Genomic DNA, 115,343 nt, shown 5'->3' on the forward strand with positions numbered 1-115,343 from the left:
ACACTATAGATCGACGCCATAAAAGTCTGCCCTAGCATCCGCACCAACAGACTAAACGACGTCGCAATCGGCACATCGCGGTGTGCCGCCTGTTGTTGCACGCTCACTTGCAAAACTGTAAAACAAATCCCAATTCCGGCCCCTTGAAAGGCACCGGCTAGCAACAACCACCCATAACTCGTGTGCGCACTTGCTACCACCAACAGCCCACATGAGATTAGCAAACTGGTAAAGCCAATCATGACAATCCGCCGTGTCGACCAGTTACGATCTAAGTTGGAACTCCATTGTGCACCCATAAAGTTCGTAATTGATCCCGGAATCTGGGTCACACCACCGATCACTGCAGTGGTACCTAATAACCCTTGCGCCCACATTGGCACGTAAACGTTGAAGCCCACAAAGAAACCATAAATTAAAAAGAACATCCCAAAAGCTGCCACTAAATACCGGTTTTTAAATAAACGACTCGGAATAATCGGATCACTGGCCCGCCGTTCAACCACCAATAAGGCCCCTAATAGGCCAACCGCCAGGACTAGAATCAAGCCCACCCCCAAAGGGGCAATTTTACCGATCATTTCAATACCAACCAGTAGACTCACTAACCCACTCGTTAAACACATGGCACCTAAATAATCGACTTTCAAATGTGTTGCCGTGAGCTTAGGCGCTTGGTACAACCAATGAATGATTGCAATCGAAGCGAGACCAATTGGCACATTAATATAGAAGACCCAGTGCCAACCAAAGTTATCCACAATAAAGCCACCCACTAAGGGTCCAATAATTGCAGCGGTACTAAAACTGGCAGTAACATACCCAAATACCTTACCGCGTTTGACCGGATCTTGATAAATTTCCGCATAAATAATATACGGAATCGCAGTCATCCCCCCACTGCCGACCCCCATTACGGTCCGGGCAATAATCAGAAAGATAATATTAGGCGCTAAGCCTTCCAGCAAAGCCCCCAAAACAAAAATCAATGTTGAAATCTGATACGCCCGTTTATTACCTACCCGCTCGCCAAACTTACTCCAAAGTGGCGTGGTTACGGCACCCCCTAATAAAAACACCGCAACAATCCACCCCATGAGCTGAATCCCATGTAAATCACTAATAATTGCCGGTAACGCTGTACTAATAATGGTACTGTCCAAGCCATTCATCGCATTGGACAGCAGTAATGCAATCGTCACAATCATAACTACCCTTTTTGACACCGAACTGCCTCCCAAAATAAATTAAAAATAATTCTAAAATAACCCATTGCTTTTAGGTTACACTATTTTAGCGTCAGGAGCCATCACGTTTTCTGAAAACTAAGCGTAAAAAAAGTCACCATCCCGGCTGAAGGGACAGTGACTTAAACGACTAAGCGTGTTTAACTCTGAACAAGACTTACTATAACGCATGGAACGCGTTTCAGGTCAAGCCAAATTAACGGTTCAAACCCCTAAAGTTAAGCGCGCGACTCTAGACATCCGGGCAATCGACCAAGCAGGTTCCCAAACAAGGTCAATCGTCACGGTCGTTACGCCAGCGATTGTAATCATCGCCGCAGTAATCCGCTCCGATAAAACGGCCGTTAATGGACAGCCCATCATCGTTAACGTCATGGTCACCACACAATGGCCTTGCGTATCTGTGGTCACCCCATAAATCAATCCGAGGCTCACCAAATCAACCCCTAATTCAGGATCAATAACGGTCGCTAACTTGGCTAATCCGATCGTTTCAAAGCTTTCTGCTAACATCTATCCAATCGACCCTTCCATTTCAAAACTAATCAACCGATTCAATTCAACCGCATATTCCATCGGTAACTGTTTGGTAAACGGCTCAACAAAGCCCATAATAATCATTTCTGTGGCTTTGGCTTCTGAGATACCCCGACTCATTAAATAATAAAGTTGGGCTTCGGAAACCTTGGACACCTTGGCCTCATGTTCCATCGAAACGTTGCCATTGAGAATTTCATTATATGGAATCGTATCACTCGACGACTGGTCATCCATAATAATCGTATCGCATTCAACATGCGCAAAGGACCCATCCGAGTCACGTCCAAAGCGAACGGTCCCCCGATAATCGACCGCCCCACCATCTTTCGCAATCGACTTGGAAACAATCGAAGAAGTGGTCTCTGGCGCATTATGTAGCATCCGGGCCCCCGTATCTTGATCCACCTGATGCCCTGCGACCGCAATCGAAAGCATCGTGCCATGCGCACCGCGACCATTCAAATAAACAGCGGGATATTTCATGGTGAGTTTCGACCCTAGATTACCATCGACCCATTCCATCGTTGCTTGTTCTAAAGCTTGCGCACGCTTGGTTTCAAGACTATACACATTGTTAGACCAATTTTGAATCGTCGTATAACGACAAGTGGCCCGCGCCAAGACATTAACTTCCACCACTGCGGCATGGAGGCTATTGGCATCATAGTTCGGTGCGGTGCAGCCTTCCACATAATTCAAACTTGCGCCTTCGTCGACAATAATGAGGGTGCGTTCAAATTGACCAGTATTGGCCGCATTGAGCCGAAAATAAGCCTGAATGGGCGTCGTTACTTTGACCCCTTTGGGCACATAAATAAAAGCCCCCCCTGACCAGACGGCCGCATTGAGCGCCGCATATTTATTAGCCGTTGGTTTAACTAATTTGCCAAACCATTGCTTAAATAACGCGGGATATTGCTGTAAGGCCGTATCAGTATCCGTAAAAATAATGCCCGCTTTTTCAAACTCAGCTTGCATCCGGTGATAGACAACTTCCGACTCATACTGCGCACTAGAACCGGCCAAATAAGCGCGTTCAGCAGCCGGCACACCTAAGCGATCAAAGGTGGCTTTAATCTTAGGTGGGACATCCGCCCAATCCCGGTATGACTGATCTGTGGCTTTTTGAAAGTAATGTAAGTGGGCCATATCTAGCCCAGACAAATCTGGGCCAAATGCGGGTTGTGGCATTTTTAGATAAATTTCATACGCCGCTAACCGTTCCGCCAGCATCCAGGCCGGTTCATGCTTCTCGGCTGAAAGCTGCCGAATAACCGTCGGATTTAAGCCCACGCCCGTTGAAAAGACCGGGGTCACGTCATCATGGAAGCCATAGTCATAATGGTCCGCCGTTAACTTATCAGTCATGAGTTGCACCCACTAACTGCGTCAATAATTGGTCCGCGGCGTGCCAAGCTAAAGTGGCACACCGAATCCGAGTTGGAAAGGCGGCGACGGTGCCCAGAATTGCGGCATCACCCAGGGCCTGTCGCATGGTTGCGGTGATTGGCGTCCCCGTAATCACTTGTGAAAAGGCGGCGAGCCTTGCTTGCGCTTGGGCCACCGACTGTTGATCCAAACACACCGTTAACATACTGGCGGAGGCTTGTGAGATGGTACAGCCACTGCCAGTAAAGCTAATAGCCTGAATCTGATCCGCTTTAACGACTAACTGGACCGTCAATACGTCGCCACAAGTCATGTTGCGTAACGTTACGGCTGGCGCTGCCGGTAAGATTGCTCGGTGGCGGGGAGACTGAGCATGCGCTAAGACCACCGTTTGATATAAATCTGCTAATTTTAAAACCGTCATTTTTCGAAAAACTCCTTCACCGTGACTAAGGTTGCTAATAAACGGTCAACTTCAGCTAATGTATTGTAAAACATCATGCTAGCTCGCACGGTTGCAGTGGTATGCAACGCTTGCATCAACGGCTGCGCACAGTGTTGACCAGCTCGGACTTCAATGCCAGCCAAATCCAAGCCAGTCGCCACATCGTGTGGATGGACCCCCGGCAGATTAAAAGCCACGACCGGGCCATGCTTAGCCACCGTCGTTGGACCATAGACTGTCGCAGGCAGGGCCGCTAAGCCCGCCAGTAAGTGGGCCGTCAATTGCCGTTCTTGCGCTTGAATTGCCGTAAAGCCAACCTGCTGTAAATAGGTCACCGCTGCACCTAATCCAATCACCCCACTAATATTCGGGGTCCCCGCTTCAAAACGCTGCGGTATTTCAGCCCACGTGGTTTGCGCCCAAGTCACTTGGTCAATCATTTCACCACCAAATTGAACCGGCGTTAATTGAGTGAGTAAGGCGAGCTTGCCGTATAACACGCCTACCCCGGTTGGACCCAATACTTTATGACCCGAAAACGCATAGAAGTCCACATCTAGTGCTTGAACATTCACCGGTTGATGGGCGACGGCTTGCGCCCCATCAACCACAATGATAGCCCCATTTTGATGTGCTAAAGTTGCTAATTGTTGAATCGGATTAGTGACCCCGAGGACATTTGAGACATGCGCGACAGCCACAATTTTCGTCCGTGTTGTGATTTTTTTAACGGCATCATTCCAATCCAGTTCGCCCGTCGTCGTCAAACCGATCACTTTAAGACAGGCACCATGCCGCTGGGCCAATTGCTGCCAAGGCACCAAATTACTGTGATGTTCCATCATGGTCACGACGATTTCATCCCCCGCTTTGATGACTTGCTCGCCGTAGGTTTGGGCCACCCAATTTAGACTTTCCGTGGTTGACCGGGTAAAAAAGACCGTTTCACGTTGTGGGGCGCCAATCAACGCTGCCACTTGGTCACGCACAGCTTCATATTGGGCGGTCGCCGTCGCCGCTAACGTGTAATTTCCCCGATGAACATTAGCATTACTTGTTGTATAGTAAGCCGTTATTGCCTGAATAACCGCTTGGGGCTTTTGCGACGTGGCCGCATTATCAAGATACGTTAAGGGAGCACCGTTGAGTTGGGTCGCCAAAATAGGAAAATCAGCACGATAATTAAGTTTCATCAGTTAGCCGCCTTTCAATTAACGCCATGAGCGCCGTTTGTAACTGTGACGACTGCAACCCTGTAATGACCCCGGCTAAAAAGCCGCGTATCACCAATCGTTCGGCGACGGCGCGTGGTAGGCCACGACTCATTAAGTAATACAACTGTTGTTCATCGACCCGACCGACACTGGCCGCATGCCCCGCTTCGACATCATTTTCATCAATTAATAAAATTGGATTGGCATCACCACGCGCAGTTGAGGTCAACATCAAGAGTCGATTTTCTTGATTCGCTTGGGCACCATGCGCCCCCTTAACAATATGACCAATCCCATTAAAGATTAACGTGGCTTGCGCTAAAATAACCCCGCGCTGCACAATTTGGGCGACAGTTTGTGGGCCAACATTAGTGACCCGCGTATTTAAGCCTTGGGTTTGCTGACCATTGGCAACAGCAATCGTTTTGACCGTCGCCTGTGCACCTTGGCCGTTCAAAGTTGTCTTAAAATCACCAATGATGCGACCGGCATTCATTTCGGCCAGCTCCCAATCTAATTGCGCATCTGGCGCCACGACACCGCGCCGACTGATATACGCTGTCGCAGCCGTATTCAACTCATCCAAACCGGCAAATTCCACCTGGCTATTGGCAGCCGCTACAACCTCCACTAAATGGTGAACCGTCGTGGGCTGGGTTCCAAGCGACTGCAAACGCTGCACAACTTTAACGTGAGCACCCGAACTAGTAATCAGTAAGCTCCGTTGCACCACGTGAGCTGGCTGCCGCTGATCAACGAGTTGCAGAATTTCAATCGGTTCCTCAAGTTGAACGTTGGCAGGAATGTAAAGAAAAAAGCCGTTGGTCATGAGTGCCGTATTCCAAGCGCCAAACTTATCCTCATCAACCGCCATCGTCCGTGCTAAATACGGCTTGACTAAATCACCATGGGTTCGAATGGCCGACCTTAAATCTGACAGAATCACCCCTTGGCGCAGGGCTGCGATTGGCAAGGTGAGCTGGATTGTGGTTGCCCCAACAGCATAAAATTGTTGCGTCCGCCCTAAAGTTGCCAAGGGCCCCATGGGAGCGGCAACCTCGGTCTGGCTCGGAGCCGCCGACTCAAATAATGACCAGTCGGCATATGCGATTTTTTCAAAACGCGGCGCTGGTAATTTTAGCGCGGCGGTAACGGCCTGAGTTCTTAGGGCCAATAACCAAGCTGGTTCTAGTTGTGCACGTGAATATTGTTGGACACGGCTAAGTAAATTAGATTTTGCCATTAGTTTTCATCATCCGTTAGCGTCACCGTTAAGCCTAAGTCATCACGCAAACCGGCATAGCCCTCAGCCTCTAAAGTTTTGGCTAACGTGGCATCACCGGTTTTAACGATTTTGCCGCCCATCATCACATGAACAAAATCTGGAACGATATAATCCAACAACCGCTGATAATGGGTAATCATTAACGTCCCAAAATCTGGACTTCGCATGGAATTAACCCCTTTTGCAACTACTTGCAATGCATCAATATCCAAGCCGGAATCAATCTCATCTAAAATAGCAAATTTAGGTTGAATCATTAATAACTGTAAAATTTCATTGCGCTTCTTCTCACCGCCCGAAAAACCGGCGTTCAAGTAGCGTTCGGCCATTGCTGACGGCATATTAAGCAAAGCTAAGTTCGACTCTAATTGCGCCAAAAAGGCCGTTACCGCCAATGGCTGATTTTTGGGTCGCCGCGCATTGATGGCCGCCTGTAAAAAGGCCATATTTGTGATTCCTTTAATTGCCGCAGGATATTGCATCGCTAAAAAAAGGCCTGCCCGCGCCCGTTGATCCACCGTTTGCGTTAATAAGTCTTGACCATCTAATTGCACTTGTCCGCTCACCACGTGATAAGCCGGATCCCCCATAATCGTCGCTGCCAAAGTTGATTTACCAGTCCCATTAGGGCCCATAATTGCATGCGTTTCACCAGTAGTCATCGTTAGATTAACGCCGGTCAAAATCAAGCGTTCCTGATCATTTTCTGTCACAGTTACCTTTAAATCCTTAATCACTAAAGTGGACATTCAGTTTCCCCATTTCTAACTGGTTACCCGTCGATAACTACTCTATCTAGTTAGTCTTTAACAACTGACCACCAGTCCTTGTGTCAAAATCCAATAGTCATAGTATACGTGATTTGCAAAGGTTTAGGGACTTCGGTTGTGAACAAGTCAATTGCCACAACTCACCATTACCCGCATTAAACAGTCACAATTTGTACGCCGAATTAAGCTGAGCACCACTTTGCGACAATCCAACACCATCTAAGCCCTTAATGCTGATAACTAACCCAATTTTTTTTACGGCCAACAAAAAAGACTTAAGCCAATTAGCCCAAGTCTCTCATTACCGGTTCTCACCGACCCAATTCATGTCGTACCCCTATGTGCCCCGTTATGACCCTGCCATTCCGAGCGATGTTTTAAGCTGCATTCAAAACTGTTATTGCGAACAGTTTTGAAAATAATATGTAAAGCCGTACTGTTGCGTAATCCTAGTATACCGAGAATGCGTTGCGAATTGGTAACACTAAGATTACAAAAACATTACAGCCAGTCAAAATAACCCTAAAAATTTTTAATTAGGCCTTTAAATGCAAGCGATTATCGACTTGTGATTGCATTAAACGGCGGCGTGAGCCGGTTAGTAAATAACCGGTCACTAGCCCAAACACTAGCACCAAAAACGCTAAAGTTTCCCATTCGAACAGGTCTGGCTTAGTCATCGTTTGTGAGCCCGAAGCCATCATACTTAAAATATCGGTCAGCGCATGAATCACGATGGGTACCAGTAAGCTACCCGAATATAAATAACTAACTGCTAAAAAGCAGCCTAATGCCGCCGCAAAAATCATTTGTTCCAGCGTTGCTGAAAGGGCCTGACCACTTAATATATTCGTCAAATGCCAGGCGCCAAACAAACCACTGCTCAAAAAGATGGCCCATTCTAGCTGATGTTTTCGCGCTTTAAATGCCCGTAATAATAAAGCTAACACGGCAAAACGGTAAAGCCATTCTTCAGCAATGCCAGGTTCCAAACCACCTAAAAACAACTGCCATGAAACTGACTTCATGTGAAAATCAAAAGTGGTAAACGCGGTTGCCCACGAACTACCCACCCCATAGGCATTCCAGATAACAAAAAAGCCAGCCAAAATGCCAATGAAAGCTAACTGCCCCCAGTTCACCCGGGGTTGTAACCGCCACGTTGGCCAGTTAAATTGCCACGACCGCATTAAAACCCCAACGGTCACCACAAACCCTAAAGCCCCTAAGATGCCACTATTCCCCACTAGCTTAAACACTGCGGGCGCAGTTAATCCCGGTAATTCTAGCATCGTCATCTGCGCACTCAAAACACCAGAAAAAATAACCGAAATCAACATTAAAATCCGCCCTAACACGGATTCAATCGGCCGAGTGACCACGTACGCGACCGGCACAAACAACACCATCAGCAACGCGAACCCCACCGCTACTAATCCTTGTTGATCTAAAAACGATACTTTGCTTAACATCAGTATTAAATTCGCCACTAACAGCGGTAAGCTCAAAAATTGCACAATCGTTTGAAAATAGTGATTGAAGCGGCGAAAACGACGCCAATGCGTTGCTAACGGCTGGGTCTCAAAAGTTGGCAAAACGGCGCCCAATACTAACATGATAAGTAACATCCCACCCACATCAAAAGAATTCCCACCGACCATAAATAAATTCACAAATACTGCCCCAACTAATCCAATCAATTGCCACAGATACCAGCGGCGTAATGACCGTTCCACATATGGTGTCATAAAAAAAGAATCCCCCAATCTCGTAATGAATTAATCATACCAGACTGAGCGATTCGAAAGTTCATATTTTGTTTATTATTCGGTTAGGCCAACCTAATCTTAGTACAGATCACTCACTTGACCTTGGATAGCTTCATGATTAAGGTATTCATCATACGTGGTATCACCGCGGTCAACTACCCCTTTAGCACTCACTTCCACAATATGGTCCGCAATCGTTTGAATAAATTCGTGGTCATGCGAGGTAAAAATCAACGCGCCAGTAAACTCAATCAAACTGTCATTTAATGCCGTGATTGATTCCAAGTCCAAATGGTTTGTAGGATCGTCTAACAATAAGACATTCGCGCGGCTAAGCATCATCTTAGATAACATTCCCCGGACTTTTTCGCCCCCAGATAACACATTCACTTTACGTTGCACGTCTTCACCAGAGAAGAGCATCTTCCCTAAGAATCCCCGCAAGAATGTGTCATCACTCTCTTCTTTAGGCGCATATTGTCGTAACCAATCAATAATCATCAAATCTGAATTGGTAAATTCATCATTGATATCACGAGGTAAATACGTCCGTGAAGTCGTTTGCCCCCAAGTTACAGTCCCAGCATCGGGGGTCATGGCGCCGCCGATAATTTGCATTAACGTCGTCGTTGCCACATCACTGCGGCTAATTAAAGCCGTCTTTTCATTGGGCCGCAACGTGAAACTGATATTATCAAGAATCTTAACGCCGTCGATTGTTTTCGAGACATTTTCAACTTTCAACAAATCATTCCCAATCTCACGTTCTGGGGTAAATTTGATGAAGGGGTATTTACGTGATGATGGCTTAATATCATCTAACGTAATCTTTTCCAATTGCTTCTTCCGTGAAGTTGCTTGCTTAGATTTCGAGGCATTCGCACTAAACCGCGCCACGAATTCTTGTAATTCTTTAATCTGGTCCGCCTTTTTGGCATTAGCATTCGCTTGTAACTTGGAAGCCAATTGACTAGATTCCATCCAAAAGTCATAGTTTCCCATGAATAACGTAATTTTACCAAAATCAACGTCACACATATGGGTACAAACTTGATTCAAGAAATGGCGGTCATGAGAAACGACAATGACGGTCTTGTTATAATCGGCTAAAAAGTTTTCTAACCAACTGATTGACTGCACATCTAACCCATTGGTCGGTTCATCCAATAACAGAACATCCGGATTGCCGAATAAGGCTTGGCCTAAGAGGACTTTCACCTTTTGTGGTTCCGTTAATTCACTCATCTTCAAGTGTTGCATTGCTTCATCAATGCCTAAGTCTTGTAGCATCTGGTCAGCTTCGGATTCAGCATTCCAGCCGTCCATTTCAGCAAATTCACCTTCAAGTTCAGCAGCTCGTAAGCCATCCGCATCCGTAAAATCAGCTTTGGCATAGAGTGCATCTTTTTCAACCATGATTTGATATAACTTTTCGTGCCCGCGAATCACCGTTGCCAAGACTTCTTCATCATCAAAAGCAAAGTGATTTTGGTTTAAGCTCGACATCCGTTCGTTAGGTCCCATCGAAACGGTCCCACTACTTGGTTGTAACTTACCTTCCAAAATCTTTAAGAATGTTGATTTACCAGCACCATTAGCGCCAATAACCCCATAACAGTTCCCAGGGGTGAATTTTAGATTAACATCATCATAAAGTTTACGCGTTGAAAATTGCATGCTCACATTGTTTACGGTTAACATTAAAATACCTCTCTTTTTTGACTGTTGGCAGTCCTACCAACGAATTGATGCCCAGCGCCAAGGGCTACCTTGGCCGCCATTGACCTATTTTAACGAACTAATTTCAAACATCCAGTACAACAATATAAAAGAGGTCAGGACTTAAATCCCAGCCTCCAGTCGTTGCCATCTAGTTGAAGTGTAGCATGTTAACCGCCCTTTTGGCAATCAAAAGGCGAGTACTTTTCTGAAAATTAGTCATCATTTTCGTAAAATCTCATTTTCAATATAAGTTAAAACGCCATCTTCGGTATTACCGGTCGTAATTGCATCCCCTTTAAGTTGCAGTTCGACCGGGGCATTGCCCATCACGACACCGGTATGCACATATTGCAACATCTCTAAATCATTCGTACCATCACCAAACGCCACCATCTCAGCCGGCGCAATACCTAACTGTTCACCTAATAACCGTAAGGCCCATCCTTTATGTAATCCGGGCTGAATTAAATCCAAACTCCCTTGCCCACCGGAAGCGGGGACTGCCAGACCGGACAATTTTGGCGTCAACTCATACACTAACTGGTCGGTTCGCTGTGGGGGACAAATTATATCGAACTTAACGACCGGATCAGTGACCGTCCGCAAATCAGCTACCCGCTCTAAGTCAACATAATATGCGGCCATTGCCGCCACAAAATCAACATCAGCATTTTTTAGCACGTGGACGGTGCGAGTCCCACATAACGCCAGCTGGACTTCCGGATAAGCCGCCAACACTTGTAGAATTTGCTGCGTGACAGCTGGACTAAAAGTCGCCGCAGTTAACCCCGCTTGCGATTGCATGAGTTCGGCGCCATTACCACCAATCAGCCAAAGGGCCGGATAGTCTTCAAAAAAAGTCGCCAGTTCGACTGCTTGGTGACCACTCGCAATCACGAACTGAATACCTTGCTGTTGTAAGGCGGCATAGTCACGCGCAAAGCGTGGCCGATTATAATCACCCTGATTATTCAGAAACGTCCCATCCATATCCGTTGCAATTAATTTTACTGTCATCTCGTCGCATCCATTCGTTACGATTTATCGCCTCAGTTACCCTCACAGCGTACAGTTATTCCGGATACAGTGCAACCCTTTTCAGCCATGATGTTGTATTCGCTTCCATTAGCGGCCCAAAAAGCTTGGGTTTTCGCCCAAGCTCAAGATCAACTTCCTTGACTGTCGTCGCTAAAAAGCGCCACCGCCAGAACCGCCACCGAAACCACCGGAGCTACCGCCGGAGAAGCCGCCAGAGCCACCACTAGGGGAGCTTGCGTTGCTCGACGCATCTAAAGCACTTGAGAAGCTAGCGCCTAAAGTTCCAGATAAATCAAAATCGAAACCGTCCCCAACAAAGAAGAGTGGGTAATAGCCCCCTAATCCAGTTGCCAATGCTGGTGTGCCAAAGTCTAATTCCAACTTAGCAGCGACTTGCTTTGCCAAGCCAAAGGCCGCAGCATACGGCAAAATCTGTTCCCATAAGATGAGATCACCAATATCGGCCGTGTTAAAATGACCGATATCTTTTAACATTTGTCGAAAACCAGTGATTTGATTGACTAATTCTAAGCCAGTATCCGTATTAATAATAATTTTTCGGTAATTAACAATCGCCACAAGCCAACTGCCTAACGTCACTACTGCGGTCACAAGGCCAGTTAATCCCATCACTTGTGGGCTAATCAACCAGCCAGCTCCGGTAGTCACGACGCTTAAAATCGTGACTACCGTGGCAAAGCCTAACCAACGATGCCGTAATGCATAATTAGGCGCATCTTGGTACACCGCAACTTGCGTATCAATTGTCTGTTGCCATTGACTGAACCATCGGCTAAGACGTCCTTTTTTATCCCGTTTACCAAAAGCTTTCAGTTGCGCCAAATCAAACGTTTCGGCCGGCGCCAATTGATCAAAACAGTGGGCTAAAAACGAATTAGTTATCGGTCGTAAACGCGTCAGCTGCACTTGCGGTTGGCGTTTACCGGGTAACGTTGTGAGCTTGATTTCTTTAGCTGCAGCCGCTTGTAAAATTTCGGCTGACAACGCATCCGTATTCGGTGATGCCGTTCGCCATAATGACTGCGCCACAGCTGGTGGAACGGCCGGTACATCGAAAGCATGTGGGATTGGCACTGGCCGGACATGTGGTGTCGCCCGATGACGCCAGAACCACCAACTATAACCACCAATCGTGACTACTAAGACCCCGATGGCTAGCCCGTATAGCCCCCAGTAAAGTCGCTGTTGGCGTTGTCGCTTGGCATTGGCTGCCTGTGCCAACTGTGCTTCTTGTTTTTGGACCGCTGCTAACCGTTTTTTCGTACTTGTCCGCTGATTAGTTGGCGTCACACTAGTTGGAAAGACCAGATGAGTCTCCACAAACGTGTTCGCCGGATTATACGCTAAGGTGATCAAGACTCGCCCATCAGCCTGATTAACAACCGTCTTACCGCTGAGCGGTCCATGCGTCCACCCTTGCAACGCAGTGACTGACTTGGCTGGTAACTGAATGGTTAGCCGGACTTGCCGCAACGGTTCATCCCAACCAGTACCGATAATCTTCCAGTTTAGTTCGGCGGTATCTTGATAGTTCGTCACAACACCTAATAAACGGTACCGATAAACCACTCGCAACTGATCATCGGCTTTAACGGTTCGATACAATTTCACCCGCAATTGTTGGTTAGTTTGGGTTAATTGATACGTATTATCCGCGCCAGTCTGCGCGGCTTGTACCGTTTGCGTCATCCTACCATTAAGTTGCGTCGTCACTCCTTGAAACTGGGCACCTTGAATCCCACGTAAATCCTGCACATTAAAGACCCCATGATAATCATCGTCGAAATCATAAGTCATCGCTTGTGTCACTTCCGCGCTACCATCTTTTTGAATGTCCACCTGCGTGTCATAATGACTGATCCGATAGTCGGCCAGTGCATGGATGGGTTGCCAATTCAACGTCATGATGCCGACCATTAACCCAGCTAAAAGCCCCCACCAAAGCATTGTCTGTCGTCGCATAAGCTGCCCCTCGTTTCCCAAATTTAGCTCAATTTTACCACATTGCCTTGGACTGCCCTAACCTTATGATAAGTGTTGCTCACGGTCGGTTAAAAATTGCGTTAAGGCCTGATCAATATCAATCCCAGAACGGTCAGCTAGCACCACTAGCCACCAAATACTTTCGGCCAATTTACTGGCTAAATCAGCGCTAGCCGGTGTTTCTGGCCAGCTGTTCGTCTGATTCATCACTTGCCGGCCAACTAAGCCCGCATCCGTCAAAAAGGCCAACGCATCTTGTTCTAAGGTCCACGGGTGACCGTCCTGCTGCTGTTCTAATTGATGATAGGCGGCGCGAATTCGGTGACTCCGTTGTGCTAAAGCTTCAATATCCATTAGTTAATCCCAACTTTCTGATTTTCATCCCTCAAGCATACCATATTACGTGGTTCGATTAGGCTAAGCCTTACCATAGGCAAGCAACTGTCAAATGTTGTAGCATAGAGAAGTGTGACCGATTACGTCGCCGAAAGGAAGTTCCGACTACATGTCAAAAACAACTATTCCAACTCATATTAAAGTTCGGGGCGCCCATGTTAATAACCTAAAAAATTTGGACGTCGATATCCCCTTAAATGCCTTCGTTGCCATCACCGGCCGCAGTGGTTCCGGTAAATCTTCATTAGCCATGGGTGTTTTGTATGCCGAAGGCGCCCGGCGCTACCTAAATGCCCTCTCAACCTTTACTCGGCGCCGCATTAATCAAGTCGGCAAAGCTGCCGTAGATTCAGTACAATACTTGCCTTCAGCCCTAGCACTCCGTCAACGGCCCCAAGTCCCCGGCGTCCGTTCGACAGTCGGGACGATGTCTGAAAGCCTAAATATTTTACGGTTAGTCTTTTCTCGCTTGGGGTCGCCGGTCTGTCCGAATGGTCACCGCTTAAAACCAACCTTACAAATTGCTGAAAATATGGGCCATCTCGTCTGTCCCGTCTGCCAAGCTCACTTTACGGCTTGGGGTGCAGAGGACTTTGCTTTCAATTCTAATGGGGCTTGTCCTACTTGTGGCGGCTTAGGTGAAGTCCGCCAGATCGATGCTGACTTATTGATTGCCGATCCAACTCAAACAATTCGTGACGGCGCCGTGGCAGCTTGGCATTTACCAGGCCGTAACTTCATGCCGATTGTAGCCAATGCGCTTGGTATCCCCATCGATGTTCCTTATCAAGACCTCAGCCCAGCTGACCAAGATAAAGTTTTACACGGACCAAAACAAACTGTCGCCATCAATATTCCCAGTGCCAAAGGTAAAATTTTTCATATGGATAATGCCGTTTACGAAAATGCTTTTGCCGCCGTGGAAGACAGCTTAGCAACCAGTAAAAACGAGCGCACGATTACGCGCTTAAATCGTTTCTACACTTTTGCGACCTGTCCAGCCTGTCACGGGACTCGCTTTGATCCTAAATTAATGACACAACACCTAAACGGCCAGACCATTGCGTCGGTTAGTGCCATGACCATCGCTGACTTAAATCACTTTGCGACTACCATTGTCGCTTGGTTGCCGGCCAACATGCATCAACTGGGCCAGTCCTTAATTGATGAACTCTTACTGAGTTTACAACCGATGACTGACTTAGGCTTAGACTATCTCACTTTAGACCGCCCAGGCGCCACCCTGTCCACTGGAGAACTCCAGCGAATTCAATTAGGTCGTACCTTGCGTAGCGCAACGACCGGTGTGCTTTATGTGTTAGATGAACCCTCAGTCGGTCTACATCCAGCCAACGTCCACGGGCTAATCAAAGCCTTTCGAACTTTGGTCCAACAAGGCAATTCCGTCGTTGTCGTGGATCACGATACTAGTATTATCGCAGCTGCCGACGATGTGATTGAAATTGGTCCAGGTGCCGGTAAACATGGTGGCACCGTCATTGATCACGGCTCGGTTGATGAGATTAAGCGTCAACCGACTTCGATGATTGCGCCCTTCTTAACCGGGCGGGCAACGCTAAGAACTCGCCCAGTCTTAACCGACCAAGAACTCTGGCATCAAGGACAATTATCGATTGAGGTGACGCACCGTTTCAACATCCAAGATGTGACTGCTCAACTACCTAAGAATCGCCTTACCACTATTACGGGCATGAGTGGTGCTGGCAAGACGACGCTAATTTTAGATAGTCTGATTCCGGCCATTCAGGCAACCGCCCACCACCAGCCCTTACCAAAACATGTCACCCAATTTGAAAGTGGTCAGCTACATCATGTGGTCACAGTAGATTCCGTCCCCGTTGGTAAAAATGTCCGCTCAACAGTCGCCACTTATACCACGATTTTAGATCAGCTTCGGCGCTTGTTTGCAGCTACTCCCGCCGCGAAAGCCCAAGGTTGGACTGCTAGCCGCTTCTCTTACAATGTGGCAGCAGGCGCTTGCCCCACTTGTGGCGGTACCGGTCAAATTTCGTTAGATGTTCAATACCTCCCAGATATTACGGAAGTCTGCCCACAATGCCATGGTCGCCGCTATAATCAAGCGACCTTAACGGTTGACTGGCACGGTAAAAATATTGCGGCAATCCTCGCTTTATCCGTTGATGAGGCGCTCCCTTTCTTTAAAGGTGAAACGAGTATTGAAAATACCTTGCAAATTTTACATGCCATGGGTTTGGGCTACTTACAATTAGGCGAAAGTACGCCAGCACTATCTGGTGGTGAGGCCCAACGTTTAAAGTTGACTGCTAAGATTGGTAAACGCCAAAACGGCACTCTATTTGTCTTCGATGAACCGTCAGTCGGCCTGCATCCGTTAGATATTCAGCAACTTGTGCAAGTTTTTGACCAGCTCATTCACCAAGGTGCCACTGTCATTGCAATTGAACATGATCTAGACGTCATCGCTAACGCAGATTATGTCATTGATATGGGCCCAGCTGGCGGGATTAATGGCGGTCAGATTGTCGCAACGGGGACCCCGCAAGCAATTAGTGAAAATCCGCATAGTATCACTGGTACCTATTTGAAAGAACATTTAGCTCGTTTTCAAGCTTAAAAGCGTGTATCAAAAAATGGCGACAAGAATTCGCAAAATTCTTGTCGCCATTTTTTTATTGGCATTCTTTTCTAACTAAACTAACAGGTAACTTAGTTTGGTACTTTAGTTAACTAGACATATTCTTTTACCTTTTTCGTAGCTGAGATTAATATTTAATTTGAATTAGATTAAAATATGATGTATTTTTAAATCTAATAAACAATTTGACACGGAGGCTGCGGAGATGAAAAATGTAACTCGAATTTTAACATTAAAAAATGGCTATCACCTTTGGTCACATACAACTAACCTAGGTGGCAAAACTAAACTGCTGTGTCTCCATGGTGGTCCTGGTGATACTCACGAAGTTTTTGAACGTTTCGGTCCAGAACTAGCTGCCCTAGATATTGAAGTGACCATGTATGACCAGCTAGGTTCTTGGTATTCGGACACTCCTGACTGGGACGACCCTACGATTCGCGCAACCTATCTCACCGAGACCTATTACTTAAAAGAAGTCGAGGAAGTCCGCCAACTATTAGGCTACAACCGCTTTTTCCTAGCTGGACACTCTTGGGGAGGCATGCTGGCGATGACTTATGCCGCCCAACATCAGGCACAGCTACAAGGCCTCATCATCATTAGCATGATTGATAATATTCCAGATTATTTGACCCACATTCAAGCCATTCGTGCGGCCGAATTCTCACCAGCAGAGAATGCTTTCATGCTTGATATTGAGCACCGCGGACAATGGCAGAATCCACATTACCGCCACTTGATTGCCCAACTCTACCACGGTTATGTGAACCGCCGCACACCAGCGCAACTCTCACACCAGCTCGATATTCAGGCTAAGCCCGTCTATCACCATTTTCAGGGAGACAATGAATTCGTCGTAGTGGGAGATTTGGGCACTTGGGATTTTTCGGCGCAACTAAAGACCATCAAATTACCGACACTCCTATCATTTGCTGATCATGAAACCATGCCCTTAAGCACGGCTAAACGCATGCAGCAAGCGATGCCCAATGCCCGCCTGGTTGTCACGCCAGCTAGTGGTCATAATCATATGGTTGATAATCCAACCGTCTTTTTTACAAATCTAAAAAATTATTTTCTAGATTTACGTCAAGGTCAGTTTCACCCAAATAAGGAGGTCTAGTCGATGGCTGTTAATCACGTTCCTAGTAATCACGCCGCTAATTTAAGCGACTTTGGCTATCAGCAAGAGCTCGACCGCACTTTATCCGTCAAAGATTTGGTCATTTATGGCTTAATCTTCATGGTCCCCATTGCACCCATGGGGATTTACGGTTCGGTCATCGCGGCTTCGCGGGGCATGATTGCCCTAACCTATGCCATCGGGATGGTTGCGATGTTTTTCACCGCATTAAGTTATGGGCAATTATCGCAAGCCTTCCCAGTTGCCGGTTCCGTCTACACCTATGCAAAATTAGGGCTCAACCAACTCGTGGGATTTCTCTCCGGGTGGATGATTATTTTAGACTATATTTTTGTGCCAGCATTACTTTACATTATCGCAGCCAATTCACTAAAATCACTGTTACCCGCAGTGCCAACTTGGATTTGGCTACTCGTCTTTATTGCGATCAATACCCTGATTAATGTCCGTGGGATTGAATTTACAGCCATCGCCAATCGCATCTTTTTGGTGGGTGAGTTAATCGTCCTAGCCTTTTTTGTTGGCTTAGGCATTTACGGCCTATTGCATGGGGTGGGTAACGGCTTCACCCTCAAGCCGTTCTATGATGCCCGTCAATTCAACTTGAACTTTGTCATGACCGCAACTTCAGTGGCTGTTCTTAGTTTTTTAGGCTTTGATGGCATTAGCACCTTAGCTGAAGAAACGACCGGTGGTAATCGGGCCGTGGGGCGTGGCATCATGTGGTCACTCATGTTAGTCGGCGTCTTATTCATCGGCCAAACCTATCTAGCGGCATTAATCGTGCCAAACTGGCACACTTTCAGCAACCTCAATACCGCTTTTTACGTGGTTGCGGGGAAAGTGGGCGGTCCCTTTCTCACCAACCTCACAACAATTGCGACGATTCTATCGTGGGGCTTTGCGAACGCCTTAGCAGCTCAAGCAGCCATTTCACGAATTTTATTCGGGATGTCACGGGATCATAATCTCCCCGCCGTCTTAGCCAAAATCCATCCCAAATATAAGACGCCCTATGTCAGTACCTTACTTGTAGCCGGTATTTCCTTGATTGTCGGACTTAGCTTCATGAATAATAGTTCGGTATTGTCAGAAATCGTTAATTGTGGCGCTTTGACCGCCTTTTTGGTGATTCACGTGGCCGTCATTAACCACTTTCTGATTAAAGGACACTCCCATGATTACTGGCACCATCTGCTCGTGCCGGTCATCGGGTTTACGATTATTTTATTCGTCATGCTCAATCTTAATCTGCTCGCTAAAATCATCGGTGCTATTTGGCTCGTGATCGGATTAAGTTATTATGGTGGCTTACGGCTCACCCAGCATCATACTGAAATGAAACTATAACGTTGCGATAAAACAACCACTTGGACGAAAAAAACACCGCAAGAATTTTGTGAATTCCTGCGATGTTTTTTTTCGTCATTTAATTATGACAGTGAACTAACTTTTTGGCGTTGGTTGTTGACTTAGATACGGTAAAGCCATGAAAATGACTAACCCAATTAAGAATAAAATGCTTAATGAGGCCGCACCAATCGTTGATTTTCCAGTCATCTGGGTCACGATTCCTACCAAGACCGGGCCCATGACTGCGGAGAATTTCCCTAGGATATTATAAAAGCCAAAGAATTCACTCCCCGACTGTTTCGGAATTAAGCGTCCAAAGTACGACCGACTCAAGGCCTGAATACCGCCTTGGCTAGTGCCCACTAAGACAGCCAAAATCCAGAAATCAGTCGCAGTTGAAAGCCGTAACGCATAAAGACAAATCCCAAAATAAATGATAATTCCAATAAGAATTCCGGTCCGCGTCGACGTTTTACGGGCTAACCACCCATACAAAATCGAAAATGGAAACGCAACTAATTGAACAACTAGTAAAACCAGCATTAAAGTAGTCGTGGTAATCCCCATATCCATCCCAATGGACGTCGCCATCGTAAAGATCGTATCTACCCCATCAATATAGAAGAAATACGCCACTAAAAACCAGGCGGCTGCCCGATATTTTTTAATGTGTTTCAAAGTTGACCAGACGCGCTTAAAGCTGGCTGCCACTGGATGCGCATTCGCTTTTAAGGCATAGACTTGATGGACATTTTTTAATAATGGGATATAGAAGATAATCCACCAAGCGGCCGCTAACGCAAAACTCCAACGAGCCACGCCATAACTTGATAGCTGTCCAAACCCATTGGTCAATTGTAAGACCAAGAATAGGATAAAGGCCAAGACGCCGCCCAGATAGCCAAACCCATAGCCATAAGCGGATAACCGATCCATCTGATTATCCGGTGCCACATCGGTTAGGAAACTATCGTAGAATAAATTACCCCCAGAATACCCAATAATCGACAGGATATAAATCCCCAATAACCATTGCCAAGCTCCGGTCGGCATCACACTCAACCCTAAGGTCATGAGCATTCCCACCATTGAAAAAATATTAAGTAACCGTTTTTTAGCTTTCGGATAGTCTGCCAAGGCGCCGAGCACGGGCGCTAGAATAGAGACTAACAACGTCCCCAGACTATTCGCATAACCCCAATAGGCAGTTGCATTAGCTGGGGTGACGCCACTACTTTGCGCGACCGCTTTAAAATAAACCGGCAACACCGCCGTCGTCACAATAATCCCATAGCCAGAGTTGGCCCAATCATAAAAGATCCAACTCCACTGCTGCTTATTAAACTTCATCCAAGCCCTCCTTAAAAATGCCATCTAAACATTTACCAGGGAGCGACTCGTTAAAATGTAACCCTAATAATCGGGCAAACGTCGGCGCCTCATCAACTAAGTTCGCTTGTTCAATCGTCACCCCAGCCTTGACTGCCGGACCGTTCAACACCAAGGTTGTCTGATAATCAGGCTTCGTTGGGTCATACCCATGAACACCATGATAACGATCTGGTTGACCTAACGTCGCTGGATGGACCGGTTCAACTACTGCTGGTCGCCGGCTCTCATCCGTAAAGTAATACCCGGCTTCAGCTTCTACCATGAAGGTACACGTAGGGTCAGCCCCTCTTTGTGCAGCCTGTTTGCCATCAATAATCGTTTCCACGCCAGTAACTTGACTAATCAGGGCTTTTAACCGCGCTAAATCATCAAAATCGCGCGTATAAATATAAGTCGCCCCATCAGCGGTCTTCGCCATGACGGACCAATCATCTTCAAAGGTCTGGTCAGGCCGCGGGGTTAACCACCCCTGTTGTGCAAATAACGTATTCAGATGAATCATCTGATCAACATTAATCTGATAATGATCTCCTAAAATCGCAAAGTTCGTATCCGCAAACGTGCCCGCAGCTTTAGTGGCTTGAATTAATTGACCAACATGGGCGTCTAACCGCCGTAAGGCCGCCATGGCTTCCTTAGAACGGACCCCATAGCGATGCCGCATACTGTCCATATCGACTAAATGAATTAACGTCAGCTTGGGCTGCTTATGTGTGATCGTATCCACTGCACATGCCGTAATAAACTCATCTAGTTGGGGCTGTTTAATGCCATGCCGCAAATGACCATAACGATGGTTCATTTGTAATAAAAATAATGGTGAACTCGCCTTTAAGGAGACTAAAACTTGGTTAGTCCAGATGCGATTTGGAAAAATTTCCGCTAAATTGTATGTAATTTTACTACCAGCCGTCACTGGCCATAAAAAAGCGGCCGTGGTCATTTTCTTTTGTCGCGCTAAATCATACAAAGTCGGGACTTTTACATCTTTTTGATACCAATACCAGTCTGGTGACCGCCGTTGTGGTTGTAACTTGGTATTGTTCACAATCCCATGTGTGCTTGGATATTGACCCGTAATGATTGTTGTATGTGATGGATAGGTCAACGTTGGATAAATCCCCGTCACAGCTTTAACCCAAGCGCCACCCGTCATTAATTGATTTAGAACTGGTAATTCTGCTTGATGCTCGCGGAGGTCGCGAAAGCCCAACGCATCTAACGAGATTACCACTAAATGCTGATTTGTTGCCATGTTTACCGCCCCTTTGTAACGTTTTAATACTTGAAATTATACCGCAGAATAGCCACCGGTGTCAGCCAATTCTAAGTCAAACTGGGTTTAACTAAGCAAAAGGTGGCGCGTTAGTCACCGCCAATCGCCCCCCCTTTTTGCCGCAAAAAAGCGTTTGGAGACAGCCCAAACGCCAGTTGCTTCATTTAAATTTCGTCTGCCAAAAACCCTTGTCGCTGTAGCCATCGTACTGCCAATGGTACCCAATGGGCCGCTTGGTCGTCTAAATATTTCGCTTTGTGCGGTTTTTTCGTCACGTGGTTCGCTAAAGCCAGACCATGAATACCACTGCCAAAAAGATGGTATTCAGTTGCAACGCCCGCTTGTAACAACGCTTGAACATACTGAATTGAATTTAGTGCTGGGACTAACGCATCCGTGGCCGTTTGCCAAACAAAGGCCGGCTTCGTGGCGGCCGTAACTAACTTTTGTGCGGCCCATAAGGTTTGATCTGGCGTTATTTTTTGGCGCTCCGCCGCCGTGGCTGGAAAACCAGCCGTCAAATCAATTACCGGATACCCTAGAATAACCGCCGCATGGTGCCCCGTATATTGATCTAACTGATAGCGCGCTCGTAAGGTTGGCGTTGTTGCCACCCCATTGAATGCCGCTACTACCTGACCGCCCGCTGAAAATCCCGTTAAAATAATTCGCTCAGGATCAACGTGGTGTGCTTGGGCCTGACTAGTGACCCAGGCAATCGTCTGGGCGACTTGCTGTAGGGCTCGCGGATAAACGGCCGTCGTCGCCGTGGCTAATTGATACTCTAAAACCACCGTATGCATGCCTTCTGCCATAAACCGGGTGGCAATTGGTGCCTCCTCACGTCCCGAATGAAACGTAAAACCACCACCGGGACAAATAATCATCACCGGATAAGCTACCGGTGTGTCAAAATCAGTAATTTGGTCTAACCAAGTTGCCGTCACTTGAAATGGCTGACCATCACTCATTAAAGTATGTTGTTCGACTTGCATCCTTTTCCCTCCTAGTCTTGATTACGCTTACATTATAATGACAATTCTAACTGGCTGTCAATTTTTGTTCGAATAAATATTTAAATTTGTTCGGATATTTATTTAAAAAAGCTTATTTTTTGTTATAATGAAACTAATAATTAACTTCATGAAGGTGACATCTTGACTAAAAATACTTTTGAAACAATCTATCAAACATTGAAAGACCGCATTTTACAAGGAACCTATAGCATTAAAATGCGACTCCCCATCGAAGACGACTTAATCACTGAATTCGATAGTAGTCGCTACGCCGTCCGCAAAGCCATCAAAAAACTTGCTGATGAAGGCTTGGTTTATAGCGTCAAAGGACGCGGCGTCGTCTTATTAGAACATACCTCACAAACACAACAGTTCAATCTTAGTTTGGGAAAATTAACCGGCATTCAGGCCATCAACGCTGACCGTCACTTAGACTACCAAACCAAATTAGTGAGCTTCAAACAAATCATCGTTGATCAAACTTTAAGCCGGCAGACCGCTTTTGAAGTTGGCATTCCCGTCTATGCCATTCAACGGGTTCGCCAATTCAACGGGACCGCTGCCGTCATTGACTTGAACTATTTCAATGCGCAATTAACCCCCGGGATTACCGCTGAGATTGCGCAAGCTTCCATCTATGACTACTTACAAAATGAGCTAAAAATCAAAATTGCTGTCGTTAAACGCATGTTGCGCGTCGATACGGCCCTGGCTATTGATTTTGACCAACTTGCTTTAGGAACCAATAATTGTGTCGGCAATATGATTAGCATTGGTTTTAATGATGCTGGCCGTCAATTTGAATATACAGAATCTCACTTCATTCCAAACGAATTTGTGTTCACACAACTCATTCGTAATTAAACTTTACCAACGGTTTCAAGCTAAGTTGCCATTTGAGCAACTTAGCTTTTTTTGCGTCAAACCGGGCTATTTCACACCTGATTGAAGTGCCACAACAAATCATTCTGATTAATTCATATTATTTTGGCTTATATGTTCGAATAAATATTGACTATTTAGTTTAACCGGCTATAATTATTATTATAAAAGCTAATGGGGGTTAGCTTTTGTACCACACAATCAACCTGATTGTGGGTATGATCGGGGACCAAAGAATTAGGGCTGGTCAAGGGAGTTTAACAACAATAAAAATGGTCGCTAGATAGCGCGTATCTAGTGACTATTTTTATGCCATCGGCGTATTTAGTGACGCCGACGACGCTTAACAATCCCGAAACGTCCTAGGAATCCAGTTAACGCTAGCAAACTCAACCCCAACCACTGCAACGCCGGTTGATGGGCATCACTCGTTTGCGGTAATTTGGACTTTGCGGTCACCACTGGCGTTAATTTCACCAGTGGTGCCGCCGTTGCAATCGCCACTTTAGGTTCAACCGTTGCAGTTGGCGTTCCCGTTGCCGCTACCTTAACGGGAACATAACTGAAGACCCGTTGTTGCGGTTGGCTCGTATACTGACCGGTTATGATTGGCGCCATGCCAGCAACCAACTGATACCCTTTAAATTTAGGTGCTGCAGCCTGATACATCGTAGTCGTCGGTCCGGTCAACGTTTGACTTGGCCGTAATGTTTGGGTCGTCCCCGCTACTTGATAGCCAACCGTCACTTGACCAGTAGTGGTTGGTACCGGTTGAGTAGCTGGTTGATAAGTGACCGTCAATGCAACATTTGGACTAGTGCTATCAATTGGAACGGCAGCAACTTGTGGTAATTCAGCTTGATAATGACTGACTGCCGGTGACACTTGCGCTGAAAATACAACTGGCGCCATTTGAGCTACCCAATCGCTATATGTCACGGCGCCGGTAACTTGATCAACTTGCGCCTGCCGTGTAAATGTCACTACTTGCGTAACAGTTGGTGCTGCTAACCGGCCATCGGGATACTGGTATTTAACGGTTTCAGTGATTGAACGCTGCAACGTCAGATTAGCCGGTAATTGATCGCCCGCTTGGAATGTTTTCACCTGATGCGCTAAAGCAATTAAGTAATTCCCCGTCGCCGTTGGTTGCGCATAAATATCACCATTCGTCGGATAATCACTAGCCACTAACCGATAACCAGCTGCCGTATAAGCCTGAATGCTTGTCGTTGGTCGGTAACTTGCTTGACTTTGGTAAGGCCCGGTCAACGTGGTTGTCTTTAAGACTTGACCAGTGGTCGTGTCAACATATTGAACCGTACGTTGCACGGGGATTCCTTGATATTGATAGGTGATCGTCCCTGCTGGCAATGCTAACGTCCCACTAGCTGGTGCACTATTAGCCGCTAACGTTGCAGCCGTATAATTCGTAAGCTTTAGTGGCGCACTGGTATACGCATCGCCAACATTGCCATGAATCGTCGTCGCTGGCGCAATGGGTAACCCTGCCGCATTCACATAGCTAACCGTTAAGCCCCCGGCAACCACCGGTGTTAACCGATAACTAAACGTTAACAGCTGAGGATTCTGGGTATAACTTCCGGTTGGCGAACTGGTGTCATCCGGCACCAATGTATAATGTGGCACCACCGTATTCGCAGTAAAATTATAAGCTTCACCAATTGTTTTGCCAGGAATCACGGTGGTTGGTTGAATCAGCTTATCCGTATCAACGTCGACATATTGAATCGCAACTTGGGGCGCCTTTTGCCAGTATGCCGCTTGATAAATCATACTATCGTAGCGGAACGTAATATTATTTGGATAGTTAATGTTAATATAATCGGCACGATTTCCGAGTGTGTTGGCAATCCCACGAAACCCATATGCAAACCAATTAGCATTAGGAACGGCGGGATAAGCCGTTGGAATCTCGAAAAGACCATTTCCTAAATTAGTTAATGGTGTTTCAGTCACTGGGGTTGCGCCATTATTCCAAGTATTTTCATATCGATCAGCTAATGCTTCACCTTGAAAACCAGTGATTGGTGTTGCCTGGAAACGTCCCGGTTGCCCAATCACAAAGTTAACCTGAATGGGCACATTCAACCGTTGCCCAATCGCAACGACATAGGCCATCTTAGTGAATTTGCCTAGTGATGAAAAATCTGATAATGAATTATCATTAAGATTGAATGATTTATAAGTTGAATTTTCATCAATTTTAGTTAACCACGGTGCGATCTGGGCCAATTGGGCATTCGTCATCCCATCTGGATTATTCTGATAATCATGAGTGGCCGCTACAGTCGATCCAATTAATTGCACCTCATTAATAGCACTAGGATCAATTTGTTCTAGCGGTGCTAAGTTAACAGCTGCCATATCATGCACCATGATTGTTACTTCGCTAAAATGATCATCAATTAGCGGTGTTAAATCAATATTAGGTGTATTATATTGCGTCACGAGTCTAATCAGTGCCGTACTTGGCAAATAGCGTAGATACTGCATGCCAGCTAATGAGCCAGTCACTATTAACGTATCATTATCGGTCCCGATTGCTAATGTCGTCCCTTTAAAATTACGGATATCGCCTACCGTAATTGGTCCGGTAACTCCTAATCCAGTCTGAACAGCTTGTTCAATTCCAGGATCGTTGAACGTGACTACGGTCGCATCAGGCACCGCAGTCGTCGCACTACTGGTAGCTGTCGCATCAGCGCTAGTGGCATTGCTGGTTGCGGCGGTACTATTAGTCATCGTGGTTGTGGCACTAGTCGTTAAACTACTGGTCGCCGTGGACGTCGGTGCACTAACTGGTGCCATAGTTGCAGTCGTCGTCAAGCTACTCGTTGCGGCGGTACTGCTAGCCAAAGTAGCCGTCGCATGGGTCGTCAGACTACTCGTTGTCGCTGAAGTGGTCGGACTGGCTGCTGAAGTGGCACTCGTGGTCAGACTGGTTGCACTTGTCGCACTAGTTGTTGTGGTAGCTGTCGTCTTAGCGGCTGAACCAGCACTCGTTGTGGCACCGCTAGTACTCGTTGACGAACTAGTGGCATCACTGGCGACAGTCGATGTCGCTGTTGACGCTGGTTGACTAGCGGCACTCGTTGTTGGCGCCTGCACCTCAACCTTGGCACTGGTTGTCAAACTAGTTGGCGCAACGGTAGCCGTCGTTGTGGTCGCCGCCTTAGCACTGACAGGTTGCATTAAACTAGTCGTACTTAAAAAAGCCCCGCCAGCTAAAACAATGATGACTGTGCACCACTGCTTTCCAGTTTTATACATTCGATAATGAGTTTGCACTTTTTGAAAGCGTTCTAATTGTTTGATTCGCATTCGCAAACTCGCCCCTTTCTCAAAACCTAATTCATCGTCTGTTGCCCTACTTTAATCTAAAACTCAATCCCCTAATCACTTACTTTCACCCCTTAGGTTTACCATGGTCTTGTGGTAGATACAACGCCGCGACGACAACTTTCACCACCAATCTGATTTAATCAGGGCCGATGTTGTTAGGAAAACTTCTTAAGCAACTAAGTTAGTTTATAATTAATTTCATACTGAAAATATGATTAGTTTAGCAATGCCGTAACCGATACCATTCGTGTCATAATTCATTTAATATCGCTTTAAATCAACTGTCACAAGCCCCATAGCAACTAGCAAAAAACATGCTGGTTAGTTGTTCAGCTTCAAAAGTCGATCTAACTAACACCTTATTAAACTTATTAAATAAGTCTAATAATCAAACTAAATCATTTATTTTATGCTTAGCTGGTGAATTCATCCCATAATAATTGCTGATTAGCCAGGTTTTCCCTATACTATTACTCATAAGCCAGCCATTTTATAATCAATATTTGTTAAGAATGGCTTTCGCTTAGCCGACATGAAGGTCAAGGAGTTAACTTTGGGGATAACTAAAACAAGCTCGGGCCAATTGGCTCAAGCTTGTTTTAGTTCTAAGATTTATTTAATTACGATGATGCCATAGTGCGACACTACTTAATAGTATTGCACCAATCATGCCAAGGATGGTGACCCATTGTGATTGGTTTTCGTTAGTTTGCGGTAACTGCGGTCCATTCACCGCTTGCATCGCGGTCACAACCCGGGCTCGTAAAGCAACCAGTCGTTTTAACATCGCTACTCGCGTTGCCGACTGCGATTGCGTTTGGGCTTGCTTAATTAATTGATCAATCTTCGCTAACAATACGGTCTCATCAGTCAGTTGATCTGCTTGGGGTTCAACTAAAATATTTTCAAACTCAGTTGCTAATTCGGCCTCAACTGTTGGGGTCAAAATCGTGACATCTTCTAATTCGGCAGCTTCCTCATCCACCGCTGCTGCAGCATTCTCTTCCGTCGTGGTTTCAGATGTTGGCCCTTCATCAACATCATCTGGTTCAGAATCAGTTGCCGGTAATTCCACGTCAATCATTGGTGGCACGGCTGTTTCATAGTCTGGTTCCTCTGGTTCAACCGGTGGTAATTCCACGTCAATCATTGGTGGCACAGCTGTTTCATAGTCTGGTTCCTCTGGTTCAACCGGTGGTAACTCGGTATCGATAATTGGCGGCACTGGTTTCTCGTAATCCGGGGTTTCTGGTTCAACCGTCGGCAGGTCAACATCAATCGTTGGTGGCACCGGTTTCTCGTAATCCGGAGTTTCTGGTTCAACCGTTGGCAGGTCAACATCAATTGTTGGTGGCACTGGTTTCTCGTAATCTGGATGATCAGGGTCATTTTCATTATCGGTATTATCTTGTAAATCCCACCGATGAGTTTCAGCGTTTACGACGACCTGATTGGCAATTATGTTCCCATCTAGATTTTGATTAGCGACAATTTCGGCCATCGGTGCTAACACGCTGCCTTGGAATGGACGATCAATTGAAATCATCTCCGTAACTAAGTGGTCACTAGCCGTGTCATCGTGAAAGTTCCACAACAAGTGATTATCCCCAAAGTCTTCAGTTTCCTGATTATTGCGATCAGTGCCATCATCATAAATCACTTTAATCTGTGAATTAACATGATATTCAGCAGTCCCACCGGTCGCCACATTAATGAGCACCGTCTGCCCATCTTTATCCGCTGACAATCCCGTAATCGTTAGCGGTGTACTCGTTGTCAATACTTCTGCCGCTAGATTAATGACAATCTTGCCATCAGCATCTGGTGCAATGTCACTGACATCAATCACCCGCTGATTATGATCTGAAAAATCAGCATTCGTATAAGTCGCTACCGGTGATTGTTCACCAAGCTGAACATTCAACGCTGCTAGCTTGGCAAATTCTTCGTCAAAATCAATATAAACATTTCCCGTCTTGTCTTGATAAACTTCTTTAGCGAGCAAATGATCAATATCGACCCCATTCACCTTAGGCCGATTGGGATTGCTTACATCAACGTCAACATTTTCACCAAAAATCACTTTATTCTCCCGCGTGTCACCGGCCGAGACGAAGGAGCTATTCGCAATCGTTGTGATATTTTGAATATATGAAATATCTTTATCTAATAATTCTTCAATGATACTCGTCCCAAAATTAACGTTCCCCGATAGATTGGCGACGGCAATATTCCCATTAGTATGCGCATTTAATTCAGCTTCACGCGCAAAGACATGAAACTGCGAAGCAACACCCAATAAATTATGTAAATCTGGATAGTCATCGGTCACCGTCCCCCCGGACTGAACAGCATCATTGGCTACCGGTGTGACTGTCGTTTTAGTCGCTGGTAACGCTGACGCAGTAGTCACGGACTGATGACTCGCCGCTACAACTGCACTAGCGCTACTAACTGACATACTGCTAGCACTGGTCGCAACACTACTGGTGGCTTGGCTAGCTACTGGACTAGTGGCCGACGACGAAACTGAAGTAGTTATTGCACGACTACTAGTGGCTGAACTTGCGCTCGTTGTTGTTGGTTGGCTGGCACTGGTCAGACTTGTCTGACTGGTTGCACTCGTTGCGCTTACTGAACTCGCACTTGAACTGGCAACGCTACTGGTGCTCACACTGGCCTTGGTACTCGAATCACTAGCAACGGCAGTTGGCGCCGCCACGGCCGTCTTAGTCGTCGCAGTTATCGTACTAGTTGCAGTCGCCTGACTAGTCATTGTGTCAGCATTAGCAGTAACCGCCATTCCACTTAATCCAGCAATCACAGCACATGTAAAAACCCAGCGACGACCAATTTTATACATCTTAAAATGCGTTTGTTTACTTTCCATCCTTTTTCACCCAAAATTCTACTTTTATTGTGTAAATATCTTTCAACCTAACATCATTTTCACGCTTTTCTCAAAAACAATCAAGCCGCTCAGATAACTTCATTCAGATAAAACGATTATTTTTTATTAACCGTAAAGGCAACAGTCCCAACGATTTAGGCTGTTCATTACTAGTCGTAATTAATCATCATAACACTATAGTTATCGACGACTGATAATTCAGCAACAGGGTGTTTTCAAAATAGTTTTCAACAAAAAAAGCCGATGGTCGCGTCCATCGACTTTCAAACTATTCTAGGTGGTAACGTCAAGTTCACCTGACTCTTAAGCGTTAGTACTCTGACTAACTTACCCGAAACAAGTGCCTGTTACCCTGATGCAAATTCAGTGTAACAGCTGAAACGCTTTTCTAGTCAAGCAAAAATTTAACTTTGTTTACTTATTCTTTTTAAACTGGCGCACCATTTGTTTCATTTCACGCTTACTCCCAAACATCCGCTTAATTTTCTGGGCTTCCATTTGGCGAGAATTAAGTCCTTCATAGGCCATTTCACGTTGTAACTTTTGATAACTGTTGAATCTGGCCGACGTTATATCGCCCGCTGTTATCGCCGCCTGAACTGCACAGCCCGGTTCGTTAGTATGGGTACAATTGCGGAATTTGCATTGCGCCGCCAACGTCGTAATGTCTTCAAAAGTCTTCGCTAAGTCACCGGTGTACAATTGCAATTCCCGCATGCCCGGTGTATCAATCACCATTCCACCAGTCGGTAATAATAATAATTGTCGGGCAGTCGTCGCATGCCGCCCCTTATCATCATCTGCTCGAATCGTCTTAGTTGCCAAGCGGTCCTGACCTAATAGCCGATTAATCAGCGTTGATTTTCCCACTCCCGATGACCCGACTAACGCTACCGTTTGACCGGCGCCCAGATAGGCTCGAATCTCAGTTTCCCCAACCTCAGTTGTCGCTGAATAAGGAATAACGTCAACGCCCATGCTAACTTCAGCCAACTCAGCTAATTTTGCTGCTAGATCCGTGCATAAATCAGCTTTGGTTAGGACAATCACCGGAGTTGCCCCACTATCCCACGCCATTGTTAAGTAGCGCTCAACGCGCCGAACATTAAAATCAGCGTTCAATGACATACAAATAAAAATCGTGTCGAGATTCGCCGCAATTAACTGGCCCTGTGACGTATTGCCAACCGCCATCCGCGCTAAGACACTTTTTCGTGGTAAAACTTGATTAATCATGGCAACATCTGGCGCAACGGTGCCCGCATCAATCAGCACCCAATCGCCAACGGCTGGAAGCTCGGTAACATCCGCCGTCTGATAAGTGAAACGGCCGGTCACTTTAGCATACAATTCACCGGTTGCACTCATCAGTTGATACAACTCACGATGTTGCGCTGTCACCCGAGCGATTACTTGCTGAGGTGCTTGCTCAGCAGTGGCTTTCAAACGTGACGTTAACCCATATTGGCTTAAATTAATTTTCAATTTTCTAAAATCCTTTCGTAAGTCCGGCACCCTTTTGCTTACGATAAAAAAGCACAGTTACCCACTGTACTTCAAAATGAACCGATTAAAAGCGGCTGCCATTCATCAGTCATTTATCTGGCCTTAGGGTACACTAAACAAAGCAGGCATTATCCTACTTTTTTCGTATAAACTAATTACCTGATTAAACGGCCGACATAATGACACCCCTTATGATTTAGTTCTTAAAAATTAACATGAATTTTAAAGCTTGTCAATTGTCGTTTTAGCCAACTAACACGGACTAATTACTAATTACTGATTTTTAAATATCATCAGGATTCACAAGATCCATAGTATATTGCAACTTACTTATAGAATGATCTGTTAAATTTTCAATCACTAAATAATAAACTGAATTACGATTATAAACCTGATCAATTAACGTACTGCGAACAGTTTGAATTCGTTCACCAATTGCCTTTTTTTCGCTGTTAGCGTTAACCACTAATTGACCTGAAATTTGGTGATCCTGATCATCCACAAAATATAACTTATAACTAGTTGGAACGACAGTGGCGCTAATTGGTTCAGGCTGCATAATACTTAAGGGTACTTCTAATGACGTTATACGCCGTTTAGTATTCACTAACTGTAACTCCGCCATTTGTGCATTAGATTTGTCACTACTTGTTCGAATTTCCAACAATGGTACCAGCATTTCTTGTAATGAAGACCCTCCATGGACATAATTATCTCCACCGTTGGCCCGAAATACATTCGCCGTTGTTGGATAATAAACATAACGTTCATCTTCATTATTTAGCACTGTAGCTAGTGATTGCCGATTAATACCAGGTTCTTTAACCTCACGCTTTGTAATTAAATAGCGTGGCGCTTTCCAATCGGCATCATCAGTAGGTAATTCGATCTTATCTACTGCCTTTAACTTCTCATCCCGATATAAATAGCCATGATCAGCTGTGATGTAAAGATGGGCAATACTAGCACTCCGCAAACGATTTACAAACCCACGCAATTCATTAATAGCTTCATTAGCGGCAGCAAAGGTTTCGTCTTCAGTTCCCTGATTCTCTGCAGTTGTATCAATTTGATTATGATAAATATAAATAACATCCTGACCAGCAAATGCCGTTCGTAATTCATCTCTAGTCTTACTCTTCAACTCTTTGAATCGGTAAGCTACACTACGTGGATTAGCTTGCTGTAAAATCAACTGTCGTTTTTTTACATTATCAGCTTCCATACCGTCAACAGCAACACGCCGTGTATTAGTCTGCAATGCCAACTGCCTATGTGGTAATAGTGCTGACATCCCCATATAAGTTACTGATGGTAAACCCGTCACCAAATAATGCATGTTTAACTCATTGATTTGATCATCTAACGAAAATTGATTTTGTAACTCTTTAGCAACTTCAAATCTTAAAGAATCCGAAATGATAACCACAATACGATTATTTTCCATCCCAACATATTGTTTATAAAAATTACGTTGCAAGACTTTGGGTGCAAGTTCTTGATAGTTAAAGTTTCGATTCCACGTGACCGCGTATGTTGACAGATAATCCACATACCAGGCCTCCACTAAATTCTTTACAGGCTGAAAGTCCTCCGGAAAACCAGCCTGTTGGTATTCATAAACAAAATGGCGGTAATCCGTATCTACCAAATAACCTGCTTCTAAGTAATCATTAATTAAACTACTCATATTGTCAGCTGGAGAAGTCCCTACCATTTTTTTTAGCCACCACGCATTACACATCATTTGGTATAAATGATTAAAGTAAGGCGTTTGTCCATAATGTGTCGTTTCTCGCTGCTTAGTTAACTGATCAATTTCAACGCCATTAACAGTCACATCACTAATATCTAATTTCAGTTGCGTCTGAATCCACAGCAGTATTCGTTTATCAAATTGCTTAAAAACATCTGCTCTTGCAATATCATCAATTTCTAACTGCCTAAATAGCTGTTTTTGATCAATAACTTGCCAGACAGCCGCTGCCACTTGTGCAAAGCTATCTTGATTATCTACTTTTTCACTAGCACTAAATTGTTGCATAAAGGTTTGTACATTAGCAATTTTTCGATCCAGATTCCATTGTTGAACTTTAGCTGGGACTTTTAAGTCCATCTGTCTGAAAGCCATCGTGACGTACAATGCCGTACTCAAATCCAACACTTGAGTTTCGTTGGGATCACTTTCAAAATTAAATTGTTGATGCACCTTGTCCCAAAATTCAGATAAAACGCCATATTTTTTAAATTCATTTAGGTATTTATTATTTACTAAATCGGCTTTTAAAATTGCCTTTAATACACCAAAAAAATCCACTAACGGTTGGTCTAATCGTGTAATCGTCGCCATAATGGCTACAGCAGGTTGACTATGGTAACTATCAATATCAAATTTAGCAAATCGTGCTCGTCGAACTTTATTAGCAAAGAAGGTCTTATGATCTTTTAAAAATCGATGTAAATTAGTCGGTAAGCCTAATTCTTGACGCAAAATTTCTTGAGCATCTGCTTTGAACGTTACCGAATACAACACCATATCACGTAAATGATTTTCTTCTATCGGTGGCTGCGGCTGTGGAGAATAAACTAAGAACTTCTCACTTTGATCTGCATTTAAAAGTCGTAGTTTAGTCTCTAATTGGTGCCCTGACATTAATTCAATAACGATTGCAACATCTGCCAGTGCTGTCGTTAATTCTGAAATACTATCTTTAAATCCGCCGTCATCATCATACCAAAAAACAATTTGATGCCCGTCAGAAAAATCGTTTTTTAATGTTGTAACTACTTGTTTAATGTCCATATCAGCCATTAAAAATACCTCTTTTCCCATGAATCCTTACGTATATCATACCCTATCAACCTTAAAATCTCACATTATAAAAAAATTATTATTGTTCACTCCAAACTATCATGATGGCGTTATTCAGCAATTAATCACGACTATTCCAGTAGCTGATTTTGATGTTGCGCAAGGCGGGCAAGTTGAAATTATTGGTTGGTTGTATCAGTACTATAATACGGAACCTAAGGATTTAGCTTTCAAAAAGAAAAAATACGCTAAAACTGATATTCCAGCTGTAACACAGTTATTTACCCCAGATTGGATTGTAAAATATATGGTTCAAAATTCACTGGGCAGATATTGGATAGATGTCTTAAAATCTAAAGGCGATACTCGAAATGAACATGCGATTGCAAACGCCTATGGTTGGCAATACTATATGCCAGCCGCGGATCAGTCTGCGGCGAGCACAATCAAAATCAATTCTGAACAAAATGACCTGAGCAACGTAGAAATAGAAGACATAACCTTGATTGATGCTGCAACTGGATCAGGTCATATTCTGGTGTATGCATTTGATGTGTTTATGCAGTTTTATGAAAATGAGGGGTTTTCGAAACGAGAAGCAGCTCAATTAATTATTAAAAAAAATATTTTTGGCTTTGATATTGACACACGTGCGTTTCAGCTAACTTATTTTTCACTAGTCATGAAGGCCCGGGAGTTTGATCGTCGTTTCTTAAATAGTGATGTTCAACCTAAGGTCTTCGATATTCCAGAAACAGCAGATCTTTCAAGTGCTGATTTTCATGAACTGATTAAAAATTCCATTGAAAAAAAGGAACTTGATGAATTATTAGCACCATTTCAATATGGTAATAATTACGGTTCATTAATCCATTTTAAGTCTCAACCAAATTGGAAAATTTTGGATAGGATTGCAACTGAGCAAGTTGGTGATACTCAACTATCGTTTGATAGCATTAACTTAGAATATAACCAAGCAAAATTATCAAGGGTTATCAAAATTGCTAAATTACTCAATCAGGAATTCACAGTTGGTGTAATGAATCCCCCCTATATGGGGTCTAGCAAAATGAACTTGATTTTAAAAAAATACGTTGAATCTAACTTTCCCGATAGCAAATCCGATTTATTCGCAGCTTTTATGGAACGACTGAGAATGTTTGTCTCTCCTCAAGGATATTATTCAATGATTACACAACACGCTTGGATGTTTTTATCCAGCTATGAAAAATTAAGAAAATCGCTACGTCATGATACGTTCATTAATATGGCTCATTTAGGAACACGTGCTTTTGAAGAGATTGGTGGTGAAGTTGTTCAATCCACTACTTTTGTTCTTAAAAAACAAGAAAACATCAATTATGTTGGTACTTACGAACGCTTAGTTGATTTTGATTCTCAATCAAAAAAGGAAACTGCCTATTTAGAAGCAGTTAAAGATAATGGCGTAAATTATCTTTATCGAACTAATCAAGCGAACTTTAGTAAGATTCCTGGGAATCCGATTGCTTACTGGGCAAGTGACAATTTAATTCATGATTTTGAAATAGGTACGCCAATGGATGATCTGGTAGATGCGCGACAGGGATTAGCAACAGCGGATAATAAACGTTTTTTACGTATGTGGTATGAAGTTGCTAATCAGCGTATCAGTTTCCACTCTAAATCCATCGATGAATCGATTCAGTCAAACAAAAAATGGTTTCCATGCAATAAAGGAGGCGCCTATCGAAAATGGTATGGTAATTATGACTATGTGGTGAATTGGGAAAACGATGGTTATGAAATTAGAAATTTCAACTGGCCTAATGGCAAACAGAGATCAGTAATACGCAATCCAAGTTATTACTTCCGTGAAGCGATAACTTGGTCAGATATTACTAGTGGTACTTTAGTATGAGATATAGAGAATTAGGAAGTATTTCGGACCATAAGGGAATGTCGGCATTTACGGTAGATCACAAGATGTTAATTTATATTTTATCATTAATCAACACACTATTGGAAATTATATTTTAATTGCTAAATCCTACAATTTCACTAGAGTTGGCGATTTAATAGCATTTCCGGTTATCATAAATAATGATGTCGAAATTCGTAGTCAAACATTATCTAGATTGTCGATTACCACATCAAAAATGGATTGGGATTCATTTGAAACATCTTGGGATTTCACTCGTCATCCACTCTCAGCGCACATCGCTGATGATAACCTATCAATATGGTATTATTTATTGGTATTGACCAATTCACGTGCCAAAAATGTGCCAATATTTCAATCTAGGGGGCTCAAATAATGGTTAGTTATCAAAAACGAGGCAATGTTTGGCAATATGAAATTTCATATAAAGACAACGATGGCAAGTACAAAAAGCTTAGGAAGTCCGGTTTCACGCTAAAATCAGACGCAATTCTAGCTGCTAGCCAGATTCAATCTGAACACCCAAATCTCAAAACTGCCAAATCTGGTAGTGAAACTCTAGTTAATTACTATGAAAGGTGGATTAAGACGTATAAGTTTAATGCCGTATCACCCATCACTTACAATAAATATCAGAACACTGCTAAACATGCACATCATCTTTTCGGTAATTTGAAACTAAAAGATCTAACTAAACTTATTTATCAAGAAAGTTTAAATACATTCGCTGAAACTCATGCTCGCAGAACAGTGTCTTGCTTGCACAAACAGTTACGTGCTTGTATTCTTGAAGCCTTAGACGAACGAATCATAACAGTTGACCCTACTAGAAAAGCAGTGGTTACTGGTCACACGCTTCCTAAAACTGCCAGAACACTGAATTACAATGATTGGTCCACTTTGCTTAGCCATCTTAATACCGATAATATTGCAGAATTAACAATCTATCTCGCCGCCGTAACTGGCATGCGCTACGCAGAAATCGTTGGGTTAACACCAGCTGATATCAATCTAATAATGGGTACCATTAATATTGACAAAACATGGGATTATAAATATAAAACTGGTTTTATGAAAACAAAAACTAGTGCGTCTATTCGAAAAATAGCTATTGATCAAAATACAATTGTAAAGCTACATCATTTCATGTTAGTACATGATTTATCACCAGAACGACCTTTATTCATGAATAGTAAAGGTCATATTCTAGTAAGTGCTGAAATTAACACCATCTTAACTAATAAATTAGCGCTTCTTAACATACCTAGAATTACGTTCCACGGTCTACGACACACTCACGCATCAATTCTGCTCTATAAGGGTGTAAGTGTTCTTTCAGTTTCTAGAAGACTTGGACACAGTAACATCACAACTACTCAATCAACCTATTTGCATATCATTAAAGAATTGGAATCTCAAGATAACAATAAGATTATATCCATTTTAAGTGACGCATTTAAATAATTGGCACTTCTTTGGCACAAAAAGGGATCCTCTCACTTGAGAAGATCCCTTTTAAGCTAAATCTTAGATAATACTTTTTCACCGTCCTGAAGCTTGCTGTAGTTGACTGACACTCCGTCATCTAAATCAAGGCTAATTTGTTCATTAGCAAGATGCTGAATGATTGGATCATAGCTTTTCAATTCATTAATTTGTTGATTGACATGCTTAATGTCACGTTCTAATTGTTTTTTACGTTTAGCCATTGATTCATCGGCACTTAATTGTTGTAATTGAGACAATCTGGTTTCATATTTACCTTGCAATGGATGTAAATAGTCCGTTCTAATCATCGCCAGCTCAGTATTGTCATACCGATGTAAATACATCAGTGCTTTGAAGCCATTTTGACGACCACTAGAAAATTCCCAATAAATTGGCTTTTTTTGATAAACTTTTTTATGATCTTTGAAGAAATCTTCGACAAAATAACGTCTAATAGCTGCTTCAGAATTTTCAGCCTTTTTACCAACAATTCTGGCAATATAGTCCAAATTAGCTTGTAAAGTATCCATGCCAAACACAACTTCTAAGAATTGTTCTAGCCGATTAATAATGTCTCGATCATCATTGAAATAACGTTCATCATTCAACATCACTAAATTATCTTGATTTGGCACAAATTTTTGATAATTATCACTATTCCACTTACCACCAGCAAGGACTAACCCTTCAACATCTAACGAATAACGTCCAAACACGACACCTACAAAATATGACAGAAACGACTTAATATCCCGTACCTCATCTGCTAGTCGAACTGATACATCTTTATCCGCTACATCAGGTGTTAACTCGTCATTAAGTCCATATAAATCAATGAAAATTCGGTTTAGTTCTTCCTCATTAGCTTTAAGTTGATCAAATCGCTGTTGCGCCTCAACTTTCCATAACCCAAATGCATTTTCTAACTTTCCGCCAATTTCTTTTTGCTTATCATCAGCGATGTGTGCTGAGAGTGGATGACGAGTAAAATCCCAAGATGTTTCAAACGAATCCCAATCCATTTTTGATGTGGAAATCGACAACCTAGATAATATTTGACTACGAATTTCGACATCATTATTTATGATAACTGGAATATTATTAAAATCGCCGACCTGAGAATTAATGGTTGGATTTAGAGTTAGTATTATTTGGTTAGCAACTTTTGTATTTAAAGCTCCTAAAATATAAATTAGCATATTATGATTTGTCGCAAATGCTTCATTACCAGCCGTTTCATGAATTGATCCTATCTCTCTATATCGAACATTGAATTTTCCAGAGGTGATTTTAGGCCAAGTTATCGCTTCACGGAAGTAATAATTTGTGTTCTGTGGTCGTGATTTTAATTGTCCGCGATAATTTTTGAAATTTCTAATTTCATAACCATCGTTTTCCCAATTCACCACATAATCATAATTACCATACCATTTTCGATAGGCGCCTCCTTTATTGCATGGAAACCATTTTTTGTTTGACTGAATCGATTCATCGATGGATTTAGAGTGGAAACTGATACGCTGATTATCAACTTCATACCACATACGTAAAAAACGTTTATTATCACCAGTTTGCAAGCCAACCTTGGGATTCACTAGATTATCCATTGGCGTACCTATTTCAAAATCATGAATTAAATTATCACTTGCCCAGTAAGCAATCGGGCTCCCGGGAATCTTACTAAAGTTCGCTTGATTAGTTCGATAAAGATAGCTGCTGTCAGGATTTTGAATTGCTTCTAAAACCTTATCCCGCTGGACATCCATTCCGCCTTTAAAGCTAGAAAGTTTAATATAAGTACCTTCCTCATTATTCGGCACATTTTTTAGAATAAAGGTGTTAATTGGAACAGTCGCTTCTTCAAAAGCGGAATACTCCATCTGAATCAAACTCGAAATTTCCTTTTGTTCAACAATATATTTTCTGAGCTTTTCGTAAGTCTTGATAAACATCCAGACAAAAGGCGTCATATAAGCCGAATAGCCACCATGCTGAACCATATTAATGTTGTTGTAGATGAAAACAGAAAACAAGTCGCCGGAATAGTCTTTGAAATTTTGTTTAATATATTTTTTGAGTTCGGGATCAAATTTATTTAAATATGGTGGATTAGTTACTGCAACAGCATATTTTTCGCTCATGACTTGTGCAATTTTAATGATCCGCAAGACAAGCTCTTTTGACTGTTGAATACCAAAAACATCCAAATCTTCAGTTGGTACTGAATGCACTGCCTGGTTTAAGTCATTCCAATTATACTGTTGTTGTAGCTGAATAATTGAGCCCAGTTCGCGAGCATTACTAAATAACTCAACAATTTCATGAATAGCAACGCGGTGTGTTTCATCCAAAGCGTCAAAAAATTCTGCCGTCACGGTATTAGAATCTTCAAAAACAAAGATATTAGGATCGAAATCTTCATCACTCAATGCGCGTCGATTATATTGTCGTGCTTTCATCATTACCGCAAAGTAAGCTAGTTGATAGGCACGCTTATCAATCTCCAAGCCAAATAAATTATGTTTCAAAATTGATTTGGCGGCATCACGTGCACTATAGCCTTCTTCCAAATAAATACGCATAAAGACTTCGAATGCATAGATTAAAACATGACCAGACCCCATGGCATTATCAATGAATTGAATGTTTTCTAATGTCTCATTATCTGAGATAGAAGTTATTTTACTAGGCAATAGAAAATTGAGCTTAGTTGCAAGCTTGCTTTCAGGGTGCCGTTCTAACCAATATCGGCCTAATGAATTATCCACCATGTAGCGAACTACCCAATCGGTGGTAAATAATTGAGTTGCTGCTGGAATTTCATTTTTAGTTACAGCACCACCAGTAATGTTGACTGCATAATTATGTGGTTCCGTATTATAGTACTGATACAACCAACCAATGATTTCAACTTGCCCGCCTTGTGCAACATCAAAATCAGCCACTGGAATAGTCGTGATTAATTGCTGAATAACGCCATCATGATAGTTTGGAGTGAACAATAATTCAGCATAATCGTTAGTTTTTTCGAATAAATGTGGCAGATTTTTATATAATGCATTGGCTTGTTTGATGAAAAGCATCCGATATAGGCGATCCATATCAGTTGTTAGCTCAGTTTCTTGTGCAACTTTAATCAAGCCCAACTCTTCATCAGTAAAATGTCCGAGATAAGGTTCCAGTACAATTGGATCAATCATAATATCAGGTTCATGCCGACCTTGACTACTCGATAATACGCGTGTTCGACTCGGAAGATAATCATTGACCTCCATAAAGCGAATCGCAATTAAACGATTAAACCAGGTGTACGCAATTTCCTCTACCAAATCATTAAAAGCAGTTTTTAAATCACTATTTGTCGCCCGTTGTAACAATTCAGTAACTAATCGCTGTCGTTTTCCAATATCAGAACCAGTAATTGGATTACGATCATCAACATAGTATTCAATCTCTGAGGTGGAAGTTGCTAGCTTACTCGCAATTTCCTCCTCTGTAATACCTAGCATTGCTGCCTTTAGTTTAGTGTCTGCAATTAACTTTCGTCGCGCATTAATCGCAAAATTTTTGATAGCTGTTTTGTCCATCATCGATTCCTTTCATCATTTGAATTGAATGCTTATAAATTCAATTTAATCTGATCTACCTCAGCCAACTGAGCAACTAATGCAGCCCGTAATTGTGCCAATTGAGTGTCAATATCTTTATCACTAGTTAGTTGCCAAGTTCTTGAAACTGGCAAACTACTTAAACTAATATGCTTAACCATCGGTATATTTGCTTTGGAACTATTGCCCGCAGTTGGCGTGGTTACATTGGTCTTAATCTTATTGATCTTTGCTTTTTCCTGGTCATTACTATCAGAAGTTGCCTTTTCATTAGCCTGATTCTTAGCTGCTAATCGAGCGGCTTGTTGCTCATTTTCAGCGATAATTTGATCCGCCTTCGTTAGGAACCGATCTTTACGAACACCTGCTTTGGATTTTATAATAACCAACTCATCTAGGTTAGCAGCTACTTTGGCCTCAGCAATAAAGTGTTCAAAATCATGATTAATCTCAGCTTCAAGCGCTGTTGGTACTGCCTTTGCTTGAATATATGTTAATGTTGCCTGCCACTCATCATTCACAACTTGTTCAACATCCGTTTCGATCTTATCGAACTCATTATTGTAAACTTCATTAAAGGCTTCATTGTATCGTTTTAAATCATTGAGATTTCCTTGTGGTTTGTTAGAATCAACAATCGCCTTTATTTTGTGATAACTGTCAGGAACTTCATTACCGCTAATAAATGAACGTGACTTCTCATAAATATCGACTTTAGAAAGGGCATCATCCCAAATATGTTTTTGATCAGCACTATTATAAAAATCCTCTAGGCCATCATCATACATATCATCATGCCAATCCAACAAGTCATTCTTCTTAGCGCTAATTAATGCATAAAATGCATCAGTATCCTGTCGACTTAATAGTTGTTTCAGTAAAGCTTGTCCATTTTCTAAGATATTTCGTCCTGGATAACGATTAGATAGACCTAGTTGCCTAGTCAAAAGTTGATTTGCATTGTCAATCGTATGCCGTAACTCTTGAACTAGTGTGTCATCCTCATCATTATCAAAAAAGTTTTTATTGAAAACTTCCCGCGCAACTTCTTTTAAATCCCGTTTTTGTGTGTCAGAAACTGCCACTCTTGGAACCAATTGCAACTTATCAGTATATTGCTTCATCGTAAAGAAATCGGCAATCTTGTTACTGGTTTTGTCTGAAGACAGATTAATTTGTTCGCCGTTTACATAAGCTTTGATTTGAGCACCAACAAACAGTTTCGCAATTATCCATTTAACATCCCAATCATGATAGCCATACGGTGCCGCAATAAACCGCTCTAAAAGAGCCTTATACGAGATTTTGCTAGGGCTACGATAGTCCCGATTAATTCGATCTAAAACTGCTTGAATAGCTTGCTTATTTTCATCTGTATCAACTAATTCAAAATCTGATTTAAATAATTTAACAATATCAGTTTCGGATTTAACGACGTCAATAAAACTCAAATTACGATAGACTTCATCAATTAAGTGAACTTGTGCCATACCTAACCGCTTTTCAAAACTTTTACTGTTGGCCTCTAACCGCTCATCACCAACGTAAATATCAGCATCTTCAAGAGCTGCTTCCAATTCACTTTGTGATTTTTTATTTAGCGTCTGCCGCTCTAATCTTTTTACATCAATTATCTTTTCAGAGCGAGCATCATCTTTACGATTACTCGTGTCACGTAAAAATTTACCGATTTGTAAGGCTTGTCTCACATCATCAATGTACTGTCCGTCTGCTGGCATATCAATAATGATTTGCGGATCAGTTGGTGATAATGCAATTCTGCGTAATTCCATTTCAACATGGTTAGTATCACTTTCTGGTGTATTAATCTTAATACTCATCGCATTATTCGCCACACCATGTGGATGACCATCTACAAATTGATTAAACTTAAATGAATATTGACGATCTAGCTTAGGGTATACAAAACGACCATTTATTTGATTGTTCGAAAATAAATATTCACCAATTTCTCGAGAAATTTCATTACCATCAACACTTTGTTTGTTGATCTGTCGACTAACATCCTGTTCAGCATCCGTTAAAAACTCAAAGCCATTAGTGGTCTTCTCAACAACCTTCTGACTAATTAAAACGGTCATCGCATCTTTAACTTGTTTTTCCAACTTAATGCGATCGGTATCAATTGAATCAATCATCAATGTTGTCACATTATTCAAAGTTGTTTTGAAATTAGCAAGATACTTTACCATGAATAAGGTCTCTAACACTTGAACTGCAAATGGATGATCCTGATGTTCTGGATTAATCACATCATTATCCAGTGCTCGCTTAATTACAATCATATGTGTATGATCTAAGAATTGATCTAAGCCTTGAAAAAAGAGACTGAATGGGACTAACGATCGAACATCTTGCTGCTCTAAACGCTGCGCTGATTCTTGGAATACTGCCAACATCGACCGCTCCCCATTAGCTAAATGCTTCCCATCTGAGCCATTTTTTCGAATTGCCGTTAAGGTATCCTGTAATAAATTAAACTGATAAGGTACAAATGGATAAACATCAGCGAAATTTTGCGGACTTCGATAGTGATCTCGATCAATATCTGCTTCAAAGGTGATCAGATTATTAATAGCATGTTGATCATTGTCATAAATATTAGCTAAACTCTGTTCACTTTCAACTGTTTTAGTTAATAATCGCTTGTTAATGACTTCGTCAACATTAGCTGATGACATCGCAATCCGGGTGTTAAACCGCCCCTGAATTTTAGAAAAATCTTGTCCATTAATATTATCAGTTACCTGATCAATGGCTTGTTGACTGGTAACAATCACCCATGCCTTACCATGTGTATACGTTCCCAGATCTTCAACTACACTCTGTAAATTCAGCATCCGTTGTTGACTATTACCAATATATTGGCCAACTTCATCAACTAAAAAGACTAAGTGATAATTTGGATCTTGCTTAACAATGTAATCATTAACTCGTTCTGCAAAATTCTCAACACTGATTGGATAATTAGTTTTAAGCTGTTCAATAAAGCCAGTCGCATTTTCTTCAGTCATATAACCAATTGCAACTAAAGCGTCTTTAATTGTCCCCTTTAGAAAAGCAAACCCATTTCGAGCATCAAGCCATGTCCGATGTTGCTTATCCAATTCCTGAAATTTTTCTTGAAATTCTGTGTATTGATCGTCTTGAATCAGATCCCGCTCCATGTCAGCAATCCAAAAATCAACCCCAATCAACCCCAATTGTTCATTGAACACTTGCAAGAAGACATTTAAAATGGCATCTTTTTGTGATTTATTACCATTTTTAGCTTTTGAATCAATATTAAACAGAATAGTTTCGTTATGTATCGAAGCTGCCGCTTGTAAATTTGTAATCGTATTAGGATTACTCAATTTTTGATCATCAAGAAAATAATCTATTGCTGGTTTACCGGCAACTTCACGATTTTCTAATAAATAAGCTAAAATTTTTAAAAAATGTGATTTCCCAGAACCAAAGAATCCGGAAATCCAAACACCCATCTTAGTTGTATCTTGATTGATGCTATCCGTATAGGCGCTAAAAAATTCTTGAAAATGTTGTTGTAACTCCTTGGTAACCACATACTCTTCCAATTCTTGCTTAATATTAGCGTCCTGTTCATCCCCAATGGTAATAACACCCTTAATATTACGATCAATTGGCTTAGCAAATATCTCTTTTATTTTCAACTTATTTCTCCTCATATTCTGCGTCCATATTCCTAATTAATCTGAAAGGCACGATAATAATTATCTTCTTTCACTTCACCGAACATGCTCAAACTTAAATTATCGTATTTGCCGGGATAGAAAAGTACTACCGGTACCTGAGTAATAATTTGATGCATCGTATTCAAAATCTTATGCGCCCGAATTAATGGATAGACCTCTCCAATTCCCGTTACAAAAACAACTATGTTATCCGTGGAAACCAATTTTTCTTCCATATATGTCACAAACATATTTTCAGAATCAGTCATACCTAAAGTATTATTTAGCTGTTCTACTAAGTAGTCGAGTCCTTCATCCGCTTCCATCGCAATAACATCATCTTTAATTCCCATTTGAGTTAAAAGATCCCACATAATATGGTAAACATTAAATTCAATAATATCGATGCCTACTGTGGCCTGATTCAATTGATGCTTCATATTGTCAATCTCATCTCGTACTAAAAGCTTATCCTGAGGGGTATATCCTAAAATATAATAGGATACTTCATTTGAAAGACCACGACTGTGCTGAAAATCCTGGCTAGTGATTTTTTCGCGTAAACTTTTTAACTTCATTCTCGTATCTGTCATTTTATCTCCCCAATAGTACAGCTAGTATCTGATGTTCATCTTTATTTCGTAACATGTCCTCTAAATCAAGATCTAATAAGGGACGACTTACTTGGTCAAAACTCCCTTGATTTTTCATCAGCCCTGCTTCACGGACAAATGTTTTAAAGACACCTATTAAACGCGTAATTGTTTCATCAGTCCAACTCGCAATTTGTTGATTTTCAGCTTGTTTGCGACTAAAAAAAGCTTCAATTTCATAATCATGTAACTCGGTATCTCCGAGTACTAATTCATCACGATAAACCTCATACATAAACTCTTCAAAAAGTTGATTTGATTTCATAACAGTTATCAAATCAATTAACCGTTGATTTGCGATATCAAGGCGTGGAAAAAGACTCATATAGTCTTGATCCAGGCTATCGATTCGATGTGTTATTATTTTAAGCATGTCTTGAATACGAGCAACTGTACTCTGTTTAAAGATATTGTCTTTAATGGCTCGGCTATTAATTTCGCCTTGAGTTAACCCCTTATTTAACAATTCAATATACTGCTGAAACTCATTAAACCAAAAAGAATGTGAAACTATCGCAGCACTATATTTTATCATTTGCACTCACTTCCTAATTTCAGCGTAAATAATCACGACATATTGCCCATTATACTTTATAAAATACGCTAAAATTATACCATATCCGCCAAAAGATTCTTGATTCCATTCGTTTGATCTTACCCCAATGCTGGATAAGTCTGCTCAAAATCAACCACTGCACCGCGTAAATTGGCTTCATCGGTGTACTTGCACACGACTAATTGCGGTTTTATTGACGCAATCTTAACTCGGTCCCGGATTTTCTCAATTTCACGTTCAATCCCTGGAATCAGTTGCGGATTATTAGAAATACCACCACCCAAAACTATTTTTTCAGGATCAAAGCTATATTGTAGATTATAAATTCCGATGGCTAATGCATGGTACATCACCGTTACTGCATCGATTGCATCCGAATCACCGGCCGCCGCTAGCTCGAATAACTGCTGACCGCTTAAGCGCGTACCAGTCGGTTTAGTCGCTAAAAACCGTTTCAGCGCCTGAGGAACCGTCCCCAGTTCGCTCAGAGTTGCCTGCTCATTAACCATAGTATAGCCAAATTCACCCCCAAATAAATGAGCGCCGTGCCAAATATGATGATTCAGGATTAAGGCGCCACCAACTCCGGTACCGATGACTAACAAGGCCAGGCTATCGACATCCTGACCAGCCCCACTGGCAAGTTCCGCTAAAGCAGCACAATTTGCATCGTTTTCCATACTAACTGGCACCCCAAATTTAGCCGTTAATTCGGCCTGAATTGAAAAATGATGCAGGTATGGAATCGCACTTGCCCCTTCTACCACACCCGTTTTTTTATTGACGGCTCCAGGCGAACTAATCCCCACCCCAACAATTGACCATTGCATCCGCATGGCATTGACTTCTGCCGTGAGCAATTCGAAAAAATCCAGTTTAGTAGTGGGTGTTGCGACTGCATGGTGTTGACGTAACGTTTGACCATCCCAAATAGCGAACTTAATCGTCGTACCACCAATATCAATTAATCCTAATGTTTGCATCTATTGATCCTCGTTTCTAAACAATGATTGGTACCGCTTTCTTAGATTATACCCATCATTATCCCATTTAAATGGATTTTCTCTATTTTTTAATGTGAACTACTCGGACATTAATGACCGAGCTTCTGAGAACACTGCTAACTTACGCAATAGTGACTAGCACTATGCCCAGCGGTTACAGCTATTTATCACGGCTCGTTCCGAGCCTAGTTAGTCTTTTCTTTAAGCATGCAATATGTTCTTAGCGGCGTTAATATCCCGATCATGGTTAATGCCACATTTTGGACACGTCCATTGTCGGATAGCTAGCCCATGCTTACCATCATCGTAACCACAGTCGGCACAAATTTGGCTAGTTTTTCTAGGATTCACAGTGACCAGCTGCTTACCATACCAGGCACATTTATATTCAAGTTGAGTGCGCAATTCACGCCAAGCTTGCTTGGCAATTGCACGGGCGAGCTGATGTAAATAGTTATTTCGCTGGTTAGCGATTTTCTCGTTATATTTGGCAACCATGAGACGCGCCTTACGATAATTACTGAAGTCATTCAGTTCACATGGTTCTAAGACTTGATTGTGTTTATCCCACGAAACTTCTTTTTGAGCTTGTAGTCTTCGACGGGCTAACCGTTTTTCCCAATAGTGTTTCTTTTGTGATAAGGCCTTATCAAAACGAATAGTCGGATATTTGACACCATCACTGGTAATCATTAAATCCGCTACACCCATATCAATTCCCACCGCTTGCTTAGTTTTAGGCAGTTCTTGCACATCATTATCAACTAACACAATGGCGTAGTATTTGCCGGTAGCAGATAGCCGGATTGTGACATTCTTGATTTTACCGGTGAGTTGTCGGCCAGATTTAAAGGCAAGACGGCCTAATTTGGGAATTTTAAGCTGATGTTGATCGATTTGACTAATATTATGATTGACTGAATTAGACTGATAACTCTGTTTTGGGAATTTTCGTGATTTGAACTTCGGAAAACCAACATGCTCCTTAAATAATTTCTGAAAAGCATGATGCAAATCACGGCTAACGTGTAAAAGACTGGTTGATTCTGCTTGCTTAAGAAACGGATATTCTTGTTTAAGACACTTAATCAGATAATTCATGCCAAATTCATTGACATAAGATCCACCATTGTTATGACGCTCAATCTGCATGCTTAATAACTGATTCCAGACAAAACGACAACAGCCAAAATTGTTAATGATTTTGGCTTGTTGGTCAATTTGGGGATAGATCCTTGTTTTTATTGCCCGCAGTGTCATCTATAAGGACCTCTTTTATTCGTTGGTCATCAATATATGTTTAGCAACTACTTGCTGGTTAGTGGTGCCAATAACTTTGGCGGTACATTAACTAATAAGTGACTACAATCGTCGTGACCAATTTCCATCTATTCAATACTAAATACGCATTTTGAAACGATTTCTATTAAATAGACGCGACGTACAAATCAAAAGCGATTCATCACGTCCTTAAAAGAACGTGTTTCCTCGCCTAATTTAAAAAAAAGACCCAAGTCCAATGACTTGAGTCAATCCTACTTAACGCTTAATCCTCGTCTTCAACAGTTGAAGATTGTTCTTGGTTAGCAGTCGCTTGTTGCATCTTGCCCAACACCGCACGCGCAATTGGCCCGACGATTAGAAGTTGGAGCGGTAATGCAACAATCAAGTTAAAAATCCAGGTATGACCATATGTTGCTAACACATGGCTCCCAGTCAGTTCACCTTCCACCGCAATCCCAAAGAGGGACATGCAAGTTACCATGCCAAGGACCATTAAAACTGAGATGGTAATCCCAATTAAAACGACTCTTTTCCGCATGTAATCATTAATGATATATTTGAAAGCTAATCCTTTTGCGATTGGTCCAACGACCAATAAATCTAAAATGATTGCCACTACTAAACCAAGGGGGTAGCCGCTCAAAATTGCGAGGACTAAGCCATTGCTGAAGCCTTGCGCCATCGTGACATTATAAGCCGTCATAACAAAAACCATCAATCCAGCCATAATCGCCGTGAACACAACTTCTTCTTTTAAATTACGTGGCATTTCTATACACACTCCTAGGTTTAGTTTCGAGTGTTACTATAGCACGCGCCATCGAGCCTTCGTAAGTAACAATTTGATGACAAATTATAGAACGCTTACAACTTCAGCTCATTGAGCAACAAAAAAAGACCGGCCAAGTGGCCCGATCTCTTCACCGTATTTAAGCTTGGTATTGACCGACAACCGTTAACTTTGCTAACACTTTTCGGCCATGTGGTGATTGATTATCAATGACTGTCGTTAAATCTTGCCCGGCTAAATTACCATGGTGCTTGCCACCGGCCCAAGCGGCGATGTTTGTCACATCATAAACAACACCATCAACTGCCACATAAGCGGCCTGACCATTTTCACCATTATATTGTGCTAATTCGGCCTGATTAAAAGTCGTTGTACTCATTACGCATCACTCCCTATTAAGTTAGTTTAATAGTAAGCTGACTAACCAAACAAAAGCAAACATTCCGCTCGGCACACGTCAAAAAAAACGTATGTAAGTTAGGCGGCCTAATTAGGATTCTGCTAAAAAGCCGGTTGAACCCCGCCGAATCCCCTGAAATAATTTAATTGGCTACACCGACAGCGTACAATGAGCCTGGTTAGAAAGGTGGTCAACTTCATGGGAAAATTTAAAACAAACAACCGGTCGCACAAATTAATAGAGTATGCGAACGGGCCGTCTTTGGAAGAAATCAACGGTAAGATTGAAGTTCCTAAAAATATCGGCTTTTGGCGAACCCTCTTTGCGTATTCTGGGCCGGGCGCACTAGTGGCGGTCGGTTATATGGATCCTGGTAACTGGTCAACGTCGATTACCGGTGGTCAAAATTTCCAATATTTATTAATGTCTGTCATCTTGATGTCAAGTTTGATTGCGATGTTACTGCAATACATGGCCGCTAAACTTGGTATCGTGAGTCAGATGGATCTGGCCCAAGCGATTCGGGCCCGCACCAGTAAATCATTAGGAATTGTTCTGTGGCTCTTAACCGAATTAGCGATTATGGCCACTGATATTGCGGAAGTCATTGGGGCCGCAATCGCCTTGTACTTGTTGTTCCATATTCCGTTAATCATTGCCGTCTTAATCACCGTTTTTGATGTTTTGCTTCTATTATTATTAACTAAGATTGGCTTTCGTAAGATTGAAGCAATCGTGGTTTGTCTGATTCTCGTCATCTTGCTCGTGTTCGTCTACCAAGTCGCCTTGTCTAATCCCAACTGGGGACAAGTCATTGCCGGCTTAGTCCCAACTAGTCAAACCTTTTCCAATAGTAAAACAGTCGCTGGCATGACGCCCTTGAGTGGCGCTTTAGGGATTATCGGGGCGACTGTAATGCCGCATAATCTGTACTTGCATTCCGCAATCTCACAGACACGTAAAATCGATCATCATGATGAAGCCGACGTGGCCCGCACGGTTAAATTCGCCAGCTTGGATTCTAATATCCAACTCACAGCCGCCTTTTTCGTCAACGCCTTGCTCCTAATCATGGGCGTGGCTGTTTTCAAGACTGGCGCCGTTAAAGACCCCTCATTCTTCGGCCTTTACCAAGCCTTATCCAATACGTCGACACTTAGTAATGGGCTATTAATTGACGTTGCTCGTTCCGGCGTTTTATCCGTCCTCTTCGCAGTGGCACTATTAGCTTCTGGTCAAAATTCGACTATTACAGGTACCTTAACCGGGCAGGTCATCATGGAAGGGTTCGTCCACATGCGGATGCCGCTCTGGTTACGTCGGCTTGTCACCCGGTTATTATCCGTGATTCCGGTTATTATCTGTGTCCTACTAACGAGTGGCAAAAGTGCCCTCGCTGAACACGAAGCCTTGAACGACTTGATGAACAATTCGCAAGTCTTTCTCGCATTTGCGTTGCCCTTCTCAATGCTACCGCTCTTGATGATGACCGATAGTGCCGCTGAAATGGGGCAACGTTTCAAAAACAAATTGTGGATTAAGGGCCTCGGTTGGCTATCAGTCATTGGCCTAACTGGTCTCAACTTACTTGGTCTGCCATCACAAGTTGCGGGCTTCTTTGGCGATAATGCCACGGCGACTCAATTAACCATTGCCAACTTGATTGCCGGTGGTTTAATTCTCATCATCTTAGCATTATTAGCTTGGACCGTAATTGAACTTTATCGTGGTAATCAACGTTACGCGGCTAAATTAGCGCTTAAGGAAAAAAACTAGCTGCCGTTTAAAAAGCGCTTTGTTAAACAATGACGACTGTCACTGCTTAGCAAAGCGCTTTTTATTTACCCTAATCGGTCGTAATTTGCATCCGACCATGCCGTTTTGAATGGTATAAATTATGATCTACACGATTATAAAAATCGGTTGGTGTCGCATCTGCTACTGTCAATGTTGACACCCCAACCGAAATCGAAATCGGAATTTGCTGATTACCGAAGTTTACGGTCAAGTGATTTAACGCACCAAAGATTTGGCGAACCACCTGATTAGTGCTAGCAAGGTCATAACCTGGAAAGAGCACATTAAATTCCTCGCCACCCGTTCGATACAACTTCACTTGTGAGTCATTGGCATCAATCACAGTTTGAACAACATCGGCAACGTGTTGTAAAACCCGGTCTCCCGCCAAGTGACCGTACGTATCATTCACTTGCTTGAAGTGATCAATATCAAACATCATCATTGATAACTTCAAATGATTCTTTGAACTATCATCAAATAAGTATTTGATTTCACCCGTATAGGCGGCAAAATTTTCAGTTTGTGTTAACGCATCGTGACTTGCATATTGCGCTAACCGCAACTTAAACTGACTGTCGCGCGTCAACATGGTCACGTAGGCGTAGAGCAGCAGTTCAAAAATGGCTAAGTATAACCATTCTTGAAAGAAGGTTGACCAGCTCAATTCAAATTTAAGCTTCATCCAAAACCACAACAAGCCTCCAAATGGTAAGCCGACTAACATGTAAATTAGCCATGCATCGTGACGGCTTTGAAACCGAATCCGAATATAATTCAGTACCAAAAAGAAAACCATTAACGTCAATGCATGCCCCCATGATTGCCAGTAGCCAATCGAGTGATCAAAGAGCATGTAGAGGATAATGACTGGAAATAGTAAATAATACGGAATGCGAATATTTAAAAAGTAACCACAGAAAATAATCGCAATTAACTGGAAATTCATAAATTGCCAAGCCGTCGATTGCCCAACGATCAACGACTGCAACCCAAACACAAATATCAGCATGTAAATCACCCCATGCCAAGAGTTGACAACATCATCAGCAATATTAATGTGTCGGGCATGCAACCATGACGTAATCCAGTTAAAAAGAACCCAATATAACGTAAAGACACCTAAAATAAAGAAAATGCTCGTTATAAATGGGGGCACCTGCCAGTTAGACCATGTCATAAGTATGTCCTTCCTTATTGACGACCATCACTTACTTGGTGACCTGACGATTGCGGGCATTTAACAACTAGTTGCGGCTTACCATATAGATAACCCTGATGTAATTCAATCCCTAATTGTTGTGCCATAGCTTGATCCTGCTCATCTTCGACCCCTTCTAAAATCAAGTCAAGATGATACTGCTTGGCAATCGTCTGCCAAAAAGCTAACGCCGTTGGAATTTGATCAGCTTTTCCGCTCATCCGCAAATTCTGCATGGCAAACTTAATCTGGTCGACAAACGGCAGCACAGGTTCAATATTATCAAATGTGTTGGAGCCAGTCCCCACGTCATCGATACTTAACTTAATCCCATATTGACGAAAAAGCATACTGTATTTTTGAATTTCCGTCACAGTTGGACTTTCAGTTAACTCAATGGTTAAAGCCGCTGGATTCAACCGTTTCTTTAAATAAATAATCGTCCCTAGCATCCGTTCATCTTCGGCTTGTTCCCGATTCAGATTTAAGGCTAGAACCCGATTAGTTGTTTTAGTCGCTAATTGACCGGCCAATTCTTCTAATAAGCTGGCTTGCTTCATCAATGGTAATTCGGTAAAAGTTGCGGGTACAGCCCACTGACCATGCGTTTCTTTACGTAATAATAGTTCATAACCAAAAATTGATTTTTGATTGCGATCAACTTGTGGTTGAACAAAAAAGCGATACATCTTACAAAAAACCCCCATTTCTAACTTGATTTGTGTCAATTTAAATTAACATTCTAGCACGCTATAAGTATAGCCTTTTATTCATTAAATATCGACACAAAATCCACCAACCGCTTGAATTTTAGCAGCTAACTGGCACTGCCTAACCAAATCCCCATGAGGTAAGTCATTAGCGCCGTCGCCACCCCAACCAAAATATTGCGCCAAATTATTTTATGCACCGGCACAACCGTATGACGCGCACTAACGGTCGCATTTAGCGTCAACGCCACGCCCATTGCCACTAGGGTGTTGAGCAACCGCCAACGGGGTAGCGACAAACTAATGGCAGCCAACGGAATCAAAGCCCCCCCGATAAAAGCCAGCAGTGATGTTGCGGCCGCGTGGAGCGGATTTAAAACATCGATGGCTTGTAATCGGGTTTGTGCTTGGTCAGCTTCCGCTACTGGTGCCGTCGCTAACTGTAATTTTAACTGGCTTAATTGCACATCCTTTTGGGCACTGACCGACACATATTCGCCGCCCGCCATCGAGCAGGCCCCAGCAATCATGCCCGAAACGCCACTAATCAGCAGCGTCGTTGCACTTAAATCCGCGCCCACCGCCCCTAAGACAATGCCGGACACTGAAATAATGCCATCATTGGCCCCTAAAATACCCGCACGTAAAACATTTAATTGATTCCAAAAGTGATAATATCGCCGTTGCCATTGCTTAAACCAGATTAACATTTTGCTTAATGCCCCTTCTAATCAATTTTTTGAAAAAAATAACGTCGAGTCCGGTGACCCGACGCTACCATGCCACTTAACGCACCAGCTTATCCCAAATAACCACTTCATGACGGGCTAGTGATTGTGGCACATCAATAATTCGTTGATTCGCACTCCCACGAAATTGGAGTGACAAATCCATTTGGTCTTTTAAAAATCGACCGTCCACTAAAATATCAATTAACGACAACATTTTTAATTTATCCGTAGAATCTTGTTGCAGCTCATCCCAGGTATACCCTGACCATGACCAGATATCTTTCGTCTGCCCAAATTCTTGGCGAACACGTTCACAAATTCGAATTCCAACTTGGGTATTCAAAAATGGTTCGCCACCTAACAACGTCAAACCTTGCACATAATCTTGGCTTAAATCGTCAATAATTTGTTGTTCAAGCTCTGCCGTATAGGGCTGTCCATAATGGAAATTTTGAGCGGCCACGTTATAGCAACCGGGACAGCGAAATGGACAGCCACTTAGATATAAGCTACAACGGACCCCTTCACCATCGACAAAATTAAACGCTTTATAGTCAGCAACATATTGTTCACTTAGCTCCTCCGCTAACCATTCTTTGGGCATCGGATTGTTTGGTCCTTTCGTAACGTGCGGCATTTTTTATCATCTCCGGTGACATATTTTTTTGACGTGACGTAATCTCAACGTGGCGACCATGCACCATCGGCCGTTGTTGGGGATTTCCTAAATAACCACAAGTCCGCTTCACCACATCACACGTTTTAGGGTCATGATTACCACATTGCGGACACACAAAGCCACGAGCAGTTGACTTAAATTCTCCTTTAAACCCACATTCAAAACACTGGTCAATCGCCGTATTAGTGCCCAAATAACCGACATGATCATAGGCCCAATCCCAGACAGCTTCCAACGCTTTCGGATTTTGCGTCAGGTTTGGATATTCACAGTAATGAATGAAACCGCCGGACGCATACTTGGGAAACCGTTCTTCTAACGTTAATTTATCAAACGGTGTTGGATGTTTCCGGACATCATAGTGAAAACTATTCGTATAATATTCCTTATCCGTCACATCTGGCACCCGACCAAACTTCAAGATGTCATCACGACAAAATGTATCCGTTAAGGATTCCGCCGGCGTTGAATAGAGGCTATAATGATACCCACTCGCTTGCGCCCATTGCTGACACTTATCGCGCAACGCCTTGACAACTTTTTCGGCAAACGCTAAAGCCGCAGCATCTTGCTCCCAATCCGGGCCAAAAAAGGTGGTACAAACTTCATAGATTCCAATGTAGCCCAGTGAAATCGTCGCTCGTTCATTTTTAAATAAGGCATCAACCGACTCGCCTGGTTGTAGGCGTTTCCCAAAAGCCCCATACATATAGAGTAACGGCGCATTTTCAGGCTGGGCTTCCTTGGTCCGTTCAATTCGATAGGCTAATGCTTGATGACACGTCGCCATCCGTTCTTCGAAAATCTCCCAAAATAACGTTTGGTCTCCGTGAGCTGATAAAGCAATCCGCGGTAGATTAACGGTCACGACGCCTAAATTCATCCGCCCCGAGTTCACTTCGACCCCATTTTCATCCCGCCAACCTTGTAAAAAGGAACGACAGCCCATCGGTGTTTTGAAGCTACCAGTCAAAGCCTTGATTTTGTCATACATTAATAAATCAGGATACATTCGCTTGGTCGCACACGCAATCGCTAAGCTTTTAATATCATAGTTCGGGTCAGTTGGATCGAGATTCAACCCACGTTTGACTGTAAAAATTAGCTTCGGAAAAATCGCTGTCCGCTGTTCTTTACCTAAGCCTTTAATCCGAATTTTAAGAATGGCTGTTTGAATTTCACGTTCAATCCAACTCGTGCCTAAGCCAAAATTGACCGTCGTAAAGGGTGTCTGTCCCTGAGATGAATATAGCGTATTAATCTCATACTCTAGTGCTTGCATCGCATCATAAATATCTTTTTTAGTTTTGGTCTGCGCATAGGCCTCACGCTGCGCTGCGACAACCCATTTTTCAGCATCAGCTAAATGTTTTTGATAATTAATTGCCGCAAATGGCGCCAATAACTGATCAACACGATTCGCTGAACAGCCACCATATTGTAATGACGCCACGTTAGCAATGATTTGAGCCATCTGGGCGGTGGCTGTTTGAATAGAGCGGGGTGAGGCAACTTCGGCATTTCCAATTTTATAACCATTTTTAAACATGCCATCAAAATCAATTAGACAACAGTTTGTTTCTGGCGTAACTGGTGAATAATCCAAGTCATGCCAATGGATATCGCCACGCAAATGCGCTTTAGCCACCAAATCAGGTAACATTTTGAGCCCAATCGCCCGACTTGCGGCCCCGGCTTCTAAGTCCCGTTGCGTGTTAAACACGTTGCTATCCTTATTCGCATTTTCATGAACCACATTGGCATCACGACTGAATAACTGCTCAATCCGGTCCCGCACATTCGTGGCCGCAGAAAATCGCGCTTGTTCCGCAATAAAATAATCTTGATAAGCTTTAGCCGCCGTCGTTAAATCCAAGTCCTGTAGAATTTGAATCAACGCTGGTCGTAATTCACGGGTTTCAATGGCCGTGGCGGTCCGATAATGTACGACTAACGCTTGCCGCACTGCTTGGCGATCAGCCTCAGCTGGTACTAATTGTGCTAGAACATAATTCAATTTATAAGGATGAAACTTAGTTTGCGTTCCCCCACGTTTAATGACCGGTAATTCTCGTAACTGATCTAAACTAGTTGCTGCTGCCCTTGTTCCCATGCTAATCCCCCACTTTATTAAAATAAGTCATTTAAGCCAGCCCAGTGCTACTAGTTGCAGTGGGCTGAATTCATTTACCATACTATATATAGTAGCTCATTTTGATTAGTCTGCCTATAGGTCCCTTGGCCGTTTAAATCACCTAGCTTGTGTTAAACGGGTAACTACCAACGTTACGCCGACCGATAAATAACTCACATTTTTGTTTTATATGGCTTAACTTATATAATCGGAATATTCATTTCAAGGCGTCAACTGTTACGGACAATCGCATAGCCGCAACGTTTAATCCGCGTAACTTGCGACCGATTTCATCGCAATCAATCGTCTAAAATTGAAAAGGTCCCGATTCAATCGGTACAAAATGGGTTGTCCAAGGTCAGCTGCGACGTTTTTTTACTAAAAATCATTGTAATCGGTTTAATTTTTTACTATAAAGCATGGCCTATTGGTTCCACTTCACGCAAGCTTCCTTTATAATGAAATTCAAGAGAGAAAAAGTTCCTAATTGTCGGGATTAGGACTTTGGAGGAGATTATCATGAAAAATTTACGGGGAATGTTAGGGTTAACTTTACTACTAACATTGGGGCTAGCCGGTTGCCAAGCGACCACCAGCAAGTCCTTTCGGTCAGAACCCAAGGCTGTGCAAACCACAACCAAGGTCACCGCAGTTAATAAGGTTCAAACAAACGATTACTTAGGACGCTGGGTCAGTCCATCTGATCAAGTGGCGTTATACCTAACTTCAAAAAAACAATTGGCTTTTTTTCAAGCTAACCACCCTACAATTAAGGGCGGGTTTACTTTAAAGCTTGCTGGTAACAACCAAGCTAACTTAACACAACTCAAGTTTGGTTCCGCCAACTTGAATCTCACGACTGCCACTAGTATGATTTTAAAACGCGGCAATACGACGATTCAGCTAACAAAAGATTCCGGTTGGAGCCCGCAACACAATGTCATTCCAACCGATGCCAAAACAGCCCTGCAAACAACGGCCTTGGCGGCACCCGCCGCATTAAAACCAGAATACTAATGACACACACTAAATAATCGCTGCAAGAATTTTCATCACTAATTCTTGCAGCGATTATTTTTTACGATCAGTTAATTAGAACTTAATCGCATATTTGACCAATTCATATACCGTAACCGCGTTTGTTCAACACTCTTGAAACTGTTATCTTTGATACCCCGGCCACGCTTGCAACATCAGCTATTTTTGCTCTCATGACGTCACCTATCTCGTTGTATCCATCAGTTGCCATTTGACATAAAATTTGAATAACTGTATTATGTAAAAAAATGAAAACGATTTCTTTTCGTTTAAGGAGCGATGACTTTGTTAGTAGGTAGTATTGAAGCTGGCGGAACAAAATTTGTGTGTGCAATTGGTGATGAAGACTATCGCATCAAGGATAGCATTCATTTTCCAACCACGACTCCCGCTGAAACTTTGCAAAAGGCAATTGATTATTTCAAACAATTTAAGATTGAAGCGTTAGGCGTCGCATCGTTCGGACCCATCGAATTACGCAAGAATTCACCTAAGTATGGCTATATCACATCCACCCCTAAACCCGGTTGGCAAGATACAGATTTTATTGGCACGCTAAAAAAACATTTTGATATCCCAATGTTTTGGACCACGGACGTGAATGGCTCCGCTTATGGCGAATATGTGATGTCGACGTTAGCCAATGAGAAAATCAATTCCTTAGTTTATTACACCATTGGTACCGGCGTCGGTGCTGGCGCTATTTCTGACGGTAAATTCGTTGGCACGACTGGTCATCCTGAAATGGGCCACACCTTCCTAAAACGCCACCCTGATGATCTAGATTTTAAGGGGGTCTGTCCCTTTCATGGCGATTGTCTAGAAGGCTTAGTTGCGGGTCCAACATTCGATGCTCGGTTAGGTCGTCCAGGTAAAGATGTCCCCCTAACTGACCATGTTTGGGATATTATGGCCTATTACGTGGCCCAAGCTGCAATCCAAGCGACTTTAATCCTGCGACCAGATAAGATTGTTTTCGGCGGTGGTGTGGTTAGCGAAGCGTTCTTAACCAAGGTCCGCGCACAATTTAAGACGCTTTTAAACGATTATGTGACCGTCCCAGCTTTGGACACTTACATCACGATGCCAGTCATCAAAGCCAACGGTTCTGCAACACTCGGTGACTTTGCTTTAGCCATCCGTGAATTACAAGATTAATCTGATAACCAGTAAAAGCCGGTCAAACTAGTGACTAAATTCATCACTAATTTGACCGGCTTTTAAAGTACCAAAATTTAGTTGAAATAGGCAACAAATAAGCGTTCATACAGGTGAATAAAGTCCAAATACATCTGTTTATCCACACATTCATTGACTTGGTGTGGCGTCATATTGCCGGGACCAAACATGATAAATGGAAAATCATCAGGTTTGTCTTTTAGCAAGTTCGACGCATCCGTTACCGCTGGAATAGCCACTTTCGGAATGGGCGCACCGGCGTAAGTTGCCCCCACTTCAGCCGCTAAATCACTCAACTTGGAATCCCGCGGTGCGGCCACTGGATTCTGTGACATAAAGACCGTCAGCGTCAACTGGGCGCCGGTTGCATTCTGCTGATCGACTAATTTTTGTAACAAGGCAATCGCAGTCGCATTATCGAATTCAGGAATTGATCGAATATTGATTTCAGCAGTGGCAGTCGCTGGAATCGAGTTCACTTGATTGCCACCGTTAACAATCGTCGTGTTGAACCCTAAATCACCTAGTAGCTCGCTATGTCGATCACTATCACGAAAAGCATGTTGCGCTTGATAGAGCACCTCAATCAACGGATCAAGGGCATTGTAACCTTGTTCCGGCATCGAACTATGCGCTGTTTGACCAGCCGAATCGATGCGACTGTCAATTGACCCCTTGTGGGCAAACGCAATGTTATATCCTGAGGGTTCCCCGATTAGCAAGGCATCCACGTCTTGCATCGTCCCTTGCTCATAGAACAACTGTGACCCGGTTTCACCGACTTCTTCGGCAACTGTCGCCATTAAACGAATGCGGCCAGTCGTTAAAGTCTGGGCGGCTTCAATCTCAATCATCGCAATCACCATCGCCGCTAGCCCCGACTTCATATCCGTTGCGCCTCGACCGTAGAGTTTGCCCTGTCGTTCCGTCAATTCAAATGGATCTGTATCCCACTGATCCAAATCGCCCGGAGTAACCACGTCCATATGACCAGAAATCCCTAACACTGGCCCTTTTGTCCCTATCTCGGCCACCAGGTTGCTCCGGGTTGGGCTTAATGGCATCAAAGTCGCCTTGATGCCATGTTCTGCTAATAACCGTTGTAAGTAAGTCGCCACGGTCGTTTCATGATCATTGACCGACTTAATGCGCACTAAATCAGCAAAGATTTTAATTTTATCTTCATCACTAAATACTGCCATTTGCTCACCTTCCCTATAGTAACTAGTGTAACTTATTTCAAGTTAAGGTTGGGCAAATTAGGCTTTATCCGGTGTACTTTTAGCCAACATTTTATCAGAAAAGCCAAAACAATAGACTAAAACGGTCGCAATAATCAACGTCCCATAATGTGAAATCAAATAGCCATAAAAGTTGGGACCGATGCCCACGCCGGGGGTAATAAACGCTGGGAAACCAATCAAGGCCCCCGATAACGCATAGTTATTAACTCGGAGTAAACCGGTAAGTAAGCCGCCTAAGGCCCCCGCAATACTAGCAACGACAAAGACGCGCTTATACTTTAAGTTAACCCCATACAAGGCCGGTTCAGTGACACCACAAAAAGCAGAAATTGCGGCCGCAATTGAGATTTCACGTAAGTGTTTGTTCCGGGTTTTCAAAAAGACCGCTAACGATGCGCCACCTTGCGCAACCATCGTAATCGACAAAATCGCATTTACATAACTATGACCATTCGTCGCAATGTCATTAATGACGATTGGAATTAACGCCCAATGTAGCCCGAAGATGACCATGGTCTGATAAAGGCCCCCAATCAGTAATCCTGAAAGGGCGGGACTAAAGTTGTAAACTGTAATAATTGCATTCGCTAACCCAGCACTGATGACCGTAATAATCGGCCCAATACCGACTAGAATTACCAGACTCAAGACAAGGGCTTCCAGAATTGGCACGAACACACTTCGTAAATACAACGGAATAATCTTCTTTAACCCACGCTCGACATACTTACCCAACCAAGCAGCAATAATAATTGGGAAAACGGACGCTGAATAACTCACTAAATGCGTCGGTAACGTTAAAAAACTAATTTCAGCAGTCGCCGCTTTCCCCGCCGCCGCGATAATCGTCGGATATATCAGAATACTCCCGACAATTGCGAGCACGATTGGATCTGAACCTAACTTTTTAGCCGCCGTAAACCCTAAAATTACCGGCAAAAAGTAAAAAATAGCATCACCGACTGCATTTAAAACTAAGTAAGTCCCACTAGTCGTACTTAACAGCTTAAACCCAGTCAGCGCCGCCAAAATTCCTTTTAAAATCCCGGAACCGGCCAAAATCCCAATCACGGGAATCATTGAAGCCGTCATCACACCAATCATTGCACCAAATTGATGTTGGCCCCACGTTAACCAATTTCGCGACCCTGGCGCAGGACTAGTGGCCGCCACAGCTGCTTTAGTCGCCGCTGTATCCGCATATTGGGGGCCTAATTGCGCAATAACCTCATCGTAAACGTCATTAACTGCGGGGCCGATGACGACTTGATATTGACCACCGGCCTTAGCAACATCAATCACGCCGGTTAAGCCTTGAATCACAGCGGTATTGGCTAACGTTTCGTCTTTTAAATAAAAACGTAACCGCGTAATACAATGAATCAAGCTATTAACATTGTCAGCACCACCCACATTTTCAATGATCGCCTGAGCTAACGCCGCATACTTGCTTTGACCTTTGACCTTGGTCATTGGCTTAGTAGTCGTCTCAAGTTGGCTGGTCACCATCGCAACCGGCTGACCGGCTTTTACAGTTGCGTCGCCGGCCGTTAAGAACAGCTGAGCGGCGCGATCCGCGGCATTCGTCAATACCGTGATGACGGTCACCGGTTTACCAGCTTGTCGAATTGCAGCCAAATCCATTGTGACTAATGGTTGCCCGGCTGTTACCTGCGCGCCCATCGCAACCGTCACGGTATAGGGTGCCCCCCTTAATTCAACCGTATCCACGCCTAAATGCAATAAAACTTCTAACCCCGTTGCCGTGCGAATGCCAATGGCATGTTTTGTTTCAGCAACCAGCATCACTTCACCCGTCACTGGGGCTAAAATCTGACCATCCTGTGGTTCAATCCCGAACCCGGGGCCCATTAACCCTTGTGAAAACACCGGGTCATCAATTGCTTTTAACGCTAGTAACTGGCCATTTACTGGCGCTTGCATTGTTATTTGTCCTAACTTAGCCGTCAATTGTTACTCCTCCTCAATCATGCGTGCATCCGGTTACATTTACAATCAAAAAAATGATAATAAGCCATTCAAACGAATAGGTTATTATTATAAATGACGCACCAACCAGTACCCAATGTTAGTCAGCTTTAGTCATTGGGACAAGTCTACCAAATGTTAGCGCTTAATTGAAGCATATGGACATGTTAAGTCTGCCAACTAACCAACGCCACCAAAAAAAGACCCGAGTTAGACCACTCGCGTCTTGCTTGGTAGCACTACTTTCAAGTTAAGCATCCGCCGCCTTGGCTTTTTCAACCTTGGTTTCATACCAGCCAAAGAGCCGCTGGAAATTTCCCAACGCCGTTTCAAATGAGAAGGCAAATAGCAGCAGCAGGCATGGCAGATACTGAATCAAGTATCGGCTCCGACCGCCTTCAAATAGCAGTAGGAACATAAACCCACCGACCATGGCTAATCGCAACATCTGAATGACATCCCGTCGTGGCCCAAAGCCTAACGCAATGGTCACCAGCAGTACAATCCACCACAACTGGGCTGCAAATCGAAAATCTGCGATATGCCGACCATATAAATAAATATAGTTTTTCAACTTATTACTGATACCTTGATTACTTGGCTTTTGGCTCTCACGGAAGAAATGACCTTCCCGCAACCAACCAAAGGTCCCATCAGCGGTATTATTCCGTTGTTTCAAAACTAAAAACTTCAAATAGCCCAAGCCGCCCAATTTCTTTAACCGGGTGGTCAACATCTTAATGGAATAATCCGTTTTTTGTTTTTCAGTTGGTAAGACGGCCATTTTAATAGCTTGCTTTTCGCTATAGCCCCCTTCACCATAGACCCCCATCGCCATAAAATGAATCGCTGGAATCGACCGCGACTTATCCAACTTAATGTAGGTCTGATGCTGAATCTTGTTATTAACGATCATATACGTGGCCGCACCACTATCACCAATTAAGACAGCCATTGCTAACATTAACAAGACCCCTTGGGCCGTAAAATGCCGTTTTTGAATCAGCCAAGCCAATGCTTCAATAATCACAATCGCAATCACTGGAATGATGGAAGACGGCTTCATGAAGTACGTTAAAATTACGCTAATCCCAAAGCCAACGGCGGCACCACCGCGCGCTGCAAATGGCATTGTCTTTTTCCGCATGATGAAATAGCAAAGTAGGTAAAATGAAACCAGTGGTAATCCCCAAGCATCGGTATAAGGCATGATAATACTTGGAAAAACAGCCAGCCAACCGCAATGGATATAGATTGCAGCCCCAACGGCGCGCCGTTGAACCACGGCCACACTAAATAAGTTAAGCACAGCCGACAAATCTACGAAGAACAACGTGACAAAATCAAAGAATTCCCACGACGTCTGCCCCGTTAACTCGGTGAGCCAATGCATAAACAGCATAATTGGCATATTATTTTGATTTAAACTGTAATAGGCAGTCACGCCCGTCTCTTGAACATGCTTCGCGCTAGTCGCCGCATAATGCAACATGCCGGCATCAAAACCACTCACCGGATGGACATAATGGACAAAGAAAATCTGACCAATTAGAATCGCCACTAACATGAAACTCCCCGTCCATAATTGGTAGGTCACAAAGATTTTCCGAAACCAATGATTGAAACCTGGATAAGCATAAATCATGACCATAATCACGATAATCGCAATCACTAAGCTAGTGGTGACCATCGTGGTACTCGTGCCAAAGGTGGGATTGTCCCCAATAATAATATTAGTCGAGGTCAACGCAAAAAAGAGGGTCAGAAAAAACAAGACCCGCCAAAAAATATTAATCACGGTATGACTGAAATTATAAAATCTACGCATTTGATTGTCCTTGTTGAGTTTGATCCGCCTGAACTTCTTCAGTCGGTAATTTTCGTTCCGTGACATCAATACAAAATGATCGTGTCGGTGAATCACTGACTTCAATTCGTAAGAGCATCGCACCGTTGGCTCGTAAAATTTCATCAATTTTATCGAAAAGGTATTCAGTCACATTTTCAACGGTCGGATTAATCACTTCAAAAGCTGGCAAATCATTCAAATACTTCCCAGACAATTCGTCAATGGCGCCATGCAACGACTTTTCAATGTCAAAAAAGGAAACCATGCCTTCAAAGGCGTGCAATTCGCAAATGACTTCCCAAGTATGATTATGCTTTTTACCCGTTCCAGACTTCCAACGGACCGCATGACTAGCATTAACGTATGATTTAATTTTGTATGACCGTTGTTTGACCATGACTTATTTTCCTTTCCGATCCTTTTGACGGCGCGCTTGAGCTGTCTTGACGTCATCTTTAAGCACGTCGGTCAACTGTTGCATCTCATCATTAATCCCACGTAACTTCCACGAAGCCTTGGTCGTCATGGCATTGATAATCCCAATCAACCGGATCCATGAACAGATTAACGTATAGACTGGGAGGGTAAAAATCACCCACCACAGATGTAAATAATAATGTTGTTCCTGTTGATAATTGCGCAGTAAGACCCCGACACTAATGAAATTGACCAAGGCCACAAACACGTATAAGAAATAAATCAACACGTATGACAACATCATAATAATCGACGAATAACCAAACGCAATTAAAACCACGCTGGCAAAAGTCCAAATCATCTTGGGAAAACTAAAGGTATGGTCAATCATCATCCGCCGCACTAAAAAATTATTAAAAAACTTTTTTAAGCTGGCTGATTTGGCCATATAGTTATGCGCCACTTCCATTTCGCCTCGTTGCCAGCGTTGCCGCTGTGTATACAACTCCGCTAATCCCGAAATGGGCTCCACATAAAAGATCGCATCCGCACAGATAATCACCTTTTTACCCAATCGCGTTCTAATCTGGAACGTCATATCGGTATCTTCACCAATCGTGTCAATGTCATATAAGAACGTCTCCATGAGGACTTCACGGCGAAACGCTGAGAATGCCCCAGACATTGTAAATAATTGATCACGTGATGATTCGATGGTCCGTCCGGATAAAAACGCTTGGGCATATTCGTAATATTCATTTTTAGCAATCATGCGATGCCACCAGCCCTTAACCCCGTCCACGAGGTCAGATTTAGGCAAAATAGCACCCGTCATCGCCGCAATACTCAAATCATTTTCAAACCGTAAGACCATCTCTTCAACCGCTCGAGGTTCCAAAACGCCATCACTATCGATATTGATCACATACGTGCCAATACTTTCATAAATAGCGGTATTGAGCGCTTTAGCTTTCCCATTATCGGTATTAACATAGCGTAAAATCAGCTCTGGAAATGTATTTTGCGCCCGTGCATAAGCCCCAAAGCTATCATCCGTACTTTGATTATTAGCTAACACAATTTGCATCGCATCTTTGGGATAGGTTTGATTATTAATTGACCGAATACACTCAAACAACGTATCTTCTGAATTATAGACCGGCACAATAATCGAGACCCATGGCCATTTACCCGGTGGCGTTAACTTAGGCTCATGTAGATGTGAATGCAGTAACTTGATGGTTGACGTGATCGCTGGAATAATTTCAACAACAATCGGAATCAGCGCCCATGTAATCCAGAAACCCATTCTGGTCAATGCTAAATTAATCCAGTACATCACAGTTTAACGTGCCTCCAATCCAGAAATTCGCGATAAATACCGCGGGCCAATTGGGAGTAAGTGAAGACATTGTAATACAACGCGATGACCAGCACATAAAACACTAACCGACCAATCACAGAATGCGCTAAAAAGAACGTGTCACCCCCGCCAAAATGCACAATGGTGATCACGACAATCAACCGTAAAACGTTGATTAAATAAATGTAAACCACACCAAATAACGCATAGAACACTTTTTCTTTCCGTTGATACATCGGGAAGAAAACGACTAAGGCCACAAAGGCACAGGTTTCAATAATGCCGGAACATTCATAGTCAATCGACATGATGACTGGATTGTGCCCATTAGTGATATAAACCAGGCCCGACTTAAACATGACGTTACACCAGTGTGTCACAAACGCAAAGCCATTGACACCATGAATCACGGCGTGCGTAAATAGCCAGACCCAATAGGGGCGACTTAACGCTGATAAAATAAAGAAAAGTCCGGCGCTGCCGACAATAAAGAAGAAAGCAGACAACCGGGCTCGCTGTAGCACTGATAGCACGTACAGCCATACTACCGTTCCCAGTAGGATATATACGTTCATTAACATCAGTCCTATATCATATTACTTGTTAAAATTTTTCATTAACCTTATTTACTACTAATCCGAGGTCCTTGGCCCTTGAAGCCATTTTTCTTGAATTTAACATAACCAATACCTGCGATGAAGACCCCAATCCCAGATAACAAGATTGGTCCCGTTGACCCACCGGCGACGGTGACTTTTTCATTACCAATATTCGGATTATACATGGTAATCGTTTGGCCGGTCATCGTTGAGATATTAAACTTACTAAGGTTGACCTTAAACTCGGCAATACTATGGCTACCATCATTTGAGACGTATCCGGTCCCAACAGTACCATATTGGCTGCCTTCATTCCACTTACCACCAGTGAAACTAACCGCCTTCGACTCACCTGAGCTAACGTTGCTAGGGATATCTTTAGACCAGACGTAGTACTTCTGACCACCGATATCAAAGTTATAATCACCATAGCCAGGGACAGTGCCATACTTCATTTTGACATAAACATAGACATAGTTACCGTCACTGACCATCGCCGTGTAACCGTTGTAACCTTCTGTCAAAGTCATGTTTTTCCAATCGGAAAACTTGCCATCAATGCTAATATTCGCATTATCATTGTCATTATTGGCGTTGGCATCGGTTGTCGTCGTGTCTTTAGAGCTTGAGTCACTCTTATCCGTAACAACCCCGGCACTCGACGTACTGCTAGTGCTGCTGGCACTGGTTGTACTTGTGCTACTTGAGGCAGTACTGCTGGTACTACTACTACTGTTAGCGGCACTACTGCTATTAGTTGAGGCTGCCACTGAGGCAACGGTTGTCGTCACAGCAGAACTCCCAATGTTAGGGTTAGTCATCGCAACTTTTTCACCCGCTGTTAAATCAGAAATATCAAACTTACTGAGATCGACCTTAAATTCGGCAAAATTATTTTTACCATCATTATAAACATAGCCGGTCCCAACTGTACCGTATTGCGTGCCCTCGTTCCATTTACCACCAGTAAAGGTCACTTGTTTGGTATCACCCGAACTCAGGCTGCTAGGAATATTATTAGACCAAACGTAATACTGCTTGCCACCGATGGTAAAGTTATAGTCCCCATAACCTGGGACATTACCATTCTTCATCTTAACGTAGACATTAACTGATTGCCCATCACTGACCATGGCGGTATAACCGTTATAGCCTTCTGTTAAGCTAACACCCGACCAATCCGAAAACTTCCCATCAATGGAAACGTTCGAACTGGTACTGTTAGCACTAGTTGTGGCAGCTGCACTTGCGCTTGTGGGCGTCATCAAAGTGACCGTACTAGTTAACCCTAGCATGGCTGCACCTACCATCATTACTGTTCGTAATTTCATACTGTCAGCTTCCCTCCAAAAAAACTAATTTAGCTTTTAAAGCTTGAATCATTCACGTTAAACCGTTTTAACGGTTTAACTATCTTAACGTTTTACTATCTTTGCTATGCTAACATAAATTTTAGTATTTTAACATAGTTAATTAGCCTTACCGCTACAGTTCATTATACTAGCTTCTGTCCAAATTGGCGAACAATAGTTTTGATAATTGGCAGAACTTGCGTCAGCGCCTGAATGGTCGCTATAATAGCTTTAAAAGTAATCGCTTTAGGAGGCTTTTCATGATTAAACCCATCGTATATGACCCAACTGCTTTAACCCAACCGGCGGTGCCTGCCAAGCCAACTGATTTAGCCGTCGTGACTGATTTATTGGATACCCTCCAAGCCCATACCGCTGATTGTGTGGGCTTGGCCGCCAACATGATTGGCGTCAATAAACAAATTATTGTCGTCCAAATGGGCCCCTTTGCCATGGCCCTGCTTAATCCAGTTATGCTTAGCCATAGCGGCACCTACACAACTAGTGAAGGTTGCTTATCTTTGACCGGCGAGCGACCAACGACCCGTTATCATCAAATTACCGTTAAATTTCGAGACCGACAGTTCAAGCCCCAGCAACAAACTTTTAATGACTTCACAGCTGAAATCATTCAACACGAAATTGACCATTGTGCTGGTATCTTAATCTAAATCGTTAGGACCGATTCGATGACCACTTTAAACTTTGACGGCCAGGCCGCCATTCCACAGCTGGCAACTCAGCGCCAGCATCAAACTCACTACGCCCTTGGCACCAGTATTGACTTAACCCTCTTTGGTAAAGCACCTAACCAGGCCCTGACCAATGCTTGTGCGCTAATCGACCAATATGAAGACCAGTTGACTATCAACCGCGCCTCATCCGAAGTCATTGCCATTAACCAAGCAGCGGGCCAGCATCCGGTGCAAGTTAGTGCTGCGACTTACACCCTAGTTAAGCACGCCATTCAGCTCAGCCAACAGCACTTTGGCTTTAATGCCTTGATTGGCCCGCTAGTTAAACTCTGGGAGATTGGCTTTACTGATGCGCATGTCCCAACGCCAGCAGCAATCACTGCCCAACTTGCTTTGGTCGATCCGACCCAAGCTACTTATGATGATCAAGCCTACAGTATCTATCTCCATCAACCCGGGATGCAGCTTGATTTAGGTGGGATTGCTAAGGGTTATATCGCCGATCGGATTCAAGACTACTGGCAAGCCTTAGGTCAGCGGGCTGGGATGATTAACCTAGGCGGCAACCTCCTAATGGTTGGCGCCTCACCACTACACGCTGATGGTCAATGGCGGGTTGGCATTCAAAATCCGTTAACGCCGCGTGGCAATGCAATTGCCAGCGTCACGATTGGCCCCTGTTCAGCAGTGACCAGTGGCATTTATGAACGGCATTTAGAAGTGGACGGCCACTCCTACCATCATATCTTAGACGCCAAGACTGGCTACCCTCGTGAAAATAACTTACTGAGTGTCACGGTTTTTTCAAAAGCTTCTATTGATGGTGAGATTGAAACGACCCGCTTGTTTTTTGCCGGCCAACCACACCCTGATTGGGGCGTGGCACGTGACGATCTCTATGGCGCCATTTTTGTCACTAAAGATCGCCAGCTTCAGCTTGTGGGGCTAGCCCCTGAAGCAGTGACATTATTAGATGAGACGTTTACTATTGCGCCTTAACTGTTCCAAATTAAAAACCAACCATGACTTCTGGTTGGTTTTTTTGATCTCTGACTGCTTATTTTTAAGTCGTTTTTTAATTAGCCTTAACAAATCTATTGCCAAATATAAGTCCAAACAACGCAATGGTGATAATTAACAAACCACAAACGACAAATACTTCAGCTGGAGAAAGCCCATTTGCAATGACCGGAGAAACCACAATACCGGCTAATTGGGCAATTGAATTCACCATTAGGGTTAGCCCTGACAATCTACTCGACTGCGACTTAGTCACTAACTTTTGTCGACGAATTTCCGCTGACATAATTATTCCGGGCGCCAGCAATCCTGCCAAAGTAACAATAATAAGCAATTCAGCAATAGTTGTGATGAAGACTACCATACAAAGTAGCAGTCCGAAAATAAACATACTGATTAAATTCAAGGTCAACAAATTCACTTTATTAATCAGTCTAAGCACGATTAGTGACCCAATCGTCCCACCAATCCCCATTAGCGCAACAAAGACTGCTTGGATGTATGACTTATTGGTAAATGTTCTTATCAAAATTCCGGAACTAGTATCGATAGCGTTTAAAGAAAATAAAAACGTAAAGACTATGATAAAAATATAGAGCAATTCGCCTTGACTAAAGATTAGCTTAACGACCTCGAATCGATTCAATGTTTTTTTATTCTCAACCTTTGCCTGGCGACGAGTTGTTGCTTCTTTCACCCGTAGTAATACCGCCGACCCCACAAATAAGACCGTTGCAACTAAGAATAGATTCTTGTTGGTTGTAAAGAAAGAGATACCAGCCGCGATTGATGGTCCGATTATTTTAATAATATCCGCTAACATGTAATAAATTCCTAATATATCAAAGCCATCATCATTATCAGATAAATTTCGGATGACACCAATCATGCCAGGCTCTTCAGCTGATAATACGGCATTTAACACAAACGCTAAAATAATCATCTGGATGGTACCCTGACTAAAATAACAAATAACGGCAACCAAGGCTGCAAACAGTCGACCTATTTTCACAACCAGGACCCGACTCTTCACCCGATCCAAGTATGTCCCTAAAAAACTCGGTAGTATAATTCTGGGTAAAAGCGCCGCACAGTATAAGGCAGAAACGCCGGTAATAGTCGCATTATATCTAAATATGATGATCATCTGAATGCCCAAGGTTACGCACCACGTTGCAACGCCACTAAATAGTTGTGATATAACGATTTGCATCACATTACGATTTTTAAATGATGCCATTTTCCACCTACTTTGATCATATTATTGCCGTCAAAATCAGTTACAATCGCCTGCTTGATATTAAATGGGGGGACTGCTTTGAATTTCTCTCCCTGACTAACAAGATTATAGCACAATTAGAATAGTTAAATATTGATTAATTTTAAGATAGTATTCAACTAATATAAAGTGTTATCTTGATACACCATGGTTTAGCTTAATGATCGACTAACTGAAACTATAAACAAAAAAACCAACCAGAAGTCGTGGTTGGTTTTTGACTATATTATATTTATAACGATAAATCTAAAATCGCATTAAAGACATCCTGTGATAAAACAAGCTCACTATGTGCGGCCTGCCGCTTATTCACACTCTGTCGGCGTAATAGTGCTTGCTTCTTCGACGTGCTGCGTTTTTCGCCATTCGCAGCAGCGTTCTTCCGTAACGGTGGAATATTGACTCGGGCCAACGGCTTACCTTCAACAACCGCCTGGGCTGGCATCGGGTAAAGTTTCCGTGGCACAGTGAATTTGAGCTTTTCGACTAACTTTTGTGTCATCACTGGTGCATCTTCACGGTGCACGACGAAAGATAACGCATCGACTTTGGCATAATTGATATGCACCTCAACTTTGACCACATCCGCTAAGTCATAACCATCAAAAGTCGTTGTCAACGTGGCGTAACCATGGGTAATCGACTTAAGACTATTGAAGAAGTCATAAGCAATTTCCGAAACGGGAATCCGATAATGTAATTCGACCAAGTCACCTTGATTTTGCATGGTTAGCAATTGGCCTTTATGCGAATCACCCAATTTCATCACCGCCCCGACTGTCGCCGTTGGTGTGGTAATCGTCGCTTTGGCAAAAGGTTCTTCGACCATGTCAATTTGGGCAAAATCAGGAAAATTAATCGGGTTATTCACAATCAGTGGCTGATTGGTTTGCTTTAAATGGACCCGATAAGTCACATTGGGCGCCGTGGTTAATACCGCGAGACCATACTCATCTTGCAAGCGTTCCCGAATAATTTGCAAATGGAAAATTCCGAGAAAACCACACCGGAACCCTTGACCGAGGGCTTCTGACGTTTCAGCTTGATAATGAAACGATGAATCGTTTAACGCCAACTTTTCAATCGCTAACTGCAAGTCACGATATTGTTGGTCTTTTGGATAAAAGCCAGCAAAGACCATGGATTCGGCCGGTTCATACCCTGGATAAGGGGTCGTCGTCGGGGTTGCCTGACTGGTTAATGTATCCCCGACCCGTAGTAATTGTGGGTCTTTTAAGCCCGTAACCACGTAACCCACTTCGCCCACAGTTAACGTTTTAGTCGCTGTCATTCCCGGTGTAAATGTGCCGACCTCTTTATTGGTTAGCTTAGTTTGCTTCGCCATCAATAAATTATCAGTCGCCGCTTTTAACGTCCCATCCGCCACACGCACATAGGCAATGATGCCCTTGAACGGATCATAAAGCGAATCGAAAACCAAGGCTTTTAACGGTGCCGTGGCTGAGCCACTAGGGGCCGGAAAGACGGTTTTGATTGCCGCTAACACTGCCGGCACCCCTTGCCCGGTCTTGGCTGAAATTTGTAACGGTTCAACCGTTGCAAACTGGGAATCTAACTGGCGAATCTGAGCGATTGTGCCGGCGACATCCGCCGCAGCACTATCAATCTTATTAATCACTGGCAAGATAGCTAAACCATTTTGCTTCGCCAACCGGAAGTTAGCCACGGTTTGGGCTTGCACTCCCTGAGTCGCATCAACTAATAAAATAGCGCCATCGCTGGCCGCCAAGCTTTTAGAGACTTCGTATGAAAAATCAACGTGTCCCGGTGTATCAATTAAATTATATTCATATTCCTGACCATCATCAGCCGTATAAAAATTCCGTACAGTACGCGATTTAACGGTCACCCCATGGGCTTGTTCAACCGCCATATCATCTAATAATTGTGCCTGGCTATCACGTTGACTAACCGTTTGCGTTAACGCCATAATGCGATCAGCCAAGGTTGATTTGCCATGATCAATATGGGCAATAATGGCAAAGTTACGAATGTATTCTGCTTTCAAATTAACCTTCCTTTTCAAAAGTCACCCTTCATCGGTGACTTGATTCTACGCTTGCGGCTCAACCGGTGGTAACGTGGCTTCAATCCGGTCAATAATTGCCCGCACTTCATCGGTCGTTTGGGTTTGCATTAAATCATTACGCAGTTCCGCAGCGTGTCGCATGCCGCGCACATAAATCTTGAAAAAACGTTGTAATGGTACAAAATGGCCCTGCAACCCCATCGCCACGAATTGATCATGTAAGTCTAACTGATAGCGTAATAACGCCAATAACTCATGGGCGGAATGCGGCCGTGGCTGAGCTTCAAAGGCAAAGGGATTGGTAAAAATACCGCGACCAATCATGACCCCATCCACGCCTGGATGCTGTTGTGCCAAAGTTAGACCAGCTTGGTAATCAGCGATATCACCATTGATTTGTAACAATGTCGCCGGTGCCAAAGTATCTCGCATCTGAATCAAATTATCAATTAATTCATAATGGGCCGGGACCTTACTCATCTCTGCACGTGTCCGCACATGTACCGTTAAGACTGGTACTTGTTGTTTTAATAAAAAGGGAATCCAAGTTTCATACTCTGACAAGTCACTAAAACCCAATCGTGTTTTCACACTCACTGGCAAGTCCGCTTGCCGCGCGCCTTCAATCACGGCCTTGGCCGTATCAAAGTGCCGAATGAGATCACTGCCGCTATGATTTTTGATCACTGCAATGTCTGGACAGCCCATATTCAAGTCAATCGCTTGATACCCTTGCCGCTGGACTTCCTGGGCCGCATTAGCGAAATCACCGCCTGCATTGCCCCAAAGTTGGACAATTGGTTTGGGCGTTTCACTGGGATCAATATACAAGCGTCCTTGCGTCGTTGCCTTGGCTTTGGGATGGGTCATACTCAACGCATTCGTAAATTCAGTATAAAAGTTATCCGGTGCGGCGGCCCGCATGATGACCCGCCGAAAAACGGACCCCGTGACGGCCTCCATCGGGGCTAAACTAAAGAATGGTCGTGCTTCTTGTCGTGCTTTGGTGGCAATGCGCTGCCAGTACGCTGACTGCGTCACACCCATCATCTCCAATCAATTCATTAATTTTACAAAGTTAGCTTAACTATAGCGATTTTTGGGGGGCTAACGCAAGTCTTAAGTTTAGCTTTAACGGTTAATTATGCCACAATCCGCAGACGAATCCGCCCTCCGGTGTTAAACTAAATTAATAATATGCCATTGAAAGCGGTGACTAAATTGACCATTAACGATATTCAGGCTTTTATCATGGTTTACGACTTGCGGCACATCTCAAACGCCGCTGTCGAAATGCACCTGTCACAGTCCGAACTGTCCAAACGGATGCAAGCCATTGAAAACGAATTAAACATCAAATTACTCGACACCTATAATAAACGCCGCCTGCAAATCACGCCGGCTGGTGAAGTATTCTACCATCATGCCCTTAAAATGATTCGTGATTATGAGACCATGATGCATGATCTTGCCCCTAATCGCCCCAATCAGACGAGCAAATTAACGATTGGTTCAATTCCCATTTCTGGTCAATACAATATTGCCCAACCAATTGCCGCCTTTGGGACTAACCATCCAGAACTGACGTTAAAACTCGTGGAAGACGAAGGTAATCACGTCTTAGAACGATTACTCGCTGGTGAGTTACAGGCGGCCATCATTCGTGATACCCAGACCAATGCCTTACAACCCACCAAGTTCCAAAAGCAACCGTTACTAACGGATGAATTAAAACTCATCTTACCGCTTGGACATCGGCTCGCAACCCAACGGACGATTCGGATGCGTGACTTAGTTAATGAACAATTAGTCACGCTCCCACCGGGTTCCGGCGTCTATGAACCAATCATGTCGCTGTTCGCACGCCAAGGCTTAAAGCCCAATATTTTCTTTGAGAGCACTCATATCGAAACGCTATTGGGCTTGTTGCCTAACACCGACAACGTGACGTTGCTATTCAAGCAATCAGTAACCCCATTTATGACTGATCAAGTCGTGATGCGGTCACTCGCGATTCCATACATCAGCCAACTGCACTTTGTTTATCCACAACGTGCTGGCAATGAACTAATGACGAACTTGATTGATTTTTTAGTCGCAAACCTGCAAAAAAAATAGGTCGGCAACCAGTGATTACACTCACTACTTGCCGACCTATTTTTAGGCTAAACCAACTAAATGGAACCAAAACATCTCAATCAATGCAACCACGAAGACAACCGCCGTCAACGGAATACCTAAGCGCATTACATCTTTTTGCGTGTAGCCCCCACCGGTATCGGGATCGCTACCCACTAAAATAGCTAGGTTATGGAAGGGTAAAATATAGTGCAGATTAGTTACTGAGAAAACTAATAACGAAATTGCTAACGGGTCAATCCCCATATGGGCAGTTGCGGCAATAAATGCCGGAATCGTAATTCCCATCACGGCAATCACTGACCCCATAAACATATGGATAATCATGGCAAATAACGTAATGACAATTGCTAACAAGTAAATATTGGTTGGCAAATTGCTTGGAATTAACGTTTTCGCAATCCAACTGTTCATCCCAGTAACGGCACCAACATTACCAATTGCAATCGCCGAGGTTAAGAAAACCAATACATTGACGGGAACACCCTCCCATGATTTGGCTGTCAAAATACCACCAATGACCGGTAAACTCATCATTAAAGCCACAATTAAAGTCAACCAGCCAACATCCAAACCAGTAATGCCACTTGTTAACCAAAGCGCAATCGCTACGACTAGCCATAAAATCGTCCGGACTTCTTTACCAGTCATGCCACCTAATTGTGATTGTTGTTGTTTCAAGGCGGCCACATCAATGTGGACTGGTTGCGATGGCTTGAATAAGAATAAGAAGACAACCATCGTCAAAATAGCCGCAATAATCATGGGTACTCCCATGTCAACGAAATATGACACAAAGTTCACACTTTGACCGGATGCTTGAACTGCTAAGGGATTCAGTGACGTATCACCCGTATAAAAGACCCCGGACAATGGGCATGACGCCGCAAAGACGGCTAGGCCTAACTTAGCTAAATCCCGTTTGGGCATATGCGCCGTTTCCGCTACGACGGTAATAACGGACATGATCATGAAAGCCCGTGGCCATGGATGGGGAATTAACAACGCTAAGATAAACGTCAAAACGAAGATAGAAATGACAATTCCTTTCCAACTACGGACGAATTTAATAATAAAAGCATACGCAATCCGTTGACCTAATCCTGATTCATTAACTGCACCGGCAATCAGATAAGCCCCAATCACCAGCCACATAATGGACCCCGTCCACGCTGAAGAAAAGACTTGTTTAGGAGTGGCAACATTCGTTAAAATCAACGACATTAAGTAAATCCCACCAACATAAGCTGGTTGCGCAATTTGCGTCGCCCACCAGACCACCGTCATTAAACTTAACGCTAAGTCCATTTGACCTTTAGCAGAAAGACCCGCGATTGGGAGTAAATAGATAATGGCAAAGACGATGATTCCACTAAAAAAGCCAATCGATTTTTTGTTCATTAGAGATAAGACTCCTTTCAATCTGTTCACAGAAAATCCGCCCTACCAGCACGATGATACTAGTTGGCAGGGCGGATTCCCTTGTTAATAGCAATTTTTTTAGTTATTCAGCAGCCTAATTGCGACCCCCGCTTGGCGGTATGGGGGCCAATTAAGGCTTACTTCAAATATTTTTCCCAGTCATCAACTTCCATGAACTGAGCACGTTCAAATTGGTCACGCATATCGTATGGGACAGTCCCATCGATGACTAACTTCGAACTCATCCCCCGGAACCGAATGGATTTCGGATCATATTGCGGCCGTTCTGATGGATCCAAAGGATGATTACGCATACCTGATAAGACCATCAAGTCTTGATCGGCTTGGAAACGCGTATTCATCGTCCAAATCACATCATTCATATCAAAGATATCAACATCTTCATCAACTAAGATAACGGTCTTCAATTCCTTGAACGCCGCAAAGGCTAGCAAGGCGGCTTGCCGTTGAATCCCTTCATCGGCTTCGTTATCCTTATGAATCTGCATGATACTCATTAATTTACCGCCACCAGCTGGTGGATTGTACACATTTGTTACTTTACCAGGAATTGCCCGGTCAACTAACTGTAAGATACTAGCTTCAGTGGGAATACCCGCCATGCTAACGTGTTCTTCGGATGGACCGATGACACTTTGCATGATGGCATTCTTACGGTGAGTAACTGCAGTCACCTTAATCACTTGTAAGGCAGGGTTCGCATCCCCATCATAACCAGGAAATTCAGGCATAGCCTTACCTGTATGGGTGTTGATGTCTTCTTGAATTCGTTCATTAGGCATAATGTAGCCTTCCAACGTATATTCAGAACGGGCAATTGCCTTTTCATCAACTGTGACCCCGTCAACTAATTGGACGGCTTGCTGCCGAATAGCACCCGCAACGCCCAATTCGTTATAACCAAACGGCGTGGTCGGTGGCTCGAAAGTTGCGCCAATGGTAACCGCCGGGTCTAACCCAATATTAATTGTAATTGGCATTGGCTGATTAGCTTGCTCGTATTCCGCTGCGAACGCCCCGATATGCCGACCACCAGGCATAATATAAATTCCTAATTTATCTTTGTCTTCAAGAACCATCCGGTGAATCGTCACATCACTCTTAGACTTGTCCATATTTGACCCAAAGACCACCCCAACGGTGATATATGGCCCAGCATCTTGTGGCGTATTAGTTGGTGCGGCCACCAATTTTCGAATATCAAACCCCGCATCCGTTGCTTTATAAACAACTTCATGTGCTGGGGCATCCGCTTCGGCTACCGTTACTGGTGCCACTGGGTTAGACACCGCTTCATTCAGATATTGACCAAGCGTTTTATAATCATGATGGAACATTTTGCCAACACGCCGGCGACTCGCCATCAACCCCGTCAAAACTCGCGTATCGGGAAACCCCTTCACGTTATTAAACATCATTGCTGGCCCTTCTTTAGTTGGTCGTTGTACGGTACCACCGGCACCAATATAACGATATACGCCAGAAAGCTCAGCATTCGGATCAACGGGAACATCGGTTTCATGATATTGTTCGGGATCAGCTTTAAGCTCATCCAAGACACGACGCAAGTCCCATAATTCTGCTGCCATAACTGTCATCTCCTTTAAAATTTACAGTTATATCATACGGCCCCCACCTAATCGGTATCAATTCGAAAACGGCCGGTGTGTTATTCCGATGTCGAATAATAAAGTCAAGTCCTGTTTTTTCCTCAAAATTCCAGCGTCGGTCTTTAAGATCCAGCTCATCCACAGGAGCCTGTGGCTAACTCCCGCCTTACCCACAAGCAAGGCCATTTTTAGCCTCGCCAACTGAGTTATCCACAGTGGATAACGCAAAAAAGCCCTCGCACTACGGTTATCAACACCCGTTGTGCGAAGACTTATCTTTTTAATTAGGCTTTACCACGACCAGCTTGAAACGATTCCCAACCTTCGCCAGCGATAAAATAAACCAAGACTAATGCTGCGACGGAATCGACCCACCACCAGTTGAATAATGCCGTTAATAGCGCACCGACTAGGACCGTTCCGGCCATATAGGCACAAGTAATATTACACATACCATCTTCAACTAAGGCTGGTGACTGTAACGCTTGTCCTAGTTGCCGTTTGCGTAACGTTAAAAATGGCATTAAAACAACCGATGCCACGGCAATCCCCATGCCCATGAGACTTTCATTGGCCACCTGATGCGTCACCAAATTGAAGCCAGAAACGGCTGTGACATAAACGGATAAGCCCAACAAGACCGTCCCAACAACTAGTGAAGACCGCCGTTCAGCGCGCGCAATTTCTTCAGCGGTGGCGCCCCGAGCTTCTTTGCGTAACCGCCAGATCAAGGTACTACCGGCAATAATTTCTAAGAAACTGTCTAACCCAAATGCAATTAACAGGATGGACCCAGCTTGCAACCCAGCCGTCAAGCCAATCACAAACTCAAAAGCCATCCAGCCAGTTGAAAAGAGTTCTGTTCGGATACTTTGTTGTACTAATTTGGGCTTAGTCACCATGTTTCGCACCTCGCATCACATGGTCAGCATGCGCAATCATCTCGTTAATAACATCTAAGATATGAGGATCATCTAACCGATAATAGCTGGCCTTGCCGACTTTATATGCACTGACAAGTTGGTGTTGCCGCAACAAAGCAAGCTGATGTGAAACCACTGACTGCTCGAGTGTTAAACGTTGCCCTAACTCACTAACATTAAGGTCCTGTTGCTCTAACACATATAATAACTGCAACCGAGTCGGGTGACTTAATAACTTAAAAATCCGCTCTGATTCTTGCAAATGAGCCGTATCAATTAATTTAATCGTTGGCATTACACATGTCATCCCTTTCATATGTAAATAGTAACATATGAAAGGGTAAACGTAAACTGCTAAAAATTAAGCTATTTTTCAAACCGTGTCGCTGTTTGATACAGCTTGACCATGATCGTTATTAATACCCCGGCGGTTGCCAAGGTCTTGATTAATGGTTTTGCTTTCATTTTCATTTCACCTACCTATCGCTAGTTACTGTTCAAATTATCAACTCAAGCTTAAGGCCAATAATACACCCAAATCGCCCATGAATTATCATCACAAACCTGAAGTAGCGGCTATTTAAGCTTGGAAAATTTTCTAACCACCTTTTAAAAAAAATAATCACTGCCAGAATTTTGTAAATTCTGGCAGTGATTATTTAGCATCAATGGGCATCAAATAGCTTATCCCACGTTGATCACTTATTTAGTTTTTTTAAAACCAATGCCGCAATAATGCGCCACCGCCTAAAGTTAATGTTGCAATCAAAACCCCGACTGCCACTAACCCATGACTATCACTACTTGATTCATTAGTTTGTGGCAACGTCGCCGTGGTCTGCACACCAGGCGTCAAAGCCTCACTTTTTGAAACGGTAGTGGTTGCACTAGATTTTTTCGTCGCTGAAGCTGGCTGTGTCGTTGAACTTGTTGGCACACTTGCAACCGATTGACTAGTACTGGTTGCTGACGAGCTCGTCGCCGGGACGGTCGTGGCCCCATCATAATCTTTATCAAAGCCACCATCAATATCAATGGTCCCGGTATCTTCATCGGTATCCGGAGTGACTAAGGTGTTATCTTCAAAATCATCTGGCTCAATTCCCTCACTACCGGAATTCGAATCGTCAGTAGTTGAATTTGATGAGTTGGAAGAACTAGAGCTCGATGTACTTGAACTTGATGAACCTGATGAACTTGAGCTTGATGAACTTGAAGAACTTGAAGAACTTGAGCTTGATGAACTTGAAGAACTTGAAGAACTTGAAGAACTTGAAGAACTTGAAGAACTTGAGCTTGATGAACTTGATGAACTTGATGAACTTGAACTTGATGAACTTGATGAACTTGATGAACTTGATGAACTTGATGAACTTGATGAACTTGAACTTGATGAACTCGAATCTACATCACTCGAACTATTCGAGCTTGAATCTACATCGCTGGAACTCGATGAACTCGAAATAATGTTGGAACTTGACGAATCAATAATTGATGAACTTGAACCGCCACCGATGCCACTACTCCCATTTGATGAGGAAACTTTTCCGTTGGCTTCTTCAGTATTCGTGCCACCAGAAATGCCACCGCCCCACTCCATTTGAGCTTCGTTACGGAATTTATAGCCACTGTCAATTAATTCCTGGCCTTCATCGGTAATCTGGGTATAGTAATCAATGACAATGAGGTTGCTGACGGTATCATTAAAGGATAAATCGAAACCATTTTCTTGATAATCAACCTTGTACGCATCACTATCAACGTCACTACGACGCTTATAGGTCGTATCGGTAACCCATTCGCCATTGTATACTTCAATGTCATTAATCATCGTTTGATATTTACCAATCGTATCGCTGATTTTTAGGTTTTTCATATCAACTTCATTACGATTAACCACAATGGTCCATTTGATCGTTCCATCAGCTTGCAACGTCCCTTTTTTGGACATGTTCGCTTCATTAGTAACCATATTAATCACTGAGGTGCTCTGTTCACCATCTTCAAGGTCAAAGATGACGTCTTTTTCACCGTTATCACTGCCACGATACTTGGTCGCCAAGTTAATCGTTAAATCGTCTTGAACTTTACCCTCAAGGGCCTCATTCATCGTAATAACGACTTGACTATCCGAGGTAACCTCAGCCTCACCAATTTTCACGCCATGTTCATCCAATACATCGAACTTATCGCCCACGGTTTTAGCTTTTAGATTTTCAGGTAAATCAATGGTAATGGTATCCCCATCTTTAATCTCAATCTCGCCAAATTCCATTTTGTATTGAATATCAATCGTTTCCGAATGCTTAAAATCAGGACCATTAATAACTGATGCCGAAGTTGTAAAATCCTTTGCGTTATGGTTAGTCGCTGCCTTTGCGGGCGTGGCTAATTGACTGGCAAACAATAAGGCTATTAAACTAACGATCCCCAAAATCAAACGTAAAATTTGCTTATTTCCCTTCAAATGTACCCCTCCTACCATATCTTCAAGGAAAAGTATACGCTAGACACTCGCTATTTTTCGATAGGTCGATGAGATTTCACCTTATTATTTGATAACTAATGTCACTCAGCCTTTAACGCTTGACGAATCCACCGTTCCGAATAGCCATAGCGATTCGCTAATTCATGCCCATTATGCTCATTGTAAACCTGCTTTAAAATTGGCACGAGCTTAACTCCTCAATAAAAAAACACAGCTGCTAGTTATCAGCAGCTGTGCTTAATGTTAATATTTGGCTTTTAATCGCATCTCGAACTTGCCGAAAAACAACGAGTTGTTCGGCTAGAGTTCCCGTGGCTTGGGCCGGATCTGGTAACGGCCAATGCTGCTTCAACACAGTTGGCGGTGTTACTGGACAACGATCACGGGCATCACCACAGAGTGTCACCACTAAGTCGCAGTGCTTTAAATACACCGGATCAATTAACGTTGAAGTTTGCTTTGAAATATCTATTCCCACTTCAGCCATCACCGTGACAGCCTGCGGATTTAGTCCGTGCGTTTCAATGCCCGCTGATCGAATGGTCCAATCAGCCGGTAACAATTGCTTCGCAAAACCTTCCGCCATTTGACTGCGACAAGAGTTCCCCGTACATAAAAAATAAAGTTGACGTGCTGGTTTAGTCATCTAATCGTCCTCCCACAATACTCGCCATCGTTTCAAAAAAATGATGACCCACCTGAACAGTTATCAGATATTAGTCAAGCTGACCTGATTAAGTCCTTTTAACTGATTATACTACAGATTCATCTCGAAATTTCAGCAAAACGGCATAACAAACGAGTTCCCCCACTATACAGGTGAATCACACTAAACTCGCAGATTTTTCTTTGATTAAGTGAATTTTTTTATGCCTATCACGACTAGTTTGCGTTATGATTTAGACAAATGGTTTATTTATTTCGACTTTAATACTTTTATGGCTAGGCATTCCGATCAAACTGTGTTCATCAGTTTTTTGTCAACTAGCCCGACTTAACCAACATTCACAATAAATCTTTTTCATAGGGAGACATTGACATGATGCAAATTGGCGTACTCATTCCGGCACTTAACCCGGATGATAACTTAATTAAACTAACACAAGCTTTAATGACTATCAGAACGCCGCTTGCGGCCCTCATTGTGGTTGATGATGGCAGTGATGTGGCCCACCAAGCGATTTTTACTCGCTTGATGCAATTTGCTGACCCACGGATACATATTTTGCATCATTCGCATAATCGAGGTAAAGGTGCCGCCTTAAAAACCGGTTTTAACTATTGTTGTCAATATTTTCCAGCACTTGCTGGCGTTGCAACGATGGATGCGGATGGTCAACATACTGTGCCCGCTTTGCAAGCTTGTCTGACGCGTTTTAGTGCCCAACCAACGGCCTTAGTTCTAGGCGTGCGTCAATTCACCAAAAAAGTTCCTTGGCGTAGCCAGTTTGGCAATCGCTTGACGAGTCAACTAGTCCGTGCCTTCACACACCAGCATATTTCAGATACCCAAACTGGTCTCCGAGTTATTCCCATCAGCTATGTTCAGCAACTACGCGATTTTCCCGGTGATCATTTTGAATTTGAATTTGACATGTTACTTGAAGCTCGCCAATCAGCAATTGAAATCATTGAGCAACCAATTCCAACAATCTATTTTGCTGGCAATCGGTCCTCGCACTTCCGCGTTATTCACGATTCACTAGCCATCTATGCGCGCTTTTTAAAGTTTGCAGCTAGCAGCCTAGCCTCATTTTTAATTGATATTGGCTTATTCAGTGCTGTCCTTATCTTACTTGGTAACCACGTACTCAATAGCATTTTAATTGCAACGTTGGTTTCGCGGCTACTGTCAGCTATCGCTAACTATTTAATCAATCATCATTTAGTCTTTGACCATGCCGGTCACCGAACCTTGCTTAAATACGGGAGCCTATTCTTAGTTCAACTATTAGCCTCTGGATATTTAACTGGTTTTTTAACACAATTATTACCGGCAAGTTCAGGCACAGTCACCCCCGTTTTAGCTAAAATAATCGTCGACTTCACTTTATTTATAATTAGTTACCAAATCCAACGTGACTTTATCTTTAAAGAGGGCGCCCATGTCTAATTTCAAAAAAATAATTTATAGTTTAGCGGTTATTCTTTCCATCATTTATCTCATCTGGCGGCTCTTATTTACAATTCCTTGGCACGCATCAATTTTTGTTCTGATTTTCGCTTTACTATTGGTTGGCAGTGAAATTTTTTCTAATCTAACAGCATTTATTTTGATTTTCTTTCGCATGCTGGCCTTTAAGAACCGGCGGACCTTAACGATTCCGGACTACGATTCAGAACAGCCCTTACCGGCTATCGATATTATCGTCGTTACTCACAATGAAGATGTCGAATTACTGCGCAAAACTGTTAATGCCGCCACTTTCATTGACTACCCAGATAAAAGTAAAGTTAATGTCGTCATTTCAGATGATAGTAATCGGCCAGAAGTTAAAGCGCTCGCCGATGAATATCACGCCGCTTACTATGGCATGACCGGCAACACCGGTGCCAAGGCGGGCAATATCAACCACACGTTACAGTTCCTACATGCACCGTTATTTGCTATTTTCGATACTGATATGATGCCCTTTTCCGGTTTTTTAAACGATACCGTACCTTTGTTCATGGCAAACTTCAAACAGTTGCAAGCTGCCGACAATACAGATAAACCACTAGGCTTTGTCCAAACGCCACAAAGTTTTTATAATGCGGATATTTTTCAATTTAACTTATTTTCTGAAAAGATTGTTCCTAATGAACAGGACTTCTTCTCTCGCGATGTCAACGTGTTAAATGGCAACAATGATACCGCCCTATTTACCGGATCGAATGCCGTATTTTTACGCAAAGTAGTCGATGAAGTCGGTGGCTTTCCAACGGATACCTTAACAGAAGACTTCGAACTCGGTACTGAAATTAATATGGCTGGCTATATCAGTTTGGCGACCTCTCAACCGCAGTCGAGCGGCATTACTCCCATTGATTTAAAAGGCGTAATTAAGCAACGAACACGGTGGGCACGGGGCGTCATTCAAAGTTGTCGTAATTTGCACATTTTCACCAATCGGAAGTTATCTTGGAAAAATCGTTTAATTCTACTCAACACTTATCTCTATTGGTGGTCCTTTTCACGGCGGATTATTTATATCATCGCCCCCATCTTGTATGCATTATTCAAGATTCAAGTCGTCATGGCTAATTTCTGGATTTTGATGGTTGTCTGGGCGCCCGGCTACTTTTTACTGCATTACGTTCTAAAAGACACTTCTGATGCCATTCGTAATGAACGTTGGGGCGAAATTCAAGAAACTTTTTTTGCCCCCTACCTATTCATTCCCGTTATCTTGGAAACCTTAGGCATTAAGGCCCGTAAATTTAAAGTCACGGAAAAAAACGTCACTTTCTCACTGCTAGATAAGCTGTATATTATCCCTTACTTCCTACTCTGGTCAGCGACTTTAATTTCAATCATTAAATTCAATTATGGTAAGTTTGGCTCGGAAATCCTGGTTGGGAGTGTCATTACTTTTTGGTTATTAATGCATTTTATCAATCTTAGCTTTTGTCTTTTCATTGCCATGGGTCGCCCGGTTTATCGTAAAAGTGAACGATTTTCTCGCCAGTTAACTGGTGATTTTTGGTTCGGGAATACTTGGTATCCCATCAAAACGCACGATGCATCTGAAGGCGGACTCTCCTTTTCGCTAGCGCAGACTAACCGTGATATTAATCATCTCACGCTGCAACGCAATCAAGATATTCGGTTGCGACTAAAATCAACCGACCAATATATTCACTTAAATGGTCGGATTATGCGGGTCAGTCAGTTCAACGGTCGCTTATCTTACAGTGTCCAACTGACAACGTTAGCAGCTAATGATCGTAATCATTATTTACAACTCATTTACAACGGTTTTAACGACACGTTGCCGCAGACGCAAGATGCCTGGATATCACCATTTGATGAATTATATACAAATATCATGGTCCGCTTGCAAACAATGGAACGACGTCTAAGTCGCTGGTTACGGTTCTAACTTTACTCATTGGAGGGATTGGCATGGCCTGGTTAGGTCTAATTGTCTTTATAATTGCATTAATCGGTTATAGCGGGACGGCTCGTTACCTAGGCGTTAGCCCTTATCTTTCCTGGATTACCGCAATGCTCGTTCAAATTCTATTACTCTATGTTTTTGCTATGCTCGGCTGGTTGCGCTTAGGTATTTGGTTAGTTACTGGCTTAGGCTGGTTGCTGTTCGCAGTCCGAATTATTTTTGGTATCAGAGGTAAAGGACGCTTAAAGTTTGAAGGGTTACACATTTTTGACTTATGGATGATTACATTAGGCCTCGCCATGGCCGATGTTTTATATCACAGTCCCTTAATCCACTACGATAACTTTTCACACTGGGCCTTAATCGTAAAGTTTTTAGTCTTTGAAGGCCGTTTACCGGGTGCACATGATGCGATTATCTCATTCACTTCATACCCACCCGCAACGGCGCTCTATCTCACCCAATTCACTACCCTGGTCGGCTTTCACGATGGTACGCTATTAGTCGGTCAATTCTTACTAATTTGGGCGGCTTCTTATGCCATCTTTGGCCTGTTACGTGATCGCACCCGTGGCTTGATGTCACTAATTCTCTGTTTTTCAATCGCGGTCACGTATGTTTTCAATATCGCCATCCGTCTCAACAATTTGCTCGTCGATTACGTCTTGCCTATTTTTACAATCGCCGCCTTAGTCGGTATTTATATCTATCGGAAACAACCCAAGTTACTGGGCGTGCACGTCGCCATCTTCACCGCCACACTCCTGCTAGTTAAGAATTCCGCGACTTTTTTTGTGATTATCATTGGCGTCTACTATTTATACACTTTAATCAAGTCAACGAACGGCTTAGGCCTCAAACGATGGTGGCGTATTCTTTATCGGTTCGGCTTATCGCTTGGTATTGGACTGCTGCCATTCCTTTGGTGGGAACGCCATGTTCATCAAACTTTTACCGTTTCGAAACACGAAATCAGTGCGACTGCCTATCGTCAGCAGCTTTCCACTGAAGGCACCGCTAAGATTTTAAAAGTCGGTCATAAAATGATCAGCCAACTTTTTAATCTCAATTCACTATCAGTCGAAGGCATTCTACTAATTAATGCCACGCTTATTATCGGCTGGTTGCTCATTCGATTTGTGAGCCATCAACATTCTAATTTGTTAGGTATCCTAGGACTGATTGATTTAATTTTCATCACTTATTTTGCCAGTTTATTTGGAATGTATGCCTTATCAATGCCCTATAGCGAAGCAATTGTCCTTGATGGCTATGAACGCTATATGTCTAGTACGGTAATTTTAAATCTCCTCATTGGGGCGATGGCCCTCGTGCGCGCCATGGATTACGCCTTATATGAGCAGCGTTTTGAACGACGAAGTCTCCGAACTTTTAAATCGATCTTTACTAAAAATTTCTACCAAATGGCGACCTTCATTGTCTTGATTTTTGCCATTATTATGATGTTCTCAGAAATTAACGGGACCAACTATGCTAATCGTTATAACCGCAATACTTTACCGCAACAAATGAAGCGGATTGCGCAACCTTGGTATCATTATAGTCGGACTAAAGTTCTGATTGTCGACCCCCATGCTGGCGATGTCGCCTCATATTACACCGGCTTTGTGGCGCATTATTATTTCTTTACCAATCACGCCACCGGTCAAGAAAATTTCATGGAATCGCCTACTGACTTTGCCAAAAACGTGCAACGCTACGACTATCTGGCCATTCCAGAATATCATCATACTTTTAGCGTGATGGTCAAAAAAGTTTATCATCAAAAAGTCCGCACCGGGCTATTTCGCATTACCCGTCACGGACTTAAAAAGATTTCAGCAACTGCAACTATCGGCCGATAATCCGCTGCTACTAATCGTAGTCTTTCAATGTGGCGCCCCAAAACGAGCCGCTTTGGTCGCCATAAACTGCAAAATTGTAATGCCAACAATCAATACCGCACCTAAAATACCAATGGCATTAAATGTGACATGTAGAAAGAGGCCACTTAAAACGGTCGCCGCTAACGGTTCGATGGCACCCAGCACACTCGCCGTCGTTGGCAAAATCAAGGCCAAGCTTTGTAGAAAAAAGAGATAGGCTAACATGGTGCCGAAAATAACCACCACGCCCACCTCTAACCACGCTAAAAGTGATAAAGTAGGCTCGTAGCGCCAAGCTTTGGTGGTCACGGTCACTAAGCCACCCCCAATTAGCATTGACCAGCCCACGATTGGAATCGCACCATAGGCTTTTAATAAGTGCGCTGGCATTAATGTATAGACGGCCGCCCCGACTGCAGCTAGCAAGCCCCAAATAATCGCATTCACCGGTAAGGCTAACCGATTCAAATGGCCTTGCGTTACCATTAGAGCTGTCCCAATCACTGCCAAGCCAACTGAGATCACATCAATTTTACTAGGCCACCTAAAATGAACAATTGCTAAAAAGATAATAATAATGACCGGTGATAAGAATTGTAAAATTGCCGCCGTCGCCGCATTACCGGTCTGAATAGCCATGAAATACGTTAGTTGCACCCCAGTCATGCCAAATAAGCTAAACACGATTAATTGGCTAGTCGCCCGTGGTCGTCGGAACACCGCCCCCATTGGCAGGTGTTGACTAAATCCGTAAATCAAGAGTAGCCCGCCAGAAACCACCATCCGGACGGCCACCAACCATATCGGTGAAATGGCAGTCGTTTCAAATAAGTGTTGGGCTACGGTACCAGAACTGCCCCATAAGAAGGCGCCGGCACTCGCCAAGCTCAATCCGATTGTTTGTTTTTGCATGTGAATGCCCCCTTAGACCCAGTCTAACAAGACTAGTACCGTTTTCCAAGGGGTATTCAACCTAAAAATAGGTGCTGCCAGAATTTTCACAACTAATTCTGGCAGCACCTATTTTTCACCCTCAAGGGGGGCCGACACATGAGACAATGGTCAGGTTGCGCCTCAAGTCACGGTTATAACGGATCATTCATTGCTGTAATCGCCCGGTTTCCCCAAGCTTCGAGCTGAACTAAACTTGTTTTTAATTCCAAGCCAGTCGGCGTTAACCCATAGGCATAATCCGCAGTCGATACGACCAATTTTAGTTCCGTTAACTTTGCCAACACAGTCAATAGCTTTAACGTTGACAGTCCCCGTACCCGCTGGCGTAATACCATAAAATCAACGGGTTGGGCAGCTAAGTTACTCAAAGTCAGTGCATACCACTTATCAGTCAATAGTTCTAAACCGATTTTCGTGCCAATATTTAAATCTCGCATCACCATTATCTTTACGCCTCACAATTAATAGTCCATTCAGTTTATGATTAATTCAATTTAAATGCGACTATTAAGCTCGGTCAGACGACTATCACTGGTGGCGTTAAGTAGCGTCACACACACTAGGCCGCTGGTGTGTCCTGCAAACTCCAATTAACCGTCCCTTGATAATCAGCGGCGTATACCCCTGGCTGCACATCCAAACAAATTTCGCGCCGTTGGGCCGCCGTCGTGGTCACTTTAGTCGTAGTGGCCGTTGTCCGCGTACCTGTCGCAATCAAAGTTGAGCGATTAGTCAAGATTTGTTGACTAGTATGATCGCGATAAATTAAATCTCCTTTTAGTGGCTGAGATTTCGCTGTCATTGCGGTGGCATTCGCATAGATATACCAATTGGCGCCTTGTGCCCGGGTATCATTAACGTTAACTTCCCAAGTGTTCTGCGGTTGAAAGACGGTCTCACGGGCCGGAATCGTAAGTGTCCCAAAGACTAACGCCGGTGACACCGCACCAAAGCTAAGCTGTCCAGCTTGCTTAGTTACCATGATCGTCAGCGGATCAGATTGGACCCCGGCTTTATTTTGACCACGGATAGCGACTGCCAGCGATTGTCCTGCTGACAGGGCCTGCAACTGTGACGCTAACTTATCAGTGGTGGCGATATACGTGATGTCGTCATTGGGCACCATCGGATTTGTCGCAACAATACTTGCCTGCTGGACCACCCAGGCGACCAGTGCTGAATCATCAGTTAACGTTGCCAAGTCATCTGGCTGAATGGCCACCTGCGACTTAAGACTCATGATCATTAATTTAGGCACCACGACCATTGCCGTAGCCGTCCCATAATCGCCCATGCTATTGCGCTCAGTGACTGTCACCTGACTAGCGGCCGTTAATGATTCCCCCAAGTCCAAAGTATAGGTTTTATCGGGACCAACCACTGTCGTGATTCCATTCACACTGTTCGTAATCTGATCACCAACCGTGGTTCCCGTTCCCCTAATAACCGTATCGGTGGGCCTTAATGTTCCGGCAATCGTTGGCTTTAATTGGATTGCTGGATCCGACGTGAAGTAACCGAATTGATAGGTCACGGCCGTTTGCGGCATCGTTGACGCCACAAATCGAAACCCAATGTATATCGGTAGTGCTTGTTGCAACTTGGTCAAATCAACCGTCAAAGTCTGCGTCTTACCACGGCCAAAATTAATTTTGCTCGTATGATTGCTTAAATTAGTCGCGCCAGCCGTCACTAAACTAAGCCCCGGCTGATCTGGATTGGGGTTACGCTGCATGACATCAAAATGAAAGTCATCGAATAAAAAACTCGAGCTCCCATTAGCAGCGACTGTATCGGCAAAAGTGATCGCAATCTTCGTAGTTTTCGTTGTTAACCGATTATTTTGCGTCTGATTAGCCGTGACCGCCGTTAAGGTCGGATAATCAATTGAATTTCCTGGACCAAATGCATTGCCATTCGTCTGATGAAACTGCGGTGCCGACATTACATCGGTCATCTCAGCCGCCTGTCCGGTTAAGGGTCCCCATAAACTCAACCCCAAAATCAGCCCCCCTAAATAACCGCACCAACGGGCTGCTGGTACCTGCCTAAATGCTACTAACCAACCTAACATCCTCCTAAATCCCCCTAAGAAAGACCACACGATAAGCGATGTGTCGTCATTTTTAACTGCTTTTATCCAGCTTTGTACATTGTCATAAATAGCCGCCAATTAGGTCGTTTAACGACCTAATTTTCAGCTAGTCGCGACAATCAATTCATTGAATTCTTATTAATTGATTGTCCTAATCCCTCATTATAACCGGCCTATTTTGGCTTTAGCTGACCGGAGTGTCACTTAAGTTCCAGTTCAAAGTCGTTGCATAGGTCTGTGCTTGCACCGTATTGGCTGGGACATTTAGGGTTAACCCAGCGGGGCTCAATTGATCCACCGTCACCCCAGTCCCATTATCTTTAGCTGCCGTTAAGATTTGACTGGCACTCCCAGCTTTGGCTAAGGCGACCTCGCTTCCAACCGAAACAGCACCATTTACCTTATTACCACTGTTAGTCACTGCGCCGGTTGGCAAGGTCACTGAAGCGCCCTTAACAATCGCACCCGTGGTACTCGTCAGATTCTCACCGGTAACGGTTAAATTCCAGCCAGCACCTGTCCCACGAACATCCGCCACTTCAACCACGGCTTTACTGTCCCATAAAGCACTGGCACTACTAGTGGTATCCACTTGATACGTTTGATTGTTCAAAACATCAATCGCATGACTACCAAACCCTAAACTATTCGTCACATAAATCAGCGCCAACTCGGCACCACCAGTCGCCCCATTACTAGTATCACCCGCAGTCGTAGGTTGATTTGGATTAGTCGGTTCAACTGGTGATACGGGACTGGTCCCTTTAGTAAAAGTTGTCGTCACGGCCGTGGTCCCTTGCGTATTGGTTGCAGCTTGGGCCATCATGGGCATGGTTGTCATTAATAATAACGCACTCGTCATCACTAAACTACCCGCTATTTTATTCATAAACGCTAACCTCTTTTTTCGCTTTTGGTTATAGTTTACGCTATAAATTGGCTGGTTAACACTTAATAATTAAGGGTTAAAACTTACTGTTAATTGGTTGAACCATTAAACTTTCGACCAATTTAATTGTAAACCAATCATTTTAACCAGGCAACCATAAATCGGGTTAATCAATGCTAATAACAACAAAAAATAGTTGCCGCAAGAATTCATAAAATTCTTACAACAACTATTTAACATCGGTCACTAAAAATTGTATTATTCGGAACGTAATGCCGTCGCAGCGTCTTTTTTAGCCGCCATCCGGGCTGGAATGTGACCACCTAAGACCGTTAAAACGGTACTAATGATAATCAAGACAATCCCATGGACCGGATTCAAATGAGCCACGTTATTTAGTCCCGTGATATTGCTTAAGATGGCATTCGCTGGGAAGGTTAAGCCCCAAGCAATGACCACACCAAGCACGCCGGAAGCCACCCCTAGAATGGTCGTTTCAGCATCGAAGACGCGTGTAATATCTTTCTTCCGCGCCCCCAGGGCCTTCAAAATCCCGATTTCCTTCGTCCGTTCAAGCACTGACGTATACGTAATAATCGCAATCATGATCATACTAGTGACTAACGAGATGCCGGCAAATGCAACTAAGACATACGTAATCGCATCCATCAAACCACCGGTTAAGCTCGAAACGGTCCCAGCTAAATCCGTATAAACAACTTTATCAGCCTTAGATTTGCCCTTATTGTATTTATCCAAATAACTGAGTAACTTGTCCTTATTCTTGAAGTTATTGGGATAGATTAAGATACTGGCTGGTGTTTTCGAACCGCCCAAAGTACTAACTAATGTCTTTTTAGCATCTGAATCAATCTTCGTCCCAGTCATGACATTGGTATCACTTTGTTTTTGTGCTTTGACAATGGCCGAGTTTTCATTAGTTTTAATGATACTTTGCGTTAATTTGTCACTGTAAGCAATCCCAGATGCTAAGACATTATCAGAATCCTTGGTCTTGGCCCGTAAAACGCCGACCACTTTAATCGTTTGGTTGGCTGACTTATTATATAACGCATTATTAACGGTTTGGGGTAGATAATTACCAGTTGGTAGCTTTTGATAGTAATCATCATTAGCAACCACCTTAATCGTCGTCCCAATAATCTGCTTAAAATTAAACGTCTGTCCAGCTTTAGCCGTATAACCTAAGTTTTTTAACGCATTAATATTCGTCGTGTTATCGCGATTCGCAATCAAGACCACTTCATTAGCCTTCGTTGGATATTGACCAGAAACAACAGCATAATGCTTCTTCAAGAAACTATTTTGGCCTTGCTTATCAGTCGGATAGACTGACGTGCTAACGCCAGTCATACTCGACATGGCAGCGGTCATTGATGTGGTATTTGAACTAGCCGTATTGGAGAAGCTAACGGCCTTCGTCTTTCCGTCAACTTGGCGCAATAAGTTCATTCCAGTTGAATAAGTATAAGTAATATTCTTACTCAAACTAGGTTTAATGTTCTTAATATAGGTCAAATAGTTGGTCGTTAACTTATTCGTATGCGTTGATTTATCCGCTTGACTCACTTTAGCGGTCACACCCGTTGATTTCTTAGCAGTTTTAATCTTATCAGAAGCCGCCGTTTGTTGTGACGCCACTTGTGAAATCGTAATCGGCATTTGCGCCAACGTGTTGGTCTGCGTCTTATTCACTTGTTTTTGGAAACCATTGGATAACGCTAACACAACCGCAATCCCAATAATCCCAATACTGGACGCAAAGGCAGTCAAAGCAGTCCGACCTTTTTTAGTCCGGATATTGGTGAAAGATAGCTTTAGCGCCGTCCAATACGTCATTTTAGTTTTTTTCAAATCAAACGTGTCATTGGCGTCAGCTTCTTGATACGGATTAGTATCATTTTGAATCTTACCATCCGCAAACTCAATAATCCGATTCGCATATTCTTTTGCCAAATCAGGATTATGCGTCACCATGATGACTAAGCGTTCAGCAGAAAGTTCCTTGATTAAGGCCATAATCTGAACACTAGTCTCAGTATCCAACGCCCCGGTTGGTTCATCACACAACAAGATTTCAGGATCATTAGCAATCGCACGCGCAATTGCGACCCGTTGCATCTGCCCACCAGATAATTGGTTTGGCCGTTTGTTCATGTGTGGCCCTAGCCCAACCCGTTCCAAAGCTTGCGTGGCTTTCGCCTTTTTCTCAGCATTGCCCACGCCGCTTAATGTCATCCCCATTTCCACATTATCTAAAATGCTTAAATGACCAATAATATTGTAGCTTTGAAAAATAAAGCCAACCGAGTTATTCCGATAAGCATCCCAATCACTGGCCTTAAAGTCCCGAGTTGACTTGCCTTTGATGATCAAATCCCCAGAATCGTAAACATCCAGCCCACCGATGCCATTCAGCATCGTGGTCTTACCGGACCCACTTGGTCCTAGAATTGCCACAAATTCCTTTTGACGGAAGGCGACTGAAACGTCATCCAACGCTTTGGTGACCGAATCACCCACGTGGTAATACTTCTTGATATGTTTTAGCTCTAACATTTAGTTTAAATCCTTCCCTTTTCAACCCAGTCCCAATAACCGCTTGTGTTAACTAACTTTACCTTTTATCCCTTGAAATTTAAATCGGCTTAACTGGATAAACCCATACCGTTATTATACCGATATGTTCGCCCGTCTGAAAAGGATTGAAGCTGAATTCTTAAAATAAATTTAGATTTACCTTAGTCAATCACCCAGCTATGATTTTTACCGTTGACAAGTGTAAACAATCGCTGTATGCTAGTTTCATAGATTACAAATGTAAACGCAAGGAGTGTTCAATTATGACTAACATCATCGTCACCTTAGTGGCTGTCATTTTAATTAGCTTTATCATTTGGTGGTTCTCCGGCAAACATCAAACGACACAACTTACCGCAGCCATGACCAATCACCAACAGGCTGTTAGTGTAGAAGTCAACGGGGGCTACACCCCTAGTACCGTTGTGCTCAAGCAAGGCGTGCCTGCTGAAATCCAGTTCAATCGTAAAGATCCCTCAACTTGTCTAGAGCAAGTGGTCTTTCCCGATTTCGGAATTAATCAATTTCTACCTAAGAACCAACCAGCCGCCGTTAAGATTGATACTTCTAAAGCCGGCGAGTACGACTACGCTTGCGGCATGAATATGTTTCATGGCAAAGTCATCATCAAATAAGGAGGGCTTACTTATGACTGAAAAAGAACAGCTTATTACCATTACTGTCGACGGGGGGTATCAACCCGCTACCGTCACTTTGAAACAAGGCATCCCAGCAACACTGATCTTTAAACGGATTAGTGACGTTGGGTGCTTGAACCAAGTAATTTTGCCTGGTTCAGATGACAAACATGACTTACCGCTAAATACGGCCCAAGCTTTTGCGATTGATACAACTCACGCTGGCACGACTGAATTCAGCTGTGGGATGCGCATGGTGCACGGACAAGTGGTGATTCAACCATGAGTATCAAAAATCGATTTGTCTTTTCATTAGTAGTGTCGTTACCGATGTTAATTGAGATGGTCCTCAGTCCCTGGGGAATCACGCTCCCGGGACACGCTTGGACCATGTTCTTGCTAACAACCGCAGTCATGTTAGTCGCCGGCGGGCCCTTTCTACAAAGTGCTTGGGCGGCCTTTAAACATCACCATGCCAACATGGATACCTTAGTCGCAGTTGGCACGGTGACAGCTTACCTTTACAGCATTTATGCCATGCTTAATCATCAGGCTGTTTTCTTCGAAAGCGCTGCTTTTGTCATAACATTTATTTTACTTGGACAATACTTCGAAGATAAGATGAAGCATTCAGCCTCTGGTGCCGTTGAAAAATTGCTTGATTTACAAGCTAAAGACGCCGAAGTCCTCCGCGCCGGACAATTGGTTAAAGTTCCGCTAACAGCTGTCGTTGTAGGTGACTTAATCCAAGTCAAACCCGGCCAAAAGATTGCGGTCGATGGCGTGATCACAACCGGGCACTCAACTATTGATGAATCCATGGTCACTGGTGAAAGTATGCCCGTCACTAAAAGCATCGGTGACCAAGTCATTGGTGCCACGATGAATACAACCGGAACCTTTCGCTTTAAAGCTAGTAAAGTTGGTAACGACACGTTGCTATCGCAAATTGTTGAAATGGTCAAAAAAGCCCAGACGAGCCACGCCCCAATTCAAAAAACAGTTGATAAAATCGCCGATATTTTCGTCCCAACAGTTTTAATTATTGCGATTCTGACCTTTTTCACCTGGTTCGTTCTCTTGGGCGCCAGTGCCGTAAACGCCATGTTGTTTGCTGTTTCGGTCATTATTATTGCCTGTCCTTGTGCACTCGGTATTGCCACCCCAACCGCTTTAATGGTTGGCACTGGTCGCAGTGCCAAAATGGGTATTTTAATTAAAAACGGCGAAGTTTTAGAAGCTGCTAATACCATTAAGACCGTGGTTTTCGACAAAACTGGTACCATCACCATGGGTCAGCCCCAAGTGACCGATATCATTGGCGATCAACCGCTAGTGTTACAAGTGGCCGCCCAACTAGAAGTCACTTCTGAACATCCGCTGGCTGCGGCCATCTTGGCCCAAGCGAAAGCGGCCGGTCTGACCCCACAGCCCGCAACTGATTTTCAAGCCATTCAAGGTAAAGGCGTCCAAGCTAAGATTGGCAACCAGGCCGCTTTTATTGGTAATACGAAACTTTTAGATCACTATCAATTGACGACATCACTTAATCAACAGATGACCCAATTACAAAGTGAAGCTAAAACCGTAGTCTTAGTTGGCTTGGCCGGTCAAATTATTGGTTTAATTGCCATTCAAGATCAACCTAAATCAAGTTCCGCAGCGGCAATCGCTGCCTTGAAACACCAAGGCTTACACACCGTGATGTTAACTGGTGATAATGAACGTGTGGCCCGCGCCGTTGCGCAAGAAGTTGGCATTGACGATGTGATTGCGGACGTTTTACCAGGTGACAAGGCTGATCACGTGCAAGCCCTACAAGCGACTGGGGCAGTGGCCTTCGTTGGTGACGGTATCAATGATGCACCCGCACTAACGACGGCCGATGTTGGGATTGCGATGGGGTCTGGCACTGATATTGCCATCGAAGCTGGCGGCATTGTCTTAGTCAAGAATGATTTACAAGACGTGGTTCGGGCTCTCGAAATCAGTCGTAAAACTTTTAATCGCATCAGGCTCAATCTATTCTGGGCTTTCATCTACAATACTTTAGGAATTCCCGTAGCTGCCGGCCTCTTCTTCGGCTTAGGCTTGAGTTTGAGTCCTGAACTTGCCGGTTTAGGTATGGCTCTAAGTTCCTTATCAGTCGTTGCGAGTTCCTTACTACTAAACCAGACGCATTTAACGACAACATCACCGGAGGCTTAACCATGACTGACAAATTTTTCACAAAAAAAACCGGTCTTACAATTTTAGCCGCTTTGATTTGGATTGGCATTGCAACGGGTGGCGGCATCTTATTGATGCACCTATTTGGCGCCTAACCTAAAAGAAAACACTTCGGATTTACGACAACCATCGTAAATCCGAAGTGTTTTCTTTTAGTGCTAGCTTAATTCAAGTTCAAATTAAGTTGTTTTTAAGCCTTTAAGAGCTTGGTAACTGCTGTTTTCAGCTGTTCTTCATCCATGTTCATATAAGGCGCTACTTCGTCAGCAGTTTTATCCGTATCATGAGTATCCGCATCCATAAAGTGATTCCAAATCGCATCACGAACTGGCAATGTGGCGTCACTCCAATCAAATACATCCTTCATTGATTCGTCTAAAAGACTCGTTTTTTCAACATCTGTAGCCATCAAAAACAACTTCCTTTCTAACTTGGTACACCTTTAGTATAGTCCGGATTGTCAAAATAGTTCAGATTTTGCTTGCGAATTTAGCTCAAATTGGCATAAATAACGTCATCGCTTTTTAGTTAGCTTAGTTTTCAAGCCCTGAGTGCTGGTTAGCCTCGTTGATAAATGGCTTTTAAGCCCGCAACGTCCGCAGTTGACAAGGTCGTCGTCCCTTGACTGTAAGGATACATCACCGAACTGATGGCCGAACTATGATCCAAGCCTAAAGCATGGCCCAGTTCATGAATGGCAACGGCATCACTATAAGCTTGCGAATAATCCGCATTCAAGCTGGCATTAGCCTTATTTTGGATTTTCGTCCCCCGCCAATCCACTCGTTGGATAATTTCAGGGCCACCGTGGCCCAATTCGATACTCGTATGCTGGGTTGGCATTTTTTTATGATAAATTGAAAAAGTAATCTGGTTACGCCCGACTGGTGCAGTCCCGGCAACTAAGTGTACGATGCCAGTCTGATTATAGGTTGCAATCGCATCCTTAAAAACTTCGCGCCCGGCCGCAGATAATTTCGTATCAAAATGATAGTAGTATGTCGATGATAAGGTCACATCTTTAACAATCGACTCAGTCGGCGTTGGCGCCGTGGTGGCCTGGCTACTACTACTCTTTTGGCTAACCTGTGTTTGACTAGGTTGTTGGGCATGTTGTTTTTCAGCTTGACTGGCCGCCGTGTCCTTGGTTGCATCCGTCCAAGCCGTCGTTAATTGATTTTGATAGTAAGCGGTAGCCGCAGTAATTTCTGGCCGATGCTGTAACCCCCAACCAATAGCAATTGTTAAAATGAAGACCCCGAATAAGCGATTTAAAAATTTCAAGTTTGGTACTCCTTTACTCCTGTTGCTGATTCAAACGAACGCGTCATAACTTTAGATTATATTTATAACATAAATTTATAACACAAACAAACTAACTTCAAGTACCAAATGATAAATATACTGAAACTTTACGTTTAAATAAGGGTTTTATAACAAAAAAAAGCCTAGAATTATTATTCTAGGCCTTAATTCAATATTACATACACTTATATCTGTGTCACAGTAATCAAACGTTAACGCAATATAACTTTTACTTATATCCGATCCATTGTAATTAAGCGAAAATCGCTGGCATCAACCGTCAACCGAACGTTAAAGCGAAAGTTAATAACATAATAGTTGGTCCCACGCTGCTCACTTTGACTATTGGTATCGGTCAAAATGGTTGTGACTAACTGTTTGCCTTCCTGCCGTGACAGGTGTGTCCCTAATTTTGCATTCACGCGGGTGAACACCAAATCCGGATAATAAATCTGATCCTTGAGCTGATTATCCATTAGTTGGCTCCTTGAAATTCGATTGGTTGCCTTCAGCTTAGCACCGAATTAGCAAGGTTTCAGGCCATAACACATCATCACATTTGTTATTTAAGTTACCAGTCACCACAACCGCTTAAAACCGAATAACCACTTTTCCTTTAGGATGACCCGATCCAACCAATGTTAAGGCTTCATTAATTTCCGCTAAACTAAATTCATGCGGATCAATGGCGGGTCGCAACTGTTGTTGGGTAATCAAGTTAGCTAGCGTTTGTAATTGATCCCCCGCACTGCGAACGAACATAAACCGATAATGGACCGCCTGGCGAGCTGCTTGATAATCTAACTTAGCCCCCGCTAACCCCAATAACCCTTGTTGCCATTTAGGCAATCCTTGGGCCCGCGCAAACTGATAATTGGGCCCCGCTTTTAATGATAATAACTGACCACCTCGTTTTAAAACCGCTAATTCATGGGTGATGGCGGACTTGCCTAAGGTATCGATAACCGCATCAACTGGTGCTAACGTCTCCCAATAATTTGTCGTCCGATAATCTAAATACTGATCGGCACCTAACGCCAGAATTGACGCTTTCGCACGTTGATTACCAGTCACAATCACGTGTAACCCCAATTGTTTGGCAATGGGAACCGCAAGTTGACCAAATGACCCAGAACCACCAGGAATCAGCACAGTTTGACCGGCCGAAAGCTGCAAAATTTCATGGAGTGCTTGGTAGGCAGTTAAACCAGTTAGTGGGATAGCCACACTCGTGACAAAATCTAACCCCGCTGGAATTAGGGCTAAGGCCGTGGCTGCAACCGCCGTATACTCGGCAAAGCCGCCCAACGTTTTGATTGGCAATCGACCATAGACCTGGTCGCCAATGGCAAAAGTTGTCACCTGTGACCCGACTGCCGTCACCACCCCACTGATTTCGTTGCCTAACGTCACTGGTAACTTATATGGATACAACACCTTTAATTGACCACTACCGATAAGGCGATCCAATGGATTAACTGCCGCTGCTTTTACTTGTACGACCACTTCATCGGTAGCAGGTTGTGGTACCGCCTGCGACACGAGTTGGAGCTTAAACTGAGTTTGATAACGCTGTAATTGGGCTGCTTGCATTTTTATGACCTCTTCTAGTTACATTTTTATTATTTTGTAACCATTTTAACGATTTAAGTGATAAAAATCAACAATCATTACTCATCATTAAATCCGCAAAATTTTAAAATTGGGCTAATGACGTTTTAAGTTAAGTTTTTTTATTTTCTCATGATTAATTTTTAAGATGGTTGTACACTTATAAAGACTAAGTCAACTCAATTGAATCTATTTGAGCGGTTGAAAGAGGGAAACTAGCATGACCTATTCACAGTTTGGACCAATGGTTGGACTGATTTGGATTGTCCAATTAATGTTGGCCTGTTTTTTTATTGTCGGTTATTTAGCCGATTCAACCCGTATTTGGAACATTGCCTTTCATGCGAATTACGCTACCGAACGTCAACGCCGTGTGAATCGGGTCTTGTTAACTGTGATGGCCTTAGCAGTCGGCGGCATGTTACACTTCACAGGTTATATTATGGGCCCAAATGCCATGATGTTTCATAATATGAGCCTCTTCGTCCTCGTCTTATCGCTTTTGGACGACGGGATTAACTTAGGTGAATATTTACTCCGGGTCGCCGGGTTATTTACGGTATTTATCATGCATCATATGAATTACTTTTATCGCCCGGAATTCTTTATCGGGCTACTTTTTTTCATCGTCATGGTTATCGTCGTCCGTCGTCATGCCGCGCAGATTCACTATAGTGCGGTCTACTTCCCGACCTTAATGCTCACAACTGGACTCGTATTATGGTTCACCATTCCTGGACTTTCTGGCGGCATGCTCGTCACCAACTCATTACGAATTGAAGCCATGCTCATGTTCGGTATCATGACATTATTTACCTTCAATTATCAAAATGATGTCCATGAAAAAACCATTGAAAATCATCGGATTGAAAAAATGGCCAGTTATGACTTACTCACAAATACCAAAAACTACTCTGAATATCAGCAAGAAATCGTCGGCCTGTTCAAAGCTGCCACTAAGCAACACGCCCCATTAACACTGGCGCAATTTGACATTGACCACTTCAAACAAGTCAACGATACTTACGGTCACTTAGCAGGTAACGCCGTGCTCGTCCGCGTCGCAAAAGTCATGAATGCGGTGCTACGCGATGAACAACTCGACTATCAGCTCTATCGAACTGGGGGCGAAGAGTTCACCCTCGCCATGCCTAATCAAGTTCCCGACGACGTCTTAGCCGCAGTCAAAAAAGGCTGGGATACCATTCGAAAAACCGAGTTTGATTATGAAAACCATAAAATTAGAATCACCATTTCAATCGGTATCACGCAGCTAGCCGCTACCGACCGCAACATTGATGACACTTATCGGCGGGCCGATGAAAATCTGTATCAATCCAAACATGCTGGTCGTGATGCGATTACTGTTGAAGGTCAGACCGTAATTCAAGCGCACCAACCCAAAGAATTGGTGGCCCTGTATGCGTTCTTTATGCAAAAGATTGTCGCCATGCCTGACTTCACTGATTATCGCCATGAACTCTTATTGCGAATTTATGATAGTCGCACTGAAAAGTGGATTTTACCAGATTCCTTTGAAATTACGGTTGCCACCCAGATTGCGCTAATGCAACATGCCATGCAACTTAACGATGAACGTTGTATTAGCTTGAACCTCACTTTGGCACAATTTACTGATCCTGAAGTTGCCCAACAATTAGCCACTTTTAATCAAGGGACCGACCGTCCAGATTCATTTACCGTCGAATTAACCGAAGTACCGGCGGTCGCAACTTTCAAAAAAATTAGCCGGATTTATCAAGCTGCGGACATTAAAATCGAAATTGATGATGTTGGCTCTGACAACGCCTATGACACCATTGAACCCCTATTGCCCTATGCGGATGGCTTGAAATTTGCCATGCAGAATTTCCGCCAAACAGACCATTCCACCACGCAAATGAATGATCAGATTCGTTTCTGGTACGCTTTAGCACAAAAAAATAATCTGAACTTTATCTTAGAAGGTATTGAAAATCAAGCAGACTTAGCGATTGTTAAAGAACTCGGCATTCAATATGTGCAAGGTTATTACTTTGGGCAACCCGAGTTACCACGCATCTAATGGCCTAAAAGCTGACTCGTTTACAGCCATGTTTCTGCTTCTTGATAACCGCTCTCCAAAAAGTACGACAAGAATTTTGTGAATTCTTGTCGTATTTTTTTTGAAATCAAACGGATTTTGTCAGCGCCACCTAAAAGCGGTATCATTTAAGGAAGCGTTTTCTTTGACGCATATAGGCGCCTTATGTTACGTTTAGCTCATAATAATTGTTCGCCAATTAATTGTAAACAATTTAAGTTTTAGCCTTTATTGATTCATACTAATTCAAGGTCAGGAAGTGAATAAAAATGACGGAGCATTACATTATGGCGATTGATGAAGGAACCACGAGCACTCGGGCCATCATCTTTGACCATGCCGGTCATCAAGTTGCCGATTCGCAACGCGAGTTTTCACAATATTTTCCCAAACCAGGTTGGGTTGAACACAACGCCAACGAAATCTGGAATGCGGTTTTATCCACCATTGCCAACGTCTTCATCAGTTCTGGCATCAAACCCAGTCAGATTAGTGGCATTGGTATCACCAATCAGCGGGAAACTACCATTGTATGGGACAAAAAAACCGGCCTCCCGATTCACAATGCCATTGTGTGGCAATCCCGCCAGACAGCGGCAATTGCTGAACAACTCGTTACGGATGGTTACGGCGAACTCATTCATAACCATACCGGTTTAGTGACCGATGCTTATTTTTCAGCGACTAAAATTCGTTGGATTTTAGACCACGTTGCAGGGGCCCAAACCCGCGCCGAAAATGGTGACTTACTATTTGGGACCATTGATACTTGGATTGTCTGGAAGTTGACCGGCGGCGCGACCCACGTCACCGATTATTCAAACGCCAGTCGAACCATGCTCTTTAACATTCATGACTTAACTTGGGATGACGAGATTCTCAACTTATTGAACATTCCTAAGGTCATGTTGCCAGCGGTCAAAACCAACTCCGAAATTTACGGTCATACCAAGGATTATCATTTCTTCGGTTCCGAAGTCCCGATTAGTGGGATGGCCGGCGATCAACAAGCGGCTTTGTTTGGTCAGCTCGCATTCGAACCAGGTACCGTTAAAAACACGTATGGGACCGGCGCTTTTATCGTCATGAATACCGGTGAGCAGCCACAAATTTCGGATAATAATTTATTGACAACGATTGCATATGGCATTAACGGCAAGGTTTATTACGCCTTAGAAGGCTCGATTTTCGTTGCCGGATCAGCAATCCAATGGCTACGTGACGGTATTCGCTTAGTTGACAGTGCGCCTGACTCTGAAAAAGCCGCCCGCGCTTCGCATAATAACAACGAAGTCTACGTCGTGCCTGCTTTCACCGGTCTAGGCGCACCCTACTGGGACTCTGAAGCTCGCGGTTCCGTCTTCGGGTTAACTCGCGGCACCACCCGCGAAGATTTTGTCAAGGCAACGTTACAAGCTTTGGCGTACCAGACCAGAGATGTCGTCGAAACCATGCGGACCGACACTGGTATCCAAATTCCAACGTTAAAAGTTGATGGTGGCGCCTCACGGAATGACTGGTTAATGCAATTTCAAGCTGATATTTTAGATACTGAATTAGTCCGGGCCGCTGATCTTGAAACAACTGCACTCGGCGCCGCTTTCTTAGCCGGCCTCAGTGTCGGCTATTGGAAAGATTTAGCAGAACTTAAAAAATCCTATCAACCGGGCACCACTTTCAAACCGGCAATGCCAAAACCAGAACGAGATAATCTTTACGCCGGTTGGCAAGCAGCCGTCAAAGCGACCCAACTGTTCAAACACGACCCATACCACGAAACGGATTAAGGGAGGAACTATCATGGCTTTTTCAGCAACGACTCGCAAGCAAAATATTGAACGACTTCAAAATGAAACTTTGGATTTATTAGTGATTGGCGGTGGTATTACCGGTGCCGGGGTTGCCATTCAAGCCAGCGCAATGACGATGCATACCGGCCTCATTGAGATGCAAGACTTTGCGGCGGGGACCTCATCCCGTTCGACTAAGCTAGTTCACGGTGGCATCCGCTACCTCAAAACTTTTGATGTTAGCGTGGTCGCTGACACCGTCAAAGAACGGGCAGTTGTCCAAGGAATTGCGCCACATATTCCAACCCCTGACCCGATGTTATTACCCATCTATGCTGAACCAGGCGCAACGTTTGACCTTTTCTCCGCCAAAGTGGCGATGGATTTGTATGATAAGTTAGCCGATGTCACTGATCCAAAATATACCAACTATACGTTGTCCCCCGAGGAAGTCTTACAACGTGAGCCCCAATTAAACCCTAAAAACTTAGTTGGCGGGGGCGTTTATCTCGATTATCGTAATAATGACGCTCGACTGGTCATTGAAAATATTAAAAAAGCCCATGAAAACGGTGGTATTATGGCAAGTCATGTTAAGGCCATTGGTTTTATCCATGATGACCACGGCCAACTCATCGGTGTTAAAGCACAAGATATGCTGACTGGCACTGAATTTACGATTCATGCGCATGTCATCATTAACACCACTGGTCCATGGTCGGATACGGTGCGTGAATATGCCACCGAACCTGATTTCAAACCACAGATGCGCCCAACTAAAGGGGTTCATCTGGTCGTTGATTCAGCCAAGTTACCCGTGCCACAACCCACTTATTTTGATTCCGGCGATCAAGATGGCCGCATGATTTTCGTGGTTCCACGCGAGAATAAGACTTACTTTGGGACGACTGATACAGATTATCAGGGTGACTTCCAACACCCAACGGTAACTCAAGCTGACGTTGATTACTTACTGGGTATTATCAATGCTCGCTACCCTAGCGCTAACTTAACCCTAGCTGATATTGAAGCTAGTTGGGCCGGGTTACGACCATTAATCGCCGCCAATGGCAGTTCTGACTACAATGGTGGTAACTCCGGTAAGCTCAGCGATAAGAGCTTTAACCGTGTCATTGCGGCGGTCGATCAATTTGAAAATCAGCAAGCTAGTCGTGCGGATGTTGAAGCAGTCTTAAACGACTTAGAAAGTGCTTTAGCTGAAAATAAGTTGAATCCGTCTGCGGTTTCTCGTGGTAGCGCTTTAACCAGCAGCCCCGATGGTCTACTCACCCTAGCCGGCGGTAAATTAACCGATTATCGGAAAATGGCTTCGGGAGCGATGGCGTTAGTCACACGCTTACTCGCAACTAAGTTCAATCAACGTTTCAGTCCCATTAATTCAAAGAATTTGCCGGTATCCGGAGGCGATATTGATCCGCATAACGTTGAAGCAACGCTCGCCTTTTACGCCAAACAAGGCATCGACAACGGCTTAACGGAAGCAGCAGCGCTACGGATTGCACAGTTATATGGTTCCAACGCCGCGCGCGTCTTTAGTTTGATTGGTAAAATCGAACCAACACACGGCCTGAGCTTAGCCGAAACCATCAGCTTACACTATGCTTTAGATGAAGAAATGACACTCTCACCAGTGGACTACCTGCTCCGTCGCACGAATCATCTACTATTCATGCGCGATAGTATCGACAACATTAAGGCCGGCGTTATTGACACCCTCGGCGACTATTTAGACTGGGACGCAGCTACCAAGCAGGCGCAGAGTGATGACCTTAATCAAGTCATTGCCGAATCGGACCTAACTGCTTTAAAACATCGTTAGGCTGAGGTGATTAATCATGAAAGATCCACTTATTTTCCAATTACTAGGTGAATTTCTGGGTACCTTTATCTTGATTTTACTGGGTGACGGCGTGGTAGCTGGCGTTTCACTGAACAAGTCGAAGGCCCAAGGCGCTGGCTGGATTGCGATTACCCTCGGGTGGGGACTTGCCGTCACAATTGGGGTCTACTGTTCAAGCTTTCTCAGCCCCGCTCATCTGAACCCTGCCGTGACATTAGGCATGGCGGTTGTCGGCTTATTTCCTTGGCAATTTGTCTTACCTTACATGGTGGCCCAAATTGCCGGCGGCCTGTTAGGGGGAATTGTCGTCTGGCTCCACTATTATCCGCATTGGCAAGCAACGGATGATGCCGTTGCCGTCTTAGGCATCTTCGCCACTGGTCCCGGCATCCGAAACTATTTCTGGAACTTTGTCAGTGAAGTCATTGGCACTTTTGTCCTCGTCTTCGGCCTATTAGCCTTTACCAAAGGCCAGTTCACTGCGGGGCTGAATCCAATGGTAGTCGGGTTGCTAATCACCGCAATTGGGCTTTCTCTAGGTGGAACGACCGGTTATGCAATCAACCCAGCGCGAGACTTAGGACCCCGACTGGCACATGCCATCCTACCAATCGCCAACAAAGGAACTTCTGATTGGGCCTATAGCTGGGTGCCAATCGTTGGTCCCCTAGTTGGTGGCTTATTAGGCGCTGGATTATTCGCATTACTACCTTAATAACTAAAAAAATAATTGTTGTCAGAATTTTTGTGAATTCTGGCAACAATTATTTTTTTAGGCTTTAAGAACACCGAACGCGTTCCACTTGCCTACTATTGTTCACAAACTAGTCCGCTTTAACCGTCAAGGCGGCTAAATTAGTTTGATAAGCATTCAGTTTGCGCTGAACAATTTTTAAATTATTGTTTAACACGGTCGCCTCGTCTAAAATATCAGCTTTATGCTGTGCCATAATTTCAAAACGTTCTTGTAACGTCGCATCGCCACCAGGAATGAGGTCAATATAATGCTTAATAGCTTTCAGCGGCATCCCGGTCTTGCGAAAACAAGTAATCAAGCGGACAACGTCTACACTTTCCTCATCAAATTGCCGCACGTTATTTTCATCACGCTGAATCCCGGGAATCAACTCACGACTATCATAATAACGGATACTATAAGCCGATACACCGGTTAATTGACTCACTTGCTGAATCGTATAACTCATTACTGGCCCTCCTCAGTTAAGCTAATTTAACTTAATTATACGCATGAACAATGCTGAAATGCTAGCAATTTATCCGCTGTTGACTGAACAAGAAAATGAACGACCCGGTTGCTTTAACACCACCACGGTCGTTCATTTTTGGCTAAACTTTAGTTAATAAGTGTTTCAAAATTAGTTTGATACAATTTAGTTTGCGCTGCCGCGGTTAAGTGCAAGTCAGCAATCGCAGTCACGATTTCGTCAGTCGCACCATTGGGCGCACTGCCAAAAGGCGCATCCGTGCCGAACATGACATGCTCAATCCCATAATAAGCCACCGTTAACTGTAAGGCCGCCGAATTGCCAAGTAAAGCGGTATCGACATAAAACTTTTTGAAATCAGCCGCTTGTGCCGCTGGTAAAATATGATCAATTCGCCCAGCAAAGTAAGGCACCATTGCGCCCGCATGGTGCACAATGACTTTAAGCTGCGGATACATTTGGAAAAAGCCCTGCGTAACCATGGCATACATCGTCTGCGTCAGTTCGTATTCCCAACTAAACGTGATATTATTCGCTGGCTTCGTCATATCAAAAACAGGATGTAGCCAAATTGGTAACTTTAAGGCCGCTAATTTTTCAAAAATTGGCCGGTATGCGGGGTCGGTTAATGGTTTGCCTAAAGCCGTCGTGAACAATTGCACGCCCAACAAATGCGGATCAGCCTGGATTTGCGCCGTCAACATTGCCACTGCCGCCGCAATGTTATTCATTGGCAACATGCCCACCGCACCACGATACGTTGCGGGGTATTCAGCCACCATTGCGCTGAGCTCACGATTGCCTAATTGGCATAGTTCCGCAGCCCGTTCTGGGTCAAAAAAGTCTTCCGGATTTAAATTTGCCATTGAAATAACTTGGCGCACATCCGCGCGTACCCCGGCTTGATGCACAGCCAAATCCGTTAACGCTGGATTCTTTAAAAAGGGATAGGCCGTTAAATCGACCGATTCAGCTAAAAAAGCTTGATAAAACTTCGGGGTTAACACGTGAGCAAAAACATCCGTTTTCAACATAATTTAGCACTCCTCTATTTCAATTAATTAAACCAAGCAGGTTGGTCACCATCCGTATTCGGCTGGTTCAAACCAACACTTGCCCGTAAATAAGTGTTAGGGGTCGCAATCAATTGTAAGATAAAGTCAGCGACACTAGCTCGTGAGACTTCAGTGCCTTTAAAGGCAGTCCCTTTGGCGGTTAATTCATAATCAATCGCTGGCTTATCGCTTAACCAAGCGGGCCGTAACATCGTATAAGCCAATGATGAGGCTTCGATTAACGCTGCAGCTTTACGAAAGCCGGGTAAAAAGTCTGCAATCATCGTTTCGTTCCAAGCACCAAAAGCACCGGGAACTTCATGATAGACACCCAACGAGTTAATAAAAATTAACCGCTGTTGCTTAGTCGCAGTCATCGCAGCTATGATACTAGCCGTTTGATCAGCCAGATTACGGCCCCCAACATTAGAATACACCAAATCAACCCCAATCATGGCATTTTCTAACGCGGCGGTATCTAAAACATCACCATCAATTAACGTTACACGTGGATTGTCTTGATATTGATTAAGCCGGGCAGCATTTCTTAAAAATAAGACTAACTCATGATCCGTTTCAGCCAATAGTCGTTTAATGGCGAGTTGCGCCGTTTTACCATAAGCCCCAATAATTAAAATTTTTGTCATTGTTAAAAACCTCCATGTTTGAATCTTGGCTTCACTATATCGCTTATAACCGACTCTAAGGCAAGCCTTAAAACTGCATTTTTTATCTAAATATTACCGATTGCGGTATTATTAAACTAAATTAACCATCTAGAAAGTAGGTTTACGATGAACTTCAACTTGTGGGGCACGCCCCGAGCCATTACCCAACGGATGCAAGAACGTAAGATTTCTTGGGTCGAATTGTTTTCAGATTTAGTATTTGTTGTGATTATTCATAGTCTTGTCACTGAATTAGCAGCGAACTTCTCACTGTCAGGCTTTGCTAGCTTTACGCTTGTCTTTCTCTTCATTTTTAATAGTTGGAATAATTCCGTCTTGTTTTTTGATTTACATGGCCGCCAAAATTTACGAATGGTCGTCTTTGCGATTCTACAAATCATCACCATTAGTTTTGTGGCCCTCTTTATTCCGAACTTCTTTGAACATGATTTCAAATTGTTCGCTTTAGCGTATTTTGTCAACCAAGCGCTGTGGCTCTACTTATGGGGGTCCACCATTCGCTTTGATCCGGCGCATAAGTTAACGGTCATGCCCTATGTGACGGCCTATAGTCTAGGCGAGCTATTATTAATTGCCGTGTTTTTTATCACCCAACCGACTTGGCAATTAACCCTACTAATCGTGGCACTGGGATTATTTTTAGAAATATTACTGCTTGAGCAAGGGCGTTTTAACCAAGAATTCAAGCAACGCAAAATTCCATTCGCTTTATCGAGCGCCCTCCTTGAACGTTATGGCTTATTTACAATGATTATTCTCGGCGAATCACTGGCCGGATTAATTGAAAAGATTAGTGAACATCAAACTAGCTATCATTATTTACTATTCTTAAGCCTGATGCTAGGGGTTGTCGGCATGTGGTACGTGTATTATTCCCTCATGGACGACTTACAAGTGAGCGGCACCGCCTATTGGCAACTTTCAGTTTTTCGGGGCTTCCATGCGGCCTTTATCTTAGTCTTAACACTGCAAGCCTTCTTCCTCGATCAATTGGCAACGTCACACCTTGATATCATGCGTGCTGGTTTTGTTGCCTCAATTGTTGCGGCATTATGGCTCTTAATCGTGATGATTAATTATGACCACCAACCAGAACAAGTTAAAAACAGCTGGGCATTAGGCATCGCCAGTCTCTTAATCATGTTCACTTTACTGCTACCAACCTTAGCGATGATCTTGGTAGTCAGTCTGTTACTGATTGCCGTTGGCCTGCATAAAGAAATCCTGAAAAGCCGTATTTCGGCACACGACTAACTAAAAGATGAGGTCTTTCCTATTGAAAATTCGTCATGAAACGGTGCAACCCATCCCAAGGTTGCCCTTTAAGTATTATGAACATGATCCCTCAACATCGATTAATGTCGCTCCGCATTGGCATCAAGGCATCGAGCTGAATTATCTGGCCACGGGCACCACGCTAAAAGTCGTCACTGATGGGCAAACTACCGACTATCACCCCGGGGATTTATGGGTCATCAATCGCCGGGCCGTCCATAGTACGACGGGCATTGCCAACGCTGATTGGCGTGAATTTGGCTTAATTATTGATGATGACTTTTTGCAGACACAATTACCTGCTAGCGAAAATTGGCAACTGGTCTTAAATGGTCCGCCGGCTGAAAAGGAACATCCAGCCGCTTATGCGGCGATTCGGCAAGACTTGATAACCATTCATGACACCCTTACAACGGGCCTGACGGACTTATCCCGGCTCACTATTTTAAGTCACTTTTATGACTTGTTACATGCCTTAGCCACTACCTTTAACCGGCCTACTAGTCCCAATACGGTTAATCCCAACTTAAATTTGGTCGATCAAGTGATGGCGCAGATTAACCATGACTACGCCCAACCCATTACAGGGGCCACCTTAGCAGCGACTTATCACGTTTCGCTAACTACTTTGAATCAGCAGTTCAATACCAATCTACAACTTTCGGTGAACCGCTATTTACGCCTCATTCGGCTCATGAACGCTCGCCGCTTGCTCTTAGAAACCGACCGTAAGATTGATTACATTGCCGCTAGCTGTGGCTTTAGTAATCGTAAAACCCTCAATCGTAATTTTCAGAGTTGGAAAGGCTGCACGCCGACTGCCTATCGACAAACTTTCACGAAATATCATCAAATTGACGCTAACTGCCGCTGAAAATGTCCCTTTTAAGTCGTTAAAACGTGCTAAGCTACCCTTATCAAACAAATAAAGGAGCTTTTTATATGTATAACTTAATCGCAACGGATATGGATGGCACTTTTTTACGCGCGGATATGACCTATGACGAAGCCAAGTTTGCCCAACTTTATCAACAGTTACAGCAACAACAGATCCAGTTCGTTGTCGCTAGTGGCAATCAGTATTTTCAACTCCGGTCATTTTTTGAGGCTTATCCAGACATTATTTACTTAGCCGAAAATGGGGCCTACATTCGTGATGCCAACCAGACGTATGCCATTCACGCCTTTGAACCCGCGACCGTCACTAAAATATTAGCTCAGCTGACTAAAATTCAGGATTTGCATATTTTGGTTTGCGGCGTCAAAAGTGCCTATGCCCTCAGTAGCTATGATCCCCAATATGTTGATGGTATGCGGCAATACTATCATCACTTAGCTGTCGTTGACGATTTTACGATGATTGATGATCAGGTGCTAAAGATTGCCTTAAGCTGTCCACCTGAAAAAACCACTGCCATCGTCGCCTTATTACGACCAATGTTAGCCGGACTCGCTGAACCAACCAGTAGTGGTCATGGCGATATTGACTTAATCCAACCCGGTCTCAATAAAGCCGCCGGACTTAAAGAACTAGGCCAACACTTAAACCTTGATTTAAGTACCATGGTCGCCTTTGGTGATGGTGGAAATGATTTAGAAATGTTGCGTGAAGTTGGCCTAGGCGTCGCCATGCAAAATGCCCAACCTGCAGTGGCAGCGGTGGCTGATCAGCAGACGACCACTAATCAGGAACAAGGCGTCCTCAGCTTTATTGATCACTTATTAACGGTCTAACTCACTAAAATCATCCGCGCCAAAAAGCCTAAAAATAATCGCCGCAAGAATTGATCAAATTCTTGTGGCGATTATTTAGTAGTGGTCAGCAAGGCTGCCGCTTAAGCCGACTTTTATCCCACGCTGATTAATTATTATTCTTTAAACTGAATCTTCACATAATCACGATATAACGGTAAGCTTGTCATCAATTCTTGATGCGTCCCATGCCCACTAACATGGCCTTGTTCAATAAAGTAAATTGCATCAGCATCCACAATTGTGCTCAACCGATGGGCAATAATTAAAGTTGTCCGCCCCTTCATCAATTCACCTAATGCTTTTTGCACCATGGCTTCAGATTCAGAATCCAAGCTAGCGGTAGCTTCATCCAGCATCAGAATCTTCGGATCACGTAAGAACGCCCGAGCAATTGCTAACCGTTGCCGTTGACCGCCACTCACTTTAACGCCCCGTTCACCAACTTCAGTATCTAAGCCAGCCGGCATCGCTTTAACGAATTGATCCGCAAAAGCTAATTGCAAGACCCGCCATAACTCATCATCCGTAAAGTCTTTTTCAAACCCATACGTTAAGTTATGTCGAATCGTGCCGGCCATAATCGCTGAATCTTGACTAACGTAGCCAATTTGTGAGCGCCAATCGCTTAAGTTTAAGCCTGAAACATCTTGCCCACCAATCGTCACTTGACCACTTTGCGGTTGATAGTAGCGTTCCAACAAACCAAAAATCGTGGATTTACCACCACCCGAAGGTCCGGCAAATGCGACAACGGTATTCGGTTTTGCTTCAAAGTTGACGTCGTGTAAGATTGGTTGCCCATCCTCATACGCAAAGTCCACGTGAGTCATCGCTAACGTCTGGTCAGTGACTGATTGGACTGGGCCGGTCACCAACGCTTCTTCTGGTTCATTCAATAAGTCCCGCACTCGGGCCGTCGAACCATTGGCTTTTGACAGATCCATAAAGAAACGGGCTAACGTACCAGCCGGGCCGATGATTTGGAAAAGATACATCAAGAATGACACCAATGTCCCCATCGACATTGTCCCGCTTGCGACCCGTGCCGCCGCATACACCAAAACACCTACGAATAAGGCTAACATACTAGCAGTCATCACAGGACCCGCAATTGAATCATAAATGGCCTCTTTCAGGCCAATGCGGTATAACTTTTGAATCTGCGTTAATCCCGTTTGGGTTTCATAAATTTCTGCGTTCGATGATTTAACCAACCGAATTTCACTTAACGTTTCATCCGTTTCACCGCTAAACTTAGCTAAAGCTTCTTGCCGTTGCCAGCCCACTTTATTCGTCTGTTGCATGATTGGCAACATGACTAACATAACTAATGGCACCGCCACGACCATAATTGCCGTCATCTTCCAATCCATGAACGCCATAATTGCTAGCGCCCCGACCAATTGTAGGAGTGACGTCACCATTTGTGGAAAAGAATTCGCCAACAGGTCTTTAATCTGTGTCGAATCATTCACCAATCGTGAGGTCATCTCACCTGTTTTGACATTATCAAAATAACTGACCTTTAGCCGTACCAGTTTCTGCCATAACGTTGACCGTAAATTAGCCACGACATTTTCACCAAAAACACCCAGTAAGGCCCCTGAAACAGCACTCACTACCGCACTCAAGACAAATAAGACAATGACCCCGACCATTAACGGCTGATTGAGGGCATGCCCAAAACCATTGATCAGCTGTTGTGCTAACTTTGGCACGGCTAATTGCGCACCGGTCGCCAACAACCCTAATCCTAATCCCAGCCACAATTGCCAATATTTTGGCTTAGTTTGCCGAATTAAACTTAAAAACCCACGAAAATTAAATTTGCCAGCCGAACGCTTTTTACCCGTGCTCGGGGCGGTCATACGACGATCCATGCGTGTGCCTCCACTTTATCTTAATTAAACCAATGCCGATTCCAACCACCCGGCTGTTGCGGCCAGTCGCCACGACCATGGGGCATGAAATCAGTCAAACTCACATCTTCAGCACGATGGTTCAGCTTCATTAACAATCGTTGCAATTCAGCCTGCTCACTCGCTGTTAAATCCCCAAATAACTGGTCAGCTAAATCATCGAATTGCGTCGCGCGCTGATCAAATAATCGTTGCCCACGTTCACTTAAACGGACAATGACAACTCGCTTATCTGAAGTGCTAGGGACCCGTTCAACCAATTCTGCTGCCGCTAACCGCTTAATGGTTGCACTCACTGAACTAGGTCGAATATCTAACACTTCTGAAATTTCAGCATTCGTTAACCCCGCGGGGCTTTGCGCTAAAATCTGTAATAACCGCATCTGCCCGCGGCCACTACCATGATGGGGACCACCGTGATGCATAAAGTCTCGTTGATGCATGACTGCCATAAAAAATAGACGATTTTGCATGAGCTTGCCAAAACTTTCAAATAACGTTCGACTCATATCTGCCATTTTAAAAATCCTCCTCGTTAAGTTGAATGATAATTATGTTAGCACTTTAGTTAGTTTTTGACAATAAAAACTAACTAAATAATTGAATTAACCGCCTACCCCGCTAAAAAAGGCCGGATAGGCGGTGTTTGGAATACTTATTTTGCCATCGAAATCACAATTTTTCCGTGACTATGATGACTTTCACTTAATTGATGAGCCGTTCGTAATCCCGCTTGGGTAAATGGTAAGACCCGGTCAATCACAACTTGGACCGTTCCCGCCACCACCATCGCACCAAGTTCAGCTAACTGTTTCCCATTAGTTTGGAGCCACCACGTTGAAACATCTTGGCTGGCAGCTTGCTGTTGTTCAGTGAGCTGCGCATCAATCGTCACCAGGCGCCCCTGTGGTTTAAGAATTGCTAAGCCATCATCAACTGCACTAACAGTGTCAAAAACGGCATCATAATCATGCAAGACCGCTGTAATATTATGTTCATGATAGTCAATAACTTCGTCAGCACCCAACCGCTCGAGTAACGGCCGCTGAGCCGCACTAGCGGTCGTGGCAACATAGGCGCCTAAGGCTTTTGCAATTTGAATCGCAAATAGCCCAACACCACCGGCCCCGGCTTGAATCAACACCTTATCACCAGCTTGCACGTGTAACCGATCTTTAACGACTTGATAAGCAGTCAGGCCAGCTAATGGGATTGCCGCCGCCGTCTGCCAATCAATCGCCGCTGGCTTTAAAGCTAGTTTATCTGCTTTAACGGCCGCAAATTCAGCATACGTGCCCCGCGTCCCGTCTTGATAAGTATCGGGCCGAGCAAAAACTTCGTCACCCACTTTAAAGCCAGTCACATCAGTTCCGACGGCGGTAATCACGCCGGATAAATCCCAACCTAAAACAATGGGAAAGTCCCAGTGCATCATGCCCTGCATTAAACCTAAACGGGCCTTCCAATCAATCGGGTTAATTGAAGTTGCCTTAAGTTCAACCAATACTTCATCGGCCGCCATCGTTGGCATCGGTAATTCAGTCATCGTCAACTCGTCAGCATCACCGTATTGATTAATTACAACTGCTTGCATCGCTTCCACTCCTTAAATAACTATTAGTGCCATTAATTGTAACTTTCACCGGTGACATCGTCAAAAGTTAAGTCGCCAAAGTAACCGATAACCGTCCAGTCACTAACTAGGTCAACTTGACACTTGTTCGGTATAATAACCTAAGGCTTAAATCAAAGATTACCGAGGTCACAACGAATGGACGCTTATTTTAAAACTCAAATTCCTGTTTTCAACCAACATTGGGCTGAAATTGCGCCGCTTTTCACTGCCATGACAGTTCCTGAAAAAACAACCTTGTTACGTGAAGGCGATATCGCTCATAACATTTACTTTGTCGAT

The 115,343-nt window shown here is 43.6% G+C and carries 89 protein-coding genes and 1 pseudogene (2 of these 90 only partly in view); 26 read left to right on the forward strand and 64 right to left on the reverse strand.

All coding sequences use genetic code 11. The features are described 5' to 3' along the window. The 12 genes from C5Z26_RS06100 to C5Z26_RS06155 all read right to left on the reverse strand — a co-directional run. Window positions 1-1,226: the 5' portion of an MFS transporter gene (locus C5Z26_RS06100; protein ID WP_105449088.1), read on the reverse strand. The gene continues 280 nt to the left of window position 1, outside the view; the window shows 1,226 of its 1,506 coding nt (coding positions 1-1,226); the start codon lies at window positions 1,224-1,226; the stop codon falls past the left edge of the window. Between the two features lie 225 nt (window positions 1,227-1,451). Next, window positions 1,452-1,760, reverse strand: coding sequence for a metal-sulfur cluster assembly factor (locus C5Z26_RS06105; protein ID WP_105449089.1), 309 nt, complete (start codon window positions 1,758-1,760; stop codon window positions 1,452-1,454). Further along, complete coding sequence (sufB, locus tag C5Z26_RS06110; protein WP_105449090.1) at window positions 1,761-3,155, reverse strand: Fe-S cluster assembly protein SufB; 1,395 nt, start codon at window positions 3,153-3,155, stop codon at window positions 1,761-1,763. It abuts the gene before it with no gap. Continuing rightward, window positions 3,148-3,600: a Fe-S cluster assembly sulfur transfer protein SufU gene (sufU, locus tag C5Z26_RS06115; RefSeq protein WP_105449091.1), complete on the reverse strand. Its 453-nt coding sequence runs from the start codon at window positions 3,598-3,600 to the stop codon at window positions 3,148-3,150. Before sufU ends, sufB begins: the two co-directional genes overlap by 8 nt. Then, window positions 3,597-4,814 (reverse strand): SufS family cysteine desulfurase, encoded by a 1,218-nt coding sequence (locus C5Z26_RS06120; protein ID WP_105449092.1) that lies wholly within the window; start codon window positions 4,812-4,814, stop codon window positions 3,597-3,599. Before C5Z26_RS06120 ends, sufU begins: the two co-directional genes overlap by 4 nt. After that, window positions 4,804-6,078 carry a Fe-S cluster assembly protein SufD gene (gene sufD / locus C5Z26_RS06125; protein ID WP_105449093.1) on the reverse strand — a complete coding sequence of 425 codons (1,275 nt, stop codon included), beginning with the start codon at window positions 6,076-6,078 and terminating at the stop codon, window positions 4,804-4,806. The genes C5Z26_RS06120 and sufD overlap by 11 nt, the downstream gene beginning before the upstream one ends. Beyond that, window positions 6,078-6,869 carry a Fe-S cluster assembly ATPase SufC gene (sufC, locus tag C5Z26_RS06130; RefSeq protein ID WP_105449094.1) on the reverse strand — a complete coding sequence of 264 codons (792 nt, stop codon included), beginning with the start codon at window positions 6,867-6,869 and terminating at the stop codon, window positions 6,078-6,080. Before sufC ends, sufD begins: the two co-directional genes overlap by 1 nt. A 557-nt stretch (window positions 6,870-7,426) precedes the next feature. Beyond that, on the reverse strand, window positions 7,427-8,638 hold the full coding sequence (locus C5Z26_RS06135) for a CPBP family intramembrane glutamic endopeptidase (RefSeq protein WP_105449095.1): 1,212 nt from the start codon (window positions 8,636-8,638) through the stop codon (window positions 7,427-7,429). Between the two features lie 99 nt (window positions 8,639-8,737). After that, a complete protein-coding gene (locus C5Z26_RS06140) occupies window positions 8,738-10,360 on the reverse strand; it encodes an ABC-F family ATP-binding cassette domain-containing protein (RefSeq protein ID WP_105449096.1) in 1,623 nt (540 codons plus the stop codon). Between the two features lie 240 nt (window positions 10,361-10,600). Continuing rightward, window positions 10,601-11,398: a Cof-type HAD-IIB family hydrolase gene (locus tag C5Z26_RS06145; RefSeq protein ID WP_105449097.1), complete on the reverse strand. Its 798-nt coding sequence runs from the start codon at window positions 11,396-11,398 to the stop codon at window positions 10,601-10,603. A gap of 171 nt (window positions 11,399-11,569) precedes the next feature. Then, window positions 11,570-13,402: a DUF2207 domain-containing protein gene (locus tag C5Z26_RS06150; protein WP_105449098.1), complete on the reverse strand. Its 1,833-nt coding sequence runs from the start codon at window positions 13,400-13,402 to the stop codon at window positions 11,570-11,572. A 63-nt stretch (window positions 13,403-13,465) separates the two neighbouring features. After that, a complete protein-coding gene (locus C5Z26_RS06155) occupies window positions 13,466-13,777 on the reverse strand; it encodes a nucleoside triphosphate pyrophosphohydrolase family protein (protein ID WP_105449099.1) in 312 nt (103 codons plus the stop codon). A 151-nt stretch (window positions 13,778-13,928) separates the two neighbouring features. On the opposite strand from C5Z26_RS06155, the gene C5Z26_RS06160 reads away from it, so the two are divergent. The 3 genes from C5Z26_RS06160 to C5Z26_RS06170 all read left to right on the forward strand — a co-directional run bounded on the left by C5Z26_RS06160 (window position 13,929) and on the right by C5Z26_RS06170 (window position 18,954). Further along, window positions 13,929-16,436 (forward strand): excinuclease ABC subunit UvrA, encoded by a 2,508-nt coding sequence (locus C5Z26_RS06160; protein WP_105449100.1) that lies wholly within the window; start codon window positions 13,929-13,931, stop codon window positions 16,434-16,436. A 226-nt stretch (window positions 16,437-16,662) separates the two neighbouring features. Continuing rightward, the gene (locus C5Z26_RS06165; RefSeq protein WP_105449101.1) at window positions 16,663-17,583 is read left to right on the forward strand and encodes a proline iminopeptidase-family hydrolase; all 921 of its coding nucleotides are present in this window, start codon (window positions 16,663-16,665) and stop codon (window positions 17,581-17,583) included. A gap of 3 nt (window positions 17,584-17,586) precedes the next feature. Next, window positions 17,587-18,954, forward strand: coding sequence for an APC family permease (locus C5Z26_RS06170; protein ID WP_105449102.1), 1,368 nt, complete (start codon window positions 17,587-17,589; stop codon window positions 18,952-18,954). Window positions 18,955-19,050: 96 nt separating this feature from the next. On the opposite strand, the gene C5Z26_RS06175 is transcribed toward C5Z26_RS06170, so the two are convergent. The 3 genes from C5Z26_RS06175 to C5Z26_RS06185 all read right to left on the reverse strand — a co-directional run bounded on the left by C5Z26_RS06175 (window position 19,051) and on the right by C5Z26_RS06185 (window position 22,620). Next, the gene (locus tag C5Z26_RS06175; RefSeq protein WP_105449103.1) at window positions 19,051-20,307 is read right to left on the reverse strand and encodes an MFS transporter; all 1,257 of its coding nucleotides are present in this window, start codon (window positions 20,305-20,307) and stop codon (window positions 19,051-19,053) included. Continuing rightward, entirely contained in the window at window positions 20,297-21,604 is a 1,308-nt protein-coding gene (locus C5Z26_RS06180) for an alkaline phosphatase family protein (protein WP_105449104.1), read from the reverse strand. The genes C5Z26_RS06175 and C5Z26_RS06180 overlap by 11 nt, the downstream gene beginning before the upstream one ends. 185 nt (window positions 21,605-21,789) lie before the next feature. Beyond that, window positions 21,790-22,620, reverse strand: coding sequence for an alpha/beta hydrolase (locus tag C5Z26_RS06185; protein ID WP_105449105.1), 831 nt, complete (start codon window positions 22,618-22,620; stop codon window positions 21,790-21,792). 162 nt (window positions 22,621-22,782) lie between these two features. Between C5Z26_RS06185 and C5Z26_RS06190 the strand changes: the two genes are divergently transcribed. Continuing rightward, window positions 22,783-23,505 (forward strand): GntR family transcriptional regulator, encoded by a 723-nt coding sequence (locus C5Z26_RS06190; protein WP_105449106.1) that lies wholly within the window; start codon window positions 22,783-22,785, stop codon window positions 23,503-23,505. 342 nt (window positions 23,506-23,847) lie between these two features. On the opposite strand, the gene C5Z26_RS06195 is transcribed toward C5Z26_RS06190, so the two are convergent. The 4 genes from C5Z26_RS06195 to pglZ all read right to left on the reverse strand — a co-directional run bounded on the left by C5Z26_RS06195 (window position 23,848) and on the right by pglZ (window position 34,118). Beyond that, window positions 23,848-26,868, reverse strand: a complete 3,021-nt coding sequence (locus C5Z26_RS06195) for a MucBP domain-containing protein (RefSeq protein WP_105449107.1) — start codon at window positions 26,866-26,868, stop codon at window positions 23,848-23,850. 637 nt (window positions 26,869-27,505) lie between these two features. Further along, window positions 27,506-29,779: a collagen-binding domain-containing protein gene (locus C5Z26_RS06200; protein ID WP_105449108.1), complete on the reverse strand. Its 2,274-nt coding sequence runs from the start codon at window positions 29,777-29,779 to the stop codon at window positions 27,506-27,508. Between the two features lie 435 nt (window positions 29,780-30,214). Then, window positions 30,215-31,285, reverse strand: a complete 1,071-nt coding sequence (rsgA, locus tag C5Z26_RS06205) for a ribosome small subunit-dependent GTPase A (RefSeq protein ID WP_105449109.1) — start codon at window positions 31,283-31,285, stop codon at window positions 30,215-30,217. Between the two features lie 304 nt (window positions 31,286-31,589). Continuing rightward, a complete protein-coding gene (gene pglZ / locus C5Z26_RS06210) occupies window positions 31,590-34,118 on the reverse strand; it encodes a BREX-1 system phosphatase PglZ type A (RefSeq protein WP_158682810.1) in 2,529 nt (842 codons plus the stop codon). Window positions 34,119-34,137: 19 nt separating this feature from the next. Between pglZ and pglX (C5Z26_RS06215) the strand changes: the two genes are divergently transcribed. Together pglX (C5Z26_RS06215) and C5Z26_RS06220 are read left to right on the forward strand one after the other, a co-directional pair. Next, window positions 34,138-36,018 carry a BREX-1 system adenine-specific DNA-methyltransferase PglX gene (pglX, locus tag C5Z26_RS06215; RefSeq protein ID WP_158682812.1) on the forward strand — a complete coding sequence of 627 codons (1,881 nt, stop codon included), beginning with the start codon at window positions 34,138-34,140 and terminating at the stop codon, window positions 36,016-36,018. Between the two features lie 396 nt (window positions 36,019-36,414). After that, window positions 36,415-37,503 carry a site-specific integrase gene (locus C5Z26_RS06220; RefSeq protein WP_105449112.1) on the forward strand — a complete coding sequence of 363 codons (1,089 nt, stop codon included), beginning with the start codon at window positions 36,415-36,417 and terminating at the stop codon, window positions 37,501-37,503. Window positions 37,504-37,559: 56 nt separating this feature from the next. Here C5Z26_RS06220 and pglX (C5Z26_RS06225) read toward each other — a convergent pair whose 3' ends face one another. The 8 genes from pglX (C5Z26_RS06225) to C5Z26_RS06260 all read right to left on the reverse strand — a co-directional run bounded on the left by pglX (C5Z26_RS06225) (window position 37,560) and on the right by C5Z26_RS06260 (window position 49,517). Then, window positions 37,560-41,117 (reverse strand): BREX-1 system adenine-specific DNA-methyltransferase PglX, encoded by a 3,558-nt coding sequence (gene pglX, locus C5Z26_RS06225; RefSeq protein ID WP_370447966.1) that lies wholly within the window; start codon window positions 41,115-41,117, stop codon window positions 37,560-37,562. A 29-nt stretch (window positions 41,118-41,146) separates the two neighbouring features. Further along, entirely contained in the window at window positions 41,147-44,830 is a 3,684-nt protein-coding gene (gene brxC / locus C5Z26_RS06230) for a BREX system P-loop protein BrxC (RefSeq protein ID WP_158682814.1), read from the reverse strand. A gap of 32 nt (window positions 44,831-44,862) precedes the next feature. Further along, window positions 44,863-45,444 carry a DUF1788 domain-containing protein gene (locus tag C5Z26_RS06235; RefSeq protein WP_105449115.1) on the reverse strand — a complete coding sequence of 194 codons (582 nt, stop codon included), beginning with the start codon at window positions 45,442-45,444 and terminating at the stop codon, window positions 44,863-44,865. Between the two features lies 1 nt (window position 45,445). After that, a complete protein-coding gene (locus tag C5Z26_RS06240) occupies window positions 45,446-46,039 on the reverse strand; it encodes a DUF1819 family protein (protein ID WP_105449116.1) in 594 nt (197 codons plus the stop codon). Window positions 46,040-46,158: 119 nt separating this feature from the next. Beyond that, window positions 46,159-47,043, reverse strand: coding sequence for an ROK family protein (locus tag C5Z26_RS06245; RefSeq protein ID WP_105449117.1), 885 nt, complete (start codon window positions 47,041-47,043; stop codon window positions 46,159-46,161). Window positions 47,044-47,265: 222 nt separating this feature from the next. After that, window positions 47,266-48,324 (reverse strand): RNA-guided endonuclease TnpB family protein, encoded by a 1,059-nt coding sequence (locus C5Z26_RS06250; protein ID WP_105449118.1) that lies wholly within the window; start codon window positions 48,322-48,324, stop codon window positions 47,266-47,268. Between the two features lie 286 nt (window positions 48,325-48,610). Continuing rightward, window positions 48,611-49,117, reverse strand: a complete 507-nt coding sequence (locus C5Z26_RS06255) for a DUF2798 domain-containing protein (protein WP_105449119.1) — start codon at window positions 49,115-49,117, stop codon at window positions 48,611-48,613. 160 nt (window positions 49,118-49,277) lie between these two features. After that, window positions 49,278-49,517, reverse strand: a complete 240-nt coding sequence (locus C5Z26_RS06260; RefSeq protein ID WP_105449120.1) for a cytochrome b5 domain-containing protein — start codon at window positions 49,515-49,517, stop codon at window positions 49,278-49,280. A 219-nt stretch (window positions 49,518-49,736) separates the two neighbouring features. On the opposite strand from C5Z26_RS06260, the gene C5Z26_RS06265 reads away from it, so the two are divergent. Then, complete coding sequence (locus C5Z26_RS06265) at window positions 49,737-51,314, forward strand: Nramp family divalent metal transporter (RefSeq protein WP_105449121.1); 1,578 nt, start codon at window positions 49,737-49,739, stop codon at window positions 51,312-51,314. Between the two features lie 70 nt (window positions 51,315-51,384). On the opposite strand, the gene C5Z26_RS06270 is transcribed toward C5Z26_RS06265, so the two are convergent. The 5 genes from C5Z26_RS06270 to nrdD form a co-directional block, all read right to left on the reverse strand. Then, window positions 51,385-52,515 carry a GGDEF domain-containing protein gene (locus C5Z26_RS06270; protein ID WP_105449122.1) on the reverse strand — a complete coding sequence of 377 codons (1,131 nt, stop codon included), beginning with the start codon at window positions 52,513-52,515 and terminating at the stop codon, window positions 51,385-51,387. A gap of 14 nt (window positions 52,516-52,529) precedes the next feature. Further along, window positions 52,530-53,225 carry an EAL domain-containing protein gene (locus C5Z26_RS06275; RefSeq protein WP_105449123.1) on the reverse strand — a complete coding sequence of 232 codons (696 nt, stop codon included), beginning with the start codon at window positions 53,223-53,225 and terminating at the stop codon, window positions 52,530-52,532. A 128-nt stretch (window positions 53,226-53,353) separates the two neighbouring features. Further along, on the reverse strand, window positions 53,354-53,956 hold the full coding sequence (locus tag C5Z26_RS06280; protein ID WP_105449124.1) for a VIT1/CCC1 transporter family protein: 603 nt from the start codon (window positions 53,954-53,956) through the stop codon (window positions 53,354-53,356). A gap of 76 nt (window positions 53,957-54,032) precedes the next feature. Then, window positions 54,033-54,581, reverse strand: a complete 549-nt coding sequence (gene nrdG, locus C5Z26_RS06285; protein ID WP_370447967.1) for an anaerobic ribonucleoside-triphosphate reductase activating protein — start codon at window positions 54,579-54,581, stop codon at window positions 54,033-54,035. Continuing rightward, on the reverse strand, window positions 54,547-56,769 hold the full coding sequence (nrdD, locus tag C5Z26_RS06290) for an anaerobic ribonucleoside-triphosphate reductase (protein ID WP_105449126.1): 2,223 nt from the start codon (window positions 56,767-56,769) through the stop codon (window positions 54,547-54,549). Before nrdD ends, nrdG begins: the two co-directional genes overlap by 35 nt. Before the next feature lie 540 nt (window positions 56,770-57,309). Between nrdD and C5Z26_RS06295 the strand changes: the two genes are divergently transcribed. Then, window positions 57,310-57,807, forward strand: coding sequence for a hypothetical protein (locus C5Z26_RS06295; RefSeq protein ID WP_105449127.1), 498 nt, complete (start codon window positions 57,310-57,312; stop codon window positions 57,805-57,807). 103 nt (window positions 57,808-57,910) lie between these two features. On the opposite strand, the gene C5Z26_RS12795 is transcribed toward C5Z26_RS06295, so the two are convergent. Next, window positions 57,911-58,039, reverse strand: a complete 129-nt coding sequence (locus C5Z26_RS12795; protein ID WP_370447968.1) for a LacI family DNA-binding transcriptional regulator — start codon at window positions 58,037-58,039, stop codon at window positions 57,911-57,913. A gap of 74 nt (window positions 58,040-58,113) precedes the next feature. On the opposite strand from C5Z26_RS12795, the gene scrK reads away from it, so the two are divergent. Continuing rightward, window positions 58,114-58,986, forward strand: a complete 873-nt coding sequence (gene scrK, locus C5Z26_RS06305) for a fructokinase ScrK (protein WP_105449129.1) — start codon at window positions 58,114-58,116, stop codon at window positions 58,984-58,986. Between the two features lie 77 nt (window positions 58,987-59,063). Here scrK and C5Z26_RS06310 read toward each other — a convergent pair whose 3' ends face one another. The 7 genes and pseudogenes from C5Z26_RS06310 to C5Z26_RS06340 form a co-directional block, all read right to left on the reverse strand. Next, a complete protein-coding gene (locus tag C5Z26_RS06310; protein ID WP_105449130.1) occupies window positions 59,064-60,209 on the reverse strand; it encodes an ArgE/DapE family deacylase in 1,146 nt (381 codons plus the stop codon). Between the two features lie 57 nt (window positions 60,210-60,266). Further along, window positions 60,267-62,195 (reverse strand): PTS sugar transporter subunit IIABC, encoded by a 1,929-nt coding sequence (locus C5Z26_RS06315; RefSeq protein WP_105450147.1) that lies wholly within the window; start codon window positions 62,193-62,195, stop codon window positions 60,267-60,269. Window positions 62,196-62,490: 295 nt separating this feature from the next. Further along, window positions 62,491-64,068 carry a TIGR03766 family XrtG-associated glycosyltransferase gene (locus C5Z26_RS06320; RefSeq protein WP_105449131.1) on the reverse strand — a complete coding sequence of 526 codons (1,578 nt, stop codon included), beginning with the start codon at window positions 64,066-64,068 and terminating at the stop codon, window positions 62,491-62,493. 55 nt (window positions 64,069-64,123) lie between these two features. Continuing rightward, a pseudogene (locus C5Z26_RS06325) lies at window positions 64,124-64,486 on the reverse strand (6-carboxytetrahydropterin synthase); the annotation flags it as partial. Between the two features lie 3 nt (window positions 64,487-64,489). Further along, entirely contained in the window at window positions 64,490-65,845 is a 1,356-nt protein-coding gene (locus C5Z26_RS06330; protein WP_105449133.1) for a TIGR03111 family XrtG-associated glycosyltransferase, read from the reverse strand. Further along, on the reverse strand, window positions 65,845-66,444 hold the full coding sequence (xrtG, locus tag C5Z26_RS06335) for an exosortase family protein XrtG (protein WP_105449134.1): 600 nt from the start codon (window positions 66,442-66,444) through the stop codon (window positions 65,845-65,847). The genes C5Z26_RS06330 and xrtG overlap by 1 nt, the downstream gene beginning before the upstream one ends. A gap of 47 nt (window positions 66,445-66,491) precedes the next feature. Further along, entirely contained in the window at window positions 66,492-67,799 is a 1,308-nt protein-coding gene (locus C5Z26_RS06340; protein WP_105449135.1) for a Firmicu-CTERM sorting domain-containing protein, read from the reverse strand. A 281-nt stretch (window positions 67,800-68,080) separates the two neighbouring features. Between C5Z26_RS06340 and C5Z26_RS06345 the strand changes: the two genes are divergently transcribed. Both C5Z26_RS06345 and C5Z26_RS06350 read left to right on the forward strand, forming a co-directional pair. Further along, entirely contained in the window at window positions 68,081-68,491 is a 411-nt protein-coding gene (locus tag C5Z26_RS06345) for a peptide deformylase (RefSeq protein WP_105449136.1), read from the forward strand. An 18-nt stretch (window positions 68,492-68,509) separates the two neighbouring features. Then, entirely contained in the window at window positions 68,510-69,514 is a 1,005-nt protein-coding gene (locus tag C5Z26_RS06350) for an FAD:protein FMN transferase (protein WP_105449137.1), read from the forward strand. Window positions 69,515-69,590: 76 nt separating this feature from the next. Here C5Z26_RS06350 and C5Z26_RS06355 read toward each other — a convergent pair whose 3' ends face one another. The 3 genes from C5Z26_RS06355 to C5Z26_RS06365 form a co-directional block, all read right to left on the reverse strand. After that, window positions 69,591-70,775 (reverse strand): MFS transporter, encoded by a 1,185-nt coding sequence (locus C5Z26_RS06355; RefSeq protein WP_105449138.1) that lies wholly within the window; start codon window positions 70,773-70,775, stop codon window positions 69,591-69,593. 271 nt (window positions 70,776-71,046) lie between these two features. After that, window positions 71,047-72,843 (reverse strand): translation elongation factor 4, encoded by a 1,797-nt coding sequence (gene lepA, locus C5Z26_RS06360; protein ID WP_105449139.1) that lies wholly within the window; start codon window positions 72,841-72,843, stop codon window positions 71,047-71,049. Between the two features lie 45 nt (window positions 72,844-72,888). Beyond that, entirely contained in the window at window positions 72,889-73,905 is a 1,017-nt protein-coding gene (locus C5Z26_RS06365; protein ID WP_105449140.1) for a tRNA dihydrouridine synthase, read from the reverse strand. Window positions 73,906-74,076: 171 nt separating this feature from the next. Between C5Z26_RS06365 and C5Z26_RS06370 the strand changes: the two genes are divergently transcribed. Then, window positions 74,077-74,982, forward strand: a complete 906-nt coding sequence (locus C5Z26_RS06370; RefSeq protein WP_234005746.1) for a LysR family transcriptional regulator — start codon at window positions 74,077-74,079, stop codon at window positions 74,980-74,982. A gap of 42 nt (window positions 74,983-75,024) precedes the next feature. On the opposite strand, the gene C5Z26_RS06375 is transcribed toward C5Z26_RS06370, so the two are convergent. From C5Z26_RS06375 to arsC, 6 genes are all read right to left on the reverse strand, one after another. Continuing rightward, complete coding sequence (locus C5Z26_RS06375; RefSeq protein ID WP_105449141.1) at window positions 75,025-76,404, reverse strand: SLC13 family permease; 1,380 nt, start codon at window positions 76,402-76,404, stop codon at window positions 75,025-75,027. Window positions 76,405-76,562: 158 nt separating this feature from the next. Beyond that, window positions 76,563-78,035 (reverse strand): UbiD family decarboxylase, encoded by a 1,473-nt coding sequence (locus tag C5Z26_RS06380; RefSeq protein ID WP_105449142.1) that lies wholly within the window; start codon window positions 78,033-78,035, stop codon window positions 76,563-76,565. Window positions 78,036-78,340: 305 nt separating this feature from the next. Beyond that, window positions 78,341-78,958 (reverse strand): cation diffusion facilitator family transporter, encoded by a 618-nt coding sequence (locus C5Z26_RS06385; RefSeq protein ID WP_105449143.1) that lies wholly within the window; start codon window positions 78,956-78,958, stop codon window positions 78,341-78,343. Next, window positions 78,948-79,274, reverse strand: a complete 327-nt coding sequence (locus C5Z26_RS06390; RefSeq protein ID WP_234005642.1) for an ArsR/SmtB family transcription factor — start codon at window positions 79,272-79,274, stop codon at window positions 78,948-78,950. Before C5Z26_RS06390 ends, C5Z26_RS06385 begins: the two co-directional genes overlap by 11 nt. A gap of 420 nt (window positions 79,275-79,694) precedes the next feature. After that, window positions 79,695-81,446 carry a collagen binding domain-containing protein gene (locus C5Z26_RS06395; protein WP_105449145.1) on the reverse strand — a complete coding sequence of 584 codons (1,752 nt, stop codon included), beginning with the start codon at window positions 81,444-81,446 and terminating at the stop codon, window positions 79,695-79,697. Window positions 81,447-81,684: 238 nt separating this feature from the next. Next, complete coding sequence (gene arsC / locus C5Z26_RS06400; protein ID WP_105449146.1) at window positions 81,685-82,113, reverse strand: arsenate reductase (thioredoxin); 429 nt, start codon at window positions 82,111-82,113, stop codon at window positions 81,685-81,687. A gap of 393 nt (window positions 82,114-82,506) precedes the next feature. Between arsC and C5Z26_RS06405 the strand changes: the two genes are divergently transcribed. Genes C5Z26_RS06405 through C5Z26_RS06415 form a run of 3 tightly spaced genes read left to right on the forward strand, consistent with a single transcriptional unit; the run spans window position 82,507 to window position 87,432 of the window. Beyond that, window positions 82,507-83,580 (forward strand): bifunctional glycosyltransferase family 2/GtrA family protein, encoded by a 1,074-nt coding sequence (locus tag C5Z26_RS06405; RefSeq protein WP_105449147.1) that lies wholly within the window; start codon window positions 82,507-82,509, stop codon window positions 83,578-83,580. Then, window positions 83,573-85,549 (forward strand): glycosyltransferase family 2 protein, encoded by a 1,977-nt coding sequence (locus C5Z26_RS06410; protein ID WP_105449148.1) that lies wholly within the window; start codon window positions 83,573-83,575, stop codon window positions 85,547-85,549. Before C5Z26_RS06405 ends, C5Z26_RS06410 begins: the two co-directional genes overlap by 8 nt. Window positions 85,550-85,572: 23 nt before the next feature. After that, complete coding sequence (locus tag C5Z26_RS06415) at window positions 85,573-87,432, forward strand: ABC transporter permease (RefSeq protein WP_105449149.1); 1,860 nt, start codon at window positions 85,573-85,575, stop codon at window positions 87,430-87,432. 24 nt (window positions 87,433-87,456) lie between these two features. Here C5Z26_RS06415 and C5Z26_RS06420 read toward each other — a convergent pair whose 3' ends face one another. The 5 genes from C5Z26_RS06420 to C5Z26_RS06440 form a co-directional block, all read right to left on the reverse strand. Beyond that, a complete protein-coding gene (locus tag C5Z26_RS06420) occupies window positions 87,457-88,365 on the reverse strand; it encodes a DMT family transporter (protein WP_105449150.1) in 909 nt (302 codons plus the stop codon). Between the two features lie 173 nt (window positions 88,366-88,538). Next, the gene (locus C5Z26_RS06425; RefSeq protein WP_105449151.1) at window positions 88,539-88,850 is read right to left on the reverse strand and encodes a winged helix-turn-helix transcriptional regulator; all 312 of its coding nucleotides are present in this window, start codon (window positions 88,848-88,850) and stop codon (window positions 88,539-88,541) included. A 116-nt stretch (window positions 88,851-88,966) separates the two neighbouring features. Further along, window positions 88,967-90,481: a WxL domain-containing protein gene (locus tag C5Z26_RS06430; protein ID WP_105449152.1), complete on the reverse strand. Its 1,515-nt coding sequence runs from the start codon at window positions 90,479-90,481 to the stop codon at window positions 88,967-88,969. A gap of 205 nt (window positions 90,482-90,686) precedes the next feature. Further along, complete coding sequence (locus tag C5Z26_RS06435; protein WP_105449153.1) at window positions 90,687-91,391, reverse strand: WxL domain-containing protein; 705 nt, start codon at window positions 91,389-91,391, stop codon at window positions 90,687-90,689. 258 nt (window positions 91,392-91,649) lie between these two features. Beyond that, window positions 91,650-93,971, reverse strand: a complete 2,322-nt coding sequence (locus C5Z26_RS06440) for an ABC transporter ATP-binding protein/permease (protein ID WP_105449154.1) — start codon at window positions 93,969-93,971, stop codon at window positions 91,650-91,652. A gap of 284 nt (window positions 93,972-94,255) precedes the next feature. On the opposite strand from C5Z26_RS06440, the gene C5Z26_RS06445 reads away from it, so the two are divergent. From C5Z26_RS06445 to C5Z26_RS06455, 3 genes are read left to right on the forward strand one after another with little or no spacing between them, the layout of a single operon-like run. Beyond that, window positions 94,256-94,627, forward strand: a complete 372-nt coding sequence (locus C5Z26_RS06445; protein WP_105449155.1) for a cupredoxin domain-containing protein — start codon at window positions 94,256-94,258, stop codon at window positions 94,625-94,627. A 13-nt stretch (window positions 94,628-94,640) separates the two neighbouring features. Beyond that, window positions 94,641-94,916, forward strand: coding sequence for a cupredoxin domain-containing protein (locus C5Z26_RS06450; RefSeq protein WP_234005643.1), 276 nt, complete (start codon window positions 94,641-94,643; stop codon window positions 94,914-94,916). After that, on the forward strand, window positions 94,913-96,838 hold the full coding sequence (locus C5Z26_RS06455) for a copper-translocating P-type ATPase (protein ID WP_105449157.1): 1,926 nt from the start codon (window positions 94,913-94,915) through the stop codon (window positions 96,836-96,838). Before C5Z26_RS06450 ends, C5Z26_RS06455 begins: the two co-directional genes overlap by 4 nt. A gap of 211 nt (window positions 96,839-97,049) precedes the next feature. Here C5Z26_RS06455 and C5Z26_RS06460 read toward each other — a convergent pair whose 3' ends face one another. From C5Z26_RS06460 to C5Z26_RS06475, 4 genes are all read right to left on the reverse strand, one after another. After that, window positions 97,050-97,268 carry a P8 family protein gene (locus C5Z26_RS06460; RefSeq protein ID WP_105449158.1) on the reverse strand — a complete coding sequence of 73 codons (219 nt, stop codon included), beginning with the start codon at window positions 97,266-97,268 and terminating at the stop codon, window positions 97,050-97,052. A 149-nt stretch (window positions 97,269-97,417) separates the two neighbouring features. Beyond that, the gene (locus C5Z26_RS06465) at window positions 97,418-98,143 is read right to left on the reverse strand and encodes a matrixin family metalloprotease (RefSeq protein ID WP_234005644.1); all 726 of its coding nucleotides are present in this window, start codon (window positions 98,141-98,143) and stop codon (window positions 97,418-97,420) included. A gap of 254 nt (window positions 98,144-98,397) precedes the next feature. After that, window positions 98,398-98,640, reverse strand: a complete 243-nt coding sequence (locus C5Z26_RS06470; protein WP_105449159.1) for a DUF3781 domain-containing protein — start codon at window positions 98,638-98,640, stop codon at window positions 98,398-98,400. A gap of 115 nt (window positions 98,641-98,755) precedes the next feature. Next, window positions 98,756-99,757: an NADP-dependent oxidoreductase gene (locus tag C5Z26_RS06475; protein ID WP_105449160.1), complete on the reverse strand. Its 1,002-nt coding sequence runs from the start codon at window positions 99,755-99,757 to the stop codon at window positions 98,756-98,758. Window positions 99,758-99,995: 238 nt separating this feature from the next. Between C5Z26_RS06475 and C5Z26_RS06480 the strand changes: the two genes are divergently transcribed. The 4 genes from C5Z26_RS06480 (at window position 99,996) to C5Z26_RS06495 (ending at window position 106,224) form a co-directional block, all read left to right on the forward strand. Beyond that, window positions 99,996-101,840: a sensor domain-containing diguanylate cyclase gene (locus C5Z26_RS06480; RefSeq protein WP_105449161.1), complete on the forward strand. Its 1,845-nt coding sequence runs from the start codon at window positions 99,996-99,998 to the stop codon at window positions 101,838-101,840. 287 nt (window positions 101,841-102,127) lie between these two features. Further along, window positions 102,128-103,645, forward strand: a complete 1,518-nt coding sequence (gene glpK / locus C5Z26_RS06485) for a glycerol kinase GlpK (protein ID WP_105449162.1) — start codon at window positions 102,128-102,130, stop codon at window positions 103,643-103,645. Window positions 103,646-103,658: 13 nt separating this feature from the next. Then, window positions 103,659-105,488 carry a type 1 glycerol-3-phosphate oxidase gene (gene glpO, locus C5Z26_RS06490; RefSeq protein ID WP_105449163.1) on the forward strand — a complete coding sequence of 610 codons (1,830 nt, stop codon included), beginning with the start codon at window positions 103,659-103,661 and terminating at the stop codon, window positions 105,486-105,488. A 16-nt stretch (window positions 105,489-105,504) separates the two neighbouring features. Then, entirely contained in the window at window positions 105,505-106,224 is a 720-nt protein-coding gene (locus C5Z26_RS06495; RefSeq protein WP_199774956.1) for an MIP/aquaporin family protein, read from the forward strand. Between the two features lie 109 nt (window positions 106,225-106,333). On the opposite strand, the gene C5Z26_RS06500 is transcribed toward C5Z26_RS06495, so the two are convergent. The 3 genes from C5Z26_RS06500 to C5Z26_RS06510 form a co-directional block, all read right to left on the reverse strand. Further along, window positions 106,334-106,714, reverse strand: a complete 381-nt coding sequence (locus C5Z26_RS06500) for a MerR family transcriptional regulator (protein WP_105449165.1) — start codon at window positions 106,712-106,714, stop codon at window positions 106,334-106,336. Window positions 106,715-106,863: 149 nt separating this feature from the next. Continuing rightward, the gene (locus tag C5Z26_RS06505; RefSeq protein WP_105449166.1) at window positions 106,864-107,769 is read right to left on the reverse strand and encodes an amidohydrolase family protein; all 906 of its coding nucleotides are present in this window, start codon (window positions 107,767-107,769) and stop codon (window positions 106,864-106,866) included. 23 nt (window positions 107,770-107,792) lie between these two features. Then, window positions 107,793-108,437: an SDR family oxidoreductase gene (locus tag C5Z26_RS06510; RefSeq protein WP_105449167.1), complete on the reverse strand. Its 645-nt coding sequence runs from the start codon at window positions 108,435-108,437 to the stop codon at window positions 107,793-107,795. Window positions 108,438-108,584: 147 nt separating this feature from the next. Here C5Z26_RS06510 and C5Z26_RS06515 point away from each other — a divergent pair, with 147 nt between their 5' ends. The 3 genes from C5Z26_RS06515 (at window position 108,585) to C5Z26_RS06525 (ending at window position 111,488) form a co-directional block, all read left to right on the forward strand. Next, window positions 108,585-109,733, forward strand: a complete 1,149-nt coding sequence (locus tag C5Z26_RS06515) for a low temperature requirement protein A (RefSeq protein WP_105449168.1) — start codon at window positions 108,585-108,587, stop codon at window positions 109,731-109,733. A gap of 22 nt (window positions 109,734-109,755) precedes the next feature. Then, window positions 109,756-110,628: a helix-turn-helix domain-containing protein gene (locus C5Z26_RS06520; protein WP_105449169.1), complete on the forward strand. Its 873-nt coding sequence runs from the start codon at window positions 109,756-109,758 to the stop codon at window positions 110,626-110,628. A gap of 68 nt (window positions 110,629-110,696) precedes the next feature. Next, window positions 110,697-111,488 (forward strand): Cof-type HAD-IIB family hydrolase, encoded by a 792-nt coding sequence (locus tag C5Z26_RS06525; protein ID WP_105449170.1) that lies wholly within the window; start codon window positions 110,697-110,699, stop codon window positions 111,486-111,488. Between the two features lie 134 nt (window positions 111,489-111,622). Here C5Z26_RS06525 and C5Z26_RS06530 read toward each other — a convergent pair whose 3' ends face one another. The 3 genes from C5Z26_RS06530 to C5Z26_RS06540 all read right to left on the reverse strand — a co-directional run bounded on the left by C5Z26_RS06530 (window position 111,623) and on the right by C5Z26_RS06540 (window position 115,022). After that, complete coding sequence (locus C5Z26_RS06530; RefSeq protein ID WP_105449171.1) at window positions 111,623-113,389, reverse strand: ABC transporter ATP-binding protein; 1,767 nt, start codon at window positions 113,387-113,389, stop codon at window positions 111,623-111,625. Between the two features lie 20 nt (window positions 113,390-113,409). Further along, window positions 113,410-113,946, reverse strand: a complete 537-nt coding sequence (locus C5Z26_RS06535) for a MarR family winged helix-turn-helix transcriptional regulator (RefSeq protein ID WP_105449172.1) — start codon at window positions 113,944-113,946, stop codon at window positions 113,410-113,412. Window positions 113,947-114,083: 137 nt separating this feature from the next. Beyond that, entirely contained in the window at window positions 114,084-115,022 is a 939-nt protein-coding gene (locus C5Z26_RS06540) for an NADP-dependent oxidoreductase (RefSeq protein WP_105449173.1), read from the reverse strand. Window positions 115,023-115,199: 177 nt separating this feature from the next. Between C5Z26_RS06540 and C5Z26_RS06545 the strand changes: the two genes are divergently transcribed. After that, window positions 115,200-115,343: the 5' portion of a Crp/Fnr family transcriptional regulator gene (locus C5Z26_RS06545; protein WP_105449174.1), read on the forward strand. The gene runs 414 nt beyond the window's last position; 144 of the gene's 558 nt are visible here — the first part of the coding sequence; the start codon lies at window positions 115,200-115,202; the stop codon falls past the right edge of the window.

This window comes from Lactobacillus sp. CBA3606, assembly GCF_002970935.1.
GTDB lineage: Bacteria > Bacillota > Bacilli > Lactobacillales > Lactobacillaceae > Lactiplantibacillus.

Coding starts and splice junctions, on each gene's coding strand:
- C5Z26_RS06310 (WP_105449130.1), bottom strand. CDS start 60,209: ATGGCAGTATTTAGTGATGAAGATAAAATTAAAATCTTTGCTGATTTA.
- C5Z26_RS06105 (WP_105449089.1), bottom strand. CDS start 1,760: ATGTTAGCAGAAAGCTTTGAAACGATCGGATTAGCCAAGTTAGCGACC.
- C5Z26_RS06260 (WP_105449120.1), bottom strand. CDS start 49,517: ATGAGTACAACGACTTTTAATCAGGCCGAATTAGCACAATATAATGGT.
- C5Z26_RS06165 (WP_105449101.1), top strand. CDS start 16,663: ATGAAAAATGTAACTCGAATTTTAACATTAAAAAATGGCTATCACCTT.
- sufD (WP_105449093.1), bottom strand. CDS start 6,078: ATGGCAAAATCTAATTTACTTAGCCGTGTCCAACAATATTCACGTGCA.
- C5Z26_RS06340 (WP_105449135.1), bottom strand. CDS start 67,799: ATGAAATTACGAACAGTAATGATGGTAGGTGCAGCCATGCTAGGGTTA.
- C5Z26_RS06135 (WP_105449095.1), bottom strand. CDS start 8,638: ATGACACCATATGTGGAACGGTCATTACGCCGCTGGTATCTGTGGCAA.
- C5Z26_RS06280 (WP_105449124.1), bottom strand. CDS start 53,956: ATGTTAATCTGGTTTAAGCAATGGCAACGGCGATATTATCACTTTTGG.
- C5Z26_RS06345 (WP_105449136.1), top strand. CDS start 68,081: ATGATTAAACCCATCGTATATGACCCAACTGCTTTAACCCAACCGGCG.
- C5Z26_RS06295 (WP_105449127.1), top strand. CDS start 57,310: ATGAAAAATTTACGGGGAATGTTAGGGTTAACTTTACTACTAACATTG.
- C5Z26_RS06415 (WP_105449149.1), top strand. CDS start 85,573: ATGGCCTGGTTAGGTCTAATTGTCTTTATAATTGCATTAATCGGTTAT.
- sufB (WP_105449090.1), bottom strand. CDS start 3,155: ATGACTGATAAGTTAACGGCGGACCATTATGACTATGGCTTCCATGAT.
- C5Z26_RS06430 (WP_105449152.1), bottom strand. CDS start 90,481: ATGTTAGGTTGGTTAGTAGCATTTAGGCAGGTACCAGCAGCCCGTTGG.
- C5Z26_RS06265 (WP_105449121.1), top strand. CDS start 49,737: ATGGGAAAATTTAAAACAAACAACCGGTCGCACAAATTAATAGAGTAT.
- C5Z26_RS06145 (WP_105449097.1), bottom strand. CDS start 11,398: ATGACAGTAAAATTAATTGCAACGGATATGGATGGGACGTTTCTGAAT.
- C5Z26_RS06160 (WP_105449100.1), top strand. CDS start 13,929: ATGTCAAAAACAACTATTCCAACTCATATTAAAGTTCGGGGCGCCCAT.
- C5Z26_RS06525 (WP_105449170.1), top strand. CDS start 110,697: ATGTATAACTTAATCGCAACGGATATGGATGGCACTTTTTTACGCGCG.
- C5Z26_RS06380 (WP_105449142.1), bottom strand. CDS start 78,035: ATGGCAGCAGAATTATGGGACTTGCGTCGTGTCTTGGATGAGCTTAAA.
- C5Z26_RS06460 (WP_105449158.1), bottom strand. CDS start 97,268: ATGGCTACAGATGTTGAAAAAACGAGTCTTTTAGACGAATCAATGAAG.
- glpK (WP_105449162.1), top strand. CDS start 102,128: ATGACGGAGCATTACATTATGGCGATTGATGAAGGAACCACGAGCACT.
- C5Z26_RS06180 (WP_105449104.1), bottom strand. CDS start 21,604: ATGGCAACAAATCAGCATTTAGTGGTAATCTCGTTAGATGCGTTGGGC.
- C5Z26_RS06330 (WP_105449133.1), bottom strand. CDS start 65,845: ATGTACTGGATTAATTTAGCATTGACCAGAATGGGTTTCTGGATTACA.
- C5Z26_RS06405 (WP_105449147.1), top strand. CDS start 82,507: ATGATGCAAATTGGCGTACTCATTCCGGCACTTAACCCGGATGATAAC.
- C5Z26_RS06320 (WP_105449131.1), bottom strand. CDS start 64,068: ATGCGTAGATTTTATAATTTCAGTCATACCGTGATTAATATTTTTTGG.
- nrdD (WP_105449126.1), bottom strand. CDS start 56,769: ATGGGAACAAGGGCAGCAGCAACTAGTTTAGATCAGTTACGAGAATTA.
- C5Z26_RS06540 (WP_105449173.1), bottom strand. CDS start 115,022: ATGCAAGCAGTTGTAATTAATCAATACGGTGATGCTGACGAGTTGACG.
- sufU (WP_105449091.1), bottom strand. CDS start 3,600: ATGACGGTTTTAAAATTAGCAGATTTATATCAAACGGTGGTCTTAGCG.
- pglX (WP_158682812.1), top strand. CDS start 34,138: ATGAATCCTTACGTATATCATACCCTATCAACCTTAAAATCTCACATT.
- C5Z26_RS06270 (WP_105449122.1), bottom strand. CDS start 52,515: ATGACATGGTCTAACTGGCAGGTGCCCCCATTTATAACGAGCATTTTC.
- C5Z26_RS06200 (WP_105449108.1), bottom strand. CDS start 29,779: ATGGAAAGTAAACAAACGCATTTTAAGATGTATAAAATTGGTCGTCGC.
- C5Z26_RS06455 (WP_105449157.1), top strand. CDS start 94,913: ATGAGTATCAAAAATCGATTTGTCTTTTCATTAGTAGTGTCGTTACCG.
- C5Z26_RS06250 (WP_105449118.1), bottom strand. CDS start 48,324: ATGACACTGCGGGCAATAAAAACAAGGATCTATCCCCAAATTGACCAA.
- C5Z26_RS06505 (WP_105449166.1), bottom strand. CDS start 107,769: ATGTTGAAAACGGATGTTTTTGCTCACGTGTTAACCCCGAAGTTTTAT.
- C5Z26_RS06195 (WP_105449107.1), bottom strand. CDS start 26,868: ATGCGAATCAAACAATTAGAACGCTTTCAAAAAGTGCAAACTCATTAT.
- glpO (WP_105449163.1), top strand. CDS start 103,659: ATGGCTTTTTCAGCAACGACTCGCAAGCAAAATATTGAACGACTTCAA.
- C5Z26_RS06150 (WP_105449098.1), bottom strand. CDS start 13,402: ATGCGACGACAGACAATGCTTTGGTGGGGGCTTTTAGCTGGGTTAATG.
- C5Z26_RS06385 (WP_105449143.1), bottom strand. CDS start 78,958: ATGGTGACTAAGCCCAAATTAGTACAACAAAGTATCCGAACAGAACTC.
- C5Z26_RS06535 (WP_105449172.1), bottom strand. CDS start 113,946: ATGGCAGATATGAGTCGAACGTTATTTGAAAGTTTTGGCAAGCTCATG.
- C5Z26_RS06425 (WP_105449151.1), bottom strand. CDS start 88,850: ATGGTGATGCGAGATTTAAATATTGGCACGAAAATCGGTTTAGAACTA.
- C5Z26_RS12795 (WP_370447968.1), bottom strand. CDS start 58,039: ATGGCAACTGATGGATACAACGAGATAGGTGACGTCATGAGAGCAAAA.
- C5Z26_RS06185 (WP_105449105.1), bottom strand. CDS start 22,620: ATGCAAGTCGAACAACATACTTTAATGAGTGATGGTCAGCCATTTCAA.
- C5Z26_RS06435 (WP_105449153.1), bottom strand. CDS start 91,391: ATGAATAAAATAGCGGGTAGTTTAGTGATGACGAGTGCGTTATTATTA.
- C5Z26_RS06255 (WP_105449119.1), bottom strand. CDS start 49,117: ATGCCACGTAATTTAAAAGAAGAAGTTGTGTTCACGGCGATTATGGCT.
- C5Z26_RS06410 (WP_105449148.1), top strand. CDS start 83,573: ATGTCTAATTTCAAAAAAATAATTTATAGTTTAGCGGTTATTCTTTCC.
- C5Z26_RS06515 (WP_105449168.1), top strand. CDS start 108,585: ATGAACTTCAACTTGTGGGGCACGCCCCGAGCCATTACCCAACGGATG.
- C5Z26_RS06390 (WP_234005642.1), bottom strand. CDS start 79,274: ATGCCAACGATTAAATTAATTGATACGGCTCATTTGCAAGAATCAGAG.
- C5Z26_RS06375 (WP_105449141.1), bottom strand. CDS start 76,404: ATGAACAAAAAATCGATTGGCTTTTTTAGTGGAATCATCGTCTTTGCC.
- C5Z26_RS06175 (WP_105449103.1), bottom strand. CDS start 20,307: ATGAAGTTTAATAAGCAGCAGTGGAGTTGGATCTTTTATGATTGGGCC.
- C5Z26_RS06495 (WP_199774956.1), top strand. CDS start 105,505: ATGAAAGATCCACTTATTTTCCAATTACTAGGTGAATTTCTGGGTACC.
- C5Z26_RS06440 (WP_105449154.1), bottom strand. CDS start 93,971: ATGTTAGAGCTAAAACATATCAAGAAGTATTACCACGTGGGTGATTCG.
- C5Z26_RS06315 (WP_105450147.1), bottom strand. CDS start 62,195: ATGCAAGCGCCAGTAAATGGCCAGTTACTAGCGTTAAAAGCAATTGAT.
- C5Z26_RS06235 (WP_105449115.1), bottom strand. CDS start 45,444: ATGACAGATACGAGAATGAAGTTAAAAAGTTTACGCGAAAAAATCACT.
- C5Z26_RS06530 (WP_105449171.1), bottom strand. CDS start 113,389: ATGGATCGTCGTATGACCGCCCCGAGCACGGGTAAAAAGCGTTCGGCT.
- C5Z26_RS06355 (WP_105449138.1), bottom strand. CDS start 70,775: ATGGCATCATTTAAAAATCGTAATGTGATGCAAATCGTTATATCACAA.
- sufC (WP_105449094.1), bottom strand. CDS start 6,869: ATGTCCACTTTAGTGATTAAGGATTTAAAGGTAACTGTGACAGAAAAT.
- C5Z26_RS06500 (WP_105449165.1), bottom strand. CDS start 106,714: ATGAGTTATACGATTCAGCAAGTGAGTCAATTAACCGGTGTATCGGCT.
- C5Z26_RS06470 (WP_105449159.1), bottom strand. CDS start 98,640: ATGGATAATCAGCTCAAGGATCAGATTTATTATCCGGATTTGGTGTTC.
- C5Z26_RS06240 (WP_105449116.1), bottom strand. CDS start 46,039: ATGATAAAATATAGTGCTGCGATAGTTTCACATTCTTTTTGGTTTAAT.
- C5Z26_RS06350 (WP_105449137.1), top strand. CDS start 68,510: ATGACCACTTTAAACTTTGACGGCCAGGCCGCCATTCCACAGCTGGCA.
- C5Z26_RS06120 (WP_105449092.1), bottom strand. CDS start 4,814: ATGAAACTTAATTATCGTGCTGATTTTCCTATTTTGGCGACCCAACTC.
- C5Z26_RS06275 (WP_105449123.1), bottom strand. CDS start 53,225: ATGTATCGCTTTTTTGTTCAACCACAAGTTGATCGCAATCAAAAATCA.
- C5Z26_RS06220 (WP_105449112.1), top strand. CDS start 36,415: ATGGTTAGTTATCAAAAACGAGGCAATGTTTGGCAATATGAAATTTCA.
- nrdG (WP_370447967.1), bottom strand. CDS start 54,581: ATGCCCAAAGAATGGTTAGCGGAGGAGCTAAGTGAACAATATGTTGCT.
- C5Z26_RS06480 (WP_105449161.1), top strand. CDS start 99,996: ATGACCTATTCACAGTTTGGACCAATGGTTGGACTGATTTGGATTGTC.
- C5Z26_RS06445 (WP_105449155.1), top strand. CDS start 94,256: ATGACTAACATCATCGTCACCTTAGTGGCTGTCATTTTAATTAGCTTT.
- C5Z26_RS06475 (WP_105449160.1), bottom strand. CDS start 99,757: ATGCAAGCAGCCCAATTACAGCGTTATCAAACTCAGTTTAAGCTCCAA.
- C5Z26_RS06420 (WP_105449150.1), bottom strand. CDS start 88,365: ATGCAAAAACAAACAATCGGATTGAGCTTGGCGAGTGCCGGCGCCTTC.
- xrtG (WP_105449134.1), bottom strand. CDS start 66,444: ATGAACGTATATATCCTACTGGGAACGGTAGTATGGCTGTACGTGCTA.
- C5Z26_RS06155 (WP_105449099.1), bottom strand. CDS start 13,777: ATGGATATTGAAGCTTTAGCACAACGGAGTCACCGAATTCGCGCCGCC.
- C5Z26_RS06140 (WP_105449096.1), bottom strand. CDS start 10,360: ATGTTAACCGTAAACAATGTGAGCATGCAATTTTCAACGCGTAAACTT.
- C5Z26_RS06170 (WP_105449102.1), top strand. CDS start 17,587: ATGGCTGTTAATCACGTTCCTAGTAATCACGCCGCTAATTTAAGCGAC.
- C5Z26_RS06450 (WP_234005643.1), top strand. CDS start 94,641: ATGACTGAAAAAGAACAGCTTATTACCATTACTGTCGACGGGGGGTAT.
- pglX (WP_370447966.1), bottom strand. CDS start 41,117: ATGATGGACAAAACAGCTATCAAAAATTTTGCGATTAATGCGCGACGA.
- C5Z26_RS06245 (WP_105449117.1), bottom strand. CDS start 47,043: ATGCAAACATTAGGATTAATTGATATTGGTGGTACGACGATTAAGTTC.
- C5Z26_RS06510 (WP_105449167.1), bottom strand. CDS start 108,437: ATGACAAAAATTTTAATTATTGGGGCTTATGGTAAAACGGCGCAACTC.
- pglZ (WP_158682810.1), bottom strand. CDS start 34,118: ATGGCTGATATGGACATTAAACAAGTAGTTACAACATTAAAAAACGAT.
- arsC (WP_105449146.1), bottom strand. CDS start 82,113: ATGACTAAACCAGCACGTCAACTTTATTTTTTATGTACGGGGAACTCT.